111 protein-coding genes, 1 tRNA gene and 2 pseudogenes (1 of these 114 cut by a window edge) are annotated in these 114,710 nt (G+C 69.8%); 74 read left to right on the top strand and 40 right to left on the bottom strand.

The annotated features are described in order from the left end of the window. Nucleotides 1–216: 216 nt before the first annotated feature. From WA675_RS22790 to hisH, 11 genes are all read left to right on the top strand, one after another. Nucleotides 217–2,292 carry a TRAP transporter permease gene (locus WA675_RS22790; protein ID WP_336086901.1) on the top strand — a complete coding sequence of 692 codons (2,076 nt, stop codon included), beginning with the start codon at nt 217–219 and terminating at the stop codon, nt 2,290–2,292. A 44-nt stretch (nt 2,293–2,336) separates the two neighbouring features. Beyond that, nucleotides 2,337–3,326 carry a TAXI family TRAP transporter solute-binding subunit gene (locus tag WA675_RS22785; RefSeq protein WP_336086900.1) on the top strand — a complete coding sequence of 330 codons (990 nt, stop codon included), beginning with the start codon at nt 2,337–2,339 and terminating at the stop codon, nt 3,324–3,326. A gap of 201 nt (nt 3,327–3,527) precedes the next feature. After that, entirely contained in the window at nt 3,528–4,520 is a 993-nt protein-coding gene (locus WA675_RS22780) for an alpha/beta hydrolase family protein (RefSeq protein WP_336086899.1), read from the top strand. Nucleotides 4,521–4,662: 142 nt separating this feature from the next. Next, nucleotides 4,663–5,544 carry an arylamine N-acetyltransferase family protein gene (locus WA675_RS22775; RefSeq protein WP_336086898.1) on the top strand — a complete coding sequence of 294 codons (882 nt, stop codon included), beginning with the start codon at nt 4,663–4,665 and terminating at the stop codon, nt 5,542–5,544. Nucleotides 5,545–5,628: 84 nt separating this feature from the next. Then, complete coding sequence (locus WA675_RS22770; protein ID WP_442945698.1) at nt 5,629–7,743, top strand: acyltransferase family protein; 2,115 nt, start codon at nt 5,629–5,631, stop codon at nt 7,741–7,743. A gap of 46 nt (nt 7,744–7,789) precedes the next feature. Continuing rightward, entirely contained in the window at nt 7,790–9,532 is a 1,743-nt protein-coding gene (locus WA675_RS22765; RefSeq protein ID WP_336086896.1) for a penicillin-binding transpeptidase domain-containing protein, read from the top strand. 88 nt (nt 9,533–9,620) lie between these two features. After that, entirely contained in the window at nt 9,621–11,228 is a 1,608-nt protein-coding gene (locus tag WA675_RS22760; RefSeq protein WP_336086895.1) for a serine/threonine-protein kinase, read from the top strand. A 146-nt stretch (nt 11,229–11,374) separates the two neighbouring features. Then, complete coding sequence (gene hisD, locus WA675_RS22755) at nt 11,375–12,712, top strand: histidinol dehydrogenase (protein WP_336086894.1); 1,338 nt, start codon at nt 11,375–11,377, stop codon at nt 12,710–12,712. A 73-nt stretch (nt 12,713–12,785) separates the two neighbouring features. Continuing rightward, complete coding sequence (locus tag WA675_RS22750; protein WP_336086893.1) at nt 12,786–13,913, top strand: histidinol-phosphate transaminase; 1,128 nt, start codon at nt 12,786–12,788, stop codon at nt 13,911–13,913. An 18-nt stretch (nt 13,914–13,931) separates the two neighbouring features. Next, nucleotides 13,932–14,546 (top strand): imidazoleglycerol-phosphate dehydratase HisB, encoded by a 615-nt coding sequence (gene hisB / locus WA675_RS22745; protein WP_336086891.1) that lies wholly within the window; start codon nt 13,932–13,934, stop codon nt 14,544–14,546. After that, nucleotides 14,543–15,178: an imidazole glycerol phosphate synthase subunit HisH gene (gene hisH / locus WA675_RS22740; RefSeq protein WP_336086890.1), complete on the top strand. Its 636-nt coding sequence runs from the start codon at nt 14,543–14,545 to the stop codon at nt 15,176–15,178. The genes hisB and hisH overlap by 4 nt, the downstream gene beginning before the upstream one ends. 8 nt (nt 15,179–15,186) lie before the next feature. On the opposite strand, the gene WA675_RS22735 is transcribed toward hisH, so the two are convergent. Together WA675_RS22735 and WA675_RS22730 are read right to left on the bottom strand one after the other, a co-directional pair. After that, complete coding sequence (locus WA675_RS22735) at nt 15,187–16,128, bottom strand: alpha/beta fold hydrolase (RefSeq protein ID WP_336086889.1); 942 nt, start codon at nt 16,126–16,128, stop codon at nt 15,187–15,189. A 52-nt stretch (nt 16,129–16,180) separates the two neighbouring features. Continuing rightward, nucleotides 16,181–16,966 carry a helix-turn-helix domain-containing protein gene (locus tag WA675_RS22730; protein WP_336086888.1) on the bottom strand — a complete coding sequence of 262 codons (786 nt, stop codon included), beginning with the start codon at nt 16,964–16,966 and terminating at the stop codon, nt 16,181–16,183. An 89-nt stretch (nt 16,967–17,055) separates the two neighbouring features. Between WA675_RS22730 and WA675_RS22725 the strand changes: the two genes are divergently transcribed. Next, a complete protein-coding gene (locus WA675_RS22725; RefSeq protein ID WP_336086887.1) occupies nt 17,056–17,553 on the top strand; it encodes a nitroreductase family deazaflavin-dependent oxidoreductase in 498 nt (165 codons plus the stop codon). An 89-nt stretch (nt 17,554–17,642) separates the two neighbouring features. Continuing rightward, nucleotides 17,643–18,698 (top strand): YncE family protein, encoded by a 1,056-nt coding sequence (locus tag WA675_RS22720; protein ID WP_336086886.1) that lies wholly within the window; start codon nt 17,643–17,645, stop codon nt 18,696–18,698. A gap of 24 nt (nt 18,699–18,722) precedes the next feature. On the opposite strand, the gene WA675_RS22715 is transcribed toward WA675_RS22720, so the two are convergent. Continuing rightward, nucleotides 18,723–19,979 carry a DUF2786 domain-containing protein gene (locus WA675_RS22715; protein ID WP_336086885.1) on the bottom strand — a complete coding sequence of 419 codons (1,257 nt, stop codon included), beginning with the start codon at nt 19,977–19,979 and terminating at the stop codon, nt 18,723–18,725. A gap of 264 nt (nt 19,980–20,243) precedes the next feature. Here WA675_RS22715 and WA675_RS22710 point away from each other — a divergent pair, with 264 nt between their 5' ends. Further along, nucleotides 20,244–20,843, top strand: a complete 600-nt coding sequence (locus WA675_RS22710) for a maleylpyruvate isomerase family mycothiol-dependent enzyme (RefSeq protein WP_336086884.1) — start codon at nt 20,244–20,246, stop codon at nt 20,841–20,843. Nucleotide 20,844: 1 nt separating this feature from the next. Here WA675_RS22710 and WA675_RS22705 read toward each other — a convergent pair whose 3' ends face one another. Continuing rightward, nucleotides 20,845–21,309, bottom strand: coding sequence for a hypothetical protein (locus tag WA675_RS22705; RefSeq protein WP_336086883.1), 465 nt, complete (start codon nt 21,307–21,309; stop codon nt 20,845–20,847). Between the two features lie 239 nt (nt 21,310–21,548). Here WA675_RS22705 and priA point away from each other — a divergent pair, with 239 nt between their 5' ends. The 4 genes from priA (at nt 21,549) to hisI (ending at nt 24,359) form a co-directional block, all read left to right on the top strand. Beyond that, a complete protein-coding gene (priA, locus tag WA675_RS22700; RefSeq protein ID WP_278265977.1) occupies nt 21,549–22,280 on the top strand; it encodes a bifunctional 1-(5-phosphoribosyl)-5-((5-phosphoribosylamino)methylideneamino)imidazole-4-carboxamide isomerase/phosphoribosylanthranilate isomerase PriA in 732 nt (243 codons plus the stop codon). 8 nt (nt 22,281–22,288) lie between these two features. Further along, nucleotides 22,289–23,110 (top strand): inositol monophosphatase family protein, encoded by an 822-nt coding sequence (locus WA675_RS22695; RefSeq protein ID WP_336086881.1) that lies wholly within the window; start codon nt 22,289–22,291, stop codon nt 23,108–23,110. Nucleotides 23,111–23,114: 4 nt separating this feature from the next. Continuing rightward, the gene (hisF, locus tag WA675_RS22690) at nt 23,115–23,930 is read left to right on the top strand and encodes an imidazole glycerol phosphate synthase subunit HisF (RefSeq protein WP_336086880.1); all 816 of its coding nucleotides are present in this window, start codon (nt 23,115–23,117) and stop codon (nt 23,928–23,930) included. Between the two features lie 84 nt (nt 23,931–24,014). After that, on the top strand, nt 24,015–24,359 hold the full coding sequence (gene hisI, locus WA675_RS22685; protein ID WP_336086879.1) for a phosphoribosyl-AMP cyclohydrolase: 345 nt from the start codon (nt 24,015–24,017) through the stop codon (nt 24,357–24,359). Here hisI and WA675_RS22680 read toward each other — a convergent pair. The 4 genes from WA675_RS22680 to WA675_RS22665 form a co-directional block, all read right to left on the bottom strand. Next, nucleotides 24,356–24,823, bottom strand: coding sequence for a MarR family winged helix-turn-helix transcriptional regulator (locus tag WA675_RS22680; protein ID WP_336086878.1), 468 nt, complete (start codon nt 24,821–24,823; stop codon nt 24,356–24,358). The two genes, hisI and WA675_RS22680, sit on opposite strands and share 4 nt — an antisense overlap. Before the next feature lie 137 nt (nt 24,824–24,960). After that, nucleotides 24,961–25,521: a permease gene (locus WA675_RS22675; protein WP_336086877.1), complete on the bottom strand. Its 561-nt coding sequence runs from the start codon at nt 25,519–25,521 to the stop codon at nt 24,961–24,963. A gap of 61 nt (nt 25,522–25,582) precedes the next feature. Further along, nucleotides 25,583–26,053 carry a peroxiredoxin gene (locus WA675_RS22670; RefSeq protein ID WP_336086876.1) on the bottom strand — a complete coding sequence of 157 codons (471 nt, stop codon included), beginning with the start codon at nt 26,051–26,053 and terminating at the stop codon, nt 25,583–25,585. Between the two features lie 115 nt (nt 26,054–26,168). Further along, nucleotides 26,169–26,447 (bottom strand): hypothetical protein, encoded by a 279-nt coding sequence (locus tag WA675_RS22665; protein ID WP_336086874.1) that lies wholly within the window; start codon nt 26,445–26,447, stop codon nt 26,169–26,171. A 134-nt stretch (nt 26,448–26,581) separates the two neighbouring features. Between WA675_RS22665 and WA675_RS22660 the strand changes: the two genes are divergently transcribed. From WA675_RS22660 to WA675_RS22620, 9 genes are all read left to right on the top strand, one after another. Continuing rightward, on the top strand, nt 26,582–28,120 hold the full coding sequence (locus WA675_RS22660) for an anthranilate synthase component I (protein WP_336086872.1): 1,539 nt from the start codon (nt 26,582–26,584) through the stop codon (nt 28,118–28,120). After that, nucleotides 28,117–28,800: a TIGR02234 family membrane protein gene (locus WA675_RS22655; RefSeq protein ID WP_336086871.1), complete on the top strand. Its 684-nt coding sequence runs from the start codon at nt 28,117–28,119 to the stop codon at nt 28,798–28,800. The genes WA675_RS22660 and WA675_RS22655 overlap by 4 nt, the downstream gene beginning before the upstream one ends. 115 nt (nt 28,801–28,915) lie before the next feature. After that, on the top strand, nt 28,916–29,737 hold the full coding sequence (gene trpC / locus WA675_RS22650) for an indole-3-glycerol phosphate synthase TrpC (RefSeq protein WP_336086869.1): 822 nt from the start codon (nt 28,916–28,918) through the stop codon (nt 29,735–29,737). Then, on the top strand, nt 29,734–30,996 hold the full coding sequence (trpB, locus tag WA675_RS22645; RefSeq protein WP_336086867.1) for a tryptophan synthase subunit beta: 1,263 nt from the start codon (nt 29,734–29,736) through the stop codon (nt 30,994–30,996). Before trpC ends, trpB begins: the two co-directional genes overlap by 4 nt. After that, entirely contained in the window at nt 30,993–31,793 is an 801-nt protein-coding gene (trpA, locus tag WA675_RS22640; RefSeq protein WP_336086866.1) for a tryptophan synthase subunit alpha, read from the top strand. Before trpB ends, trpA begins: the two co-directional genes overlap by 4 nt. Before the next feature lie 66 nt (nt 31,794–31,859). Then, nucleotides 31,860–32,906, top strand: a complete 1,047-nt coding sequence (lgt, locus tag WA675_RS22635) for a prolipoprotein diacylglyceryl transferase (protein WP_442945697.1) — start codon at nt 31,860–31,862, stop codon at nt 32,904–32,906. Between the two features lie 131 nt (nt 32,907–33,037). Then, the gene (locus tag WA675_RS22630; RefSeq protein ID WP_336086864.1) at nt 33,038–33,559 is read left to right on the top strand and encodes a TM2 domain-containing protein; all 522 of its coding nucleotides are present in this window, start codon (nt 33,038–33,040) and stop codon (nt 33,557–33,559) included. Between the two features lie 227 nt (nt 33,560–33,786). Further along, the gene (gene pyk, locus WA675_RS22625) at nt 33,787–35,205 is read left to right on the top strand and encodes a pyruvate kinase (protein ID WP_336086863.1); all 1,419 of its coding nucleotides are present in this window, start codon (nt 33,787–33,789) and stop codon (nt 35,203–35,205) included. Nucleotides 35,206–35,207: 2 nt separating this feature from the next. After that, nucleotides 35,208–36,116, top strand: coding sequence for an acyl-CoA thioesterase (locus tag WA675_RS22620; RefSeq protein WP_442945696.1), 909 nt, complete (start codon nt 35,208–35,210; stop codon nt 36,114–36,116). A 6-nt stretch (nt 36,117–36,122) separates the two neighbouring features. Here the strand turns inward: WA675_RS22620 and WA675_RS22615 are convergent, their stop codons facing one another. From WA675_RS22615 to WA675_RS22605, 3 genes are all read right to left on the bottom strand, one after another. Continuing rightward, nucleotides 36,123–36,494 carry a hypothetical protein gene (locus WA675_RS22615; RefSeq protein WP_336086862.1) on the bottom strand — a complete coding sequence of 124 codons (372 nt, stop codon included), beginning with the start codon at nt 36,492–36,494 and terminating at the stop codon, nt 36,123–36,125. A gap of 133 nt (nt 36,495–36,627) precedes the next feature. Further along, a complete protein-coding gene (locus WA675_RS22610) occupies nt 36,628–37,245 on the bottom strand; it encodes an arsenate reductase/protein-tyrosine-phosphatase family protein (RefSeq protein ID WP_336086861.1) in 618 nt (205 codons plus the stop codon). A 185-nt stretch (nt 37,246–37,430) separates the two neighbouring features. Beyond that, nucleotides 37,431–37,940, bottom strand: coding sequence for a phenylacetaldoxime dehydratase family protein (locus tag WA675_RS22605; RefSeq protein WP_336086860.1), 510 nt, complete (start codon nt 37,938–37,940; stop codon nt 37,431–37,433). A gap of 110 nt (nt 37,941–38,050) precedes the next feature. Here WA675_RS22605 and WA675_RS22600 point away from each other — a divergent pair. From WA675_RS22600 to polA, 8 genes and pseudogenes are all read left to right on the top strand, one after another. Beyond that, nucleotides 38,051–38,137, top strand: a tRNA-Leu gene (locus WA675_RS22600). Nucleotides 38,138–38,308: 171 nt separating this feature from the next. After that, nucleotides 38,309–38,926: an ANTAR domain-containing response regulator gene (locus WA675_RS22595; RefSeq protein ID WP_336086859.1), complete on the top strand. Its 618-nt coding sequence runs from the start codon at nt 38,309–38,311 to the stop codon at nt 38,924–38,926. A 267-nt stretch (nt 38,927–39,193) separates the two neighbouring features. Further along, complete coding sequence (locus WA675_RS22590; protein ID WP_336086858.1) at nt 39,194–40,351, top strand: branched-chain amino acid ABC transporter substrate-binding protein; 1,158 nt, start codon at nt 39,194–39,196, stop codon at nt 40,349–40,351. A 68-nt stretch (nt 40,352–40,419) separates the two neighbouring features. Then, nucleotides 40,420–41,457, top strand: a complete 1,038-nt coding sequence (locus tag WA675_RS22585; protein ID WP_336086857.1) for a branched-chain amino acid ABC transporter permease — start codon at nt 40,420–40,422, stop codon at nt 41,455–41,457. Next, a complete protein-coding gene (locus WA675_RS22580; RefSeq protein WP_336086856.1) occupies nt 41,454–42,869 on the top strand; it encodes a branched-chain amino acid ABC transporter permease in 1,416 nt (471 codons plus the stop codon). Before WA675_RS22585 ends, WA675_RS22580 begins: the two co-directional genes overlap by 4 nt. Next, nucleotides 42,866–43,816, top strand: a pseudogene (locus WA675_RS22575) (ABC transporter ATP-binding protein); the annotation flags it as partial. The gene WA675_RS22580 and the pseudogene WA675_RS22575, both read left to right, overlap by 4 nt. Nucleotides 43,817–43,969: 153 nt before the next feature. Further along, a complete protein-coding gene (locus WA675_RS22570; protein WP_336086934.1) occupies nt 43,970–44,662 on the top strand; it encodes an ABC transporter ATP-binding protein in 693 nt (230 codons plus the stop codon). Between the two features lie 280 nt (nt 44,663–44,942). Continuing rightward, complete coding sequence (gene polA, locus WA675_RS22565; protein ID WP_336086855.1) at nt 44,943–47,675, top strand: DNA polymerase I; 2,733 nt, start codon at nt 44,943–44,945, stop codon at nt 47,673–47,675. Between the two features lie 155 nt (nt 47,676–47,830). Here polA and eccCa read toward each other — a convergent pair whose 3' ends face one another. From eccCa to WA675_RS22515, 10 genes are all read right to left on the bottom strand, one after another. Continuing rightward, nucleotides 47,831–51,811 (bottom strand): type VII secretion protein EccCa, encoded by a 3,981-nt coding sequence (gene eccCa / locus WA675_RS22560; RefSeq protein ID WP_336086853.1) that lies wholly within the window; start codon nt 51,809–51,811, stop codon nt 47,831–47,833. 83 nt (nt 51,812–51,894) lie between these two features. Beyond that, nucleotides 51,895–52,590 (bottom strand): rhomboid family intramembrane serine protease, encoded by a 696-nt coding sequence (locus WA675_RS22555; protein WP_336086852.1) that lies wholly within the window; start codon nt 52,588–52,590, stop codon nt 51,895–51,897. 62 nt (nt 52,591–52,652) lie between these two features. Beyond that, nucleotides 52,653–53,252: a hypothetical protein gene (locus WA675_RS22550; protein WP_336086851.1), complete on the bottom strand. Its 600-nt coding sequence runs from the start codon at nt 53,250–53,252 to the stop codon at nt 52,653–52,655. A 603-nt stretch (nt 53,253–53,855) separates the two neighbouring features. Continuing rightward, nucleotides 53,856–54,431 carry a hypothetical protein gene (locus WA675_RS22545; protein WP_336086850.1) on the bottom strand — a complete coding sequence of 192 codons (576 nt, stop codon included), beginning with the start codon at nt 54,429–54,431 and terminating at the stop codon, nt 53,856–53,858. A gap of 30 nt (nt 54,432–54,461) precedes the next feature. Further along, nucleotides 54,462–55,946, bottom strand: a complete 1,485-nt coding sequence (locus tag WA675_RS22540; protein ID WP_336086848.1) for a cellulase family glycosylhydrolase — start codon at nt 55,944–55,946, stop codon at nt 54,462–54,464. Further along, the gene (locus WA675_RS22535) at nt 55,943–56,935 is read right to left on the bottom strand and encodes an alpha/beta hydrolase (RefSeq protein WP_336086847.1); all 993 of its coding nucleotides are present in this window, start codon (nt 56,933–56,935) and stop codon (nt 55,943–55,945) included. The genes WA675_RS22540 and WA675_RS22535 overlap by 4 nt, the downstream gene beginning before the upstream one ends. Further along, nucleotides 56,932–58,167, bottom strand: a complete 1,236-nt coding sequence (locus WA675_RS22530; RefSeq protein ID WP_336086846.1) for a glycosyltransferase — start codon at nt 58,165–58,167, stop codon at nt 56,932–56,934. The genes WA675_RS22535 and WA675_RS22530 overlap by 4 nt, the downstream gene beginning before the upstream one ends. 6 nt (nt 58,168–58,173) lie before the next feature. Continuing rightward, a complete protein-coding gene (locus WA675_RS22525) occupies nt 58,174–58,473 on the bottom strand; it encodes a hypothetical protein (RefSeq protein ID WP_336086845.1) in 300 nt (99 codons plus the stop codon). A 29-nt stretch (nt 58,474–58,502) separates the two neighbouring features. Further along, entirely contained in the window at nt 58,503–60,158 is a 1,656-nt protein-coding gene (locus WA675_RS22520; RefSeq protein WP_336086843.1) for a DUF4185 domain-containing protein, read from the bottom strand. A 34-nt stretch (nt 60,159–60,192) separates the two neighbouring features. After that, nucleotides 60,193–60,708 (bottom strand): hypothetical protein, encoded by a 516-nt coding sequence (locus tag WA675_RS22515; RefSeq protein WP_336086841.1) that lies wholly within the window; start codon nt 60,706–60,708, stop codon nt 60,193–60,195. A 440-nt stretch (nt 60,709–61,148) separates the two neighbouring features. Between WA675_RS22515 and WA675_RS22510 the strand changes: the two genes are divergently transcribed. Further along, the gene (locus tag WA675_RS22510; RefSeq protein ID WP_336086840.1) at nt 61,149–61,361 is read left to right on the top strand and encodes a hypothetical protein; all 213 of its coding nucleotides are present in this window, start codon (nt 61,149–61,151) and stop codon (nt 61,359–61,361) included. Nucleotides 61,362–61,367: 6 nt separating this feature from the next. On the opposite strand, the gene eccD is transcribed toward WA675_RS22510, so the two are convergent. Continuing rightward, nucleotides 61,368–62,681 (bottom strand): type VII secretion integral membrane protein EccD, encoded by a 1,314-nt coding sequence (gene eccD / locus WA675_RS22505; RefSeq protein ID WP_336086839.1) that lies wholly within the window; start codon nt 62,679–62,681, stop codon nt 61,368–61,370. Between the two features lie 246 nt (nt 62,682–62,927). Here eccD and WA675_RS22500 point away from each other — a divergent pair, with 246 nt between their 5' ends. The 3 genes from WA675_RS22500 to WA675_RS22490 all read left to right on the top strand — a co-directional run bounded on the left by WA675_RS22500 (nt 62,928) and on the right by WA675_RS22490 (nt 64,320). Further along, nucleotides 62,928–63,263, top strand: coding sequence for a WXG100 family type VII secretion target (locus WA675_RS22500; protein ID WP_336086838.1), 336 nt, complete (start codon nt 62,928–62,930; stop codon nt 63,261–63,263). Between the two features lie 122 nt (nt 63,264–63,385). Further along, nucleotides 63,386–63,685: a WXG100 family type VII secretion target gene (locus WA675_RS22495; protein ID WP_336086837.1), complete on the top strand. Its 300-nt coding sequence runs from the start codon at nt 63,386–63,388 to the stop codon at nt 63,683–63,685. Between the two features lie 29 nt (nt 63,686–63,714). Beyond that, nucleotides 63,715–64,320, top strand: coding sequence for an RDD family protein (locus WA675_RS22490; protein WP_336086836.1), 606 nt, complete (start codon nt 63,715–63,717; stop codon nt 64,318–64,320). Nucleotides 64,321–64,380: 60 nt separating this feature from the next. On the opposite strand, the gene WA675_RS22485 is transcribed toward WA675_RS22490, so the two are convergent. Next, entirely contained in the window at nt 64,381–64,692 is a 312-nt protein-coding gene (locus WA675_RS22485) for a hypothetical protein (RefSeq protein ID WP_336086835.1), read from the bottom strand. Here WA675_RS22485 and WA675_RS22480 point away from each other — a divergent pair. The 9 genes and pseudogenes from WA675_RS22480 (at nt 64,678) to WA675_RS22440 (ending at nt 72,837) form a co-directional block, all read left to right on the top strand. Beyond that, nucleotides 64,678–68,259, top strand: coding sequence for a hypothetical protein (locus WA675_RS22480; protein ID WP_336086834.1), 3,582 nt, complete (start codon nt 64,678–64,680; stop codon nt 68,257–68,259). The genes WA675_RS22485 and WA675_RS22480 overlap by 15 nt on opposite strands. After that, the gene (locus WA675_RS22475; protein ID WP_336086833.1) at nt 68,256–68,627 is read left to right on the top strand and encodes a hypothetical protein; all 372 of its coding nucleotides are present in this window, start codon (nt 68,256–68,258) and stop codon (nt 68,625–68,627) included. Before WA675_RS22480 ends, WA675_RS22475 begins: the two co-directional genes overlap by 4 nt. Then, nucleotides 68,624–69,316 (top strand): hypothetical protein, encoded by a 693-nt coding sequence (locus WA675_RS22470; RefSeq protein WP_336086832.1) that lies wholly within the window; start codon nt 68,624–68,626, stop codon nt 69,314–69,316. Before WA675_RS22475 ends, WA675_RS22470 begins: the two co-directional genes overlap by 4 nt. Then, nucleotides 69,294–69,753: pseudogene (locus WA675_RS22465) on the top strand (transposase); the annotation flags it as partial. The gene WA675_RS22470 and the pseudogene WA675_RS22465, both read left to right, overlap by 23 nt. Before the next feature lie 207 nt (nt 69,754–69,960). Continuing rightward, nucleotides 69,961–70,659: a tetratricopeptide repeat protein gene (locus WA675_RS22460; protein ID WP_336086831.1), complete on the top strand. Its 699-nt coding sequence runs from the start codon at nt 69,961–69,963 to the stop codon at nt 70,657–70,659. Nucleotides 70,660–70,741: 82 nt separating this feature from the next. After that, on the top strand, nt 70,742–71,170 hold the full coding sequence (locus tag WA675_RS22455) for an SRPBCC domain-containing protein (RefSeq protein WP_336086829.1): 429 nt from the start codon (nt 70,742–70,744) through the stop codon (nt 71,168–71,170). Between the two features lie 40 nt (nt 71,171–71,210). Continuing rightward, a complete protein-coding gene (locus WA675_RS22450) occupies nt 71,211–71,984 on the top strand; it encodes an acyl-[acyl-carrier-protein] thioesterase (protein ID WP_336086827.1) in 774 nt (257 codons plus the stop codon). A gap of 127 nt (nt 71,985–72,111) precedes the next feature. Next, a complete protein-coding gene (locus WA675_RS22445) occupies nt 72,112–72,321 on the top strand; it encodes a hypothetical protein (protein ID WP_336086826.1) in 210 nt (69 codons plus the stop codon). A gap of 93 nt (nt 72,322–72,414) precedes the next feature. After that, nucleotides 72,415–72,837, top strand: coding sequence for a 2-keto-3-deoxygluconate kinase (locus WA675_RS22440; RefSeq protein WP_336086825.1), 423 nt, complete (start codon nt 72,415–72,417; stop codon nt 72,835–72,837). A 66-nt stretch (nt 72,838–72,903) separates the two neighbouring features. Here WA675_RS22440 and trxA read toward each other — a convergent pair whose 3' ends face one another. Together trxA and WA675_RS22430 are read right to left on the bottom strand one after the other, a co-directional pair. Beyond that, complete coding sequence (trxA, locus tag WA675_RS22435) at nt 72,904–73,275, bottom strand: thioredoxin (protein WP_336086824.1); 372 nt, start codon at nt 73,273–73,275, stop codon at nt 72,904–72,906. A 49-nt stretch (nt 73,276–73,324) separates the two neighbouring features. Continuing rightward, on the bottom strand, nt 73,325–73,822 hold the full coding sequence (locus WA675_RS22430; RefSeq protein ID WP_336086823.1) for a 2'-5' RNA ligase family protein: 498 nt from the start codon (nt 73,820–73,822) through the stop codon (nt 73,325–73,327). Nucleotides 73,823–73,913: 91 nt separating this feature from the next. Here WA675_RS22430 and WA675_RS22425 point away from each other — a divergent pair, with 91 nt between their 5' ends. From WA675_RS22425 to WA675_RS22410, 4 genes are all read left to right on the top strand, one after another. Next, the gene (locus tag WA675_RS22425) at nt 73,914–74,993 is read left to right on the top strand and encodes an isocitrate/isopropylmalate dehydrogenase family protein (RefSeq protein WP_336086822.1); all 1,080 of its coding nucleotides are present in this window, start codon (nt 73,914–73,916) and stop codon (nt 74,991–74,993) included. A gap of 165 nt (nt 74,994–75,158) precedes the next feature. After that, the gene (locus tag WA675_RS22420; RefSeq protein WP_336086933.1) at nt 75,159–76,025 is read left to right on the top strand and encodes an ABC transporter substrate-binding protein; all 867 of its coding nucleotides are present in this window, start codon (nt 75,159–75,161) and stop codon (nt 76,023–76,025) included. A gap of 1 nt (nt 76,026) precedes the next feature. Further along, nucleotides 76,027–76,938, top strand: a complete 912-nt coding sequence (locus WA675_RS22415; protein ID WP_336086820.1) for an amino acid ABC transporter permease — start codon at nt 76,027–76,029, stop codon at nt 76,936–76,938. A 26-nt stretch (nt 76,939–76,964) separates the two neighbouring features. Then, entirely contained in the window at nt 76,965–77,717 is a 753-nt protein-coding gene (locus WA675_RS22410; protein WP_336086932.1) for an amino acid ABC transporter ATP-binding protein, read from the top strand. Between the two features lie 5 nt (nt 77,718–77,722). On the opposite strand, the gene WA675_RS22405 is transcribed toward WA675_RS22410, so the two are convergent. Continuing rightward, entirely contained in the window at nt 77,723–78,361 is a 639-nt protein-coding gene (locus tag WA675_RS22405; protein WP_336086818.1) for a MerR family transcriptional regulator, read from the bottom strand. Nucleotides 78,362–78,465: 104 nt separating this feature from the next. Here WA675_RS22405 and WA675_RS22400 point away from each other — a divergent pair, with 104 nt between their 5' ends. Then, nucleotides 78,466–79,413, top strand: coding sequence for a hypothetical protein (locus WA675_RS22400; RefSeq protein WP_336086817.1), 948 nt, complete (start codon nt 78,466–78,468; stop codon nt 79,411–79,413). Continuing rightward, a complete protein-coding gene (locus tag WA675_RS22395; RefSeq protein WP_336086816.1) occupies nt 79,410–79,856 on the top strand; it encodes an ABA4-like family protein in 447 nt (148 codons plus the stop codon). Before WA675_RS22400 ends, WA675_RS22395 begins: the two co-directional genes overlap by 4 nt. A gap of 37 nt (nt 79,857–79,893) precedes the next feature. Here the strand turns inward: WA675_RS22395 and WA675_RS22390 are convergent, their stop codons facing one another. Together WA675_RS22390 and WA675_RS22385 are read right to left on the bottom strand one after the other, a co-directional pair. Beyond that, the gene (locus tag WA675_RS22390; RefSeq protein ID WP_336086814.1) at nt 79,894–80,103 is read right to left on the bottom strand and encodes a hypothetical protein; all 210 of its coding nucleotides are present in this window, start codon (nt 80,101–80,103) and stop codon (nt 79,894–79,896) included. Between the two features lie 55 nt (nt 80,104–80,158). Beyond that, nucleotides 80,159–81,070: a LysR family transcriptional regulator gene (locus WA675_RS22385; RefSeq protein WP_336086813.1), complete on the bottom strand. Its 912-nt coding sequence runs from the start codon at nt 81,068–81,070 to the stop codon at nt 80,159–80,161. A gap of 70 nt (nt 81,071–81,140) precedes the next feature. On the opposite strand from WA675_RS22385, the gene WA675_RS22380 reads away from it, so the two are divergent. The 4 genes from WA675_RS22380 to WA675_RS22365 all read left to right on the top strand — a co-directional run bounded on the left by WA675_RS22380 (nt 81,141) and on the right by WA675_RS22365 (nt 84,281). Then, nucleotides 81,141–82,493 (top strand): FAD-binding oxidoreductase, encoded by a 1,353-nt coding sequence (locus WA675_RS22380; RefSeq protein ID WP_336086812.1) that lies wholly within the window; start codon nt 81,141–81,143, stop codon nt 82,491–82,493. A 78-nt stretch (nt 82,494–82,571) separates the two neighbouring features. Then, nucleotides 82,572–83,459 (top strand): SPFH domain-containing protein, encoded by an 888-nt coding sequence (locus WA675_RS22375; RefSeq protein WP_336086811.1) that lies wholly within the window; start codon nt 82,572–82,574, stop codon nt 83,457–83,459. An 8-nt stretch (nt 83,460–83,467) separates the two neighbouring features. Further along, on the top strand, nt 83,468–83,638 hold the full coding sequence (locus tag WA675_RS22370; protein ID WP_278265923.1) for a toxin-antitoxin system HicB family antitoxin: 171 nt from the start codon (nt 83,468–83,470) through the stop codon (nt 83,636–83,638). 88 nt (nt 83,639–83,726) lie between these two features. Beyond that, nucleotides 83,727–84,281, top strand: a complete 555-nt coding sequence (locus WA675_RS22365) for a hypothetical protein (protein WP_336086810.1) — start codon at nt 83,727–83,729, stop codon at nt 84,279–84,281. Here WA675_RS22365 and WA675_RS22360 read toward each other — a convergent pair. Then, entirely contained in the window at nt 84,278–85,129 is an 852-nt protein-coding gene (locus WA675_RS22360) for a class I SAM-dependent methyltransferase (RefSeq protein WP_336086808.1), read from the bottom strand. The two genes, WA675_RS22365 and WA675_RS22360, sit on opposite strands and share 4 nt — an antisense overlap. Nucleotides 85,130–85,415: 286 nt before the next feature. Here WA675_RS22360 and rpsA point away from each other — a divergent pair, with 286 nt between their 5' ends. Together rpsA and WA675_RS22350 are read left to right on the top strand one after the other, a co-directional pair. Continuing rightward, nucleotides 85,416–86,885: a 30S ribosomal protein S1 gene (rpsA, locus tag WA675_RS22355; RefSeq protein WP_336086807.1), complete on the top strand. Its 1,470-nt coding sequence runs from the start codon at nt 85,416–85,418 to the stop codon at nt 86,883–86,885. A gap of 123 nt (nt 86,886–87,008) precedes the next feature. Next, nucleotides 87,009–88,550, top strand: a complete 1,542-nt coding sequence (locus tag WA675_RS22350; protein WP_336086806.1) for a phospholipase C — start codon at nt 87,009–87,011, stop codon at nt 88,548–88,550. Between the two features lie 2 nt (nt 88,551–88,552). Here WA675_RS22350 and WA675_RS22345 read toward each other — a convergent pair whose 3' ends face one another. Then, entirely contained in the window at nt 88,553–88,765 is a 213-nt protein-coding gene (locus tag WA675_RS22345) for a hypothetical protein (RefSeq protein WP_336086805.1), read from the bottom strand. Nucleotides 88,766–88,885: 120 nt separating this feature from the next. Between WA675_RS22345 and coaE the strand changes: the two genes are divergently transcribed. Then, nucleotides 88,886–90,091, top strand: coding sequence for a dephospho-CoA kinase (gene coaE / locus WA675_RS22340; protein WP_336086804.1), 1,206 nt, complete (start codon nt 88,886–88,888; stop codon nt 90,089–90,091). A gap of 120 nt (nt 90,092–90,211) precedes the next feature. After that, on the top strand, nt 90,212–90,643 hold the full coding sequence (locus WA675_RS22335; protein WP_336086803.1) for a hypothetical protein: 432 nt from the start codon (nt 90,212–90,214) through the stop codon (nt 90,641–90,643). Nucleotides 90,644–90,709: 66 nt separating this feature from the next. On the opposite strand, the gene WA675_RS22330 is transcribed toward WA675_RS22335, so the two are convergent. Next, nucleotides 90,710–91,234 (bottom strand): DUF402 domain-containing protein, encoded by a 525-nt coding sequence (locus WA675_RS22330; RefSeq protein ID WP_336086802.1) that lies wholly within the window; start codon nt 91,232–91,234, stop codon nt 90,710–90,712. A gap of 43 nt (nt 91,235–91,277) precedes the next feature. Further along, nucleotides 91,278–91,895 carry a DUF402 domain-containing protein gene (locus WA675_RS22325; protein ID WP_336086801.1) on the bottom strand — a complete coding sequence of 206 codons (618 nt, stop codon included), beginning with the start codon at nt 91,893–91,895 and terminating at the stop codon, nt 91,278–91,280. Between the two features lie 218 nt (nt 91,896–92,113). Between WA675_RS22325 and uvrB the strand changes: the two genes are divergently transcribed. Beyond that, nucleotides 92,114–94,294 (top strand): excinuclease ABC subunit UvrB, encoded by a 2,181-nt coding sequence (gene uvrB / locus WA675_RS22320; protein ID WP_336086800.1) that lies wholly within the window; start codon nt 92,114–92,116, stop codon nt 94,292–94,294. Between the two features lie 156 nt (nt 94,295–94,450). On the opposite strand, the gene WA675_RS22315 is transcribed toward uvrB, so the two are convergent. Continuing rightward, on the bottom strand, nt 94,451–94,912 hold the full coding sequence (locus tag WA675_RS22315) for a VOC family protein (protein ID WP_336086799.1): 462 nt from the start codon (nt 94,910–94,912) through the stop codon (nt 94,451–94,453). Nucleotides 94,913–94,982: 70 nt separating this feature from the next. Between WA675_RS22315 and WA675_RS22310 the strand changes: the two genes are divergently transcribed. The 3 genes from WA675_RS22310 to WA675_RS22300 all read left to right on the top strand — a co-directional run bounded on the left by WA675_RS22310 (nt 94,983) and on the right by WA675_RS22300 (nt 97,084). Then, nucleotides 94,983–95,822 carry an AraC family transcriptional regulator gene (locus WA675_RS22310; protein ID WP_336086798.1) on the top strand — a complete coding sequence of 280 codons (840 nt, stop codon included), beginning with the start codon at nt 94,983–94,985 and terminating at the stop codon, nt 95,820–95,822. 109 nt (nt 95,823–95,931) lie between these two features. Continuing rightward, nucleotides 95,932–96,363: a hypothetical protein gene (locus WA675_RS22305; protein ID WP_336086796.1), complete on the top strand. Its 432-nt coding sequence runs from the start codon at nt 95,932–95,934 to the stop codon at nt 96,361–96,363. 268 nt (nt 96,364–96,631) lie between these two features. Beyond that, nucleotides 96,632–97,084: a universal stress protein gene (locus WA675_RS22300; protein ID WP_278265907.1), complete on the top strand. Its 453-nt coding sequence runs from the start codon at nt 96,632–96,634 to the stop codon at nt 97,082–97,084. A 52-nt stretch (nt 97,085–97,136) separates the two neighbouring features. On the opposite strand, the gene WA675_RS22295 is transcribed toward WA675_RS22300, so the two are convergent. After that, a complete protein-coding gene (locus WA675_RS22295) occupies nt 97,137–99,440 on the bottom strand; it encodes a HelD family protein (protein WP_336086795.1) in 2,304 nt (767 codons plus the stop codon). A 171-nt stretch (nt 99,441–99,611) separates the two neighbouring features. Further along, nucleotides 99,612–100,949 (bottom strand): diguanylate cyclase domain-containing protein, encoded by a 1,338-nt coding sequence (locus tag WA675_RS22290; protein WP_336086794.1) that lies wholly within the window; start codon nt 100,947–100,949, stop codon nt 99,612–99,614. A gap of 132 nt (nt 100,950–101,081) precedes the next feature. On the opposite strand from WA675_RS22290, the gene WA675_RS22285 reads away from it, so the two are divergent. Continuing rightward, nucleotides 101,082–102,227, top strand: coding sequence for a beta-ketoacyl synthase N-terminal-like domain-containing protein (locus tag WA675_RS22285; RefSeq protein WP_336086793.1), 1,146 nt, complete (start codon nt 101,082–101,084; stop codon nt 102,225–102,227). A gap of 3 nt (nt 102,228–102,230) precedes the next feature. Here WA675_RS22285 and WA675_RS22280 read toward each other — a convergent pair whose 3' ends face one another. Then, complete coding sequence (locus WA675_RS22280; protein ID WP_336086792.1) at nt 102,231–104,051, bottom strand: sensor histidine kinase; 1,821 nt, start codon at nt 104,049–104,051, stop codon at nt 102,231–102,233. A gap of 144 nt (nt 104,052–104,195) precedes the next feature. On the opposite strand from WA675_RS22280, the gene WA675_RS22275 reads away from it, so the two are divergent. Next, complete coding sequence (locus tag WA675_RS22275) at nt 104,196–104,975, top strand: hypothetical protein (RefSeq protein WP_336086791.1); 780 nt, start codon at nt 104,196–104,198, stop codon at nt 104,973–104,975. Nucleotides 104,976–104,979: 4 nt separating this feature from the next. Here the strand turns inward: WA675_RS22275 and WA675_RS22270 are convergent, their stop codons facing one another. Then, on the bottom strand, nt 104,980–105,615 hold the full coding sequence (locus WA675_RS22270; protein WP_336086790.1) for a response regulator transcription factor: 636 nt from the start codon (nt 105,613–105,615) through the stop codon (nt 104,980–104,982). A 378-nt stretch (nt 105,616–105,993) separates the two neighbouring features. Here WA675_RS22270 and uvrA point away from each other — a divergent pair, with 378 nt between their 5' ends. After that, a complete protein-coding gene (gene uvrA / locus WA675_RS22265) occupies nt 105,994–108,966 on the top strand; it encodes an excinuclease ABC subunit UvrA (RefSeq protein ID WP_336086789.1) in 2,973 nt (990 codons plus the stop codon). A gap of 420 nt (nt 108,967–109,386) precedes the next feature. Here uvrA and WA675_RS22260 read toward each other — a convergent pair whose 3' ends face one another. Then, nucleotides 109,387–109,728: a DUF1844 domain-containing protein gene (locus WA675_RS22260; protein WP_336086788.1), complete on the bottom strand. Its 342-nt coding sequence runs from the start codon at nt 109,726–109,728 to the stop codon at nt 109,387–109,389. A gap of 358 nt (nt 109,729–110,086) precedes the next feature. Here WA675_RS22260 and infC point away from each other — a divergent pair, with 358 nt between their 5' ends. The 4 genes from infC to WA675_RS22240 all read left to right on the top strand — a co-directional run bounded on the left by infC (nt 110,087) and on the right by WA675_RS22240 (nt 112,331). Beyond that, on the top strand, nt 110,087–110,764 hold the full coding sequence (gene infC / locus WA675_RS22255; RefSeq protein ID WP_336086930.1) for a translation initiation factor IF-3: 678 nt from the start codon (nt 110,087–110,089) through the stop codon (nt 110,762–110,764). Between the two features lie 33 nt (nt 110,765–110,797). After that, entirely contained in the window at nt 110,798–110,995 is a 198-nt protein-coding gene (rpmI, locus tag WA675_RS22250) for a 50S ribosomal protein L35 (protein ID WP_278265897.1), read from the top strand. A 116-nt stretch (nt 110,996–111,111) separates the two neighbouring features. Next, the gene (rplT, locus tag WA675_RS22245; protein ID WP_019046423.1) at nt 111,112–111,498 is read left to right on the top strand and encodes a 50S ribosomal protein L20; all 387 of its coding nucleotides are present in this window, start codon (nt 111,112–111,114) and stop codon (nt 111,496–111,498) included. Between the two features lie 35 nt (nt 111,499–111,533). After that, nucleotides 111,534–112,331: a TrmH family RNA methyltransferase gene (locus tag WA675_RS22240; RefSeq protein ID WP_336086787.1), complete on the top strand. Its 798-nt coding sequence runs from the start codon at nt 111,534–111,536 to the stop codon at nt 112,329–112,331. Nucleotides 112,332–112,338: 7 nt separating this feature from the next. Here the strand turns inward: WA675_RS22240 and WA675_RS22235 are convergent, their stop codons facing one another. Next, nucleotides 112,339–112,917, bottom strand: a complete 579-nt coding sequence (locus WA675_RS22235; protein ID WP_336086786.1) for a TetR/AcrR family transcriptional regulator — start codon at nt 112,915–112,917, stop codon at nt 112,339–112,341. Nucleotides 112,918–113,026: 109 nt separating this feature from the next. On the opposite strand from WA675_RS22235, the gene WA675_RS22230 reads away from it, so the two are divergent. Then, complete coding sequence (locus WA675_RS22230; RefSeq protein ID WP_336086785.1) at nt 113,027–114,460, top strand: MFS transporter; 1,434 nt, start codon at nt 113,027–113,029, stop codon at nt 114,458–114,460. Nucleotides 114,461–114,487: 27 nt separating this feature from the next. Here WA675_RS22230 and WA675_RS22225 read toward each other — a convergent pair whose 3' ends face one another. Next, nucleotides 114,488–114,710 carry the end of a hypothetical protein gene (locus WA675_RS22225; protein ID WP_336086784.1) on the bottom strand. Its footprint extends 230 nt past the window's final position, so 223 of the gene's 453 nt are visible here — the last part of the coding sequence; its start codon lies off the right edge, out of view — the gene reads right to left on this strand; the stop codon is at nt 114,488–114,490.

The following is a 114,710-nucleotide window of genomic DNA, read 5'->3' as shown; positions in this document are numbered from 1 at the left end:
CGTCGGCGGGCCTTCCCCGGGCCGCGCCCTGGATCGTCGGCGCCGGAGTCCGCACCGCCGACCTGGCCCGCGGTGCCGGGACGTGGTCTCGTGGAACACTCCGCGGCGCAGCACCGGACGGGCGCGGCGACCCGGGGAGTTCTGTCACTTTTGTGCAGTATCCCGGGTCGTCGTTTTCGCGGTGGGGGAGGGGCCGATGTTGTTATCGTCGCGCTCATGAGCGCACCGCCACCGGTCGTGACGCCCGCTGAGCTGGGTGTCGATGACGAGGAGCGGCCCGCGCGCGTGCTGTCCGGGTTCGCGGGGCGGTTGGTCGGGATCGTCGCGCTCGGACTGGCGGGGCTGGCGCTGTGGCAGGTGTTCCGGCCGCTGTCACAGGGCAGTCAGTACTACCTGGTGGTGTTCCTGGCGGTCGCGCTGCCGCTGGTGTTCCTGAGTTACCGGTCGGGGTGGGGCAGGCTCGATCGAGTAGACGGGCCCGCGCCACTGGACTGGATGCTGGCGGTGGGCGCGCTGCTGGTGTGCCTGTATCCGGTGCTGCCGTTCGCCATCGGCGATGGTGGCGGCGGGTACAACGCGTTCCTGGACCGCCAGGGCATGCTGGTCGGGGTCGACGTGGTGCTCGGTGGGATTCTGCTGGTGCTGGTGCTGGAGGCGTGTCGGCGGACCACGGGCTGGATCCTGCCCGCGGTGTGCCTGGTGTTCCTCGCCTACGGCTACTACGGCGGGCTGCTGCCGCAGAGCTGGACCATCGCGCACGCGGGCCTGGACGTGGACCAGATCGTCGATGCCCTCTACAACTCCGGCAGCGGTTTCTACGGCACCCCGCTCGACGTGGCGGCCAGCTACATCGTGCTGTTCACCCTCTATGGCGCGGTGCTCGAATTCTCCGGCGCCGCACGGTTCTTCGTCGACCTGTCGGTCTCGCTGTTCCGGCGCTCGCACAGCGCGGCCGGACGCACCGCGGTGGCCTCGGGCTTCCTGCTCGGCACCGTCTCCGGCTCGGGTACCGCCACCGCGGTGAGCACCGGCGCGGTGACCTGGCCGATCCTGCGCAAGGCGGGCTACCGGCCCGAACAGGCCGGGGGCATGCTCGCCGCCGCGGGCGTCGGGGCCATCCTGTCGCCACCGACGCTGGGCGTCGCGGCGTTCATCGTCGCCGAGTATCTCAATGTCTCGTATGTGACCGTGCTCGGCTGGGCGCTGATCCCGACCCTGCTCTACTACCTGGGCATTCTGCTCTCGGTCGAGATCGACGCCCGCCGCCTGCACGCCGACGGCCGCACCCCCGCCGACCTCGCCGACACCCCGCTACCGACACCGTGGTGGATCCTGCTCGGGCGCTTCGGGTATCACTTCTCCTCGCTGATCGTCATCGTGGTGCTGCTGCTGACGGGCATGAGCGCCACCCGCGCCGTCGTCTACGCCACCGCGCTCGCGCTGCTGCTGGCGATCCCGGACCGCATCCTGCGGGCCAGGGCTTCGGAAGACCCTGCGGACCACCGGGTTTCACCGGTCCGGTTCGTGCTCGACGCACTGCGCGCGCTCTCGGTGGGGATGCGGGCGGCCCTGCCGGTGGTCGCGGTGTGTGCGGCGGCGGGCGTGATCACCGCCATGACCACCAAGACCGGGCTCGGCGCGCAGGTGGCGGCGCTGCTGGTGCGGGCGGGGTCGGTGCTGTCGGAGAACCCGGCCGTCGTGCTGGCGACCACCGCGGTGCTGGCGGCGATCGCGCTGTCGTTGCTGGGCCTGGCGGTGCCGGTGACGGCGTCGTTCGTGATCGGCTGGGTGATCATCGGGCCCGCGCTGCTCGAACTGGGTGTGCCCGCGCCCGCCGCGGCCATGTTCGTCTTCTACTTCTCGGTGCTCTCGGAGGTCACCCCGCCGACCGCGCTGGCCGCCGTCGGCGCGGCCGCGGTGACCGGCGCCAGGGCCATGGCCACCATGTGGCAGGCCCTGCGCTACGCGCTGCCCGCCTTCCTGGTGCCGCTGATGTTCGTGCTGACCGACTCCGGCCAGTACCTGCTCGGCCGGGGCTCGGCGGTCGAGGTGCTGTGGGTCGGCGCGGCGGCCGCCGTGGGTGTCGCGGCGCTGGCCGTGGCGACCGGTGGCTGGCTGTTCGGGATCGGCGCGGTGGGCACCGTGGTGCGCGTCCTGGCCGCGCTGACCGGGGTGACCCTGCTCTATCCGGCGCCGCTCGCCACCGCGCTCGGGCTCGGGCTGCTGGCGATCACGGTGCTCGCCGGGGTCGTCGACAAGGTGCGCGGGCGCACGGTCGCGGAGCCCGCGTGAGATGTCAGCGGACGGCGCGCAGGCCGTCGACGAGAGGGGACACCATGATCAGAACAGTCGTCGTCGCGGTCGCGGCCTGCACCGGCGCGGCGCTGCTCACCGGATGCGGTGGCAGGCAGGACACGCCCACCACCGACGCGGGCGGCGCGGTGACCTGTGAAGTCCGGCAGGACACCAGGATCGGCATCGCCACCGGCAACGCCACCGGCGTGTATTTCGCGCTGGGCAATGCCTTCGCCGAACAGGTGTCGAGCGCGACGAACGGCACGGTCAAGGCCACCGCGGCCGAGACCGGGGCCTCGGTGCAGAACATCCAGCAGGTCGTCGGCGGCACCTACCAGGTCGGTTTCTCGCTGGCCGACTCCGCCGCCGACGCGGTGCAGGGCAGCGGCAGCTTCGCCGATGCCCAGCCGATCCGCGCCCTGGCCCGCCTCTACGACAACTACACCCAGGTCATCGTGCGCGCCGACGCAGGCATCGACAGCCTCGCCGACCTACGCGGCAAACGGGTCTCCACCGGCTCGCCGAAGTCCGGCACCGAGGTGATCGCCCAGCGGGTGCTGCAGGCGGCGGGCCTGCACCCGGACAGCGATGTGGCCGCTCAGCGCCTGGACCTGACCAAGACCGTCGACGGCATGAAGGACGGCTCGATCGACGCCATGTTCTGGTCCGGCGGCCTGCCGACACCGGGCATCACCGACCTGTTCACCACCGCCAGGGACAAGGTTCGCTTCCTCGACATCACCGGCGTGCTGCCGGAACTGAAGGAGATCAACTCGGTCTACGAGGCCGGGGCCATCCCCGCCGCGACCTACGGCCTCGCCGCCGATGTGCCGACGGTGGTGGTGCCGAACCTGCTCGTCGTCCGCGAGGACCTCGACGCGAATCTGGCATGTGTGCTGACCGAGACCTTGCTCGAGCGCAAACCACAACTGGAGCAAGCCAATCCGGCCGCGGCGGGGATCGACCCGGCGACCGCGGGCAAGACCGCGCCGGTGCGGCTGCATCGCGGGTCGGAGGTCGCGCTGGGTTGAGCGGCCGCCGAATCGGTCGTGCGCGCGGCCCGGTGGTCGGCGCTGAGCGCTGGTGACGTACGCGTGGGCGCGGGCGTACTCGCCGAGCATCGAGCCCGTGGGATATGGCCGGTCGGCGGCGCGCCGCGCTGGCCGTGGCCGCTGTGCCGGGCGCACGCGCGGGTGGTGGACGCCGGATGCGGTGTGACGGACAATCGCGGGATGAAGCGGGTCGGCGGTGTGGTCGCGGTGTGCGCCTTGGTGTTCGGCACGATGGTCGCGCTGGGGCCCGCGGTGCGGGCGGAGCCGGAGTGCGCGGCCGGGGTGGCGGTGAATCCGGTCGAGCTGACCGTCGACGGGGAGCGGGCCACCGGGCGCGTCTACGAGCCGTATCGCTGTGTGGCGGGTGATCTCCCGGCCACCCAGCTGGTGGTGGCCGTGCACGGGCACGGAGGGTCGTCGGCCGATTTCGCGCCGTACATGGAGTCGCTGGCACGGGCCGGTGGCGCGCCGATCCTGATGATGGACCTGCGCAGCTCGGACGGCCCGTGGCGGACCGGGGAGTGGAATCTGTGGGCCGGGTGGCGCGATGTGGTCGCCGCGACCCAGTGGTACCGCGCCGACCACGCCTCGGTCGCGTCCACGGTGCTGTGGGGCTGGAGCCAGGGCGGCATCACCAGCGGGCTCGCGGTCGCGCACGGTCCGGCGGGGCTGTTCGACTACTGGGTCGACAACTACGGCCCCGCCGACGACTTCACCATGTGGGCCGCCGCGGGCACGGTCAACGCCGCCCTGCCCGCGCAGATCGAACGCGACGCGGGCGGCTGCACCCCGCTGGTCTGCCCGCTCGCCTATGTCGATCGTTCGCCTGCCCTGCTGGCCGGGCGGATGAGCATGCGCCGCGCCTTCCTCATCCACGGCACCGCCGATGCCGTGGTGCCCTTCGCGACCAGCGTGGAGCTGCGGGCCGCGCTCACCGCGGCGGGCAAGCCGTACTCCTTCTACACCGTGGTCAGCGGCCGCGACCTCGACGGTGCGATCGTGCCGGGCAACCACGATGTCGGGCCCGCCCTGTTCGAGGGCGGGTGCGTGGTACTGCGGTTGCTCGCGGGCACCGAACCGCTGGCCGGGGCGGTCAGCGACTATGTCGTCGACGTGGCCGCGGGCGTGGTCACCGCCCCGCCCGCCCCGCCCGCCGCGAAATGCGCCGCTTGACGAGCCGCCCCTACGCCGACCGCCTCGGCGTCGGCGTCAGCCGGTGTGTTCCGCGCGAGGTGCGGGTCCCGAGTCGGAACAGCGGGCACCGGCACGGTGTTGTGGCCGTTGCAGGGAGGGAGCACATGGAAGCGAGGACACGATGACCGACCCGGCGCCGCGCGCGGACCACTGGCAGCACCCGGACCTGGACCTGGACGCCTACCTGGCCCGCATCGGCTACGACGGACCACGCACCCCGACCGTCGAGACCCTGCACGCGCTGGTCGCGGCCCACACCACCACCATCCCGTTCGAGAATCTCGAGGTCGTGCTCGGTCGCGGCGTCCCCCTCGACGTGCCCGCGCTCCAGGACAAACTGGTCCGGCGCCGCCGCGGCGGGTACTGCTTCGAGAACGTCACGCTGTTCGCCGCGGTGCTGGCCCGGCTCGGTTTCGGCCTCACCGGGCTCAGCGGCCGGGTCACCATGGGCACCCTCGACACCGGGACGATCCGGCCCGCCACCCACGCCCTGCTGCGGGTGACCACCGACAGCGACGACCGCGTCTGGCTCTGCGATGTCGGCTTCGGTTTCGGCCCGCTCGCGCCCTACGAACTCACCGACGCGCACGGGGAATTCCGGCTCGGGCAGTGGCGGCTGCGCCTGGAACGGCGTACCGGCGATCTCGGCACCGACCTGTGGGTGCTGCACCACTTCGCGGGGGAGGGCTGGCAGGACCGCTACAGCTTCGGCACGGCCCCGCAGTACCCCGTGGACTACGCCGTGGGCAACCATTTCGTGTCGACCTCGCCACACTCGCCGTTCACCCGCAGGCCCTTCGTCCAGCGGTTCCGGCCCGAGGCCCACCACGTGCTCGACGACCTCACACTGACCACGGAGTACCCCGACGGAACGTCGCGATCACGCGAGCTGGAACCGGACGAACTGCCGAAAGTGCTGGCAGAGGTGTTCGACATCGACCTGGACGAGGCCGACACCGCTAGGCTGGTCACCGCACCCTGGCGCGTGAACCAGGCCCCGTAGCGGGGAGGTCCCGCACGGCCCGGCGGTTTGCTTCCGCGGTGTCGCTACGGCAAATTGGTGGTTACTTGCCGGGAAACAACCCCGATGCTGGCTGTGGGGGTTCGAACAGTGGGGTCGTCCGTGCCGAAGCTTCCATCCGTGGTGCCGATTCAGCGGGAATCGGCGACCCGTCCCGGGCCGGTCGACGCTGCCACCGTGCGGCGCCAGGATCTCGACGGGCTGCGCGGGGTCGCGATCGCGCTGGTGGTGGCCTTCCACGTGTGGATGGGCCGGGTCTCCGGCGGCGTCGACGTGTTCCTGGTGCTGTCGGGCTTCTTCTTCACCGGCGCGGTGGTGCGCGGCGTCGAACGCCGCGGCGGGGTGAGTCCCACGGCCACCGCCCGGCGGACCGTGCGGCGGCTGATGCCCTCGCTGGTGCTGGTGCTGGCCGCGATCGTGCTGGCCACCATCGTGCTGCGGCCCTACACCCAGTTCGGCGAGACCGCCGCGCAGACGCTGGCCTCGATGTTCTACGGCCAGAACTGGTACCTCGCCGGTGCCGAACTCGACTATCTCGCGCCCGACCCGTCGGTGAGCCCGCTGCAGCACCTGTGGTCGATGTCGGTGCAGGGCCAGTTCTACGTGGTGATCGTCGCGCTGCTGGCCGGGTGGGCCTGGCTGCGCAGGCGCGGAACGGTCGGCAGGCCCGCCCTGCTGCTGATGCTGACCGGGCTCGGGCTGCTCTCGTTCTGGTACGCCGCGCACGGCTCGGCCACCCACCAGGCCTGGACCTACTACGACAGCCTGGCGCGCGGCTGGGAACTGCTGGCCGGCGCGGTGCTGGCCGTGGCGGCGCCCTATCTGCGCGTCCCGGTGCGATTACGCGGGGTGCTCGCGCTGGTCGGGCTGGTCATGGTGCTGTCGTGCGGTCCGCTCTTCGACGGCGCCAACCAGTTCCCCGGGGTGGCCGCGCTGTGGCCGGTGGCCGCGGCCTGCCTGGTGATCGCCTCGGGCTTCGGGCCGACCGGGTCGCGCGCGTGGCCGAACCGGCTGCTCGGCGGGCGCGTGTGTACCGAACTCGGCGCGGTGGCCTACCCGCTGTATCTGTGGCACTGGCCGATCCTGATCTTCTATCTGGCCGAGACCGGCCGTTCCCGGGCCGGGCTGGTCGACGGGCTGCTCGTCATCGGTGTCTCGCTGGTGCTGGCCTACGTCACCACCCGGCTGGTCGAGAACCCGCTGCGGATGCCGTCCGCGGGCCAGGTGAGCACCGGCGGAAACCGGGTCGCCGGGGGACTGGTCGGGGTGCTCGCGGTCGGGGTGGTGGCCGCCACGCTCGGCTGGCAGGTGGTGCTCAGCGCCAACCCGGCGGTGCCGCCGCAGGCACTGGACCCCGAGCGCTATCCGGGGGCGTCGGCCCTGCTCTCCGGTGCGGAGTACTCGCCCGAACCCATGCGGCCCACCGTCTTCGAGGGCGCCGTCGACACGCCATCGCCCACTACCGACGGCTGTATCACCCCCAACCGCGAGGTCCGGGTCTGTACCTACGGTGACCCGACCGCCACTCGCTCGATCGCGCTGGTCGGCGGCTCGCACTCCGAACACTGGCTGCCCGCGCTGGAACTGCTCGGCGCCGAGCGCGGCTTCCGGGTGATCTCCTACCTCAAGGAGGGCTGCCCGATCGTGCTGTCGGACCAGCCGTCCTACGCCGAGTACCCGTTCCCGGAATGCCACGAATGGACCGTCGAGGTGCTCGACCGGCTGGCCGCCGACCCGCCGGACTGGGTGCTCACCCTGTCGACCCGCTACCGCATGACCGGCATCGGGGACGAGGTCCCGGTCGAATACCTGGAGGCCTGGTCGGCGCTGCAGGACCGCGGCCTCAACGTGCTGGCCCTGCGCGATACGCCCCGCCTCAAGCGCGACGGCGTCTTCTACCGGGCCACCGACTGCCTGGCGCACCGCGGCGACGCCGAGTCCTGCGGGATGGACCGCACCGACGCCCTCGACGCCGTCGACCCGGCCGCCGAACCCGCCGCGGGCTATCCCAACGTGCACCTGCTCGACCTGTCCGACGCCGTGTGCCGTCCGCAGCGCTGCCGGGTCGTGGAGGGCAATGTGCTCATCTACCGCGACGAGCACCACCTGACCGCCAGCTACGCGCGCTCGCTGGCGCCCGAGCTGGGCAGGCAGATCGGCGGCGTCACCGGCTGGTGGTAGCGCGAGATCCCCGCGCCGCGCGCACCCGGCGGTTACCCTCGGTCGCGTGCGCCTACCCCGCAAGACCCCGGTCCTGCTGTTCGCGCTCGCCCTGCTGCCGGTCGCCTGTTCGACCGGCCCCGATCAGCCCGAGACCGTCGCCACGGCCTTCGCCGCCGCGCTGACCAGCGGGGACGCCGCGGCCGCCGCGGCGCTCACCGACGCTCCCGACCGGGCCGCCCCCGTGCTGACCACCCTGTTCGAGAACCTCGGCCACGTCGACAGCGTCCGGGTCGCAGGCACCGACGACGACACCTTCACCCTGGAGTCCACCTGGAAGTTCGGCCCCGAGGGCCGCAACGAGTGGACCTACACCAGCACCGGCACCGCCACCGAGACCGACGGCTGGAAGATCGCCTGGCGGCCCGAGACGGTCGCGCCCGGCCTGGGCCTCGGCCCACTCGTCTACAGCCCCGTCCCCCCGGCCCCGGCCCGGGTCCTCGACGCCTCCGGCGGCGACCTGATGACCGAGCAGGAGGTGACCCTGGTCCGGGCCGCCCCCGACGCCGACCTGCCCGCGCTGGCCGCCCTGCTCGACCGGCACGGCGTCACCGAGGCGGGCTTGCGCACCGACCTGGCCGCCGCCGAAGGCGCCCCGATCACCGCGGTCGCCCTGCGCGCGGCCGACCTCGCGCCGGTCCTCGACCCGCTGCGCGCGGTGCGCGGGGTGACGTTCGCGCCGCAGAACCGCCTGCTCACCGTCGACAAATCCCTCAGCGGCCCCGCGCTGGCCGGGCTGGCCGAACTCTGGCAGCGGCAGACCGACGCCGCCACCGGCTGGGCCGTGCGGGCCCGGACCCCCGAGGGCACCCAGCGCATCGCCGGACCCGACGCCACCCCGACCACCGATATCGCCACCACCCTCGATATCGACCTGCAGAACGCCGCCGAGGCCGCGCTCACCCCGATCGCCACTCCCGCCGCGATCGTGGCGCTGCGCCCGTCCACCGGCGAGGTCCTGGCCGTCGCGCAGAACGACCCCGCCGACGCGCAGGGCCCGATCGCGCTGACCGGCCTCTACCCGCCCGGCTCCACCTTCAAGACCGTCACCGTCTCGGCCGCGCTGCAGGCCGGGGGCGTCACCGTCGACACCGTGCTGCCGTGCCCCGGCCGCGCGACCATCGAGGGCCGCACCATCCCCAACGACAACGGCTTCGACCTCGGTGCCGTCCCGCTGCACACCGCCTTCGCCCGCTCGTGCAACACCACCATGGCCGAGCTCGGCGTGCGCCTGCCTGCCGACGGGCTCACCGCGGCGGCCGCGCAGCTGGGTCTGGGGGTGGACTATGTGACACCCGGGTTGACGACCGTCACCGGGAAGGTTCCGGCCGCGCGGAATCCCGCCCAGCAGGTCGAGGCGAGCATCGGCCAGGGCGCGGTCACCGCGTCACCGTTCGGGATGGCGCTGTTGGCCGCCTCCCTCGCGCACGGTTCGGCGCCCGCCCCGGTGCTGGTGCGCGGGCGGCCCGGCACCGCCGACCGGCCGTCCGCGCCGGTGCCCGCGGCGGTGACGTCGCAGCTAGCGACCATGATGGCCGAGACGGTGAGCGCAGGAACGGCCACCGCGCTGCGTGACATCCCGGGCCTGCTCGGCAAGACCGGGACCGCCGAGTACCTCGACGACGAGCACGCGCACGGCTGGTTCGTCGGCATCGACGGCGACCGGGCCTTCGCCGTGTTCGTCGCCGACGCGGGCAGTTCCGGACCGGCGGTCGAGGCAGCGGGCAGGATGCTTCGTGTGAAACGATGATCTATGTCACCCGTCGCAGGCGAGCAATCCCCCCGCTGCCGCACGCGGTCGTCACACGGCCAGCTACACTCGTCGACGGACCATATCCATGGTCAATACGCGGGATGTCACAATTTCGAGAAGGTTCGGAGTAGGCGCCATCGATACCGGTCAGAAGATCGCGGAGCATTACCGCCTGGTCGAGCGTATTGGTAGCGGCGGCACAGGCGTTGTATGGCGTGCTGTCGACGAACGCCTCCAACGCTCCGTGGCTGTGAAGCAGATCCACATCAAGCCCAGTTTGCCCGAGGGTGAACGGGATGTCTTGCGCCAGCGCGCGATTCGGGAGGCCCGCAACGCGGCGCGCTTCCAGCACCCCAATGCCATCGTGGTGTTCGACATCACCGAGCACAACGGTGATCCGTGCCTGGTGATGGAGTACCTCAAGTCGGTCAGCCTCGCGGCCGAGCTGGGCCAGAAGGGTCCGCTGCCGCTGGCCGAGGTGGCCCGCATCGGCGAGCAGGTGGCCTCGGCGCTCATCGCCGCCCACCAGGCGGGCCTGGTGCACCGCGACGTGAAACCGGGCAACATCCTGCTCGGCGAGCACGGTGAGGTGAAGATCACCGACTTCGGCATCTCCCGCGCCACCGGTGACGTCACCCTCACCGAGACCGGCCTGATCTGCGGCACCGCCGCCTATCTCGCCCCCGAGGTCGCGCGCGGCTCCGATCCGACCCCCGCCGCCGACGTCTTCGCCCTGGGCGCAACGCTTTTCCACGCGCTCGAGGGCGAACCGCCCTACGGTGCCAACGCCAACCCGCTCGCCGTGCTCTACGCCGCGGCCAACGGGCAGGTGCGCGAGCCGCGCAACGCGGGCCCGGCCACCGACTTCCTGCTGGACCTGCTCAACCCGGACCCGCTGGACCGCCCCACCATGGCCGAGTCGCGCGCCGCGCTGGCCGCCTTCGCCGACGCGGACGCCGACGCCGTGCCCGCGGGGTTCGTCCCGGCCAGCGAGGCCTACAACCGCCGCAACTCCGCGGCGGCCACCCAGGTGATCCGCCAGTCCGGCCGCCGCGCCTCGCACGCGGGCGCGTCCACGGCGACCACCCGCCAGATCCGGTCCACCCCCCGTCCGCAGCCGCGGATGGACACCGCCGCGCATCCGCCCACCCAGGCCCACGCCGCGCCGCCGCCGCGCAAGCAGGCGGGCAAGGGCCGCGCCGTGCTGATCGGCTCCGGCGTTGGCGCGGTGATCGCCGCGATCGCCGTCGCGATCAGCGCCATGAGCAGCTCGGACACCGACTCCCCGCAGGTGCAGGCGAGCCCGTCGTCCTCGGTGCAGTCGCCCGGCCCGGCCGCGAGCGACACACCCGCGGCGGCCCCGCTCGGCCAGACCACCAATGTCGGCACCGTCGACATCGGGTCGGCCGGTCTGCTGGTGGAGAACTTCTACAGCAACCCGGCCGGTTCGTGGTCGCTGCTGACCCCGGCCGCGCAGAAGCTCTACGGCAGCGAGACCGCGTTCCGCGAGTACTGGAACGGCCGCATCATCAACACCTTCACCAGCATCACCGCGGTGAGCGGCAACAATGCCGACGGCTCCACCGACATGCAGCTGGCCAGCATCACCATCGACGGGCAGACCAGGTCCAACATGGTCATGCGCGTGGTGAACTCCGGCGGCCGCCTGCAGATCGACGGCAACACCCGCTGACACCGCCCACCCGAGCCGATCCCCGCGCCCGCGCCGGGATCGGCTCGCCGCTGTCCGGACCGGGGATGTGCCGGAAAAGCGATGGCGGGTGACCATTAGGCTGGTAGGTGACCTGAGACCGTGTAGAGACAGGATTGCACCCCGATATGACTCCCCGCATCGAGCTCGCCCGCGTCGACTTGCGCGGTCGTACTCCTTCCGCTGCCGAGCTGCGCACCGCGCTGCCGCGCGGAGGAGTCGACGTGGACTCGGTGCTGCATCACGTGCGGCCGGTCGTCGAGGACATCCGCGACCGGGGCGCCGAGGCCGCGCTGGACTACAGCGAGAAGTTCGACGGCGTGCGCCCGGCCGCGGTGCGCGTGCCCGTGGCCGAACTGGCCAAGGCCCTCGACGAGCTGGACCCGGCGGTGCGCGCCGCGCTCGAGGTGGCCATCGCACGGACCAGGAAGGTGCACGCCGATCAGCGCCGCACCGACACCGTCACCGAGGTGGTGCCGGGCGGTACCGTCACCGAGAAGTGGGTTCCGGTGGAGCGGGTGGGGCTCTACGTGCCGGGCGGCAATGCCGTCTACCCGTCCTCGGTCGTGATGAACGTCGTCCCGGCGCAGGCCGCCGGGGTGGAGTCGCTGGTGGTGGCCTCGCCGCCGCAGGCGCAGTTCGGCGGGCTGCCGCACCCGACCATCCTGGCCGCCGCCGCGCTGCTGGGTGTCGACGAGGTGTGGGCCGTCGGTGGCGCGCAGGCCGTGGCACTGCTGTCCTACGGCGGCACCGACACCGACGGGGGCGCGCTGGAGCCGGTCGACCTGATCACCGGGCCCGGCAATATCTACGTCACCGCGGCCAAGCGGCTGTGCCGTGGCCTGGTGGGCATCGACGCCGAGGCCGGTCCCACCGAGATCGCCGTGCTCGCCGACGCCACCGCCGATCCGGTGCACGTGGCCGCCGACCTGATCAGCCAGGCCGAACACGATGTGCTCGCTGCCAGCGTGCTGGTCACCGATTCGCCCGCGCTGGCCGACGCCGTCGACGCCGCCGTGAACGCCCAGCTCGCCGTGGTCAAGCACAACGACCGCGTGCGCGAGGCGCTGCGTGGCAAGCAGTCCGGGATCGTGCTGGTCGACGACATCGCCCAGGGCCTGCGCGTGGTCGACGCCTACGCCGCCGAACACCTCGAGATCCAGACCGCCGACGCCGCCGCCGTGGCCGCCCGGGTGCGCAGCGCGGGCGCCATCTTCGTCGGCCCGTGGGCCCCGGTGAGCCTGGGCGACTACTGCGCCGGGTCGAATCACGTGCTGCCCACCGCGGGCTGCGCACGGCACTCCTCGGGCCTGAGCGTGCAGACCTTCCTGCGGGGCATCCACATCGTGGAGTACACCGAGGCGGCGCTGAAGGATGTCGCCGGACACGTCGTCGCGCTGGCGAACGCGGAGGATCTGCCCGCGCACGGCCAGGCCGTGCAGGCGCGGTTCGAGGCGCTGTCATGAGCGAGTGCAGCGAGCGAATCATGTGCCAGCGCGCGGTGCGGATGCCGCGGCCGAGCGCGAGCGAGGCAGCGGCATGAGCACTCCCACCGTTCCGGGCGCCGCCGCGACCCTCGACCAGCTGCCCCTGCGCGACAACCTGCGCGGCAAATCGCCGTACGGCGCACCGCAATTGACCGTGCCGGTGCAGCTCAACACCAACGAGAACCCGCACCCGCCGAGCCGCGCGCTGATCGACGACGTCGCCGAATCGGTGCGCGCCGCCGCCGCCGACCTGCACCGCTACCCGGACCGCGACGCGGTGGCCCTGCGCGCCGACCTCGCCGCCTACCTCACCCGGCAGACCGGCGTGCCCGTCGACGCTGCCAATGTGTGGGCGGCCAACGGCTCCAACGAGATCCTGCAGCAGCTACTGCAGGCCTTCGGCGGGCCCGGTCGCAGCGCCCTGGGTTTCGTGCCCTCCTACTCGATGCACCCGATCATCTCCGAGGGCATCGACACCGAGTGGATCGAGGCCAAGCGCAGCGGCGACTTCTCCCTCGACATCGACTACGCGGTGGCCCAGATCGCCGAACGCCGCCCCGATGTGGTGTTCGTGACCAGCCCGAACAACCCCACCGGCCACAGCATCCCGATCGACGAGCTCGAGCGTCTGCTCGCGGCCGCCCCGGGCATCGTCGTGGTGGACGAGGCCTACGGCGAGTTCTCGGCCGCGCCGAGCACGATCACGCTGATCGACCGGTTCCCGACCAAGCTGGTGGTCACCCGCACCATGAGCAAGGCCTTCGCCTTCGCGGGCGGACGGCTGGGTTACCTGGCCGCCTCACCCGCCGTCATCGACGCGATCCTGCTGGTGCGGCTGCCCTATCACCTCTCGGTGGTCACCCAGGCCGCCGCGCGCGCCGCGCTGCGCCACGCCGACGAAACCCTCGGCAGCGTCGCGGAATTGGCGGCCCAGCGCGACCGGGTCGCCGCCGCGCTGACCGAGCAGGGTTTCCAGGTGATCCCCAGTGACGCCAATTTCCTCCTGTTCGGCCGGTTCACCGACGCCGCGCGGGCCTGGCAGCACTACCTCGACGCCGGGGTCCTCATCCGCGATGTCGGCATCCCCGGCTACCTGCGCGCCACCATCGGCCTGGCCGCCGAGAACGACGAATTCCTGCGTGTGAGCCGCGATATCGCGGGCACCGACCTCACCCACTGACCGCTGGAGGCAATCGATATGAGCAGAACAGCGCGGGTGGAGCGCGTCACCAAGGAATCCAGCATCCTCGTCGAGCTGAACCTCGACGGGTCCGGCAAGACCGAGATCAGCACTGGCGTGCCGTTCTACGACCACATGCTGACCGCGCTCGGCCAGCACGGCGGGTTCGACCTGGTGGTGCGGGCCGAGGGCGATATCGAGATCGAGGCCCACCACACCGTCGAGGACACCGCCATCGTGTTCGGTCAGGCCCTGGGCCAGGCGCTCGGCGACAAGCGGGGCATCCGCCGCTTCGGCGACGCGTTCATCCCGATGGACGAGACCCTCGCGCACGCCGCCGTCGACGTCTCCGGACGTCCGTACTGCGTGTTCACCGGCGAGCCGGAACACCTGGTGCACACCATCATTCCCAGCGCGGGCCCCGGCGCGTCCTACTCGACGGTGCTCAACAAGCACGTCTTCGAGTCGATCGCGCAGAACGCCCGGATCGCGCTGCACGTGCGGGTGCTCTACGGCCGCGACCAGCACCACATCACCGAAGCCGAGTTCAAGGCGGTCGCCCGCGCCCTGCGCGCGGCGGTGGAGATCGATCCGCGCGTCAGCGGTGTGCCGTCCACGAAAGGTGTGCTGTGAGCAAGAAATCCGTCGCCCTGCTCGACTACGGCTCCGGCAACCTGCACTCCGCCGAGCGCGCCCTGGTGCGCGCCGGTGCGCAGGTGGAGGTCACCGCCGACCCGCAGGTGGCGCTGGCCGCCGACGGGCTGGTCGTGCCCGGTGTCGGCGCCTTCGCGGCCTGCATGGCCGGGCTGCGCGCGGTCCGCGGTGACCGCCTGATCGGCCAGCGCCTGGCCGGTGGCCGTCCGGTGCTGGGCATCTGCGTGGGCATGCAGATCCTGTTCGACCGCGGCGTCGAGTTCGGCGTCGAGACCGAGGGCTGCGGCGAATGGCCCGGCACCGTCGCGGGCCTGGACGCCCCCGTCCTCCCGCACATGGGCTGGAACACGGTCAAGGCCCCCGCCGACAGCACCCTGTTCGCCGGGATGGACGCCGACACCCGCTTCTACTTCGTCCACTCCTACGCCGCCCAGCAGTGGGAACTACCCGACAGCGACCACATCGCCCCGGCCCGGCTCACCTGGTCCGAGCACGGCGGCCCGTTCCTCGCCGCCGTCGAGAACGGCCCCCTCTCGGCCACCCAGTTCCACCCGGAGAAGTCCGGTGACGCGGGCGCCCACCTGCTGCGCAACTGGATCGAGTCGCTCTAGCTCCGTGCTCAGGCCGGTTCGCGCGCGCCCGTGAGGTGCGCGCGCACCGGACCCGCGCAGCGTTCGGCGTCATCGAACCACGGGTTGTGGCCGCCCGCGACGACGGTCAGCCGCGCGGCCGGGATCTCGGCGATGCTCGCACCGCCGGTCTCCGGTGCCGCGAAGACATCCTGATCGCCCCAGACGAACAGCGTCGGCGCCGTGATGCGCGCGAGTTCGGTGCCGGTGAGGACGTTTTCGGGCCGGGCCGATCCCGCCCGGATCAGGCGGTGCAGCAGTGCGCGATACGAGGCCGCCTGGCCCGGTAGGCGCAGGGGCAGCCGGTGTAGGTCGAGCAGGTCGTCGGACATGGCGTGGGCCGCGTTCGTGCCGAGGGCTCCGGCCAGGGCGTAGCGGGCGACGAACCGGGGTGCGGGGAGCTGCATCAACCGCTGGTCGAGCGCGCCACGGACGGGGGTGGTCAGCGAGACCATCTCGGGGACGGCCCGCATGCCGGGTAGTGCGGTGGCGGGTGCGCCGACCAGTGCCGCGCGGGTCAGCCGGTCCGGAGCGTCGAGTGCCGTCCAGAGGGCGAACAGGCCGCCCAGGGAGCTGCCGACGACAGCGGCTCGCGGCACGCCGAGGGCATCGAGTGTGCCGGTGACGATGTCGACCGCCAGTTCGCGGACCGTCCGGCCCTGCCAGTGGTACGGCGGTGCGAGGCTGTGGCCGGGCAGGTCGAGCAGGAGGTGGCGGTAGCCGGGGAGCCGGGCGATCAGTGGGGCCAGACCGAGGGCGGGTGCGGAGATGCCGTTGATGTGGACGACCGGGGCGCCCTCGCCGGTCGTCAGCACGCGCACACCCACCGCCGGGGCGCGCAGGGTGAGCAGGTGTTCGGACAGTGGCAGCCGGTAGGTCGCGGCGACCCGGTCCTCCACGGCACGGATCCGGCGGCGCAGGGAATCGTTCATGCCTCCACTGTCGACGCCCGCGGGCGCCGGGTCTTGGACGAATGTTCCCCGGTCAGCGCCGGATGAGGGCGCCGGGCGTGGTTCCGGTGAAGGCCGCCACCTCGCGCGACAGGTGCGATTGGTCCGTGTACCCGCACCGCACGGCGATCTCGGCGGGCGTGCCACCGGCCTGGAGCTGCTCGAACGCCGACCGGAACCGGATCACCATTGCCGCCCGCTTGGGGGTGACGCCGACCTGGGCGGTGAATCTCGACCACAGACGTTTGCGGCTCCAGCCGGTGTCCTGCGCCAGATCCCGTACACGCACAGCACCTTTGGTCGCGACCAGCCGCGACCAGCTGGCGACGACCTCCGGGTCCGGGACAACGGACCGCCGGTGCTCGGCCAGAAACCGCGCGGTGAGCGCGAAACGGCCTGTCCAGGAAGCTGTTTCGGCGAGCTGCTCCGTCAGGCGCGATGTGGCCGGGCCCCAGAGCTGATCGAGTCCGGACACCGTGCCGTCCAGCTCGCGCGGCAGGCCACTCAGTAGCTGGTACGCGGCGATCGGCGACATCCGCATTTCCACGCAGGCGACCTGCCGGGTGTGCACGCGCCGCGCTCCCGGACACCATCCGGCGACGAGACCACCGGCAGCGGACTCGGCGGCCTCGTCGACGAGCAGGCGGCTGTCTCCGAATTGGATCACCACGACGACCGCCGGTCGCGCGAAGATCCGCAGATCCGATCCCGCCGCTGCCCGATCCAGAAACCCGGTCATCGCGATGCCGGGCACGGTCGCGGCCGGGCGTGCCAGCTCCCATCGGGCATCCAGCTCGCCATCGGACATGATCGGCCGCACGCATCGAGCGTAGGAGCGCGGATCTTCGGTGCGCAACCGTGCGCGGACGGTGTGAACATACATATTGGCACTCTGTGTATGGTCGGTGGATGACCGCTGTGCCGCCGCGTCCCAAGCACCTGGACTCTCCGATGCTGCCCAAGATCTTCAAACTCATGGGCATCACGCAGGTGTGGATCTACCGGCGCACCGGCGGCCGTATCGGCGCGAAATGGCGTGTCGGCGCTGGCTTCCGTAAACCCGTCCCCACCTTGCTGCTCGACCACATCGGCCGCGCATCCGGGACGACCTACACCACCCCGCTGCTCTACCTCACCGACAGCCCCGACACGATCGTCGTCGCTTCCCAGGGCGGCCTGTCCACCCATCCGCAGTGGTACCGAAATCTCCGCGCCCACCCCGACACCCACATCCAGATCGGCCCCACCCGCCACCCCGTCCGTGCCGTCACCGCCGACCCCGCACAGCGCGCCCGCCTGTGGCCCCTCCTCGTCGACCTCTACGCCGACTTCGACCACTACCAAGCCTGGGCCGACCGCGAGATCCCCGTCGTCATCCTCCGTCCACGGACCGATCGCGCCCACTGACCGGCGCGAGCTGATCGACTAGGTTCTGGCACATGCGTTCGAAGAGAAGGCTTTTCGCCGGAACGGCTCTCGCTGCGACGGTGATCGCCGTGTCCGGGTGTACCGCGACGGCACCGCCCACCACGGTCGCGTCGCCGCCGTCGACCACCATCCCGGTCCCCACCACCACCGATCCCGCCACGGTCGGCGGATCCGACTTCGGGCCTGGGCCGTATCGGGTCGAGGCGACCGTAGCGGTGGGTGAGAGTCCCACCAGCATCGCTCTCGACCCGGAAACGCGCACAGCCTATGTCGCGCGATACGTGGACGGCGCCGCCACACAGGCGGTGTCGGTCCTCGACACCCGCACGCGAACCGTCACCACCGAGATTCCGGTGGGCCAGGTCTTCCCCTCGGGTCCCCAGTCGATCGCGGTCGACTCCGATACCCACCTCGTGTACCTGGTGGGCGGCAACTCCGCGGGCGAGGTGCTGGTCATCGACCCGGGCAGTGAATCGGTCACCGCGACCATCCAGGTGGACGGCGACCCGGTCGCTGTCGTCGTGGATGCCTTGCGGCACACCCTCTATGTGGCCAACAAGTTCTCCCGAACCGTGACGGTCGTCGATACCGTCACCCGTGCCGTCGTCGCGACGATTCCGGTGGACGGGCAGCCCCGCGGGTTGGCGATCGATCCGGACACCCATCATCTGTGGGTCGTCGGCGGAGCCGACGTCTCGGTCATCGACGCCGCGACGCACGCGGTGAGCACGACTCTCCGGCTCGGTGACGATCCGGCCTATATCGCCATCGACCCGCAAACCCGGACCGCCTACGTGACCCACTCCACCGGGAACTCGGTCTCGCTCATCGATACCGTGCGCCACACGCGGACGGACAGCGTGTCACTGGGAGTGCGGGGGAGGGCTTTCGCGGCTGTCGTCGACCCGGTCGCGCACACCGTGTACCTCTCCGGCGGGGTGTTCGACGTCGTGACGATGATCGACACACGCACCCGCGCGGTCACCGCCGCGCGGTACTCGGGGATCACCCGGGCGAGACCGTACGGCTCGACCACCTACGGCATGGCCGTGGATCCGGTGAGTCACCTGCTCTACGTGACCAACAAGGACAGCGGTCAGATCGAGGTGGTCGCGCACGAGTGACCTGGCCGCGGCCGCACGAGGGTTTTATGGCCGGTCGAGGTGGGCGTGGTCGGCGGCTTCGGTGCCCGCGTCCCAGCCGTCGGTGCTGCGGATGGTGATACGTCGGGTGTGGGTGGTGGGGAAGTAGGTGGTGAGGGCCTGGGTGAGGCGGGTGTTCTGGGCGGCGAGGATCGGGAGGAGGGTGGTGGGGTCGGGGGAGTGGGCGATGGTGGATTCGGTGGTGGTGGTCAGGCGGTCGCCGATGCGGGTGGCGTAGGCGGTGAGGAAGGCCTTGCGGTAGGCGCGGGTGCGGGAATCGCCGGTGCCGGGGGCGGTGTCGATCATCGTGCGGGTGGCCTGGACCAGCAGGGAGGTGGCGAGGAGTTCCACGGCGTCGAGGTCGGGGTCGTCGCCGATGATGGTGACGAAACCCCAGTCGGCGGCGAAGACGGCGCGGGCGCGGTTGGCGCGGGTGACCTGGTCGACGAGCAGGGCCTTGGCCTCGGTGTAGGGGGTGTCGAGCCAGAGGCGGCGGGCGGCGGGCAGCGCCGGATCGGTGCGGCGGTGGGCGAGGAATGCGCGGTCGATGGCGTATTTGGTCATCAGTTCCTGGGCCTTGGCGGAGAGCGCCTCGGCCTCCTCCGCGAAAGAGGTCGACTCGGCCTTCGCGAGCAGGCCACGCACCCGGCCCAGGGTCTTCTCGTCCACGTGCTCGTGGTGGGCGGACGGGATCGCGGTGCCCGGCAGCGAGCGGATCGGCGCGAGGCGCGGGAGCTGGACGAGCAGGGCGAGGGCGTCGAGGATCGCGGTCAGCGCCTCGGCGCCGGAGAGCAGCGCGCGGTCGGCCCACTGGTTCGGGTGTGGGCGCTCCCCGGTCCACCAGACGGTGGCCGCGAGCTCGTCGAGTTGGTGCTGCCACGTCGCGTCGACCGTGCCGGGGTCGAAGGGCGCGCGGTGTTCGGCCATGAGGTCGGTCAGGTAGCCGGTCGCGAACTCGTCGACGCGGCGGCGGGCGGCCTGGTGGACATCCATGGGCAGCCAACCGGATTCGAAGGCGTGCGCGATCAGCCGCCTGCCCGCGCGCGCCGTGCCCTCGGCCACCTCGGTGGCGAGCGACCCCGGGCCCGCGAGCTCGTGGACGAAGCGGCGCACACCGGTCTTGTCGCCCTGGGCGACCGCCAGCGCCGCCGTCGCGACAGCCTCCGCGATCCGGGCCGGGTCACCCGCGGCGGCGGCGGCGTCCAGCACCGGTCCCGGCACGGCTTTGCGGCCGGTACGGCGGCGGCGATTCTGCTTGCCCACGGTCCTCCTCGGCGATCGGTATCGGCGACCATTGTCCCGGTGGCGATGCCGCGGTCGACATCGGCGCAGCCATCAGCGGGTATCGCCGCGAGCGTCGCCCCTTCATGTCGCCCCGCGGCGAGAAGGCGCGTAGCGCTCCACCATTCCGGATGACGGCACTCGCCGCGCGGGGTGTACGCCTCCGGCGCCGCGGATCGTGTTCGCGCGGAAGGGAACCGGTGGCGAAGGGTGTCGGATGGTCGGCTCGGCGCCTAGAGTGGGCCCATGAGTTATCGGGGGATGCTGGCCGCGGAACGCGCGGAGATGATCGCACTGCTGCGCGGGCTGACCGACGAGCAGTGGGAGACCGAATCGCTGTGCGCCGGATGGCGGGTGCGCGAGGTCGTCGGGCATCTGCTCACCGACACCCTCGGCCCGCTCGCCTATCTGCGCGCCGCGATCGCGCACCGCGGCTCGGTAGACCGGATCAACAACGCCCTCGCCGCGTCCTACGCCGAATTGCCCACCACCGAGCTGGTGGACCGGTTCGCGCACCGGTCCGGGCGCCTGTCGAAGTACTCGCCGCGCCTGATGCTGGCCGACCTGCTGGTCCATCAGCAGGACATCCGCCGCCCGCTCGGCCTGCCCCGCGCCATCCCGGTCGACCGGCTCACCGCGGTCCTGTCCTACCCCGACCCCTTCGCTTTCCCCGGCAGACGCACCAAGGGCCTGCGGTTCGTCGCCACCGATGTCGACTGGTCATCCGGTGACGGCCCGGAGGTCCGCGGGCCCGGCGAGGCGCTGGCCCTGGCCATGGTCGGGCGCGAAGTCGTGCTCGACGAGCTCACTGGCGACGGAGTCCCCGAACTCCGCCGCCGCGGCTGAACTACTTCAACAGCGGCGAGTCCAGCTCGTTCACCAGCCACCGGCCCCAGACGTTGGTCAGCTTCACGTTGATCGCCATGTTCAGGCGTTCGGGTTCGGGGGTGGTGCGGTTGGTGCGCAGCTGGGTGAAGGTCACCAGGACGTCGGCGTTGAAGAAATCGCCGCCCACCGCACCACAGGTGACGTTCTCGACCGTGGAACGCACCTCGGCCTCCCGCATCGCCGTGGCGAGCTGATCCCTGGACCCGGAGAACTCGGCGTGGAACGCTCCGGTGCTGCGGTCGAGGATGCGCTGGAAGTAGCCGTCGAGATCGTGGGCGTAGTCGTAGGTGGAGACCTCCCGGCCGAAGTCGCATCCGGCCAGGCGGGCGTCTTCGGGCGGACCGGCCGCCGCGTTCGGCGCCACCATCACCCCCGTCACCGCGACAGCCGCCAGCAACCCACCCAGGACAGTTGTACGAGACACAGTTGTTCCTCCGATCGAACCGAACGACGCGGACCCGCGCGTCGACCGGAACTCTATCCGCACATCCTGACAGGGACTGTAATCGGTTCCTGCTCAACGGGATTGGATGTAACGCGCACGGGGTACCCGGGAGATCCGATCCGGGTGGGCGCCGGTGCCGTCCGCGGCCCGCGTGACACGGACCGCACTGGCGCCGACCGGTGGCGGCAACCGGGGTGCAGACCCACTAGTCTGATCACGTGAGTCTTGTGCTGTTGCCCGCCGTCGATGTCGCCAATGGGGAGGCCGTGCGCCTCGTGCAGGGAGAGGCCGGTAGCGAAACCAGCTACGGCTCCCCCCGGGACGCGGCGCTGGCATGGCAGCAGGCGGGCGCCGAATGGGTGCACCTGGTGGACCTGGACGCCGCCTTCGGCAAGGGCAGCAACCGCGATCTGATCGCCCAGGTCGTCGGCGAACTAGACGTGAAGGTCGAGCTGTCCGGCGGCATCCGCGACGACGACTCGCTGCGGGCGGCCCTGGCCACCGGCTGCGCGCGGGTCAATATCGGCACCGCCGCGATCGAGAACCCGCAGTGGTGCGCCAAGGTGCTCGGCGAATACGGCGACCGGATCGCGGTCGGGCTCGACGTCAAGCAGATCGACGGCGAATGGCGGCTGCGCGGGCGCGGCTGGGTCACCGACGGTGGCGACCTGTGGGAGGTGCTCGAGCGGCTCGAACGCGACGGGTGCTCGCGCTACGTGGTCACCGATGTCTCCAAGGACGGCACCCTGACCGGCCCCAACCTGGAACTGCTCAGCGAGGTCGCCAACGCCGCCGAGGCGCCGGTCGTGGCCTCCGGTGGCATCTCGGTGCTCGACGACCTGGTCGCCATCGCCGGGCTGACCGAGGACGGCGTGGAGGGCGCGATCATCGGCAAGGCGCTCTACGCGGGCCGGTTCACCCTGCCCGAGGCCCTGGCCGCGGTGCGCTGACCGCCTCGATGACCACCGCACCGAGCACCGCCGAACTCACCGACCTGCTGGCCGTGGCCACCCAGGTGCTGGACGGGACCGTCCCGCGTTTCGTCGAGGGCGTCGGTGCGCCGAGCGCGGTCACCAAGGGCCGCAACGACTTCGCCACCGAACTCGACCTCGAACTGGAACGCACCATCTCCGCCGAGCTGGCCCAGCGCACCGGCATCGCGGTGCACGGCGAGGAATTCGGCGGCCCCGCGCTCGCCGGCGGTACCGCCTGGGTACTCGACCCGATCGACGGCACCTTCAACTACTCCTCCGGCCACCCCCTGTCCGGCACCCTGCTCGCGCTGGTGCACGACGGCGAACCGGTGATCGGCCTGACCTGGCTGCCCGTGCTCGGGCGCCGCTACACCGCGGTCGCGGGCGGCCCGCTGCTGCTCGACGGGCAGGCGCTGCCGCCGCTGGAGCCGGGCAAGCTGGCCGACGCGATGATCGGCTTCGGCGCCTTCAATCTGGACTCGGCCGGGCGCATCCCCGGCCAGTTCCGCTTCGACCTGCTCGGCGCGCTGAGCAGGCTGTCCTCCCGGGTACGCATGCACGGCTCGACCGGCATCGACCTGGCGTTCACCGCCTCCGGCGTGCTCGGCGGCGCGATCGTGTTCGGGCACCATCCCTGGGACAACGCGGCCGGGGTGGCGCTGGTGCGCGCGGCGGGCGGGGTCGTCACCGATCTGGCCGGGCAGCCGTGGACCATCACCTCCGGCTCGGTGCTGGCCGCGGCGCCCGGCGTGCACGAGGAACTGCTGGAAATGATCTGTACGGTCAGCGACGAAGAACGAGGCTGAAACCATGACATCGCGTACCGGCGAACGCCAGGACAGCGCCACCGCGAGCACCCTGGCCGTGCGGGTCATCCCGTGCCTGGACGTGGACGCGGGCCGGGTGGTCAAGGGCGTCAACTTCCAGAACCTGCGCGACGCGGGCGACCCGGTGGAACTGGCCGCGACCTACGACGCCCAGGGCGCCGACGAGCTGACCTTCCTCGACGTCACCGCCTCCACCGGCGACCGCGGCACCATGCTCGACGTGGTGACCCGCACCGCCGAGCAGATCTTCATCCCGCTCACCGTCGGCGGCGGCGTGCGCACGGTGGAGGATGTCGACCGGCTGCTGCGCGCGGGCGCGGACAAGGTGTCGGTGAACACCGCCGCCATCGCCCGCCCCGAGGTGCTCTCGGAGATGTCGCAGCGCTTCGGCTCGCAGTGCATCGTGCTCTCGGTCGACGCGCGCACCGTGCCCGACGGGCAGCCCGACACCCCGTCCGGCTGGGAGGTCACCACCCACGGCGGCAAGCGCGGCACCGGCATCGACGCGGTCGAATGGGCCATTCGCGGCGCCGAACTCGGCGTCGGCGAGATCCTGCTGAACTCGATGGACGCCGACGGCACCAAGGCGGGCTTCGACCTGCCGATGATCGCCGCCGTGCGCGCGGCGGTGAAGGTGCCGGTGATCGCCTCCGGCGGCGCGGGCAAGGTCGAGCACTTCCCGCCCGCGGTCCACGCGGGCGCCGACGCGGTACTGGCCGCCAGCGTCTTCCACTTCGGCGACCTGACCATCGGCCAGGTCAAGGCCGCGATGTCCGCGGACGGCATCACCGTCCGCTGACCCCGGCAGCCGCGGGCGGCCGGAAGGTGACCAGCTCGGCCCCGGGTCGCCGGTACCGCAGGGGTCGGCTGTTATAAACGAGGCATGAGTCTCGATTCCGCTATCGCCGCCCGCCTCAAGCGCAACGAGGCGGGGCTCGTCGCCGCGGTCGCCCAGGAGAAGGCGACCGGGGATGTGCTGATGGTGGCGTGGATGGACGACGAGGCGCTGGCGCGCACGCTGGCCACCCGGAAGGCCACCTACTACTCGCGGTCGCGGCAGCAGTACTGGGTGAAGGGCGAGACCTCGGGGCACACCCAGTACGTGCACGAGGTGCGGCTGGACTGCGACGGTGACACCGTGCTGCTCGTCGTCGACCAGGAGGGCGCCGCCTGCCACACCGGCACGCACACCTGCTTCGACACCGACGTGCTGCTCGGCGCCGACTAGCAGTCGCCGTCCTCGAGGATCCGGTTCAGCCGGTCCGAGAGCGCTTCGCCGAGCGCGGCGAGCTGGGCGGTCTGCGCCGGGTCCAGGCCGTCGAGGACCAGCTTGCGCACCGCGTCGACATAGCCGGGCGCGGCGGCCACGACTTTCTCGAACCCCGCGTCGGTGAGCACCGCGTGCACCCCGCGCCTGCCCGCCGTGGTGTCGCGGCGCGCCCAGCCGAGCCGTTCCAGCTTCGACACCACATGGGAGAGCCGCGATAGCGACGCATTTGCCTTGTGGGCGAGGTCACTGAGCTGCATACGGTGCCCGGCCTCTTCGGAGAGCAGGCTCAGCACCCGGAACTCGAAATGCGTCAGCCCGGACTCACGCTGCAGCCGGGTGTCCAGTGCCCCGGGGATCCGGGTCATGAGGGCGACGATCGCCTGCCATGCGCGTTGTTCGACCGGGTCGAGCCACTGGGTCATCGCCGGGTCTGCCTCGCGGCCGGGCGGCAGGAGCAAGCAAGTGGGTCGCGCACCGAACCGAGTTTGCCACGACGTCGCTACGGCGTCCGCGAGTTGGCGGTCCTCGTGAGGTCACTCACAGCAAGGCGAGTCCGATCTCACACGGGCGGGGCGACAGGCGGTTCGGCGGCGGGCGGGGTCTTGGCGGCCTTGCGGCGGGCCAGTCCCCGTTTGCCCATCAGCGCCAGCACCAGCGCGAACAGCAGCGCGGCGAGGATCGCGCCGACCAGGCAGGCACCGCGGAAGGCGGGCGCGTCGACATCGAGAATGCGCTCACCGGCGTGTGCGGCGTTGTTGCCGCCCAGCACGATGGTCAGCGTCATCAGATTGGGGAGCGCGCCGAGGACCGCGACGATGACCGCCGCACCGGCGATGAACTTGCCCCCCTTGCGTTTCCACACCCGCACCGCGAGCAGGATGAGCAGCAGCGGGACCAGCGTGAACACCAGCCCGTAGACCAGGCCCCACCAGATCCCGGAGCTGAAACTGCCGTGCACCAGGCTCGCCAGCCGCTGCGCCCACCAGCGCGGCACGAACGACGAGAGGACGAAGTAGGCGATCACCAGCACCACGGCGGTGGCGAGAGTGATGATCGCCCGATTGCGCCACACCGTGGCGGTGGGCTTCTGACCGCTCGACTGCACCTCGCCGGATGTCATCTCCCCAGCGTAGGTGTGGGCGCGGTGCCGGGCCGCGATCCACGGCCCGGCGTTTCACGGACTAGCTCGTTGTTTCGGCTCGCTCGCGCAGGAAGGCCAGCGCCTCGTCGGCGTGCACGGCCGCGCGCAGCTCGCCGGTGACGACCTTCAGGATCGTGCGATCGGTATCGATGACGAAGGTGTGCCGCTTGACCGGGGCCAGCTTGCCGAGCAGCCCGCGCTTGACGCCGAACGCCGCGGCCACCGCGCCGTCGGCGTCGGAGAGCACCGGGTAGTCCAGTCGCTGCTTGGTGGCGAACCCGGCCTGCACATCGACGCTGTCGGTGCTGATGCCGACGCAGGTGGCGCCGACGGCGGCGAACTCCGCGCTCAGATCGCGGAAATGGCAGGCCTCGGCCGTGCACACCGGGGTGTTGGCGGCGGGGTAGAAGAACAGCACCAGCGGGCCGTCGGCCAGCAGGCCGTCGAGCGAGCGGGGCTGGGCGGACTGGTCGGGGAGTTCGAACTGGGGCGCGGTCTGGCCTGGCTGCATCCGTCGACCCTAGCCAGCGGTGCGCCCTGCACGGAAGATCCCCGTCCGCACCGGGGCGAACGGGGATCTCCGGCGACCGGCACCGCCCCCGACGGACCGCGCCCGCCGCGGCGGCCTAGCGCTCGAGCAGCGCGGCGATCTCCGGGCTCTTGACCTGCATCACGTCCAGGATGCCGTGCGCGCGCAGCAGCGGCTCGAGGCCGCGGATGAGTTCACTGTGCCCGGCGTACTCGTCCGGGAACTTCGTCTTGTCCAGATCCTGCATGGCCTTGGCGTAGGTGACGAACGAGTTCAGCGCGCTCGTCGTGGCGGCCTTCTGACCCGGACCGTAGTGCTGATGCGACGGGGCGGCCAACCGGCCGTCCTGTGCGCCCTGGTGCGAGGGGTACAACATTGCTCCTCTCGGAAAAAGGGGTTACCGCATGCGACATGGAACGCGCGCGAGTGTAGTGATGCCCGTCACCGCGTGTCGCGTCGCGGGTCGGGTCAGCGCGCGGCGGTCGCGGCGCGCCTGGGATGATGGGCCGCATGCAGGGCGCGTCGACATCAACCACCACGACCCGCGAACAGTTCCGGCTGCTCGCCGCCGAGCACCGGGTGGTCCCGGTGACCCGAAAGGTGCTGGCGGACTCCGAAACTCCGCTCTCGGCCTATCGCAAGCTCGCCGACGACCGGCCGGGCACCTTCCTGTTCGAGTCCGCCGAGAACGGGCGATCGTGGTCGCGCTGGTCGTTCATCGGCGCGGGCAGTCCCTCGGCGCTGACCGTCGTCGACGGCGAGGCGGCCTGGCTGGGCACCGTCCCCGCCGACGCCCCCTCCGGCGGTGACCCGCTGCGCGTGCTGCACCAGACCCTGGAACTGCTGCGCACCGAACGCCTGCCCGGCCTGCCCCCGCTCACCGGCGGCATGGTCGGCTACCTCGGCTACGACGCGGTGCGCCGCATCGAGCGGCTGCCCGAACTCGCGACCGACGATCTGCGCCTGCCCGAGCTGGTGCTCATGCTGGCCACCGACCTGGCCGCCTTCGACCACCACGAGGGCGCGATCACCCTCATCGCCAACGCGGTGAACTGGAACGGCACCGACGAGAACGCCGACGCCGCCTACGACGACGCGGTGGCCCGCCTGGACCGGATGACCGCCGCGCTGGCCACCCCCGCCCCCTCCACCGTGTCGGTCTTCGACCGGCCCGAGCCGCGGTTCGTGCGCAGGCGCACCACCGAGGAGTTCGGTGCGGGCGTGCGCCGTCTGATCAAGGAGATCGAGGCGGGCGAGGCCTTCCAGGTGGTGCTCTCGCAGCGCTTCGAGATGGACTACAGCGGCGATCCGCTGGCGGTCTACCGGATGCTGCGCGCCTCCAACCCGAGCCCGTACATGTATCTGATGCACATCCCGGACGGCGCGGGCGGCACCGCGTTCTCGATCGTGGGATCCAGCCCGGAATCGCTGGTCACCGTCAAGGACGGGGTGGCCACCACGCATCCGATCGCGGGCACCCGCTGGCGCGGCGAGAGCGCCGAGGACGACATCCTGCTCGAGAAGGACCTGCTCGCCGACGAGAAGGAGAACGCCGAGCACCTGATGCTCGTCGACCTGGGCCGCAACGATCTGGGCCGGGTCTGTCGTCCGGGCACGGTGCGGGTCACCCAGTACCGCCACGTCGAGCGCTACAGCCACGTCATGCACCTGGTCTCCACCGTGTCCGGGCAGCTGGCCGAGGGCAAGGTGGCCCTGGACGCGGTGCGGGCCTGCTTCCCGGCGGGCACCCTGTCCGGCGCGCCCAAGGTGCGGGCGATGGAACTGATCGAGGAGCTCGAGCCCACCCGGCGCGGCATCTACGGCGGCGTGGTCGGCTACCTCGACTTCGCCGGGGACGCCGACACCGCCATCGCCATCCGCACCGCGCTGCTCAAGGACGGCACCGCCTACGTGCAGGCGGGCGCGGGCGTGGTGGCCGACTCCGACCCGGTCGCCGAGGACACCGAGGCCCGCAACAAGGCCATGGCCGTGCTCAAGGCGATCGCCGCCGCCCAGACGCTGCGGACCTACGAGGACGGACCGGCATGACCGCGGCCGCACCCGCGCCCGCGCCCGCGCAGGCCAAGCCGATCGTGCCGGTGGCGCTGCTGGCGCTGGCCGCGGCCGGGCTGTGGGCCTCCTCGCGGATGACCTGGGTGACGGTGCATTCCGCCGACGGGCTCACCGAGCCGCGCACCGACGACCTCGACGGCGCCACCTGGTTCGGCGCGCTCACCCCGCTCGCGCTGGTGCTGGTGGCCGCGATCGCGGCGGTGTTCGCGGTCAAGGGCGGCCTGCGCCAGCTGCTCGGGGTGGTGATCGCGGTGGTCGCCGCGGTCGCCGCGGTGCCCGGCTTCGCGCTGACCGTGGGGGAGGGCCGCACCGCCGAGCGGGCGGGCACCCTGGCCGAGCTGCCGGTCCGCGCGGTGGTGGAGAGCGCCGAGACCCACCTCGCGCCCGCGATCCTGTCGATCGTGGCGGCGCTGCTCGCGCTGATCGCGGGGGTGCTGCTGACCCGGCGCCGCACCGGCGGCAGCGAGCTCTCGGGCAAGTACGACAACCCGGTCTTCCGCCGCGCCGACGCCAGCGCCCAGGTGAGCGAGCAGCGCACCGGCGGCGAGACCACCGCGCCGCTGTCGGATCGGGTGCTCTGGGACGCCCTGGACGCGGGCACCGACCCGACCGAGGACCCGGACGACGACACCGCGCCCGGTGACCGGAAACCGTGACCCCCGCCGCACTTGACATCCGCGGCAACCACTATTCTTGACCAGCATCGGTGAGACAGCGCCCGAGGGGACTCTCGGGTGAGAAGTTCGTCTCCCCAGAAAGGATTCGAGCCAGATGACGGTACTCGACTCGATTCTCGACGGGGTTCGGGCGGATGTTGCCGCCCGTGAAGCCCTCCTCGATTTTCAGGCGATCAAAGCCGCCGCGGCCGCCGCCAAGGCGCCGCTGGACGCCCGCGCCGCCCTGCACGAGGACGGGATCGGTGTCATCGCCGAGGTGAAGCGTGCCAGCCCCTCCAAGGGTGCGCTGGCCGACATCCCGGACCCGGCCGTGCTGGCCAAGGCCTACGAGGACGGCGGCGCGCGCATCATCAGCGTGCTCACCGAGGGCCGCCGCTTCGGCGGGTCGCTCGACGACCTCGACGCCGTGCGTGCCGCGGTGAACATCCCGGTCCTGCGCAAGGACTTCGTCGTCGGGCCGTACCAGATCCACGAGGCCCGCGCGCACGGCGCCGACGTGATCCTGCTGATCGTGGCCGCGCTCGAACAGGACGTGCTCTCCGCGCTGATCGACCGCACCGAATCCCTCGGCATGACCGCCCTGGTGGAGGTGCACACCGAGGAGGAGGCCGACCGCGCGCTGGAAGCCGGTGCCTCGGTGATCGGCGTCAACGCCCGCAACCTCAAGACCCTCGACGTCGACCGCGACGTCTTCGCCCGGATCGCGCCCGGCCTGCCCTCGGAGGTCATCCGGGTGGCCGAGTCCGGCATCCGCGGCACCGCCGACCTGCTGGCCTACGCCGGAGCCGGGGCCGATGCCGTGCTCGTCGGCGAGGGCCTGGTGACCAGCGGTAACCCGCGTGCCGCCGTCTCCGAGCTGGTGACCGCGGGCACCCACCCGTCCTGCCCGAAGCCCGCCCGGCGGAGCATCCGGTGACCGCGCTGCCCCAGGCCAGCGCGGGCGTCGCCCAGCACAGCGACTACGAGCCCGACGCGGGCGGCCACTTCGGTGTCTACGGCGGACGGCACGTGCCCGAGGCGCTGATGGCGGTGATCGAGGAGGTCACCGCCGAATACGAGAAGGTCCGCACCGACCACACCTTCCTCGACGAGCTGGACCGGTTGCAGCGCGACTACACCGGCCGTCCGTCGCCGGTGTTCGAGTGCGCCAACCTCGCCGAGCACGCCGGGGGCGCCCGGATCTTCCTCAAGCGCGAGGACCTCAACCACACCGGCTCGCACAAGATCAACAACGTGCTCGGCCAGGCGCTGCTCGCCAAGCGGATGGGCAAGACCCGCATCATCGCCGAGACCGGCGCGGGCCAGCACGGCGTCGCCACCGCGACCGCGTGCGCGCTGCTCGGGCTGGGCTGCGTGATCTACATGGGCGCGGTCGACACCGCCCGCCAGGCCCTCAATGTGGCCCGGATGCGCCTGCTCGGCGCCGAGGTGGTCTCGGTGACCACCGGCTCGCAGACGCTCAAGGACGCCATCAACGAGGCCCTGCGCGACTGGGTGTCCAACGCCGACGACACCTACTACTGCTTCGGCACCGCCGCGGGCCCGCACCCGTTCCCGCTGCTCGTGCGCGATTTCCAGCGCGTGGTCGGGCTCGAGGCCCGCGAGCAGATGCTCGCGCGCGTCGACCGGCTGCCCGACGCGGTCGTGGCCTGCGTCGGCGGCGGCTCCAACGCCATCGGCATCTTCCACGCCTTCATCCCCGACACCGGGGTCCGGCTGATCGGCTACGAGGCGGCCGGTGACGGCGTCGAGACCGGACGGCACGCCGCCACCTTCACCGGCGGCACCCCGGGCGCCTTCCAGGGCGCCTACTCCTACCTGCTGCAGGACGAGGACGGCCAGACCATCGAGTCGCACTCGATCTCGGCCGGTCTGGACTACCCGGGCGTCGGCCCCGAGCACGCCTACCTCAAGGACATCGGCCGCGCCGAATACGAGCCGATCACCGACACCGAGGCGATGGACGCGCTGCTGCTGCTCTCGCGCACCGAGGGCATCATCCCGGCGATCGAGTCCGCGCACGCGGTGGCCGGTGCGCTGAAGCTGGGCAAGCAGCTCGGCCCCGGCGCGATCATCCTGTGCAACCTGTCCGGTCGCGGCGACAAGGACATGGACACCGCGGGCCGCTGGTTCGGTCTGTTCGACGACGACGCCGAGGAGGAGAACGCTCAGTGAGTCAGCAGTCCCGTCTGGCCAATACCTTCGCCACCGCGCGCGCGGAGAACCGGGCCGCCCTGATCGGCTACCTGCCCGCGGGTTACCCCGATCTGGCCGGGTCCATCGAGGTGTGCCGGGCCATGGTCGAATCCGGGTGCGACATCATCGAAGTCGGCGTCGCCTACTCCGACCCGGTGATGGACGGCCCGACCATCCAGGTCGCCGCCGAGCAGGCGCTGCGCGGCGGCGTGCGGGTGCGCGATGTGTTCTCCGTGGTCGAGGCGATCACCACCGCCGGTGGCCAGGCCGTGGTGATGAGCTACTGGAACCCCGTGCTCAAGTACGGCGTGGACAGCTTCGCCCGCGATCTGGCCGCGGCGGGCGGCGCGGGCATCATCACGCCCAACCTGATCCCCGACGAGGCCGACGACTGGTTCGTCGCCTCCGCCACCCACAATCTGGACCGGATCTTCCTGGTCGCGCCGTCCTCCACCGAGGAGCGCCTGGTGAAGACCCTCGAGGCCTCGCGCGGGTTCATCTACGCGGCCTCGACCATGGGCGTCACCGGTGCCCGTGACGCGGTCTCCTCGGCCGCGCCCGCGCTGTGCGCCCGCATCCGCGCGCACTCCGACATCCCGATCGGCGTCGGCCTCGGCGTGCGCTCGGGGGCCCAGGCCGCCGAGATCGCCGCTTACGCCGACGGCGTGATCGTCGGATCCGCGCTGGTCTCGGCCGCGGGGGAGAGCCTGGACGCGGTCCGCGCGCTCACCGCCGAACTGGCCGAAGGCGTGCGCGCGGCGACCGTGCGTTCCTGATCGTCCGGCCTCGGGCCCGGCAGCACTGTGCTGCCGGGCCCGACGTCTGTGCCCGGCTGCACTAACGTGGGTCCGGTGAATCCAGTCCTGGCCTACATTCCGAGTCCGCCCCAGGGTGTCTGGCACCTCGGACCCTTTCCGTTGCGGGCATACGCGCTGTGCATCATCGCTGGCATCATCGTCGCCATCTGGTGGGGTGAGCGGCGCTGGCGCGAGCGCGGTGGTCAACCGGGCGCGGTGCTCGACGTCGCCATGTTCGCGGTCCCGTTCGGCCTGGTCGGCGGTCGGCTCTACCACGTCGCGACCGACTGGCAGAAGTACTTCGGCGAGGGCAAGAACCCGGTCGAGGCGCTCTACATCTGGCAGGGCGGCCTCGGTATCTGGGGCGCGGTCTTCCTCGGTGGCATCGGCGCCTGGATCGGCTGCCGGGTCTACAAGATCCCGCTGCCCGCGCTCGGCGACGCGATCGCGCCCGGCGTGCTGCTGGCCCAGGCCATCGGCCGGCTCGGCAACTACTTCAACCAGGAGCTCTACGGCCGCACCACCGAGGTGCCCTGGGGCCTCGAGATCTACAACCGTTTCGACCCCGAGACCGGCGCGCGCGACATGATGAACGGGGTGTCCACCGGCCAGGTCCAGGAGGTCGTGCACCCCACCTTCCTCTACGAGCTGGTGTGGAACGTGCTCGTCGTGGTGCTGCTGGTGCAGCTGGACAAGCGCTACCGGATCGGCCACGGCAGGCTGTTCGCGCTCTATGTCGCCGGATACAGTTTCGGCCGGTTCTTCGTCGAGCTCATGCGCAACGACGAGGCCACCCACGTGCTCGGCATCCGGATCAACTCCTTCACCTCCGCGCTCGTGTTCCTCGGCGCGATGGCCTATTTCGCGCTGGCGACCAAGGGCCGCGAGACACCCGAACAGTTGCAGCCCGGCGCCGAACCGCGACCGTGGCCGTGGCAGATCGCGGCCCTGCGCGCCGCCGGGAACACCCCCGCCGCCCCCGCCGTGGACACCACGAAGAAGCCCACCGACACCGCCGCGTCCGACGACGAGACACCGGAGGTGACCGGCGCCGACGCCGAGGAGACCGAATCGACCGCGAAGAAGTCCTGATCAGCGGCCGGTTCGCCAAAACGGCGACGGTGCGGCAACATTCCGGGCACCCGCCGCGATACCTCGCAGGCGTGTCGCAGGCCGAGGGACGGGGCCGAGACGGGTACCCGCACGAATGATGGAGGACATGAGTGACCGACCCCTACAACCCCAATCCGCAGTACGGTCCCGACCTGGGCAAGCAGCCGGGTCAGCCGCAGTACGGCCAGCCCGCGGACCCGTACGCGCAGCAGCCGGGGTACGGCCAGCCCTCGGATCCCTACGCCCAGCAGCCCGGCTACGGCCAGCCGCAGTACGGGCAGCCGCAGTACGGTCAGCCCGCTGACCCGTACGCCCAGCCGCAGCCGGGTTACGCGCCCGCCTACGGCATGCAGCCGGGCTTCAACCCGGCCGACCCCGAGGCGCCCTACGGCCGGGACATGTACGGCGTCCCGTACTCGGACAAGCAGAAGATGATCGCGGGTCTGCTGCAGATCCTCGTCGGCGGTCTGGGGATCGGCCGCTTCTACCTCGGCTACACCGGCCTTGGCATCGCCCAGATCGCGGTCACCATCTGCACCTGCGGTCTCGGTGTGATCTGGACCCTGATCGACGGCATCATGATGCTCACCGGCAAGGTCCCCGACGTGCAGGGCCGCCCCCTGCGCGACTGACCCGCATCGCCGGAAACGGGTGCTCCGCTCACGCGGAGTACCCGTTTCGCGTTTCCTCCCGGCGGATTTCTACTGGGTGATCTGCCTGATCCCGGGCTTCGGCCAGACCCGCCTGTCCCGCCATGTGCCCGTTCGGTGACAACCGATTTCGTGAACACCTCGCGAACTCGGCGGTATACCCGACCGGGCAAAAGACTCCGCGACGCGGGAGGACTAGGCTCTAGTGCGTGATGCGACGGACGAAGATTGTGTGCACCCTCGGACCGGCCACGGCCTCCCAGGACCGTATTCGTGAGCTCGTCGAAAGCGGCATGGATGTGGCCCGGCTGAACTTCAGCCACGGCGACCACGCCGACCACGCCGACAACTACAAGATGGTCCGCGCCGCCTCCGACGAGACCGGCCGCGCGGTCGGCATCCTGGCCGACCTGCAGGGCCCCAAGATCCGGCTCGGCCGGTTCATCGAGGGCCGCACCGAGTGGGCCAACGGCCAGCAGGTGCGGATCACCGTCGACGAGGTCGACGGCACCCCCGACCGGGTCTCCACCACCTACAAGGAACTGGCCACCGACGCCAAGGCCGGTGACCGGCTGCTCGTCGACGACGGCAAGGTCGGCCTCACCGTCGAGAGCATCGACGGCAACGATGTGGTGTGCCGGGTCACCGAGGGCGGCCCGGTGAGCAACAACAAGGGCCTGTCGCTGCCCGGCATGAACGTCTCGGTGCCCGCGCTGTCCGAGAAGGACATCGAGGACCTCGAGTTCGCGCTGAAGCTGGGCGTGGACTTCATCGCCCTGTCGTTCGTGCGCTCGCCGTCCGACATCGAACTGGTGCACGACGTGATGGACCGGGTGGGCCGCCGCGTCCCGGTGATCGCCAAGCTGGAGAAGCCCGAGGCGATCGACAACCTCGAGGCCATCGTGCTGGCCTTCGACGCGGTCATGGTCGCCCGCGGCGACCTCGGCGTCGAGCTGCCGCTCGAGCAGGTGCCGCTGGTGCAGAAGCGCGCGATCCAGATGGCGCGCGAGAACGCCAAGCCGGTCATCGTCGCCACCCAGATGCTGGAGTCGATGATCGAGAACTCCCGCCCGACCCGCGCGGAGGCCTCCGACGTCGCCAACGCGGTGCTCGACGGCGCCGACGCGGTCATGCTGTCGGGGGAGACCTCGGTCGGCGCCTGGCCGATCGACGCCGTCCGCACGATGGCGCGGATCGTCACCGCCGTGGAGTCCGAGACGAACCGGGTGCCCCCGCTGACCCACGTGCCGCGCACCAAGCGCGGCGTGATCTCCTACGCCGCCCGCGATATCGGCGAGCGCCTCAACGCCAAGGCGCTGGTGGCCTTCACCCAGTCCGGTGACACCGTGCGCCGCCTGGCCCGCCTGCACACCCCGCTGCCGCTGCTCGCCTTCACCCCGCTGCCGGAGGTGCGCAGCCAGCTGACGCTGACCTGGGGCACCGAGACCTTCATCGTGCCGATGGTGGACTCCACCGACGCGATGATCCACCAGGTCGACCAGGCGCTGCTGTCGATGGACCGGTACCGCAAGGGTGACCTGGTGGTCATCGTGGCGGGCTCCCCGCCGGGTACCGTCGGGTCCACCAACCTGATCCACGTTCATCGCATCGGCGAGGAGGACCACTAGTCGTGAGTAGTTCGGCAGGCGGATCGGTCGAGGTCGAGACAGTGCCCGGCGAGCAGTCGCCCGATCTGCGGGTCCTGCTCGATCTGCTCGACCTGGAACCGATCGGCGAGGACGTCTTCCTCGGCAACCATCCGGAGAAGGTGTGGAGCCGCACCTTCGGCGGGCAGCTGGTGTCGCAGGCGATCGTCGCTGCCGGACGCACCGCGGGACAGCGGCCGCTGCACGCGATCAACGCGCACTTCGTCCGCGGCGGCGATGTGAAGAAGCCGATCGAGTACCACGTGCAGCGGCACCGCGACGGCCGCGCGCTGGCCAATCGCACGGTCACCGCCAGCCAGGACGGCCAGGAGCTGTTCGTCATGCTGGCGGCCTTCCAGGACTGGGGCAAGGGCCTCGAGCACGCCCACGAGGGCCCCGAGGTGCCCGATCCGGAGACGCTGCCCCGGATCGAGGAGAGCTTCGCGGGCTTCGAGGACAAGCTGGAGATGTTCATCAACGCCCCGCACCCGATCGATATGCGCTACACCAACGATCCGGCGTGGATTCTCAAGGGCACCGGCGAGAAGCTCAACCACAACCGGGTGTGGATGCGCACCGACGGCGTGCTGCCGGATGATCCGCTGCTGCACGTGGCCGCGCTGGGCTACTCCTCCGACACCACGGTGCTCGACTCGATCATCACCACCCACGGCCTGTCGTGGGGCCTGGACCGGATCCTCGCGGCCACGGTGAACCACTCGATCTGGTTCCACCGCCCGTTCCGCTTCGACGACTGGACCCTCTACGCCACCGAGTCGCCGGTGGCGGCGGGCTCGCGCGGCCTGGCGACCGGCCGCTTCTACTCGCGGTCCGGCGAACTGATCGCCACCACGGTGCAGGAAGGCGTCATCCGCCACTTCCCGGCGCGCTGAGGCCGCTCAGCGCAGCTCGTAGTCCGGTTCCACGGCCACGTCGGTGCGCTGGTGCGCGCGCAGCCGGAAGGGGACGGCGTTGCCCGGTGCGGCGCCGTCCACCGTCGTGGCCAGGCCGTGTTCGAGGTGGGCGGTGTCGGCCTCGGTGAGCTCGCCGGGTTCGCCCACCAGGCTCAGCGCGATCTCGTAGGTGGCCTCGTCGCCCGGTGCGCGATCGGGATGCGTTCCGCGCCACTGGGATTCGAGTTCACCGTGCACGGGGTCGGTATCGTCGACCGGCAGTGTGCACCGCCAGGCGAAGAGCTCGCGGTCCTGGACGTGGTCGTCGACCACCGCGCGGATGCCGGCGACGATGCGATCGAGAATGTCCGGTGTCACATACACATGGAGCGAAACATCCGAAATGCGTTTCGGCATGTCTGAGTCCTGTCGTGTGTCGAACCAGCAGGGAGAACAGCACGTCCGCGCCGCAGTCTAATCCCTGTGCGGCCCCGGCGGACAGCCCGTGCGCTCAGCGCCCGCGCTGGGCGGCGAGAAAGGCCGACAGCGGCCGGGCGTGGTCGGGGGTGATCACCAGGCCCGCGGGCTCGTCCTCGGGTTCGGCGCGCTGTTCGTGCGGCGCCAGCGCGGCCAGCAGCGGGAACAGCGCTTCGGCGATCCGGTCACCCACCTCGACGAAGGCCTGGGCCGACAGCCCGATCGGGTCGGCGATGTTCTCCCGGCCGACATAGGCCAGGTCGTTGCGCGCCCGGTGCAGTGCCGCAATGGATTTCGCGCCGGTCACCTTGGCGATGCGATGGGCCTCGGGCAGGGTGAAAGTCCGCGCGGCCACGCCGAAGGACAAGGCGTTGACCTGTTCGCGCAGCGATTCGGTCATGGTGAGCACCAGATCGGCGCGATCGACCATCTCCGGGCGCAGTTTCCTGGCGGTGAATCCGCCGAGTTCGCCACCCAGCCCGACGATGGTTTCCGCGGCCAGCGGTTCGGCCGGAAAGCCGACCAGCGCACGGGTGCCCGCGCTCTCCGCGGTGAGCCCGGATAGGCCGTTGTCCGCCGCGAACGCCCACGTGAGCCGTTCGGCGATCACCGACCGGCAGACATTGGAGTTGCAGACGAACAGCACGTGCATACCGACACCGTAAACGGCTCGATTGTCGTGTAGTAGACCTACGGTGCAACCATCACAGACGCGGAACTGTCTATTCACCTTTCGGTTGAATTCCGTACACGAATCACGATGCGGAAATCTGTTGTGTGTGACCGTGATACCCGCGAGATAAGGCGCGGAAACGTCGCCGGGTTATGTGTCGATCGTCACTCGCCGGGCGGGTAATAATTCGATTCCGGAACCACCGGTGGAACACCCGGCGCGGTGCCGTGGACCCGGCCGCGGGTGGAGAACATCGCCCCGCGCGCGGGCACCACCGGGGCGAAGCGGGCCAGCCCGGTGGGCGCGGTCATGTCGTCGTAGACCGCGTCGATCCCGCCGCGGCGGAAGTAGGCCTCGTGCCAGAACCCGGTGCCGCCGGAATCGCGCAGGAACTGCTGCCACCACTGCCGGTGCGGGTCCGAGCGGGTCCAGCGCTCGAGCGAGTCCAGATCGCGCCAGTACTGCCGCGCGCCCCAGTGCGGTGGCAGCATCGACCACACCACGTCCTCGTGCAGCAGCAGCCCGTCGGGGCGGTCGGCGTGCGAGCGGTAGAGCTTGGGGCCGACGCCCAGCAGGCGCAGCATCCCGCGCGGGGTGCGGACCCGCATGCCCAGCAGGATCATCACCAGGTCGGGATAGGCGTCGAGGTCGACTGTCGTCCTGCGTACCCGCATATTCGTGCCCTTCCGGCAGGTGGCTTTGCTGGTACTACGGTGCGGCGGCGGTTCCGGTTCGACGGCGGTTCGCGTCGCGGCGCGCCGAGACGCTATAGTGACCGCGGTGCGCCGGGTTGGCGGAACTGGCAGACGCGACGGTCTCAAAAACCGTTGTCCGAAAGGACGTGTGGGTTCGAGTCCCACACTCGGCACCACGGCGGTCGCGCGGCATCATCCCGCGCGCCGCGGGGGAGTATCTGTCGCGGGGCCCGCGCGATGTCCTCGCACTCGCGGGCACCTGCGGTTTCTGCGCAGCACGAGGCATTCTGCGCGGAAACGAAAGGTACTCTTTACATCGGCATCGGAAATCCAGAGGGGTCGTACCTATGAGCACGAATGCAGGGGGCGCAGGCGTCGCGCGTGAGGCTGTCGCCAAGCGCGTCGTCGTGGCCGAGGACGAGGCCCTCATCCGCATGGACCTGGTGGAGATGCTCAAGGAAGAGGGCTATGACGTCGTCGGGGAAGCGGGCGACGGTCAGCAGGCGGTGGAACTGGCCGAGGAGCTGCGTCCGGATCTGGTGATCATGGACGTCAAGATGCCGCGCCGCGACGGCATCGACGCCGCGGCCGAGATCGCCTCGAAACGTGTTGCGCCCGTGGTGATCCTGACCGCGTTCAGCCAGCGCGACCTGGTCGAGCGGGCGCGCGACGCCGGCGCGATGGCCTACCTGGTGAAGCCGTTCACCAAATCCGATCTGGTGCCCGCGATCGAACTCGCGGCCAGCCGATTCCATGAAATCGCCGCGCTGGAAACCGAAGTGGCGAATCTGTCGGATCGGCTCGAGACGCGCAAGCTGGTCGAGCGCGCCAAGGGTGTGCTCATGCAGACCCAGGGGCTCTCGGAACCGCAGGCGTTCAAATGGATTCAGCGCACCGCGATGGATCGGCGCACCACGATGAAGGCCGTCGCCGAAGTCGTCCTGGAGAACCTCACCCCGCAGTGACGCCGGATCGTGAGGTGCCCGGGCGAGAAGCCGGAAAACTTTACGTAAGCGAAACAATAAAGGGAACTACGACCGGACACGACGCCTCCGACATGATGCGAATGTGATGCGGATCTAACAAACCGGCGATATGTTCTGTCCGGGCTGAACGTGGTCGGCCCCCTCGGTGGACCCGAGGAGCACAGGACATAGAGGTGAGACGTGCTCAGTTCGACATGGCGCAGTCGTTCGACGCGGGGAGTTCTGGTTATCGGAGCTGCCGCGTCGTTGGTGTTGTCCGGATGCAGCGACAAGTCGTCCGACGGCGGCGGTGGCGGCAACACCGATCTCTCCATCCAGCCGGTGGTCCAGCTCGACACCGAGGGCAAGGCCGTCGCGCAGACCGACGCCGGTGCCGCCGCCGACCCGGCCGGTGACGGCAAGGCCAAGTGCGCGCCGCAGACCATCGCGATGGCGGGCCCGCTGACCGGCGGCAACGCCGCGCTCGGCATCAACATCATCAACGGCGTCAAGCTGGCCCTCGACCAGCACAACAAGGCCAACCCGGATTGCCAGGTCCAGGTCAAGCAGTTCGACACCGAGGGCAAGCCGCAGATCGCCACCCAGGTGATCCCCACTATCGTCAGCGATCCGAGCATCGTCGGCCTGATCGGCCCGACCTTCTCGGGTGAGACCAAGGCGACCGGCCAGATCCTCAGCGAGGCGGGCATGCCCACGCTGACCGCCTCGGCCACCAACCCGACGCTGACCCAGAACGGCTGGAAGACCTTCTTCCGCGGCCTGGGCAACGACAACTCGCAGGGCCCGGCCGTGGCCAACTACCTGACCGGCGAGAAGGGCTACAAGAAGATCTGCGTCGTGCAGGACAACACCGACTACGGTGCCGGTCTGGCGCAGGCGTTCATCACCGCCGCGGGCCCGGCCGCCGACGCGTCCTGCGGGGTCAGCGTCAAGGAAGGTGACAAGGACTTCTCCGCCGCGGTGTCCAAGCTCTCGGCCGCCGCGCCCGACGCCATCTTCTACGCCGGGTACTACGCCGAGGCCGCGCCGTTCGTGCAGCAGCTGCGCTCCGGTGGCGTGAACGCCACCTTCGTCTCCGCCGACGGCAGCAACGACCCCGAGTTCGTCCGCCAGGCCGGTGCCTCGTCCAAGGGCGCGCTGCTGTCGTGCCCGTGCAGCCCGGCGCCGGACAAGTTCGCCTCGGAGTACAAGGCGCTCAACGGCCAGGCGCCCGGCGTCTACTCCGTCGAGGGCTACGACCTGACCACGATCCTGCTCAAGGGCATCGACTCGGGCAAGGTCACCCGCGCCGAGCTGGTCGACTACGTCCGCGACTACACCGGCAACGGCATCGCCCGCGAGTACAAGTGGGGCGAGACCGGCGAGCTGGCCAACATCCAGATCTGGATGTACGAGGTCAAGTAGTCCCCGAGAGTGTGGAGCGGTGCGCGTGGTGATGCCACGCGCACCGCTCGCCTGACGCGAGAGAAACCATGACATCAGCGGCATCGCTCGGTGTGACCCTGTTGGCCGAGGGGTCCATCGATTTCAACGTTTCCGGCGTGATCGACCAGTTCTGGAAACTGACCGTGGACGGGCTCACCTACGGCTCGATCTACGCCCTGGTCGCCGTCGGCTACACCCTCGTCTACGGTGTGCTGCGCCTGATCAACTTCGCCCACTCCGAGATCTTCATGCTCGGCATGTTCGGTACCTATGTGGGCCTCGAGCTACTCGGCTTCGCCCCGAGCGGGAACGCGTACTCCCAGGGCGTGCTGCTGACGGTGCTGTATCTGGGCTTGGCGATGCTGTTCGGCATGCTGGTCTCGGGCATCGCCGCGATCGGCCTGGAACGGGTCGCCTACCGGCCGCTGCGACGGCGCGGCGCGAAACCGCTGGCCTTCCTGATCACCGCGATCGGCATGTCGTTCGTGATCCAGGAGTTCGTGCACTACATCCTGCCCAAGATCAAACCCGGCCTCGGCGGTTCCAACGCGCAGACCGGGATCCGGCTGGTGGAACCGAAGGTGCAGTTCACCGTTCTCGGCGCGCAGGTCACCAATGTGGCCCTGGTGATCTTCGCCGCGGCCATCGTGCTCGCGATCGCCACCGAGATCATCATCAACAGAACGAAATTCGGCCGCGGCATCCGCGCGGTGGCCCAGGACCCCGACACCGCCACCCTGATGGGTGTCTCGCGGGAACGGGTGATCGTGCTGACCTTCCTCATCGGCGGCCTGCTGGCCGGTGCCGCCGCCATGCTCTACACGCTCTACATCCCCACCGGCATCATCTTCTCCGGTGGCTTCATTCTCGGTATCAAGGCCTTCAGCGCCGCGGTGCTCGGCGGTATCGGCAACCTGCGCGGCGCGCTGCTGGGCGGCATGCTCCTCGGCGTGGCCGAGCAGTACGGGCAGATCCTGTTCGGCAACGAATGGCGCGACGTGGTCGCCTTCGTGCTGCTGGTGACCGTGCTGATGTTCCGGCCGACCGGCATCCTCGGCGAGAGCCTGGGGAGGGCGCGCGCATGACCGACCTGACCAAGACCACCGCCACGACGCCGGAACGGCGCGGCCTCGGCGACGCGATCCGCACCTGGTGGGCCGGCCTCTCGCGCCCCGGCCAGTGGGCCGTCGGCGTGCCGGTCATCCTCGCGCTGGCGCTGCTGCCGATCTACACCCCGCCGCTGATCGATACCCCCGGGGTGAGCTTCGGCGGCGTGATGGCGCAGTTCGCGATGTACGCGCTGATCGCCATCGGCCTCAATGTCGTGGTCGGCCAGGCGGGCCTGCTCGACCTCGGCTACGTCGGCTTCTACGCCGTCGGCGCCTACACCGTCGCGCTGCTGACCAGCCCGAACAGCCCGTGGAACCAGACCGACGGCGGCTGGCTCGAACCCAGCTGGGCCTGGCTCGCCTGCCTGCCGATCGCCGTGGCGCTGACCGCGGTCGCCGGTCTGATCCTCGGCGCCCCGACCCTGCGGGTGCGCGGCGACTACCTGGCGATCGTGACGCTGGGCTTCGGTGAGATCGTGCGGCTGATGGCCGACAACCTCGACGAGCTGACCAACGGCAGCCTCGGCCTGTCCAAGGTCGCCTATCCCGATGTCGGCGAATCCGAGACCCATCCCGGCGGCGTCTTCTCCCCGGGCAATCTCGGCGATCCCGACAGCGTGAACCCGCTGGCCCGCGCCAACAGCGGAACCTGGTGGTTCTGGCTGGGTCTGGTGCTGGTCGTGGTGGTGCTGCTGATCATCGGCAATCTCGAGCGCAGCCGGGTCGGCCGGTCCTGGGTGGCCATCCGCGAGGACGAGGACGCCGCCGAGATCATGGGCGTGCCGACCTTCAAGTTCAAGCTGTGGGCCTTCGTCATCGGCGCTTCGGTCGGCGGCCTGTCCGGCGCCATGTACGCCGGTCAGGTCACCTATGTGAACCCCAAGCAGTTCGACATCATCCTGTCGATGCTGTTCCTGTGCGCGGTCGTGCTCGGCGGCTCGGGCAACAAGCTCGGCGTGATCGTCGGCGCCTTCCTCATCGCGTATCTGCCGATGCGGTTGCAGTCGGTCCAGCTGGTCTCGACCGAGTCCACCGGCTATCTGCTGCTCGCCCTCGACATCGCGCTGCTGATCGGCCTGTGGCTGCTGTGGCGGTGGCGCGGTGCCGTGCTCGGGGTGTGGGCCCGGCGGGGCGTGATCACGGTGTCGATCGTCGCGGTGGTCTTCGGGCTGTTGCTGGCGGGCAGCGTGCTGCTGTTCCGCAAGGGCGGCGCCCAGACCCTCGGCGACCTGAAGTACTTCTACTTCGGCATCGCCCTGGTGACGATGATGATTCTGCGGCCACAGGGGCTGTTCCCGGTGCGGCAGAAACTGCTCACCTACGGCAGGCAGGTATACCAGGCGGTCGTGCGCAAGCCGGCGGCCGAACCGATCGGAGCAGGGCGATGACGGGGCCGGGCGCAGGGGACGCGCTGTACGACAACGAGGACATGAAGGCCGGGTACCAGCCCCCGCCGGAGGTCGAACCGGCCGGTGAGGTCGACGTGACGGCGGTGCTGCCCGAACTCGCCGACGCCGAGACGGTCGCCGATGTGGTCGCCCCGCACCGCGAGATCGAGACCGCCGTCGGCGAGCCGCTGCTGCGCACCGACGGGCTGACGGTGAAGTTCGGCGGCCTGACCGCGCTGGACGGGGTGAGCTTCGAGATCCGCCGCGGCGAGATCCTCGGCCTGATCGGCCCCAACGGCGCGGGCAAGACCACCTGCTTCAACGCCATCACCGGCGTCTACAAACCCGCCGCGGGCAGCGTGCACTTCGACGGCAGGCCGCTGGCCAAGACCAAGCGCAACGAGATCACCCGGCTCGGCATCGCGCGCACCTTCCAGAACGTGCGCCTGTTCGGCGAGATGACCGCGCTGGAGAACGTCGTCGTCGGCACCGACGCCCGGCACACCACCTCGGTGCCCGGCGCCATCCTGCGCACCCCGAAACACCGCAGGGAGGAACGCGACGCCATCGAACGCGGCATGGCGCTGCTCGAGTTCGTCGGCATCGCCCCGCGCGCGGTGGAGAAGGCCCGCAATCTCTCCTACGGTGACCAGCGCCGCCTCGAGATCGCCCGCGCGCTGGCCACCGAGCCCAAGCTGCTGTGCCTGGACGAACCGGCCGCCGGGTTCAACCCCAGCGAGAAGTCCGCGCTGATGGAGCTGATCCGCAAGATCCGCGACGACGGCTACACCGTGCTGCTGATCGAGCACGACATGCGCCTGGTCATGGGCGTGACCGACCGGATCGTGGTGCTCGAGTTCGGGCGCAAGATCGCCGACGGCCTGCCCGCCGAGGTCCGCGAGGACCCCGCGGTCATCGCCGCCTACCTCGGTGTGCCCGACGCCGACACCGTCGCCGAGGTCCGCGAGGAGGCCGACGCCGCCGCCGCGGCCGGGGCCACCCCGCCGCCGGTGCCCAGCACGGTGGTGGTGGAGTCGGTCGACGAGAAGGTCACCGAGGTCGTGGTCGCGAGCCCCGAGCCGCTGCTCGAGGTGCGCGACATGGTGGTCAACTACGGCAGAATCGAAGCGCTGCACGGGATCTCGCTGTCGGTGTCGCCGGGAGAGCTGGTCACCCTGCTCGGCGCCAACGGCGCGGGCAAGACCACCACCATGCGGGCGCTGTCCGGCCTGCTGCCGCTGACCTCGGGCCGGATCCTGTTCGAGGGCAAGGACATCACCACGATGAAGGCCCACGACCGGGTGGTCGAGGGCCTGATCCAGTCCCCGGAGGGGCGCGGCGTGTTCCCCGGCATGACGGTCCTGGAGAACCTCGACATGGGCTGCTACGGCCGCCCGTTCGAGCAGAAGGCCGAATACCAGCGGACCCTGGACTGGATCTTCGAGCTGTTCCCCCGGCTGGCCGAACGCCGCAAGCAGGTCGGCGGCACGCTCTCCGGCGGCGAGCAGCAGATGCTGGCCATCGGCCGGGCCCTGATGGCGCGGCCGAAACTGCTGCTGCTCGACGAGCCGTCGATGGGTCTGGCCCCGATGGTGATCCAGCAGATCTTCCGGATCATCAGCGAGATCAACCGCCAGGGCACCACGGTGCTGCTGGTCGAGCAGAACGCCCAGCAGGCGCTGACCCGCAGCGATCGCGCCTACATCCTGGAGACCGGCGAGGTCACCAAGTCCGGCGCGGGCGCGGCCCTGCTCACCGACCCCGCCGTCATGTCCGCCTACCTCGGGCAGTGATTGTGGAGCGCTGGCGCGCTCGAGTCGCGGCCCCTGGGGGCCGCCGGTCAGGCACCGTTTCTTGCTCCTTCGTCGCCTACGAAACGGCGCCTGACCGGCGACCCGGCCGCGACCGGCCGCTGCGCGGCCGCCGCTCCTCGGGGTCGCGGGTGCGGGGCTGGGAGTGCGGTCATGGCGGTTTTGTTCGGGTGTCGGTGTGGTCGGGTTGTGTTGTGTGGGTTGCGGGTCATGGCCGTGGCGGGGGACGGAGGTGTCGGTGGTGGTCCCTACACTCATGCGGGTGAGTTCACCGACGACTGCTCAGGCATCGACAACGACCACCGCCGACGGGGGTGAGCGGCCTACGCTGCTGCTCCTGGACGGGCATTCGATCGCCTACCGCGCGTTCTTCGCGCTACCGGCGGAGAACTTCAAGACCGTCACCGGGCAGACCACCAACGCGGTGTACGGCTTCACTTCGATGCTGATCAACCTGATGCGCGACGAGAAGCCCAGCCACGTGGCCGCGGCCTTCGACGTGTCCAGGAAGACCTTCCGCACCGAGGCGTACCCGGAATACAAGGCCAACCGCAGCGCCACCCCCGACGAATTCCGCGGCCAGGTCGAACTCACCAAGGACGTGCTCGGCGCGCTCGGCATCCCGGTCATGGCGATCGACGGCTACGAGGCCGACGACGTGATCGCCACCCTCACCACCCAGGCCACCGCCCAGGGCTATCGCGTGCTCATCGTCTCCGGTGACCGCGACTCCATCCAGCTGGTCACCGACGACGTCACCGTGCTCTACCCGCGCAAGGGTGTCTCCGACCTCACCCGCTTCACCCCCGCCGAGGTGGAGGCCAAGTACGGCCTCACCCCGGCCCAGTACCCCGACTACGCGGCGCTGCGCGGCGACCCGAGCGACAACCTGCCCGGCATCCCCGGCGTCGGCGAGAAGACCGCCGCCAAGTGGATCCGCGAATACGGCGACCTGGCCACCCTGGTCGACCGGGTCGACCAGGTGAAGGGCAAGGTCGGCGACGCGCTGCGCGCCAACCTGTCCAGCGTGGTGCTCAACCGCCAGCTCACCGAGATGGTGCGCGAGGTCCCGCTGCCCTACACCCCCGACCAGCTCGCGCAGGCGCCGTGGGACCGCGAGAAGATCCACCAGCTCTTCGACGACCTGGAATTCCGCGTCCTGCGCGACCGCCTGTTCGACACCCTCGGCTCGGCCGAGCCCGAAGCCGAGTCCGGTTTCGAGATCAGCGGGGCCGTCGTCGAGCCCGGCACGGTCGGTGACTGGCTGGCCGAGCACGCGAAACCCGGTGTGCGCCACGGCCTCTCGATCGTCGGCACGGGCACACCGGTGCACGGTGACGCGCGCGCCCTCGCGCTGGCCGCCGCCGACGGCGAAGGCGGCTACCTCGACCTCACCACCCTGACCCCCGAGGACGAGGCCGCACTGGGCAGCTGGCTGGCCGACCCCGAGGTCCCCAAGGCCTTACACGAGGCCAAGGCCGCCGAACACGCCCTGCGCGGGCGCGGCTTCACCCTCGCCGGGCTCACCAGCGACACCGCCCTGTCGGCCTACCTGGTGCGCCCCGGCCAGCGCAGCTTCAACCTCGACGACCTCTCGCTGCGCTACCTCAAGCGCGCACTGCGCGCCGAGACCGGCGACGACGGCCAGCTCTCCCTGCTCGACGACGAGGACACCGTCGCGGCCGACCTCGCCCGCGACGAGATGCTGCGCGCCCGCGCCGTGGCCGACCTGGCCGACGCGCTCGACACCGAACTGACGAAGATCGAGTCGACCGCGCTGCTACACGAGATGGAACTGCCGCTGCTCGGCGTGCTCGGCACGCTCGAGGACGCGGGCATCGCCGTCGACGTGGCGCAGCTCGAGTCGCTGCAACGCCAGTTCGCCGACCGCGTCACCGAGGCCGCCAACGCCGCCTACGAGGTGATCGGCAAGCAGATCAACCTCGGTTCGCCCAAGCAGCTGCAGGTGGTGCTGTTCGACGAGCTCGACATGCCCAAGACCAAGCGCACCAAGACCGGCTACACCACCGACGCCGACGCGCTGGAATCGCTGTTCGATAAGACCGGCCACGCCTTCCTCGAGCACCTCCTGGCCCACCGTGACGCCACCCGGCTCAAGGTCACCGTCGACGGTCTGCTCAAGGCGGTCGCCGATGACGGCCGCATCCACACCACCTTCAACCAGACCATCGCCGCCACCGGCAGGCTCTCCTCGACCGAGCCGAACCTGCAGAACATCCCGATCCGCACCGACACCGGCCGCCAGATCCGCGACACCTTCGTCGTCGGCCCCGGCTTCGCCGAGCTCATGACCGCCGATTACAGCCAGATCGAGATGCGGATCATGGCGCACCTGTCCGGCGACGCGGGCCTGATCGAGGCCTTCAACTCCGGTGAGGACCTGCACACCTTCGTCGCCTCCAAGGCCTTCGACATCCCGCTGCACGAGGTGAGCCCTGAGCTGCGCCGCCGGATCAAGGCGATGTCCTACGGCCTGGCCTACGGCCTGAGCTCCTACGGCCTGTCGGCCCAGCTCAAGATCAGCACCGCCGAGGCCAAGGAACAGATGGACATGTACTTCGACCGCTTCGGCGGCATCCGCGACTACCTGTCCGAAGTCGTCGACCAGGCCCGCAAGGTCGGCTACACCCAAACCCTGTTCGGCCGCCGCCGCTACCTGCCCGACCTGGACCAGAGCAACCGCCAGCGCCGCGAGGCCGCCGAACGCATGGCCCTCAACGCCCCCATCCAGGGCACCGCCGCCGACATCATCAAGGTCGCGATGATCAACGTGCAGAACGCGATCCAGGACGCGGGCCTGAAATCCCGCATGCTCCTGCAGATCCACGACGAACTCGTCTTCGAGGTCGCCGACGGCGAACGCGACACCCTGGAGGCCCTGGCCCGCGAGCAGATGTCCTCGGCCATCGAACTCTCGGTGCCGCTGACGGTTTCGGTCGGCACCGGCCGCAGCTGGGACGCGGCCGCGCACTGACACCCTGGAAACCCGGCAGCCACCCGAACCGAGCGTCCGGGTGGCTGTCTCACCGGCTTCACCGAGCTCCACTGCTTCGCGCAGGCCGGCACGTTCCGACCTGATCCCGGCGCCGGGACCAATGTGGGGGTGCCGGGAGAGCGAGATTTCTCGCCCTAGTCCACCGCCGCCTCGCGCAGTGCGATCTGGAACCGAACCGGCGCGCGCCCGCGGCGCACGAGCAGCCCTCGTCCCGGCACTTGGGTCGACATCGCCGCACCGGGCCAGATCTGCCCCTCCTGGCGGTCACCGGAAAGCAAGATGCCCGTGGCGCCCTGCTCCTTGAGCGCCTGGATGACCGGTTCGAACAGGGCGCGCGCCGCGCCGCCGGATCGCCGGAACACCAGCAGATGCAGGCCGATGTCGCGAGCATGCGGCAGGTAGGGCAGCAGCGCGGCCAGCGGGCCGGGTCCGCTGGGGGAGAGCAGGTCGAAGTCGTCGGCGATCACGAAGATCTCTGGTCCGTTCCACCACGAGCGGTCGCGGAGCTGCGCGGGAGTGACGTCTTCGGGTGGCAGCCGTTTGGCGAGCTCGCCCGCGATCCCGCCCGCGATCCCCGCGCCGGCGGCTTGCGTACCCGCGTAGGCGCCGAGGTACTGGTCGGGGACTTCGTCGAGCAGGGTGCGCCGGACGTCGAACAGCGCCAGGACCACCTCGTCGTCTCGACGCTGCCCGATCAGTTCGGCGATGATGACGCGAGCCAGGTTCGTCTTGCCGGACTCGGCGTCGCCGAAGACGAGCAGGTGCTGGTCGCCGCCGAGCAGATCGAGGGTGACCGGTCCGAGTTCGGCTTCGTCGACGCCGAGCAACACCGATGGCACACCGGGATTGCGCGCACGGTGCTCGTCGAAGCGCAGTCGCGTCGGCAGCATCCGCACCTCCGGAGCCTGCGGTCCCGGCCAGGCTTCGGCGATCGCCGCGACGGTCGCGGCCACCTGGTCCGTCAGCCCGCCGTCGTCGCTGAGCACCGGCAGGCTGATCTGGGCGAGCAGCTTGTCGGCGCCGACGCATCGTCCGGGAGTGTCGGCACGGATGTTCTCGACGATCTTGCGGGAGATGGTGGAGTCGAGTGGGTCGTTGAGGCGCAACTCGATCTTGGTGCCGATCACGGCTTGCATCGGCAGTCTCAGATCGGCCCAGCGACCGGTGGTCAGCACGAGATGCACGCCGAAGCCGAGCCCCCTTGCCCCGATCTCCTGGACCACGGGCAGCAGATCCTCGTACTCGTCTTTGAGGGTCGCCCACCCGTCGACGACCAGGAAGATGTCGGCGACCTCGAGTTCCGGCAGCGATCCCCGCGCGTGCCTGCGGCGCAACTCGTCGGCGGAATCGATCCGATGCGCGGCGTAGATCGCCTCGCGCCGGGTGAGGTGACCTTTGACCTCGGCGATCGTGCGGCGGATCCGGTCGGGGTCGAAGCGGGTCGCGACGCCACCGACATGGGGCAGCCGCTCCAGCACGGTGAGCGCGCTTCCGCCCAGGTCCACCGCGTAGAAGGCGACCTCGCGCGGGGTGTGGGTCAGCGCCGCGCCGATGACGAGGCTCCGCAGCGCGCCGGTCTTGCCCGACTGTGGCGCGCCGAGAATGCAGACATTGCCGCCCGCGGCGCGTAGGTCGACGGTGAACGGACCCTGCCACTGCTCCAGTGGCTTGTCGAGCAAGCCCAACGGGATCCGCAGACTCGCGTGCCGGGTGCGGTCGACGGTGGTCAGGCCCCGTTCGCCGTCCACGGCGATCGGGCCGAGGACCCGGGTGAAATCGAGCTGGGTGGGCAGCGGTGGCAGCCAGATCTGCTGAACCTGCGCGGCGGCCTGGCGCATCCGCGAAACCACCACGTCGAGGGTGGTCGCGGCGAACCGGTCTACCTGTGCGACGGGTCGAGCCGGACCGCTGTCCGCTCGATCTCGCAGCCACTCGGCGGTGTCGTTGAACAGCCCGAACGGCATCGGCACCGGCGGGATCTCGGCCGCCACCTTGTCCTCGGTCGGCTCGTACACCCCGGAGACGTACGCGGCTTTGAACCGGGTGCAGATATCCGGGTCGACCTTCAGGATCCCGGAGCCGGGGACCGGCGGCAGCGAATGGGCGTCGGGTATCCCGAGCGCCGCCCGTGACTCCTGCGCGGTGAAGGTCCGCAAGCCGATGCGATAGGACAGATGCGACTCCAGACCGCGCAGCCGCCCTTCCTCCAAACGCTGGGTGGCCAGCAGCAGATGCACACCGACGGACCGCCCGATCCGGCCGATCTGAACGAAGAGGTCGATGAAATCCGGTTTGGCGGAAAGGATCTCACCGAACTCGTCGATCACCACGAACAGGTTGGGCAGCGGTGGCAGGTCCTGCCCGGCGTCGCGCCGAACGTTGTACTCGGTGACATTGGGCAGCGATCCCGCGTCCTGCAACACCCGCTGACGCCGCTGGAGCTCACCGAGCAAGGCGTCGTGGAGACGATCGACCAGCCCAGCGTCGTCGGCGAGGTTGGACACCATCGCCGTGGTGTGCGGCAGATCGTCGAGACCGGCGAACGCGGCCCCACCCTTGTAGTCGACGAGCACGAACGCCAGCCGCTCCGGTGAATGCGCGACGGCCTGCCCCACCACCAACGTCCGCAGGACCTCCGACTTCCCGGAACCGGTCGCGCCGATGCACAATCCGTGCGGACCCATGCCCTGCTGGCCGGATTCCTTGATGTCGAGCCGCACCGGCTTGCCTGCCGCGTCGAGCCCGAACGGCACGTTGAGGAAATCCGAGAGCGGCTTGGGCTGCCACATCCGTTCGATGTCGTAGGTGCCGAAATCCGGAACTCCGAGCAGGTCGTGCAAGCCGATCACGGTCTCGAGCGGTGCGTCCGGTTCCGGGTCGGCCGCGAGGCGCAGCGGCGCGAGGTAGCGGGCGAGCCCCGCCGCCAGGGCAGGCGGTGCGTCGTCGACGACACCGGTCCGCGCACCCAGTACGGTCCTGACGAACTCGTCGCGGGCGCTGGAGTCGAGGTCACCGGGACGCGACTCGGGCGCGGTCACCAACTCGACCGCGCAGTGACTGTCGGCGGTGACGCGGACCCGGACATCGACGTGGCTCGGTTCGAACCGGCGCTGCTCGTTGAGAGTGATCACGCAGATACCGAGCTCGGCCGGGGCATAGCCGGGGGGCAGGAATTCCTGCGGGTCCAGCGTGCCACCGCTGTCGGGCACCACGATCAGCAGCCGCTCGCCCGGGTAGTCGGGCGCGCCGGGACGCAGACGCAGCTGCTCGGTGCGAATCGCGATCCGGCGCCGAAGGTGATCGTCGAGTTCGGCGGCGAGTTCATCGACCGACCGTGAGGTCATGCGCCGCCCGATCGGCCCGTCGAAATTGCGGGTGTCGAGCAGATGCGGCAGCCAGGCCAGCCAGTCGTAGCCGTCGGGCTCGGTCGCACCGAGGGCCAGATGGATGCGCACATCGTCGGGCGCGTGCAGCGACACCACCTGCATCAGCATCGCGCGAACCAACGCCGTCGCCTGCTCGGGTGGTCCGACGATCGACACCACACCACGCAACGGCACCGCCATCGGAATATCGGCGACCGAGCGTGTGCGGGCCAGCACCTGATCGAGATGTGCTTGCGCTACAGGATCATTCGGCTGCAACGGATTCTCCTGACCACGCACCGAGACGGGCCGGGCGAGGTCGCCGTTGCCGAATCCCGCACGCACCACGAGGAAATCGGCATCGCGGCGGCGACGCTCCCACACCCGCAACGGATCGCGCACCAGCTGTGGCAGCTGCACCGGAGCGGGGTGGCGGTGGACCGCGGCGGCGCGCTGGGTCTCACCGTCGGCATCGAGTTCGCCGCGCGTCTGCCGCAGATAGTCGATACAGCGAGTCCGGTCCTCCGCCATCTTCTTTCGCGCACCGGACCGGAAGAACACCAGCGCCGCGATACCACCCAGCAGTGCGGCGGCGACCATCGCCCCACCGGCGATCATCCGCAACGGATTGTTGTTCGACAGCATCATGCTCGCCGCCCCGACCGCACCCAGCATCGGCAACAGCACCCGCATCGCGGCCCCGGACGAGCCGGAACCCGCGGTGCTGACCGGGGGAGCGGGGAGCAGCACAGGGGACAGCGGTGGCAGGGGGACAGCACCACGTGCCGGACGGTGGACCAGAGTGTGCGCCACTGTGGTGGCTCCGCGGCTCGTCATAGCCGGTCCGGGTGCCAGGAGGGAAGGTCGGTGCCGGGCGCCGGTCGGCGGGATCCCAGCGGCCATAGACAGAGCGCGCCGATCACGCAGCCGGCGAGCAAGCCGCCCAGATGCCCTTGCCAGGACGTCAATTGGGCCGACAGTACCAGCCAGACCACCCCGACTATCAGCAGTGTCCGGGCGTCTCGACGGAGTTGCGGGTCTCGCAGGCTCAGCACGAAGTACGCGCCCATCAGCCCGTACACCGCGCCGGACGCGCCGATCGCCGATGCCTCGGGCGCCAGCGCGTATTCCATCAGCCCGCCGCCGATCGCCGACCCGAGATAGAGCATCACAAACCTGATCCGTCCCAGCTCCAGCTCCATCACCCGGCCCAGTAACCAGATCCACACCATGTTCATCACGAGGTGCGCCGGCCCCAGGCCACTGTCCGGTGGACTGTGCAGAAAAGCGCCGGTAATCATCCGGTACCACTCGCCCGCGTCGATGCCGACCTCGGTGTACCCGGGGTAGTCGCGACCGTCGTAGATGTACACAATGCCGTCACGCATCAAACCCCGCCGAAGCGTGGAGAACTCATCCGTGGTGACCGGACGGATCAGCTGACCGCAGTAGGTCAGCACATTGATGGTGATCAGGGAGTAGGTGACGGGAAGGCGGCGCAACTGTCGCCAGATGCTGACTGTGTTCACAGAACGCGGTGATCTCTATCTCGAATTATCTTGATGGGGAGGTCAGGCGGTAGATCGCCGGGTCACCGATCCCCGCTTACCGCGGTGATCTTCCAATCCCGCGAGGGATCGATGGAGACTACGTAGGTGACAGCGGAGGTCGACCCCGCAGGATCCCGCTTGGTCGTAGTAGTCACGTCGACGACGGCGTCGATGGTGTAAACACCGCCCGTGCCGGACCGCGCCTTGGACAGCACTGGCTTCGCCGTGCTGACCCACTGGTGCGGTCCGAAGACGCCTTGCGATTCTTCGACAGCACGATCCAGCTGCTCGGCCAACTCAGGCACAGTGTTCTGCTTCATCCGCGCCGCCCAAGCGTCCATGTCGCGATAGTCCACCGTGGCCGCGCCGACGGCATAGTCCAGCGCGATCCGCTCCGCCTTCGCCGCATCCGGCGAGGAGAAGCCGAGCACAGACGATCCTGCGTCCCACTGGGCGAGCGTGATCTGCGGCTGCTCGATGACCGACCCGCCCGCGGATATCACCACACCAGAACCGACGACGATCGCCGCACCCGAACCGATAATTGCGCGGGCAATCCAGGTGCGGGATCGAAGACTTTCAGCGCTTCCGGCACCGGCCACAATCAGCGATGACGGGCCGTGTGTACCAAACTTCGCCATTTTTCTCTATCCCTGTCTTTCTATTTCGCGAGCAGGTCGGTGCGGTGCTCCTCGAGATGATCAACATCACCAATCGAGAACCTCCAACGAACTCATACATCTCGAAGGTCATGAGCGTCAGGCTCTTCGGGCCATAGAACAAGACCTTTCCGGTGCGAGTTGATTCTCCGTGGGCACCAGCGCAATGCTGGGCGTGATCCGGTCGGATATGTGCAGGGATTACTACCTTTCCTGATTCGCCGCCAGCTTCTTGACCGCCGAACACAGCCGTCTTTCCTGTTACGGCATCGGTTGTTGTTCCGCTCATGGGATCAATTGGATTGTCGGTTCGTGCGAACCCCTTCGAGCCCGAGGAACCGGGAGGTGTTCAGGCCGGTGATGCGGTGGCCGGAACTCGCTGTGGCGGTGCCGAATTCGCGTCAGGCGTGTCCGCAGGTGGCGAGTTGTTCGGCGCCGCCTCGACGAGGAACAGTTCGGTTGGGTAGGCGCCGATGGTCGCGGTGGTCGCGACCTCAGCGAGCGCCCCGGCTCGCACCACATCATCTGAAAGTCAGCCACTCCCAGCCCCCCGAACAGTAAGGATCAAGAACAACGATCAGCCGGTCAGGGCGTCACTCCGGCGAAGGCGGCGGCTCCGCCGATGCCCGCGCCGACCGCGCCACCCACCGTGGCCGCGGGCAGGCCGAGGGCCGCGGCGCCGACCGCGCCGCCTGCGAGACCGCCGGCGATCGCGCCGCCCACCGTCGAGGCCGCGATGGCGGGCACGGCCCCGGCGACGATGATCGGCTGGACGACGAGGTTTCCGGCGCACAGCGTTGTCAGGCACGCGACGACGGCGCCCGCGGCCACGGTGCCGACCGCGCCCGCGGCCCCGGCGACGAACCCGCCTGCGGCACCCGCGCCCGCGCCGACCACGGCACCGGGCACCGCGCCGACCACCGCGGCGGGCACTCCGGCGACCAGGGCGCCGACGGCCGCACCCGCGAGCACGGCGTTCTGCACCTTCAGCGGATCCGGGGCGGCGACCGCCTCCGCCTCGCTCGGCGCGACCACGGCAACGGGGGCGGGCTCACCGGTGACGGCGTGCGCGGTCGACATCGCGGGTCCCACGGCGAGCACGCACAGCGCGCCGACAGTCGCGGCGCGCACAGCGGCACGGGGACAACGGGTTTCGGTCATTCTCTGCTCCTAGGTGATGACGGGACGGGGTCAGGGCGCAGCCGGTGTCACGACGACACTGATATCCGCTGTGCTGGAATCGGATTCGACGATCACACGGCCCGGTTCGACGGCGACCACACGACCGCCCTGGACGGAAACGGTGCTGCCGCCCGGATAGACGAGTGCGGGAACGGCGATCACCGTGCGGCTGCCCACGGGGAACTCGCCGGTTCCGTCGGCACGGGCAGGGCTGTAGGTGAAGTCGAATCGGCCGGTGGCACGGTCGAAGCGCCAGCCGCGCGGGGTTCCGGACACCCGTTGCGGGTAGGGCCGCACGAGCGCGGCGAGGGTGGCGGCATGGAGATTGGCACGAACGGGCGGGCGCCGCGCGTCGACGAGCAGGCCCTCGATCTCGGGGCTGGTCGCGGTGGTGGTCGGGTCGTTGCCGCCGTAGTTCCAGTGGTACCAGGAGCTCATCTCGGCATCGGCGAGTTCGGCCTGGGCCGTGAGGACCTCCGTATTGGCGGTGGCACCGAATTCGGTGAGCAGCGCGGGGCGGTGCTCGTCGCGCATCACCGCACCCGCGTGGGCCATCGCGTCGCGGTAGAAGGGTAGGCACCAGTCGATCGGCGGGTGCAGTGCTCCGGTGCACGGCAGCGCGTAGGAGTTGTAGCCGTGGACGAGGTCGGGCAGCGCCGAGGGCGGCACCTGTTCGACCGCGCCGATCGCGGAGAGGATGTAGCCGGATTCCACGATCGGGGCGGTGGGGTCCGCCGCGCGGATCGCCGTCGCCACCCGGTCGGTGAACCGGCGCAACCGCTGCTGCGGGGAATCCACCGGGCAGGTGCCGGTGATACAGAGGTCCTGGAAGATGCCGATGGAAGGCTCGTTGAGGATGCCGTACCCGGCCAGGCCCGGTGTTCCCCGCAATCGGGTGGCCGTGTGCTGCCAGGCGCGGGTGAAGTGGTCGAGCAGCCCGCGCCCGTCGGGGGCGGGCGAATCGGCGAAGAAGTGCGAGAAGGCTTGATAGATGGCGGGACTGAACTGCGCGGTGACGATCGAACCGCTGACGTCCGGGAAACCGTCGGTCCGGGTCGCCCAGGGCGGGGCCCCGGCGCCGCCGAGCGCGCTGCCCCACCGGTCCTGATGGAATTCGACGGTGGTGTAAATGCCGTGGTCGGCGGCGGTCGTGACGAAGCGGCGGATCGTGTCGAGGTAGGCGTCGTCGTATTCGCCCGGACTCGGTTCCACCGCCTCCCACATGATGCCGAGGCGGATCCCGTTGAACTGGTTGTCACGCAGGAATTCCGCGTCGGCGGTGTCGAAACCGTAGTGCTGCGGGGTGTAGGGCGCGGTCTTGCTCACCACGTTCTCCCCGTGCACGATCACCACGCGACCGGCGGAGTCCACCAGCCACCGGTCGGCGACCGTGAGCCCGCCGATGATCTGAGGATCCGCGCCCGCCGGGACGGCGACGGTCAGCCACACCAGTGACAACGCGGCCGCGAGCAGGCGGAGAGGGAATCGGTTCACGACGCGTTCCTCGTGGACAGGGCGGCGGCGAGCAGCGGCCAGGACGACCGCAGCTCGTCGGACCAGTAGGGCCAGGAGTGGGTGCCGGTCGCGCGCAGATTCACCGTCGCCGGGATGCCGAGCGCGGTCAGGCGCCCGGCGAGGCGCCGCGTGCACAGGCTCGCGCCGATCTCGAGCGGGCCGCCGAGTACCACCGAGTTGAGCAGTTCCGGATTGTCGGTGGTGTCGTGGGTGCCCGAAAGGCCCGTTCCCGCCGAGAGATAGATCGCGGTGTCGCGCAGGCCTTCCGCGTGCGCGACCACATCGTGGGCAGCCCAGTCCGGGTCGCCCGCGGGCCCGAACATGTTGTCGGCGTTGCCGCCCATGCTCGCCACGACCGCGCGCAGCTGGGTTTCCCCGACCCCGGTGCTGGTGTAGCAGCCGCTGTACCCTGCGACGGCGGTGTAGGCGCCGGGGTTGCGGGCCGCGAGCATGAGAGCGGCCTGGGCGCCCATCGACAGTCCGGCGACCGCCTTGGTGCCGTCGCCGTGGAAGGCGGCGTCGAGCAGCGGCGGAAGTTCCTCGGTGAGAAAGGTTTCCCACTTGTAGGTGCCCAGGACGGGATCGGCGCGCTGCCAGTCGGTGTAGTAGCTGACCGGCCCGCCCACGGTGAGCACGACATTGACCGGCTTGTCGGCGAAGAAGCCGACGGCGTCGGCGCGAGTGGTCCAGGTGTTGCCGACCGGGTCGGCGGCCTTGCCGTCGAGCAGATACAGCGTCGGGCGCGGGGCCGCTCCGCGCCGTGGTAGCAGGACCTGGACCTCGACGATCCGTCCCATCGCCGGGGAGGACACATAGACCCGCAACCACCGGTCGGTGATCGGTTCGACCCGGTCGATCACGGCCGCACCTGGATCGGTGTGCGCCACCGCCTGCGCGGCACCGGCGAGGAGCACGGCCAGCACCGCGAACAGCGCGCCGAACGATCGGATCGGTGCCGCGGCGGTCATACGCGCACCGCCGGGGTGATCGCGAAATGCTGTTCGAGCACGTCCGCGCCGCGTAGCGGCCCACCCGCGGCGGCGAAGGCGGCGGCGATGCGCCCGGCTCCCGCCCGGCACACCCGCGCACCGTCGACCGCGTCGCGCAATGCCGCCGCCCGCAGGCCCCGGCTCGACAGCCGTGTTCCCGCACCGGAACTCACGACCCGGCGCGCGACCTCGGCCTGATCACGCCCGAACGGGACCACGCACACCGGAACGCCCGCGGCGAGGGCCTTCTGGGTGATGCCCATACCTCCGTGGGAGACGACCACGGCGGCCCGGGACAGCAGGAGATCGTGCGGCAGGTAGGAGACCACGCGGGCATTGGCCGGTACCCGGAATCCGGCCGGATCCAGGGCACCGGCGGTGACCACGGTGTAGAGGTCGCTGTCGGCGAGGGCGTCCAGGGCGGTCTGGGCGAGGGCGCCGTCGTCCTGGAACTCGGTCGAACAGGTCACCACGGCCAGCGGCCTGCGCACCCGGGTCAGCCATTCCGGCGCCTGCGCCGGTGGCGCCCAGAGACCGGGGCCGAGCTGATGCACGGCGGTCGGCCAGTCGGTGCGCACGTCGTCGAACGGGGGTGCGGTGAAGTGCAGGATCGCCGGTGACTGCGCGAGATAGTCCACCGTGTGGCGTAACGGGGACAGCCCGTGCTCGCGCCGCGCGGCATTGAGCCGCGGAAGGACGCTGTCCCACAGCAGGTTCGACATCCGGGCGACCGCCGCATCGCGCACCCGGCCGAGTGGACCGCGCAGTGGGGTGAGTCCCAGGCCGAACGGCGGCACGTCACGTGACGGGATCGGCAGCAGCATGGGCGACCAGGTCGCCCAGGGCAATCCACTGGCCGCGGCCCAGGTCTGCGCCCCGGCGGTGGTGGTGTCGATCAGCAGCGCATCGGGCTGTTCCTCGGCCACCGCGTCGCGCAGCGCGGCGATCTCGTGCGGAATGCGCTCGGTGAGCGAGCGCAGCGCGGCATGCAGAGCGCCGACCCGGGACTTGCCCCAATCGTGCAGGGTGTCCTCGGCCAGCGCCTGCGGCAGAGCGCGCACCGCGATGCCGAGAGCACGCAACGACGCCTCGGAGCCGGGCAGGGTCAGCACGGTCACCGCGTGGCCGCGGGCGACCAGCTCGCCCAGCACCGGAACCACCGGGAACAAATGACCTTTCGCGGGCGAGGTGAAGACGAGGATCTTCGCCATCGGGACCTACTTCGCCAGCTTGTCGAAGACCACGCTGCCCGCCTGATCGGCATCGCCTGCGCGGGCCGCGACCACCGCGGCCGTGGTGCCCCAGTTGCCGATGTTGTCGATCAGCTGCTGGGTGCTGGTCTTCCACTCGTCGTGGAACTCGGTGATCGCGTCCTGCACTGCCCGCTGCTGCTGCGTGCCCAGGCCGGAGATCTCGGTCAGCGCGCTCTTGGGCGCACTGAGCACACTCTCGACCCGCAGCAGATCAGCGGCGATGGCCTGCAATTCGACGATCGGAAACTGCGCGAACGACGACATGGCCGTCTCCCCCTTCTCGGATGATGGATTTACTCGTCGGGTCCGGTCGGTACGCCGGGCGGGAAGTCCGGGGGTACCAGCGGGATCCGGGTGGGTAGGTCAGGACCGGGCAGATCGGGTGCGACGACCGACGGGAGACCCCCGATACCGGGCAGATACACCGGCGGGGTGCCGAGTTTCGGGGCCGCGGGCGCCTTGGCGACCACGGTGGTGTGCATGAGATAGACGTTGTAGGTCGACCACTGCGAGACCGTGAAGAACAGGTCGTTGCCCTCCGACCACGGGTGCATGTGCGCGCCGTAGACGTAGGGGTAGTCCTTGCCGGACACGACGACCTCGGGTTCGGTCCACGGACCCATCGGGTGCACGGCCTGGCGCAACACGATGCCGTTGTCGAGGATGTCGGTCGACATCAGCAGCCAGCGGCCGATATCGGCGTTGTACTGCACCGACACCTCACCGACGGCACCGGTCACGATCGCGGCGGGCGGACTGGTCGGATCCGCGGTCCATTCCGCGCCGGTCCACACCTGCCAGGCGCTCTTGTCCAGGATGCGGTCCTCGGTGACACGGGCGACGAAGACGCCACCGATCCGGCCCTGGGGGGTGCCGTAGAGGTAGACGAATCCGTCGGGCCCCTTGGTGATGGCGGGCATCTGGAAGGCCCAGCCCGTGCCCGAGTTCAGCCAGACCGCGCCCTTGTCCTTGGTCCAGGTCTGCCCGCCGTCGTCGGAGTAGGCGATGCCGGAGTAGTTGCTCACCCAGCTACCCGAGGTCGAACCCCATTCGCGGATGGACGAATACGCCAGGAACTGGCGGTCGCCGATCGACAGGCCAGAGGTGGGCAGCGTGGTGATCTCGCTGCCGTCGACCTTGCGGCTGGTGAGTACCTGACGCGCGTGCCCGGGACGGTCTTCGACGAAGGAGTCCAGCGTCATCCCGTGTTCGAGATCCCGCCGCGACGACTCGGCGAGAGTGTTGCTGCGCCAGTCGAAGCCCCGCGGGCCCTGCGTGCCGGTGTCGCCCGCGGTGCCCGCGGCGGTGGTGTCACCTTCGTTGAGGTTGAGGAACGGCAGGCCGGGGAAGTTCAGCAGCTCCGGGATCACCGGCAGGGTGAGGCCCTTCGAGCTGATCAGCGGCGGCTGGTCGCTGGGCTGGATGCCCGGCCGGGAGCCGCCGAAGGTGTCACCGAAAGCGGTGAGCGCCTTGTCGTTTCCGGCGTCCCAGGTCACCGCGTATCCGGCCCCGCTGACACCGTGCGCCACATCGGTGGCGCTGGTGGAGCCCGCGCCGGTCACCTTCGCGACGAACGCGTTGGTGACCCCGGCGCCCTGTGGAACCTGCGGCAGGCCACCGCCGGTTCCGGCGGTGCCGGGCAGGCCAGGCTCGGCACCGTTGGGCGCCAGCGACACTCCCGGGAAGTTCGGCGCGGCGGCCGGGGCGCCCGGTGGGGTCTTGGTGCCGGGCATCGTGAGCTCGGGCAGGCCGGGGGCGGGTGGCACCAGCATCGGGTCGCCACCGCCGGAGGGCATCTCGAGGGTGTGCTGGGCGCCCAGTTCCGCGGCGGCGGGGGCGGGGGTGTCCGGGGAACCGGTCGACGAGCAGCCCGTCGCGGTCATCGCGAGGAGCACCGCCGTGACGGTGGCGGCCCGGTGGCCGCGGCCGAAGCGCGCTGTGCGCGTCATCACGTCCTACTTCCGTTCGGAGTCGGGGAACCGGTCAGCGCGCGTAGAGCGCGGCCTGTTCGTGGACGGCGGCGGCGAAATCCGGGGTGGCGTTCACCGCCGCGACGCCTTTGGCCCAGCCCTCGGCGACGGACAGATCACCGCCCGCCGCGCACAGCAGCCGGGCCACCGACAGCGCCGCGTCGTCGAGGTTGTCCGGGCTGGGGCCCACCTCGTTCCTGGCGCTGGTGGACCACTGCTCCCACACACTCGGCATGAGCTGCATCGGGCCCATCGGCACATCCCGGGTGCGGTCGCCGTCGGTGCGGCCACCGTCGGTGTCGTCGACAATGGGCAATTCCACTCGCGCACGGTGCAATCCGCGCAGCGGTGGGGATACGGTGGCGTCGGCGGCGACCGTCGCGCCGTCAGCGGCGCCGTGGTCGCTCATCACGGCGCCGATCGCGGCCAGCGTCGGCCAGCCGATATGGCAGTCCGGCGCGCTCCGATCCAGCACCGAGGCCGCGTAGGCATACGACTGCAGCGCGATTTCCGGAATTCCGTACGGCACGGCATGAATACGCGACCACGTCGACAATTGCGCGGCCGGACGAACCGGCGCGGGTGTACCGGTAGAACTCACCGGTGTTTCGGAATGCTCCAATCGCGCACTGCACGATGTGGAAACCCCGACGAAGAAAATGGTGGCCACGAACAGCCACGGCCAGGCAGCGAATGGCTGCCTCCCCCGAGACGACAACACGCGATGACAATAACCGGATCTTTGCGGAGCACTTCGACATTCGATAGCTCCCCGCTATCACCACGCCCCCGTGCGACTCTCCCGCGGGGCTTCGGGAATGCCCGCCGGATCCCCCGGAAACCGGAAACGCCAGGTCGGCAAACGTTACATAATTCCCGGCTCATGTGATTGATCCGACAAAGACGTAACGCGGAGAGCGGCCGCTAAGATGTACGTTCTCTTGGCCTTTCACCTCCGAGGAGACAGCAGTGACCGATCCCGAACCCCGGGTGGTGATCGAAGCGCACCTGCTGCGCTCGCGCGCGACACTCGACGCACTGGTGCACGGGACCGCCCCGGTACGCACCCGTCGCGCGGTCGCGCGATTGCTGATGTACTCGCTGGTGGCGGCCCTGATCATCGCCGGAGGCGTGGTGGCGGCGAGCTACATCATCGATCTCGTCGCGGCCGGGCGCCGATAGCCTCGGTCACCACAGATAGGTGTAGACGCCCTGCGCACCGAAGGTCGCGGGCAGCAACAGCACCAGCAGCACCGGATCCAGCGCGTTCCACAGCCGCGCCACCCGCGCGGCGGCGACCTCACCGAGGCGGACGAATCCGGCGACGACCAGCGTCAGCACCACCGCCGCGGCGACGGCGCTCAGCACGATGGACCGGACCACCGGGTCCTGACCAGCGATTTCCCTGGCCAGCACCGCCCCGGTCGCCAAGGTCGCGAGCACCGGAACCGCCAGTAGGGCACCGACGTGCCACACGTCGGTGTACGCGCGGCTGCGCAGCAGGACGACGACACCGATCAACACGCCCAGCGCCACCTGGACCCAGATCCCGGTCCAGATGAGCGTGACCACCGCCGCCGAGATCGCCAGGGCCAGGGCTCCGACCCCGACATCGAGCAGGTCCCGGCCACGCCGGGTACCCGCGTCGATCGTCGCTCGCGGCACCGGATCACCCTGTTCACCTCGGCGAACGAGGTCGAGCAGGCCTGACCCGAGGACCGCGCCGCGCGGAACGACGGCGATCAACGCCACCAGGACCGGAGCGATCCAGGCGGACATGGCGGTGATGTTCGCCCCCGACGCCACCGCCGCCGCCACCGCGGCGAACCCGGCGGCGGCCCCGGCCGCTCCCACAACGTGCCCGGTCCGGCGGGTACTCAACGCCGCCGCGAGCGCGGCCCCGGCGAACGCGCCGGACGCGCCGGCCGACACCATCAGCGCCGGATCCGCGGGCACAGCGCAGATCGCCGCCGTGCCGACCAGCGGCACCAGACCCCAGGCGAGCCCCGAGCGGGCCGGTGAGTTCAGCACGGCGGCCGCCACCGCGATCGCCGCGGCGAGGACGATCAGCGCTGGCGCGCCGAGCGCCCCCGGCCGTAGGCCCGCGCCGAGTATCGCCGCTCCCGCGCAGGTCAGCACCACCAGCGCCACCACGGCCCGATCCCGCGACGCGTCGCCGAACCGCCGACCGTCGCGGTCGACGGCGGCCTCGACCGCGTCGACGACATCGTCGACGAACGGCGTGTGCGCCGCCAGCTCCACCGGCGTCAGATGCAGGACGGCACCGTCGCGGACGCCGGACTCGGCGAGACTGGCCTCCATGGCGAGCGTCCCGCGCGCCGGGGCGGACAATGCCCAGGCCGACACGGGATCCCCCGGTTCGATCGCGAGTAGTTCGGTGACGTCGGTGATGTACTCCGCGAGCGGCCTTCGTGCGGGCAGGCTGACATCGAGCTGGCTGTCCCCCGAAACGACCGAGACGCGAACGAAATGCGCACTCATGGCGGTCATCATGCCCGAAATCCGGAGTATCGCCGCGATGCGGGAAGGCCGCCCCCGACGCTATTGATAGCACTTCCAGGGTTGCGAGACTTACCTCATAGACACGGTGGACGATCGACCAGATGTGTTGCCCGCCATATTCGGGTGCCGAATGTTGGTCGCACCCACTCCGCTGCGTTAGCGTGTGATTTGCGCACCAAGTCGGGGGTGCGGCCACCTCATACACATCTATCTTGAGGAAGAGCCGTGGGTACGAAATTCTCTGTCGCGAACAATGCGGTCACCGCGCACGCGACCAATCTTGATTCCACTACTGCCGCGTTGAACGGCCAGGCCTCGCGATTTCTCGCGGCCGTCGAAGGATTGCCGTCGGTATGGCGCGGCCAATCCTTCGATTCCTGGGACCGTTTGTCGACCACCTGGCATCAGGCCATGGCCGATCTGAATTCCGCGCTGGAACAGATCCGCGCCGGGGTCGGACAAGCCGGATCGCTCTACACCAGCGGCGAGGTCGATCAGGCCGGAGCGCTGGACTCGTCCTACCAGTCACTGGCCTGGGACGCCGCCAAGTTCCGCGGCTGATCCCACTCCACCCCGCACCGTCGGCGGGCACACCTGTGCCGCCGCGGTTTCCCGCGTGACCGTTTCCGCCCTGTACGGAACCGGTTGCCCCGCCGTGCCTTTCCTCAGTATCGGAGTCGACCATGTCCGACCTGTTCTCCTACGACGAGGCCGTCGCCGACGGCGCCTCCCAAGACCTGCTCTCCGTCGCCGCTGGTATCGAATCCTCCCTCGACGAACTCTCCGGCTACGTCGGCCGCGTCCAATCCCAGTGGGACGGTGACGAAATGCACGTCTACCAGGGCATCCAGTCCCAGTGGGACACCGCCGCCGACACCATCCGCGACATCCTGCGACAGATGACCGGCGCCCTCGAGAACAACACCGGCCTGGTCCGCGACATGCGCACCCAGGTCCGCGGCTCCCTCACCCGCCAAGCCTGAGCCACCGTCACGCCCGACCGAGGGAAACAATGCGATCTTCGAGCTCCACCACCGTTCAGAGCTACCCGCTCATTCCCGGTCCCTTCCCGGCGGAGCTGGGACGGCGGATCACAGCACGGGTGCTGGACCTGCTCCTCGCCGGTGTCCTGCTGATTCCTACCAACCTGCTGATGGTCGGTGCCGCAGCGCTGCTGCACGTCGATGACAGCATCGGCGGGATTCTGCTGGCCACCAACATGATTGTGACCCCGCTGGCCTATGAATGGATCCCGATGGCCTTCGGTGGTGCGACCCTGGGCAAGCGGATCCTCGACCTGCGGGTCGTACGCACCGACGGCACCGCCGTGTCCTGGCAGCGCGCCGCGCTACGGGCGCTGCTGAACGCGCCCTATGTCTCGATGTGGCTGATTCTGATGGTGCTACCGCTCGTCAACCTCGCCTGCATGTTGCTCGACAAGCCGCAACGGCGCGGCCTCCATTCCCGTCTCACCGACACCGTCGTTGTGGACCTGCGTCCACGCTTCGGCAGCCAGTGGCCGGATCACAAGTCAGCGCACAGTGTTCCGGAGCCGACCCCGGAACAAGCCGCCCTGGGGCGGGACCAGGTCCGCGACTCACCGACCCGCCATACCTGACCACTCAGATCTCATCACCGGCCGCCGCGACGGGCGGGACCGGTGTCCGGGAGTGCCGACTCACTTCCGGACACCGGTTCTGCCCGTCGCGGCACACACATCTTCGATCCGGGGGGTCGATTCATGCCTGACACCGAAACGCACGCCGACGCCGGGTTGCTCGCCGAGGTCGCGACCACCGCGACCATCGGCGCCTACCCAGCCGAACTGTTCCTCGTCGACGGTGACGCCGAAGAACTCGGCACCTGCGGACGCGCCTGGCGCGAATTCGGCACCGCCACAGCGAGTTCCGGCCACCGCATCACCAACCTGGACACCTCCCGATTCGTCGGGCTCGAAGGGCAGTTGTTCGCCGGAGTGAAGGACGAACACCTCGCCGTCCGCCTGCAGATCACCGGCCAGGCCTACAGCCAGGCCGGTTCCGCGATGGAAACCTTCGCCGTCGACCTGGCCCGCCTGCAATCCCAGATGGACCCCGTCGCCGCCGACGCCCCCACCACCTACGAAGCACTACAGGACGCCGTCGAGGCCGTCCGCGTCTCGAACGTACTCACCCTGCCCGCCGCACTCGACCACCTCGCACGCGTCCGGTCCCGCTGGGACTCACTGGTCACCTCGGCCACCGACATCCAACGCGACCTCGCACGCGCGGTCGAGGCGGTCGTCACCGCCGTCCGCGCCGCCGCGGCCCTGCGGTTCTCGGAGAACCCGATCGGCGAACAAACCGTGCTGGCCCTCGGACGCGGGATCGGCGGGGTAGTACACCGGCCGGTCGACCCGGTCCAAGCCAACAGCCCCCTCACCCGCCGAGCCCGCACCACCTCCGACACCGTCGGGGAACTCGCCGGAGTCGCCACCACCGTCGGCGTCGTCTTCCCACCCGTGGTCGCCGCGGGCGCGGCCCTGTCCGGCGCCGCCACCGGCACGGCCGCCGCCGTCAAAACCCTGACCGGCATCGGTGACTGGGGCCGCATCGCCGGACAAGGCATCATCAACGCCGTCCCCTTCGGCAAACTCGCCGACACCGCCTACAAGGCCGCCGCGGGCACCGGCATCACCCCCACCGACACACTCGCCGACCTCATCCCCGAAACCACACCCGGCGGAGGCACCGCCGAACGCGACGCGTTCCTCGCCACCCTCAACCCCACCGTCGTCGACGACCCCGACACCCCGGCCTCGACCTCCCGCTTCGGCACCGGCGAACTGACCCACCTGGACCCCGCCCTGGCACCACCCGCCGCCCCCTTCGCCCTGCGCATCCCGACCCGGTTCACCCCGAGGCACAAAGACGCCAAACCCGGCACCGACAACGGACGCCACACCGTGACCGGTGTCCGCGGCGAACGCATCCGCGTCATCGCCGACCCCGCCACCGGCTACGAACAACTCACCATCCCCACCAGCAACGGCGGCGAACGCACCCTCGTCCTCATCAACCACCCAGACGCCCCCGTCCGCTACCGCTTCGACCAGTCGGTACCGGTCGGCGGCCGACTCGAGAAGAACCCCGACGGCTCGATCAGCGTCCTCGACGCAGCGGGAACCCCGGTCGGACACATCCAGCGCCCCTGGGCCTACGACGCCCTCGGCCGAGAAGTCGACACCGACTACCAAGTCGACGGCGACACCCTGCTGCAGACGATCTACCCGACCGAGGACACCCTCTACCCCATCCTCGCCGACCCCGAAGACGACACCGGTGCAGCGCCGGAATCGGCAGCGCCGAACCCGGCACAGTCCGAGCCCGAACCACCGGCCATCGAGGCCTCCCCGGTCAGCGAAGAGAAGCCACCGGCCTCCATCGATCCGGAACTCCTCGAATCGGTACCGATGCTGAAATCGGCCTACAACCCCGACGGGTCCCTGAAATCCAACGAACAGGTCGAAAGCGAGAACTACACCCGCGAGGTCATCAACGAACTCCCCGGCACCGTGACGCCTGCTGCACCGCCACCGCGGGACTCGACTCTGGAGATGGTGCCCGCGGTCGATCAGGTACTGGAGAGCACAGGGCCGACCGGCGAACAACAGCCGACGGTAGTCGACCTCGTCGACCGCGGCTCCCGAGGCAACCTCGCAGACGGAGAGTCCTACGAGCTTCCCAGTGGCGCTGGCACAGTCACCCAAACCGATGAGCGTCGAGACCCGAACACCGTAGTCCACGAGGAACGCTGGGATCTCGACAACGGCCAGTCTTTGGAAGTCGCCAGCGCGACCGTCAGCTACGACACCGCCCACCCTCAGTGGGGTGGGACGGGCTGGACCGGCGAGATCGGACCGAACAACCAGTTTTCCCGCATCGACATTACGAATCCGACATCGAATACCGCGAGCATCACCTTCGATCTCGACGGCAAGCCGTCCTCGATGCGGATGACCAACGGCACGGTCGCGACGGTCGACGAGAACGGCCAGCTGCGCGGCCCCTTCGAGAACAGCGACTTGGGTATCAAGGGCACCTTCGAGCCCCTACCCGGAGGCGGCACCCGAGCGACACTCGACAACGGCGCGACAATCGATCTCAACGCCGCCGGTCAGATCGTCGACCAACAAGCAGCGCCCGACACCCGATCCACCACCGAGAGGATCGGCGACTTCGTCGGAGATATGGGTAGCAGCCTCGTGGACTGGGCGTCCGACCTCGCTGCGGGCTTCGACTACTCCGAAGGCGTCTCCGCGGCCGCAGCCGGGGGGCCGCTCACTCCGCAGGGACAGGCACACGGTCGAGCTGCCGCCGAGAACACCGAGAGAATGGCCGACGCGCTCGGCGACTTCTCTCACGTCGTCGTTGACCCCGTACTCCGCCCCCTGGACTTCCTCACCAGTTATGCGGACGCGAGTACCACCGGTCTTGCCGGCGCAGCCGGCGGGGGGCCGCTCACTCCTTACGGCCGAGCACAAGGTGAAGCCGCCCTCACCGAAATGGAGAACGCGCCGAGCGTGCTCCAGGTGGGCATCGACCTCGCCTCGATAGTCGCACCCGAAGCCGGTGTCGCGGCCGGACGCGCCCTGGCAGCCGAATTCTCCGCGACCCGTCTCGCCGCAGGTCTCGCGGCCGACACCGTCGGCTTGGAACGAGCGGCGGCGGCACTCGCAGGATCCACCGACGACGCAGCCCGAGCTTTTCCGAACCTTCCCGGCAACATCGGCGCCCTCCGCACCCCGATCACACTCGACAGCCCCCCACTATCCGGCTTCGGTGCGCAGGCACCACTACGGGGCCCCATCGACACCGAGCTGATATCGCAGTTCGGCAATCTGCGGCTTTCCCCCTCCCGGATGGGGAACGCGGAGAACTTTGTAGGAGGCATCGGCGCGACAGGACGTACGACCAACGCGGCCGACGGGCTTCGTGTCGCCGAACTCGAAACGCAGGGGCACTCGCCCCAGCGGCATCTGCACCCCACCGACGGGCAGCTGCAGTCGCGCCTGGGAACGCCGCATATGACGGGCAATCCACCCCATGCGAACTTCCAACCGGACGGATATGTCATCGCCAGGAACAAGATTGATCCGGCGAAGGGACCAGTCGAGCTGCTCACTCGCGACCGGTACATGGACAAGTACGCGACCGATGCACACGGAAATCCGACAAAGCACAAGGTCGGCTCGTTTTCGACGGCGTTCGGCGATGCGCGCAGCTTGGTGGCCGCTGAATCCGCCGCGCGTAACGAGATTCCTGTGGGAAGTACCGCGACCCGCGAAGTCGTGCGGCTGGATCCGGCACAAGTGCGGGCCGCGATCGGTGACGCGGGTATTGCGAATCTGCGCGGCTACTATATCGATCCTGCCAACCCCATGACAGGGACCCGTGTGAACTTTAAGCCTGTCGACTTTACCGATGCCGAAATCCTGGCGGTATATGATCGTGGCCGCAACGGTGAGTGGAACCTGACCACCATGTACCCCGAACCACAGAAGGCGTTCAACCGATGACCGAATGGTGGCGGAAAATTCCGCATCTCGACCGGGTGCAGTGGCCGATCCTGCTCATGCACACCCCCGAGTTCAGTGAGGAGATGTGGCGTTTCGCGCCCATCCTGCGCGCGGATCTCGACAAGGATCCGGCCTATCGGGGCATAGTGCGCGAAGCTCTCGACTACGTCCTCGCCCGGGGCACAACCCCGGACGAATGGCTCGCGCGCACCTCAACCTGGTTCTTCGACCAGCAGGAGCTGGACGAATACCTGATGGCGTTCCGCGACTACCTGTTCGCCGATCGTCCGGAGCTGATCTACCCTCCCGACAGTGAACGTGTCCTTCCCGAAGCAGACACCGAAACCCATCCAGGACAGGACGAATGACCGAACAGAACCGACGCGTCGGGCCATGGGCGACACGATTCGAATCGGAGCGCGCCCTCATCACCGCCGACGATGCTGCACGCACCCAGGCCCTGCACAACCGAGACCTGACACCGGTGCTGCGCTTCGAAAAGGTCTATGGCAGCGGTCCGTTCGCCGATAAAGCCACGGCAATCGGCTTCGACCCATACCACCCGGTCGCCCCGGACGGCAGCTACAACTACGTGCAGGGAGACTTCGGGTCAGGCCTGGTGTACGCGGTCTACCGCCCGGCTCCGCACTTCACCGCAGATGCCGGCCCCATTGAACCGCACGACCTGGCCAACACCACCCTGTGGCCGTATCCCGGCAGTCGGCTGGACCCGACAACGGTGTCGCTCTCCTCGCTGGGTCTGGACGCCGAAGGCATCGACCGGAGGTTCGTACACTTCTGCGCAGCCGGGCTAGGCGTGGAGGCTGCTGACGACCTCCACGAACTCCGCCCCACCCTCCATCTGGCCTGGCCCGACTACCTGGATACGATCCGTATCGGCCTGACGCACCTCGTCCACCACCGGCCCATCGATCCGCAGACGTGGTACGAACTCACCTACGTCCGGTTCGCAAGCCCCGATCAACTCGCACTCTACGTGGCACAGGTCTACGCCTACCTGTTCGAGGATTTCGATGCGATGCCCGTCGCGCCGTAAAAGAAGCATCGTACAGTTGTGGGCGCAGGTGGAGCTTCTCCTTCCCGAGTTCGCTGTCCGTCGGCAGGGCAGCGGGTCCGCTCTGGTGGATCAGCGAGCCGTGTCACGGCCGTGGTGTACGTCCTGACCAGCAGTTGTGCGTGGCGAACGCTGCCGCGTTCGTCCGGTGTCACGGTGCCGACGGCTCATCGCCGGTTCACCGCGTGGACCGAAGCTGGTCTATGGCGGCGACTACAGCGCGCCGTGCTCGACGAGCTCGGCAGCGGGATGCTCGACTGGTCGCGCGTCGTGATTGACGGTGCGTCGGTGCGGGCGAAGGGGGCACGTTGACCGCGACGAATCCAGTCGATCGGGGTAAATCGGGCTCGAAAACTCACTTTCTGTCGGACCGCCACGGTATCCCGTTGACCGCCAGATCTCGGCTCGAGCCTACTCATACCTGTTCCACGGAAACATCCCCGCCCCGACCGCTCCGGTGAACTAAATGTCACGGATTGGGTCCGCTTCCGTTGTTGATGAGGATGAATCTTGTGATCTGATATCCAAATGAATGCTGGCTCGACTGGGCGGCGCGCGCCTACTTTCGAGGGTGCAGCACGGGAAATATCGTTTCTTTCGAAATAGTGGAAAGATATGGGGAATTTGTGAGTGAGGGTGTAGCGCGGGTGCGGCTGGCCGAGGATCTCTTGTGGTCCGGGGATCTGGTGCGGGCCGCCGAGGCCGCTGACGAGGCGGTGCGGGTGGCGCCTGAGCTGGTGGGTGCGTGGCAGGTGAAGGTGAGAGTGGCGTGTGCGCGGGGGGAGAAGGTGCGGGCGGACAATCCGATTCGGGCGGAGGGGTACGCGCGGGCGGCGGTGCGGGCTGCGCGGCGGTGTGTCGAGCTGGGGCCCGGAGATGCCGAGAACTATCGGTTGCTGGCTGTCGCCTCGGTGCGTATCGATCGGGCGGGGGCGGTGGCGGCGATCGATCACGCGGTGCGGCTGGCGCCCGCGGAGGCCGATCTGCATCTGGTGCGTAGCGAGATCCTGCGGGTCGGGTCGACGCCGGGGACCGCCGCGTTCGTGGCGGCTGACCGCGCCGTGCGGGAAGCGCTGCGGCTGGACCCGGACCATCGTGGCGCGCGGGTCGAGCTGGCGCACAGTGAGATCCGGCACGGGCGTACCGCCGACGGGGAACGATTGCTGCGCGAGGCCACGGCCGGTGATCCCGAGGCTGCCGCGCGGATCCCGGAGGTTGTGCGGTCGATGGATCCGAAGCGCCGGTTCTGGGCGGTGGTCGGCACGATCGTGCTCGGTGTCGCGGTGAAGGATCCCCTCTTCGAGCTCGTCGCGTCGTTGCTGTGAGCGGCCTGGCGCCTTTGTCCAAGACGCCGCGCTGACCACGGTCGTAGCGTGGAGGGCGAGGGGCTGGTGGAAGGAGACGGTGATGGTCGGGTTCGTGGCGACCGCGGAGGTCGATATCGATGCCGGTCCGGAGCGGGTGTGGGAGGTGCTGACCGATCCGGCGGCGATTCGGGAGTTCATGTTCGGGGCCGAGGTGGAGACCGACTGGCGACCGGGGAGCCCGATCGTCTGGACGGGTGAGTACGAGGGGACGGCGTATACGGATCGCGGGGAGATCCTCGCGGTGGAGCCGGGGCGAGTACTCAGGATGACCCACTACAGCCCGCTCGGCGGGCAGCCGGACGAGCCGGAGAACTATCACACGCTCGGCTACCTGCTCAGCGGGGACGACACCTCGACACACCTGACGCTGAGCCAGGACAACAACGCGTCCGAGGAAGAGGCCGCGCACGCGCGGGGGATGTGGGAGGCGCACGTGGCCGGGATCAAGGCCGCCGCCGAACGCGGCTGACCGGGCGCGCCGAGTCGCCCGGGTGTGGCAGCATCGGAGGGTGCCCGCCGATGTCATCGCGACCCCGCTGCCCGCCTGCCCGGATATCGAGCAGGCCTTCGCGGCGTCGTGGCCGGTGCGGTTGGGGGATACCGACGGCGACGATCGGTTGCGGCTCGACGCGGTGGCGCGGTATCTGCAGGATGTCGGGTTCGATCATCTCGACGCGGTCGAGGACGGGGATACCCATCAGGCGTGGATCGTGCGGCGGACCGTCATCGATGTCTACGAGCCGATCGTGTTCGGCGACCGGGTGCGGCTGCGGCGGTGGGCCGACGCGCTGTCCAACCGGTGGTGCGATATGCGGATCCAGCTGCGCGGGGAGCGCGGTGGGCACATCGAGGCCGCGGCGTTCCTGATCCATATCGATCCGGTGGCGGGCAGGCCCGCGCGGATGAGTGACGCGTTCATGGCGCCCATGCTGGCCAGTACCACCGAGCACCGGTTGCGGTGGCGGGCCGCGCTCACCGAGCTCGACGAGCCCGAGGTGGAGGCGGTGCCATTCCCACTGCGAGTCACCGATGTGGACCGGCTCGGGCACGTCAACAACGCGGTGTACTGGGAGGCCGTCGAGGAGGCGCTCGCCGTGCACCCCGACCGGCACCGGCTGCCCTACCGGGCGATCGTCGAGCACGTCGGGCCGGTGATGATCGGGGACAAGGTGGTGCTGCGGACCAGCGCGGGGCCCGGCACGCTGCGGGTCCAGCTCGATGTCGACGGGTCCGCACGGGCGCTGGCCTCGGTGACGCCGCTGGCCGGTGGACCGGCCCGCTGACCCGATATCGCCGACGCCGTCGTGGAGAACCGCCGCGATGCGACCTCCGAAACCGGGCGCCGCGGTATGACGGTTCTCGTGCCGGGCCGTCGGGGACGGTGACCTGAGACACCGACGTTGAGCTGCGGTGACGGTACTCACCGGTAGACACGGCGGGGTCGTAAGTAGGTTGCGGTTTCGCGACGATCGCCCTATTCTCGACATCGTGCCGAATCCCGCCGACCGCTTCGCCGCGCTGCTTGTCGCTGACCGCGACCGCGCGGCCGCTGCCGCGCAGACCGCGCAGGCAGCCACCCGGCAGATTCTTCTCGTAGTAACCCGCCGTAGCGGGGTCTGATTCGGACCAGCCCCCTCGCTGCGGGCTGATTTTCATTGTTCTGCTGGTCCCCACCTGCCAACGAAGACCATCTTCGGGAAGACCTCACCTGCAATGACACTGCTTATCCTGGACCATGCCCTGTTCGACGCCGCCCCGCGCGGGCTGCGTGCCGAACTCACCGACCTCACCCCCGCCGAGTTCCTCGACCGGTACACCCGGTTCGAGGGTCCGATCAACTTCGGCGAATGGACTTGTTCCGGAACGGATTTCACCGCCACCCTGGAATTCGCCGACCACCTGCGGACGGTCATCGCCACCGGTAGCCCGGTCGCGGCCATGACCTCCGCGCTCTACGACGAGGGTTACCCCCTCGAGATCCTGCAGTTCCACCAGCGGCCCACGGCCGACGGCATCGCCACCTACGTCCAGTGTGAACTCGACGGCAGGCGCGGCTGGGCCGCGGCGATGGCTCCCGGTGGTGCCGAGTCGACCGCACGCGCCATGATCGCCTGCGTCGGCAAGCTCGCGGGCTGATCCCGCAGCACGCCGAAAGGGTCCGTTCACCTCATCGAAGGTGAACGGACCCTTGACGTTTCGCGCCTATTCGGCGGGGGAGGACTGCTCGGCGATCTGCTTGCGCACCTCGTCCATGTCCAGGCCCTTGACCTGGGTCACCAGATCCTCGAGCGCGGCGGGCGGCAGCGCGCCGGGCTGGGCGAAGACCAGCACGCCCTCGCGGAAGGCCATGATGGTCGGGATCGACTTGATGTTGGCGGCCGCGGCGAGCCCCTGCTCGGCCTCGGTGTCGACCTTGCCGTGCACCACATCGGGGTGCTGCTCCGAGGAGGACTCGAAGGTGGGGGCGAAGCTGCGGCACGGACCGCACCAGGAAGCCCAGAAATCGACGAGTACCACGTCGTTTCCGGTGATCACTTCGTCGAAGTTCTGCTGGGTCAGCGTCTGGGTGGCCATGACGTCCTCTCCTTGTCGGTGTCCCCGGCTGTAACGCCGGGGCGTGTTTCTATCTTCCCCCGGCGACGAGGCGCTCCTGCCGCGCGTCCCCGTCCCAGCGGCGAATCCCCACTACAACGGCGGAAAAATCGTGGTCGGTGGCGACCGCGCGGACGGCCTCGCCGAGCCGATCGGGCGGGACCCGGCGGGCCAGGGTGACATGCGGGGTCCAGGCGTCCGGGGCCACATCGGCGGGGATGCCGGGGCAAGGTGCGACCAGATCGGCGACCCGGCGCTGCACGCTCAGCAACTCCTCGGTGACGACCACCGCCCGGACCAGGATGGGCCTGCGCGCGCCGAACACGAGCACCCCGCCCAGCCGGATCGGCAGGGGCGTGAAGGCCATCCGCTCGAGCGCGTGGTCGATCCGCGGCCAGATCTCGCGGGCCACCGCGACGGTGATGTGCGGGCGATGGGTGGCGCCGGGACTGCTCAGGCCCGCCTCGGCCAGCACCGCCCACTGCCTGCGGATCTCCGTCTCGCCGCGCTCGTCCAGGAGCAACTCCACCGACTGCACCATGCCCGCCAACCTAGTCCCCGCGGCGTGTCCGGGTGGGGCGCTGGCACCGAACAGGGTGCGCAGGCGCGAGGATGGAGGGGTGAACGGTGCGAAGGGGAGCCTGCGGCTCGGCGTGATCGACGGTGACGGCATCGGCCCCGAAGTGGTGGCCGCGACGCGGGCGGTGGTCGACGAGGCCGTCGGCGCGGCGGGGCTCGACCCGGTGACCTGGGTGCCCCTGCTCATCGGGCACGCGGCGATCGACGCCTACGGCGATCCGCTGCCCGAGCAGACGCTCGGCGCGCTGGCCGAGCTCGACGCGTGGATCCTTGGCCCGCACGACAATGCCTCCTATCCGGCCGAGATGCGGGTCGCGCCCGGCGGGGCGATCCGCAAGCGGCTCGGGCTCTACGCCAATATCCGGCCAGCGGTCGCGTTCGCGGGGGTGCGGGCGAGCGCGCCCGATATCGACCTGGTGATCGTGCGGGAGAACAGCGAGGGCTTCTACGCCGACCGCAATATGTTCGCCGGGTCGGGGGAGTTCCGCCCGACCGAGGACGTGGCGATGGCGGTCGCGGTGGTCACCCGGCAGGCTTGCGAACGGATCGCGCACCAGGCGCTGCGGCTGGCCCAGGGCAGGCGCAAGCGGGTGACCGTGGTGCACAAGGCCAATGTGCTGCCGATGACGACCGGGCTGTTCCGCGACGTCTGCTACCAGGTGGCCGCGCAGTATCCGGAGGTGCGGGTGGACGACGCGCATGTCGACGCGATGGCCGCGCACCTGGTCCGCGCGGCGGGCGACTACGACGTGATCGTCACCGAGAACCTCTTCGGCGATATCCTCTCCGACCTCGCCGGGGAGCTCAGCGGCTCGCTCGGGATGGCCCCCTCGCTCAATTGCTCCGACACCAAGGCGATGGCGCAGGCCGTGCACGGCGCGGCGCCGGGACTGGCGGGCCACAATCGCGCGAATCCGGCCGCGCTGCAATTGTCGGCGGCGATGTTGTTGCGCTGGTTGGCCGTTCGCGAGAACAATGCGCTCCTGCACGACGCGGCCGACCGGATCGACCGCGCGATCGCGGCCACCCTGGCCGCGGGCGTGGCCACCGCCGATCTCGGCGGGCTCGCCTCGACGAGCGAATTCACCGAGCAGGTCACCGCGCGCGTGCACCGGAGGTGAAGGGCTTTCTTTCACATTCGCTGATGAATCTTCGGTTACTGTCGCACCACGCTGTGTCCGGTTCGCCTACATTGCCAATCAGGCGCTGAAACGTCCGACAGCGCCGAGGCGAATGGTGGAGGCCCTGTGTCAGGTCGCATGATTCTCGCTCGCCGCGCCGCGCGCATGGGCGCGGTCGTCGTCGGCGTCGTCCTGGTGTCGTCCGGCTGCGTGCACAACACCGAGGGTGACACCGCCGACGTGGCCAAGGTGCAGGTAGAGCGGGTCGACGCGCTCGCCGCGACCGTGCCGGAGCCGATCCGGCAGGCCGGGAAGCTGGTGGTCGGGGTGAATGTGCCGTACCAGCCGAACGAATATCGTGACGCGAGCGGTGAGATCGTCGGGTTCGATGTCGATCTTTTCGACGCGGTGGCCACCACGCTCGGCCTGCGCGCCGATTATGTCGAATCCGCGTTCGAGAAGATCATTCCCGCGATTCAGGCAGGCACCTATGACGTCGGCATGTCCTCGATCACCGATTCGCGCGAACGCGAGAAACAGGTCGATTTCACGACCTATTTCTCCGCCGGGGTCCAGTGGGCGCAGCGCACCGGCAAAGACATCGACCCCGACAATGCCTGCGGCAAGAAGGTCGCCGTGCAGGCGACCACCGTCGAGCACACCGAGGAAGTACCCGCCAAGAGCGCGAAATGTGTCGCCGAGGGTAAGGATCCGATCGATATGAAAGCCTTCGACGAGCAGAGCGCGGCCACCAACGCGCTGGTCCTCGGCCAGGTCGACGCCATGTCCGCGGACTCGCCGGTGACCGCGTACGCGATCCGGCAGACCGACGGCCAGCTCGAGGCGGCGGGCCCGATCTTCGAATCCGCGCCCTACGGCTGGGCGGTGCGGAAGTCCTCGCCGCTGGCGGTCTCGCTGCAGAAAGCGTTGCAGCACCTGATCGACACCGGCGCATACGCCGAGATCACCGCCAATTGGGGTGTGCAGGACGGACGGATCACCACCTCGGTGATCAACGGGGCTGTGAGCTGACATGAGCGAACCCGACGACGCCCCCGAAGTCATCAAGGCGGTCCCGCTGCGCAGGCCGGGACGCTGGATCGCCGCGGCCGTCATCCTGATCCTGCTCGGCCTGTTCGTCTACGGCGCGGCCACCAATCCCGCCTACCGCTGGGACACCTACGGCAAGTACCTGTTCGACTACCGGATCACCCAGGGCGCCATCGTCACCCTGGAGCTGACCGTGCTCGCGATGGCCATCGCGGTGGTGCTGGGCACGGTGCTCGCGGTGATGCGGCTGTCCCCGAATCCGGTGCTGCGGACCACGGCGTGGGTCTATCTGTGGATCTTCCGTGGCACGCCGGTGTTCGTGCAGCTGGTGTTCTGGGGGCTGGTGCCCTCGCTGTACCGGCAGATCGATCTCGGGGTGCCGTTCGGGCCGCAGTTCTTCCATCTGGACGTGCAGCAGTTGCAGGCGGCGTTCCTGTTCGCGGTGATCGGCCTGGGACTCAACGAGGCCGCCTATATGGCCGAGATCGTGCGCGCCGGGATCAATTCCGTCGGCGAGGGGCAGCGTGAGGCCTCGGTGGCGCTGGGCATGTCGTGGACGCAGACCATGCGGCGCACGGTGCTGCCGCAGGCCATGCGGGTGATCATCCCGCCCACCGGCAACGAGCTGATCGGCATGCTCAAGACCACCTCGCTGGTGACGGCCATTCCGCTGAGCACCGACCTGTTCGGCCGGGCCCGCGACATCTACGGCGTCAACTTCCAGCCGATCCCGCTGCTGCTCGTCTGTGCCACCTGGTATCTGGCGATCACCAGCGTGCTCATGGTCGGGCAGTACTACTTGGAACGCTATTTCTCGCGCGGGGCCACCCGGCAGCTGACCGCCAAGCAGCTCGCCGAACTGGCCACCGCGCAGGCGGCGGTGAAGGCGAAATGACCGAATCAGCAGGGATCACACCGCCGATGGTGCGGGCCGACCGGGTGTGCAAGAACTTCGGCGCGCTGAAAGTGCTCCAGGGTGTCTCGCTCGAGGTGCCGCGCGGCAAGGTGCTGTGCCTGGTGGGGCCGTCGGGCTCGGGCAAGTCGACCTTCCTGCGCTGCATCAATCACCTCGAGCAGGTGAACGCGGGCAGGCTCTACGTCGACGGCGAGCTCGTCGGCTACCGGGAGAAGAACGGCAAGCTCTACGAGATGCATCCGCGCGACGCGGCCTTGCAGCGTCGCGATATCGGCATGGTGTTCCAGCATTTCAATCTCTTCCCGCACCGCACGGCGCTGGAGAACGTGATCGAGGCGCCCACCCAGGTGCGCGGTATCCGCAAGGCGGAGGCCGTCGCCCGGGCCGAGGAGCTGCTGGACCGGGTGGGTCTGGCCGCCAAGCGCAATGCCTATCCGGCGCAGCTCTCCGGCGGCCAGCAGCAGCGGGTGGCGATCGCGCGGGCGCTGGCGATGGACCCGAAACTGATGCTGTTCGACGAGCCGACCTCGGCGCTGGACCCGGAGCTGGTCGGCGAGGTGCTCACCGTCATGCGTGAGCTGGCCGATTCCGGCATGACCATGGTGGTGGTGACCCACGAGATGGGCTTCGCCCGCGAGGTCGCCGACGAGCTGGTGTTCATGGACGGCGGGGTGGTCGTGGAGGCCGGTCCGCCGCGCGAGGTGCTCGCGAATCCGCGGGAGGAGCGGACCAAGACGTTCCTGTCGCGGCTGCTCTGAGCGGTTCAGGCGGGCTGGTCACCGAGGAGTTCGAGCGAGACCTGGGCGTGCGCGATGCGGCGGATCGCGGCCAGCGCGGTGTCGCCCAGGACGGTCAGGACGACGACGGCGTCGACGATGTCCTCGCGGCCGCCCGCCGCGAAGGCATCGGCCACATCGCGCTCGGCGATCACCCGCGCGCTGTCGAAATAGGTGGGCAGGACGGTGGTGCCCCAGTCGGGGTAGCCGAGCTGGGCCATCCGGACCAGGACCGAGGTGAGGGTGTCGATGGCCTCGGGGCTGGGTTTGCTGTCCCAACCGCGCCGGGTCATCTCCGCGTGCACGACGGCGGCGGCGCGATCCCACTCGGCGTCCGGCGCCGGGGGCGGCGGGCCTGCGATGCTGCCCTGGACCACGCCGAGCAGGCTGAACAGCGGCAGGTCGGGGGAGTCGACGGCGGCCAGCACCTCGCCGACGGTGGCCACCGGTAGGCCGCCGACCTCGATGAGCGCGCGCACCAGCCGCAGCCTGCGCAGGTGCTCCCCGCCGTAGCTGGCCTGATTGGGGCCGGTGCGTTCGCCCGGGGGCAGCAGGCCCTCGCGCAGGTAGTACTTGATCGTCGCCAGGGCGATGCCGCTGCGCTCGCTCAACTCCGAAATCCGCACGCTGACCTCCGTTTTCGGCGGGCACCCTTGCCCGCCGCCGACTTAGTGGATAGTCTAACTATCCATAACGGATAGTAGAACTATCTATCACTGGGAGACTCGTCATGTCGGTCCTGTCCACCGCCGCGCTGCCTCGCCCGCGCGCTCGCCTCCATCGCCCCCTGCTGTATTTCGCCGCGGCCAATGCCGTGCTGACCGTGGTAGCCGTGGTCGGGATGCTCGTCGACGATCGCGTCGTCGCCGGGTCGGCCGCCTGGTTCAAGCCCACCAAGTTCGCGCTCTCGTTCCTGCTCTACAGCGTGGCGCTGGCCTGGCTGATCTCCTTGCGGCCCAAGGCATCCCGGCTGACCTGGTGGATGTCGACCGTCATCGTGGTCGCCGGGGTGGTCGAGCAGGCGATCATCGTCGGCCAGGTGGTGCGCGGCACGCGCAGCCACTTCAACACCACCACCGCGTTCGATGCCACACTCTGGGTGATCATGGGCGCGACCATCGTCGTGCTGTTCCTGGCGACGCTGGTGGTCGGGATCCAGCTGGCGATAACCCGTATCGGTGATGTCGCCGTCACCTGGTCGATCCGGCTCGGTATCGCGATCACGCTGGTCGGGCTGGGTCTGGGGCAGTTGATGCCGGGGCGCGAATCCGGGGTCGAGGGGATCGCGGGCGCGCACACCGTCGGCGCGCCCGACGGCACGCCGGGGATGCCGGTGACCGGCTGGAGTACCACCGACGGTGACCTGCGCATCCCGCACTTCTTCGGGATGCACGCGCTGCAGCTGTTGCCGTTGTTCGCCGCGCTGCTGGTGGTGCTGGCGCCGCGGCTGCCGATCCTGGGTGCGCTGCGGGTGCGGCTGGGTCTGGTGCTCACGGCCTCGGCGGCCTATGCCGCGGTACTGGCACTGGTCACCTGGCAGGCGCTGCGGGGTCAGCCGCTCGTGCATCCCGATCAGGCCACGCTCACCGCGGCGGCCGCGATCGGCGTGGGAATCGTTGTCGGCGTGGGAATCTCGGTCGCGAGCGCGGCCGGTGTGCGGAAGGTGGCGGTGGCATGAGCACCCTGTTCGATCTGTCGTTCTCCGTGACTGTCCCGTTCTGGGCGTTGATGATCTTCGCGCCGACCTGGCGGTGGACCCGGGTGATCGCCGGGTCGCCGTGGATCGTGCTGGCGCCCTTGACGATCTGGGCGATCGTGACCGTGCCGGTGCTCGGCACGCTGTGGGCGCTGGTGACCGCGCCGTCGCTGGCGGCGATCACCGACGCGGCCGCCGACCCGGCGATCCTGACGGCGCTGTGGGCGCAGATCCTGGCGTGGGACCTGTTCCTCGGGCGGTGGGTCTATCTCGACAGCCGGGAGCGGGAGATCTCGCCGTGGCTGATGGGTCCGGTACTGGTGGGGACGATTCTGTTGTCGCCCTTGGTGTTTCCGGTTTACCTGGTGCTGCGGGAGGTCGCCGGGCGCGGGTCCAGGGACCGGGAAGTCGCGACGGTGGCGTGAGCGGGTGCCGCGTCGCGGGGTCGCGGCACCCGGGCGGTCAGTGCTCGTCGACCGCGGTGGCGCGCGAGACCGTCTCCCAGGTGGTGACGTCGCCGCGCACCGCGTCGAGATGCCCGAGGACCGCGTCCACCGCGTCGGCGCCCAGCGGCTGGCGCAGCGGCGGCTTCGCCGCGGCCGGGGCCGCGCGGATCGCCGCGGCGGCCTTGGCCGGGTCGCCCGCCTGGCTGCCGTCGCCGCCGGACACCATGGCCCGAGTACGGCGTCGGAGCCGCCGAGGCTGTGGATCGGATCGCGCGTCGACGTCATGGCATCGCGGACAGGCCCGTGTGGCCGCCGAGTGCGATACGTAGTTGCCCGAGAAGGACATTCGCGGCCGGGCGGCCCGATCGGTCGGCGCGCCAGGCGAGGGCGAGGCGGCCGGTGATCCGGGGTTCGACGATGGTGAGGACGCGGATGTCGGCGGGGACGGCGTCGCCGAGGGCGGGGACCACGGCGGTGCCGAGGCCGCTGGCGGCCAGGCGTAGCAGCAGGGCGGGAGCGGCGGCCTCGAACGTCACATTCGGGGTGAAACCCGCTGCGGCGCAGGTGCGTTCGAAGATGCCGCGCAGACCGGTGCCGCGGGGGAGGCAGCTGAGTCGCCGATCGGCGAGTGCGGCGAGGGTGATGGTGTCGGCGGGGCCCGGCGCGTCCCGGGCGACGGCGGCCACCAGCGGGGTCTCCAGGATGACGTCGACCTCGATGCCAGGGCGCGGTGGCGCGCCGGTGAGACCGACCAGGGCGATATCGAGGTCGTCGCGGTCGAGGGCGTCGAGCATGTTCTCGGCGGTGTCCTCGGTGAGGCTGATCCCGACCCGCGGGTGATCGTGGTGGAATTCCGCGAGCACGCGGGCGATGTCGAATTCCTCGGTGGCGGCCCCCGAGATGACGCCCAGCCGGACGTGGCCGCGCAACAGCCCGGTGAACTCCTGCACCGTGGCGGTGATCCGGTCCGTGGCGGCCAGCGCGGCCCGGGCGTGGTCGAGGACGGCGAGGCCGACCTCGGTCGGGGTGACAGTGCGGGCGCCCCGATCCAGCAGGCGCTGGCCGAGCTCGCGTTCGAGCTGCCGGATCTGCGCGCTGAGCCCGGGCTGGGTGAGGTGCAGGCGCTCGGCAGCCCGGGTGAAGCCGCCCTCGTCGACGACGGTCACGAAGTACCGCAGCTGGCGCAATTCCATAACAGTCGATTATAGGAACGAGAAGAACTATCTGTTGTACTTCTCGATCGTTCGCGCGCAGGGTGGAGTCATGACCGAGAACGCAGCGCAGACTGTCGACACACCCCGCACCACCGGACCGGTGTTCCGTCCCGGCGACACCGGATACGCCGAGGAGATCGCGGGCTTCCAGACCGCCTACACCCATCGCCCCGCCCTCGTGGTCGGCGCGGTCACCGCCGAGGACGTCCGGGCCGCGGTGGAATACGCGGCGCGGCACCGGCTTCCGGTCGCGGTGCAGGCCACCGGGCACGGCCTGTCGGTGGCCGCCGACACCGGAGTGCTCATCACGACCAGGCGGATGGACACCGTCACCGTGGATCCGGTCGCCCGCACCGCGCGGATCGGAGCGGGGGTGCGGGCGGGCGCGCTCGTCGAGGCCGCCGCCGCGCACGGGCTGGCCCCGCTGAACGGGTCGTCGCTGTCGGTCGGGGTCGTCGGGTACCTGCTCGGTGGCGGGCTCGGTCTGCTGGCACGCGAATTCGGTTATGCCGCAGATCATGTGCGCGCGATCGAGCTGGTGACCGCCGACGGCCGGATGCGCACGCTGGTGCCCGGCGACGCACTGTTCGGCGCCGTCCTCGGCACCGGCGGCAATTTCGGCGTGGTGACCGGTGTGGAGCTCGATCTGGTGCCGGTCACCGAGATCTACGGCGGGCAGCTGATCTTCGCCACCGACCTGGTCGACACCGCCCTCGAGACCTGGCGGCGGTGGACCGCCACGCTGCCGGACACGCTCACCTCCACCGTGGCTGTGCTGACCTACCCCGATATCCCGGCGCTGCCCGAGCCGGTGCGCGGCAAGCACCTCGCCTCGATCCGCATCGCCTTCCACGGCACCGCCGAGGACGGGGAGCGCCTGGTGGCGCCGCTGCGCGCGATCGGTGACCGGCTGCGCGACGACCTGCGCGACATGCCCTACACCGAATCGCACACCATCCACAGCGACCCCGACTTCCCGCACGCGTACGCGGCGACCAACGCGCTGCTGGCCGAGCTGTCCCCGGCGGGCCTGGCCGCCCTGCGCGCGCTCACCGCGCCCGGCGGCCCGGTGGACGCGGTCGTCGACATCCGCCACCTCGGCGGCGCCCTGCGTCACGGCGGCGGCGCGATCGACCATCGCGCGGCCGCCTACCTCGTGCGCGTGATCACCGGCGCCGACGGCGACGCCGAACCGGCCGCGCTCACGGCCGTGCGGGAAGCGCTGGCGCCGTGGACGATCGGGCACAGCCCGAATTTCCTCTACGGCGCGGGCGCCGCCGCGACCGCCGCGCAGACCGCCGCCGGATACACGCCGCCGACCCTGCGCGGGCTGGCCGAACTCAAGCGGATCCACGACCCGCGCAACATGTTCCGCTTCAACCGCAATATCGCCCCGGCCTGACGTCTGGAATGTCCGATCTTGCCGATGGCGGGGATATCTACTATCTTGGTGATATCACTCAGATATCGGGAGGATGTCATGGAGCTGCGGACCGCATTCCGCGTCAACGGATTCGTCGTTTTGCTGGGGTGGCTGGTACTCACCCTCGCCTTCGCCGCGGCCGCGGTGGTCGCGTTCATCGCCGCCACCCAGCACGACGGCGGGGCGGTGGCCTGGGTCGGCGCGGGACTGGCCACCCTGGCGACGCTCGTCGTGCTGCTGCTCGGCACGGGGCTGACCATCGTGAACCCCAACGAGGCCAAGGTCGTCACCTTCTTCGGCCGCTACATCGGCTCGGTCAGTGAGCCCGGCTTCTTCTCGGTGGTTCCGCTGGCGGACCGCAAGTCGATCTCGCTGCGTGTGCGCAACTTCGAGACCCAGAAGCTGAAGGTCAACGACGCCGACGGCAACCCGGTCGAGATCGCCGCGGTGGTCGTCTACAAGGTGGTCGACAGCTTCAAGGCGGCCTTCGCGGTGGACGACTACGAGGAATACGTCGAGACCCAGTCCGAGGCGGCGGTGCGGCACCTGGCCACCACCCACCCCTACGACGCGCACGACGACGACCGCACCAGCCTGCGCGACGGCGCCGAGGTGGCCGAGGAACTGACCGTGGAGCTGCGGGAACGCACGCTCACCGCCGGTATCGAGGTGATCGAGGCCCGCATCACCCACCTCGCCTACGCCCCCGAGATCGCCCAGGCGATGCTGGTCCGGCAGCAGGCCGCCCAGGTCGTCGCCGCCCGCACGCACATCGTCGAGGGCGCGGTGGGCATGGTCGGCCTGGCCCTGGACCGGCTCGCCGAGGCGGGCACCGTCGAACTCGACGAGGAACGCAAGGCCGCCATGGTCTCCAACCTGCTGGTCGTCCTCTGCGGTGACCGCGCGACCCAGCCGGTCGTCAACACCGGGTCCCTCTACGCCTGAGGTCCCCCATGACGGCGCAGAAGAAGGAACCCAAGAAGGTCCTGCTGCGGCTCGATCCGGCCGTCCACGAGGCACTCGCCAAGTGGGCGGCCGACGATCTGCGCAGCGTCAACTCCCAGATCGAATACGCCCTGCGCCTTGCCCTGGAACAGGCGGGCCGCAAACCCAAGCGCGACTGACACGCACCCCCACGAACGCAGGGCGCCCACCGGATTCGGGACTCGCCGGTAAATTGTCCCGGTGCCCATCTCGTTCGACATTCCTGGAATGCAGCAGTTGGACAACACGACCTGGGGGAATCCGGCCACTCGTGATGTCGTCGCGTTGACCTATGTCAACGGCAGGCCCGATCTGCCTGCGCGCCTGCACGATCTGCGGCGGCTGCGCAAGCGGCTGGCCGAACACCATGCCCGCACCGGCTGCCTGATCGAGGCGTTCGTGGTGTGGGTCGACGATCTGCCCGCGCTGCTGCGGGTGGAGAAGACCCGGACCCCGGGACCGCGCGGCGCGCTCGTGTTCGCCGCCTCGATCGTGGTGCCCAAGGACCGGTGCTCGGCGGTGTTCCAGATCATCTGCCCGGAGACCGGGGTGCCCGGGGCGCGCGAGACCGCGATCGGCGCGCAGGTGCCTCGTTCCGAGATGTGCCCGCCGCACCCGTACGCGCCGGGACTGCGCGGCGCGCTGCCGTTCCTGCTCTCCGACGACGTCCGCTTCGACCCGGTCTTCCCGGACCACGCGCTGACCCGGGCCCGCCGCTGGATCGCCGAGACCGTGCCGCAGGTCCGGGTCGATCCCTCGTTCGCGGCGCTGCCGGAGTTCTAGGCGGGCTTCTCGGCGACGAAGATCGCGGTGCCGGGGAAGATCTCCCCGCGCAGCGGCGACCACTGGCCCCACTCGCGGTCGAGCCATTCCGGCCAGTCCGGTTCGACGATGTCGAGCAGGGTCAGCCCGGCGCCGACGATCTCGCGCACGCGGTCCCCGATGGTGCGGTGGTGCTCCACATAGGTGGGCACGCCGTCGCCGTCGACCTCCACATAGGGCGTCCGGTCGAAATAGGGGATCCGGGCGATGAGGCCCTCCACGCCCGGATCGTCGGGGAAGATCCAGCGCATCGGGTGGTTCACCGAGAACACCCAGCGCCCGCCGGGCCGCAGCACCCGGGCGACCTCGCGCATCACCAGCGCCGAATCGGCCACGAACGGCACCCCGCCGAACGCCGAGCAGGCCAGGTCGAAGGACGCGTCGGCGAAGGGCAGCGCCTCGGCGCCCGCCTGCACCAGCGGCACCCGCGGACCGCCCGCGGCCATCGCCGCCAGCCCGCGCTCGAGCATGCCCATCGACAGATCCAGCCCGACCGGATGCGCGCCCTGGCCCGCCAGCCAGCGCGAACACGGCGCCGACCCGCAGCCGATCTCGAGCACCGACTTGCCCGCCACGTCGCCGAGGAACCGCATATCGCCCTCGTGCAGGCCCTCGGGACACCACACGAACTCGCCGCCGGGCGAGTCCACGCCGAGGAACTCCGCGTGCGTCTGGTGATACTGGTCGGCGTCGGCGTCCCACCAGCGCCTGCTCGCGCGTTCGCTGGCGGCCGAACCGATCTTGGTTCGGGTGGTCGCGGTGGTTCCCAGCAGCGCGTTGGCCTGCGCGTGGCGTTCGTCGTCGGACACGCCGAACAGGGTATCGGCGTGGTGCGGGGGGTGGTTTGCCCGGCTCGGCGGGGGTCGCGTACGCTGAGGCACGCGAGTGTCTTTCGAGGGGCCTGTAGGCGCGCGAGTCGCGTGGGTACAGTATCCGATGACGGAGCCACCCGTGCTGAGTTCGATCATCGGCAACTGTGGCGGTCCGTGCGATACTTCTTCAGTATCCTTCGTCGCCTCGTCGCGGTGATCTCGCAGCGTACCGAAAGTTCCAATGTCCGCAACCGACCACAATCCGTCCGGAGCAAATCCACATATGCCCACCACCGTCACCTCGCCGCAGGTAGCCGTCAACGACATCGGCTCCGCCGAGGACTTCCTCGCCGCCATCGACGCCACGATCAAGTACTTCAACGATGGTGACATCGTCGAGGGCACCATCGTCAAGGTCGATCGCGACGAGGTCCTGCTCGACATCGGTTACAAGACCGAAGGCGTCATCCCCTCCCGCGAACTCTCCATCAAGCACGATGTCGACCCGAACGAGGTCGTTTCCGTGGGTGATGAGGTCGAGGCCCTGGTTCTCACCAAGGAGGACAAGGAAGGCCGCCTGATCCTGTCGAAGAAGCGGGCGCAGTACGAGCGCGCGTGGGGCACGATCGAGGAGCTCAAGGAGAAGGACGAGGCCGTCAAGGGCACCGTCATCGAGGTCGTCAAGGGCGGCCTGATCCTCGACATCGGCCTCCGTGGCTTCCTGCCCGCCTCGCTCGTCGAGATGCGTCGCGTCCGCGACCTCCAGCCGTACGTCGGCAAGGAGATCGAGGCCAAGATCATCGAGCTCGACAAGAACCGCAACAACGTGGTTCTCTCGCGTCGCGCCTGGCTGGAGCAGACCCAGTCCGAGGTCCGCAGCGAGTTCCTGCACCAGCTGCAGAAGGGCCAGGTCCGCAAGGGTGTGGTCTCCTCGATCGTCAACTTCGGTGCCTTCGTGGACCTGGGTGGCGTCGACGGCCTGGTGCACGTCTCCGAGCTGTCCTGGAAGCACATCGACCACCCGTCCGAGGTCGTCGAGGTCGGCAACGAGGTCACCGTCGAGGTTCTCGACGTCGACCTGGACCGCGAGCGCGTCTCCCTCTCGCTCAAGGCCACCCAGGAAGACCCGTGGCGTCAGTTCGCCCGCACCCACGCGATCGGTCAGATCGTGCCGGGCAAGGTCACCAAGCTGGTTCCGTTCGGTGCGTTCGTGCGCGTCGAAGAGGGCATCGAGGGCCTGGTGCACATCTCCGAGCTGGCCGAGCGCCACGTCGAGGTCCCGGACCAGGTCGTTGCCGTCGGCGACGACGCGATGGTGAAGGTCATCGACATCGACCTGGAGCGTCGCCGGATCTCGCTGTCGCTGAAGCAGGCGAACGAGGACTACCACGCCGAGTTCGACCCGTCGAAGTACGGCATGGCCGACAGCTACGACGACGCGGGCAACTACATCTTCCCCGAAGGCTTCGACCCCGACACCAACGAGTGGCTCGAGGGCTTCGACAAGCAGCGCGAAGAGTGGGAAGGCCGCTACGCCGAGGCCGAGCGTCGCCACAAGATGCACACCGCGCAGATGGAGAAGATGGCGGCCGACGCCGCCGCCGAGGCCGCCAACGGCGGTGCCACCTCGGGCAACTACTCCTCCGAGAGCGGCTCGCAGGCCTCCTCCGGCCAGACCGAGTCCGCCGGCGGTTCGCTCGCCAGCGATGCCCAGCTCGCGGCTCTGCGGGAGAAGCTCTCCGGCAACGCCTGATTCGGGTAGAAGCTACACACCGAAGGCCCTGGTCCATCCGGACCGGGGCCTTCGGCCTTTTCCCGGGGAGTATCGTTCGCGCCGATCGCAGCATCCCTCCGGACAAAGGTGTTGGCGTTGACGATGAGTTCCGGTCCCTTCGCTGGTCTGAACCGGCGGCAGTTCCTCGCCAAGGCGATGGCCGCCGGCGCGGTGGGAACCCTTGCCACCTGGGCGAATCCGATCATCGACCGGGCCTTCGCCGCCGATCCGGTCGGAATGGGCGGGCTCGGCGACATCGAGCATGTCGTGCTGCTCATGCAGGAGAACCGTTCCTTCGACCACTATTTCGGCACCCTGTCCGGGGTGCGCGGCTTCGGTGAGGCGTCCACGACCTGGCGCCAGTACGGCTGGTCGCCCGGAATCGGGCCCACCGCAGACGGTTTCGTGGAACCGTTCCGGCTCGACACCACCGCGGGCGCCACTCTCGACGGCGAGTGCGTCAACGATCCCGACCACTCCTGGCCCGGTATGCACCAGGCCTTCGCCGACGGCCGCAACGACGGCTGGATGCCGATGTCGGTGGCCTCGGTGGGCCCGGCCAACGCGCCCGCGGCCATGGGTTACTACCTGCCCGAGGACATTCCGATCCACACCGGGCTCGCCGACGCGTTCACCCTCTGCGACAACTACCACTGCTCGGTCCTCGGCCCGACCGACCCCAACCGGCTGTACTGGATCAGCGCGACCCTCGATCCGGACGGGCTGGCGGGCGGTCCGCTGGTGGAGACGCCGCTGCTGATCCCCAAGAACGTCTACAGCTGGCGCACCTACCCGGAGAACCTGTCCGAGGCCGGGGTGAGCTGGAAGATCTACAGCAATCGCGATGTCGGCCCGGCCTCGTCGATGATCCTGGACGGGATGCTGGGCTGCTTCACCCAGGCCGCCGATCCCGGCTCCGACCTCGCGCGCCGGGGCATCGTGCCGGTGTACCCCAACGACTTCCAGGCCGATGTCGCCGCGGGTACCCTGCCCGCCGTGTCCTGGGTGGTGCCCTCGGTCCTGCACTGCGAACATCCCGCGCTGCCCGCCGCCTTCGGCGCGGTCGGGATCGTGCAGCTGCTCGACATCCTCACCTCGAATCCGGCGGTGTGGGAGAAGACCGCGCTGATCATCAGCTACGACGAGAACGGCGGCTTCTTCGACCACGTCACCCCGCCGACCCCGCCGCCGGGGACGCCGGGTGAGTTCCTGACCGTGCCGCTGGACCGGGTGCCCGCCGCGGGCGGCATCGCCGGACCGATCGGGCTCGGCTACCGGGTGCCGTGCCTGGTGATCTCGCCCTACAGCCGGGGCGGGCTGGTCGCGACGGAGACCTTCGACCACACCTCGCAATTGCGGCTGCTGGAGACCCGTTTCGGTGTCGACGTCCCGAATCTCACGGCCTGGCGGCGCCGGGTCACCGGGGACATGACCTCGACCTTCGACTTCGCCGCCGCGCCCGACGCCGCACGCCCGGTGCTGCCGGACCCCCAGCCCAAGGCCGACGCCGCGGCGGCGCAGTGCGGGCCGAATATCGCGGCGGGGACGCTCGGGCACGGTGCGCCGTATCCGGTGCCGCCCAATGCCATGCCCGGTCAGCGGCCGGGGACGCGGCGCGCGCCGAGCGGTCCGGTGGCGATGTGACCTCAGCTCGCGGCGGCGGGAACCCAGTAGACGGTGGCCATGCTGGGCCGCTTGCGCATCGCGGCGAAACTGTGTCTGGCGGGGGAGAGCAGCGCGGACAACCACGAGCGCCGGTATTCGGCCAGACTCGCGGCGACGGCGGGGAATTCGACGCAGTGCACGCCCCCCGGCATACCCAGACGGTGGCGAGCCCCCCGCTGGTCTTTGCTGCTCATGATCATCCTTCGTCTCGCTGATACGGCCTTCCGCCTGCGCGAACAGTAGTCGACCCGACGCGCCCGGCCGCGGATTTCGTGTCGTGGCGCTCGGGCGTGTCGAGATGCGAGACTGGGCCCATGTTGCGGATCGGCCTCACCGGAGGCATGGGAGCAGGAAAGTCCACAGTGGCGCGCACGCTGGTCGAGCTGGGGGCGGTACTCGTCGACTCCGACGCGATCGCCCGCGAGGTCGTCGCCCCCGGCACGCCGGGGCTGGCGGCGCTGGTCGAGGCGTTCGGCGCGGGGATCCTGGCGGCCGACGGCAGCCTGGATCGCCCGGCGCTGGCGGCGGTCGCCTTCGCCGACGACGAGTCACGCAACACCCTCAACGCCATCACCCACCCGCTGGTCGGCGCGCGCACCGCCGAGCTGATCGGCGCCGCGCCCGCCGATGCCGTTGTCGTGCAGGATATTCCGCTGCTCGTCGAGAACGGGCTCGCGCCGCTGATGCAGCTGGTGCTGGTGGTCGGCGCCGAGATCGAGACCCGGCTGCGCAGGCTGGTGGAGCACCGCGGGGTCGCCGAGGCCGACGCGCGGACCCGGATCGCCGCCCAGGCCACCGACGACCAGCGCCACGCCGTCGCCGATGTCTGGCTGGACAACAACGGCGCGCCCGAGGTGGTCGCGGCGCAGGTGCGCGCGCTGTGGGAACAGCGGCTGGTGCCGTTCGAGCGTAATCAGCGCGAGGGCATCCGGGCGCGAGCCGACTACCGGCTGCTGCCCGCCGACCCGGAATGGGCCGCCCAGGCCCGCCGGATCATCGCCCGCCTGCACCTGATCTGCGGCGCGTCGGCGGTCCGCGTCGACCACGTGGGGTCCACCGCTGTGCCGGGGCTGCCCGCCAAGGACATCATCGACATCCAGGTGACCGTGGCCGACATGACCACCGCCGAATCGCTGGCCGGTGCGCTGAACGCGGCCGGGTTCCCGCTCGCCGACGCCGTGACCCACGACAATCCGAAGCCGACGCCGGGCGACTCGTCGGGCACCGACCTGGACCGGTGGGGCAAGCGGCTGCACGGCAGTGCTGATCCGGCGCGTCCGGCGAATATCCATCTGCGCGTACAGGATTCGCCGGGTCAGCGGTTCGCGCTCGACCTGCGCGACTGGCTGCGGGCCGAGCCGGACGCACAGGCGGCCTACCTGGCGGTCAAGCGCGAGGCCGAGCAGGCCGCCGCCGACAAGGCGGGCGAGGCGGCGGGGGAGGCCTACTACGCGGTGAAGGAACCGTGGTTCGACCAGGTCTATCCGGTGGTCACCGAGTGGGCCCGCGTCCGCGCGTGACCCCGATGCCAATCTGTTAAACATCAATGTTTCGGAAACCGGCCGGACGGGTGTGCGCCCTGTGTAAATTGTGCCGGGTCACTACAGGGTGACTCGATTCACAGGGAAGTTGTAGCGCGTATGACAACACAGCATCGTCAGTTCGGCCGGGCGGGCTTCGGTATCACCGCACTCGGCGCCGTCGCGGCCAGCATCGTGCTGGCTGCCCCGCAGGCTTCGGCCTGGGTCGGCAACCTCAATGTGGCGGGCGAGAACCACAAGGTCGGCTGCAGTTACAAGCTGACCGCCTCGGTCGAGGTCGATCGGCTGACCTCGGTGAAGTTCACCGACAACGGCGTGGACATCCCGGGCAGCCCGGTCTCGCCGTCGCTGCTCTCGGGCACCGTGAGCATCACCTGGAAGCCGACCACGGCCGGTCAGCACAAGCTCGAGGCGCGCCAGCTGCTGATCAGCGACTCGATCACGGTCACCGTGGGCGAGGCGGCCGCGACCGGCTCCGCGGGCTGCGGCGGCGGTCTGGCGGATCTGTTGCCCAGCCTGTCGGCGGGCTGATCCACCGCTGTTCTCCCGGCACCGCCGGCGACCTCGCTACCGAGGGTCGCCGGCGGTGCCGTCGTTTCAGCGCCAGGTGATGGTCATCCCGCGCTCGGCCAGCCAGTTCTCCAGGTTGTAGCCGTGGGCGGCGATCCCGTCGATGGCGGCGGTGGCGTGCTCGATGGCGGCCTGGCACTGGGCCGGGGTGAGCTGACCGCCGGTGTTGGCGGCGAGTAGCTCGTCGATGTCGACCAGGCGCACGTCACGGCCGGTGCGGACCAGAACGTCGAGGTAGTGATCGATCGAGCGCCACAGGGTGGGCGACTCCCGGGTGAACTCGCCGATATCGACGTAGATGTCCTGCCACTGCTCGACGCCGGGGTTGTAGCCGAACACGGTCGCGCGCAGCGACAGCTCGGGCACGATCCAGGACTCGAGGTAGTGGAAGTTGGGATGGTCGGAGTGGCGGGCCATGTAGAGGCCCCACGGCTCCTCCCGGTAGACCTCCACCGGCCGGACGAACCCCTTGGGATCGGTGTTCGTCCGCGCCGCGATGTCGAAGTACTCGACCTTGGGTGGGTGCACATGCACGGTGGAAGCCTGCGTCATGATCGCAGAATCTACCGTCGCGCCGGGGCGGGCGCGCGCGGACTCACATCCAGGTCAGCGTGATCCCGCGGGTGCCCAGCCACTGTTCGACATCGTGGTCCTGGGCGGCGAGACCGTCGAGCACCGCGGCCGCGTGCTCGAAGGCGCGGTCGGCCTCGGCCGTGCCGACATGGCCCGCGGCGTGCGCGGCGAGCAGGGCACCGGCCCCGCGCAGGCTCGACGAGCGGCCGCGGCGCACCGCGACATCGAGCAGATAGTCGGTGGCCTTCCAGCGCTTGGGCCCGACCTGGGTGATCTCGACGATGTCGAGGACATAGTCGTGGCTGCGGTGGTGACCCGGGCGATCGTGCTCGATGGTGATCCGGATCGAGGGCTCCGGCAGCAGCCAGGACTCCTCGTAGCGGCCGCGGGCCCGGTCGGGCGTGCGGGCCAGGTAGATGCCCCAGGGCTGGGTCTCGTACCGGTCGACCGGGCGGATATAGCCCTTGGTGTCGGTGGCGGTGAGCTCGGCCAGGTCGAAGAACTCGACCCGCGGGCGTTCGGCGGGCGGCGCGGCTCGCTGCGGGGGCGGGGGTTGCGGGCCGCGGATTTCGCGCGCGAAGTAACCCGCGAATCCGGTGACCGCCGGAGCCGCGACGAGCAGGGGAAGCAGAGCGCTCATGGCCTTGTCCTTCACCACGTGCCGATGATCAATTCAGCGTACGCCTGGATCGGGGCCCGTGCCGGGCGTGTCGCCGAGCCGCGCGATCGAATGCCCTTGGTACATGGGACTTTTCGGGCAGATCGGGGATGCTCGGGATTTGCCGGTGCGCGCGGGCGGTGAGGCGCCCTCGCCGCCGGTCGTGAAAGTTGTCGGTGGTCGGGCCTAACCTGGTGTGCATGGCATTCGCAACCGAGATTCCGGCGGAAGGGTACGAGGAACGGGGGCACCCGCTCGCGCATTCCGAGCACCGGCCAGTCGGCACGATCGAGCGCGCCGGGGGGCGCTTCGAGGTGGTCAGCGAGCACAAACCCGCAGGTGACCAGCCCGCGGCCATCGCCGAGCTGGAGCGGCGCGTCACCGCGGGCGAGAAAGACGTGGTGCTGCTCGGCGCCACCGGCACCGGCAAGTCGGCCACCACGGCCTGGCTGATCGAGAAGCTGCAGCGGCCCACCCTGGTGATGGCGCCGAACAAGACCCTCGCCGCCCAGCTGGCCAACGAGCTGCGCGAGATGCTCCCGCACAACGCGGTGGAGTACTTCGTCTCGTACTACGACTACTACCAGCCCGAGGCCTATATCGCGCAGACCGATACCTACATCGAGAAGGACAGCTCGATCAACGACGACGTCGAGCGGCTGCGGCACTCGGCCACCTCGAGCCTGCTCTCGCGCCGCGACGTGGTGGTGGTTGCCTCGGTGTCGTGCATCTACGGCCTGGGTACGCCACAGTCCTATCTGGACCGGTCGGTGCAGCTCGAGGTGGGTGGCGAGGTCGATCGCGACGCGCTGCTGCGGCTGCTGGTCGACGTGCAGTACACCCGCAACGACATGGCCTTCACCCGCGGCACCTTCCGGGTGCGCGGCGACACCGTCGAGATCATCCCCTCCTACGAGGAGCTCGCGGTACGCATCGAGTTCTTCGGCGACGAGATCGAGGCGCTCTACTATCTGCACCCGCTCACCGGCGATGTGGTCCGCCAGGTCGACTCGCTGCGGATCTTCCCGGCCACCCACTACGTGGCGGGTCCGGAGCGGATGAACCGCGCGGTCGCCGATATCGAGGCCGAGCTGGCCGAGCGGCTGGCCGAGCTGGAGAAGCAGGGCAAGCTGCTCGAGGCGCAGCGGTTGCGCATGCGCACCGAATACGACCTGGAGATGATCCGTCAGGTGGGCTTCTGCTCCGGCATCGAGAACTACTCGCGTCATATCGACGGCCGTCCGGCGGGCTCGGCGCCTGCCACCCTGCTCGACTACTTCCCCGACGATTTCCTGCTGGTGATCGACGAATCGCACGTCACCGTGCCGCAGATCGGCGGCATGTTCGAAGGCGATATGTCGCGCAAGCGCAATCTCGTCGAGTTCGGTTTCCGGCTGCCCTCCGCGGTCGACAACCGGCCGCTGACCTGGGAGGAGTTCGCCGACCGGATCGGGCAGGCGGTCTACCTGTCGGCGACGCCGGGCCCCTACGAGCTCGGGCAGGTCGGCGGTGAGGTGGTCGAGCAGGTGATCCGCCCGACCGGCCTGGTCGACCCGCGGGTGGTGGTGAAGCCCACCAAGGGCCAGATCGACGATCTGGTGCACGAGATCCGCGGCCGCACCGAGCGCGATGAGCGGGTGCTGGTCACCACTTTGACCAAGAAGATGGCCGAGGACCTCACCGACTATCTGCTCGGCCTGGGCGTACGGGTGCGCTACCTGCACTCCGAGATCGACACCCTGCGCCGCGTCGAGCTGCTGCGCCAGTTACGGCTGGGCGAATACGACGTGCTCGTCGGCATCAACCTGCTGCGCGAGGGTCTCGACCTGCCCGAGGTGTCGCTGGTCGCCATTCTCGACGCCGACAAGGAGGGCTTCCTGCGGTCGAGCACCAGCCTCATCCAGACCATCGGCCGCGCGGCGCGCAATGTCTCCGGCGAAGTGCACATGTACGCCGACAAGATCACCGACTCGATGCGCCACGCCATCGACGAGACCGATCGCCGCCGCGCCAAGCAGGTCGCCTACAACGAGGCCAACGGCATCGACCCGCAACCGCTGCGCAAGAAGATCGCCGACATCCTCGACCAGGTGTATCAGGAGGCCGAGGACGAGGTCGCCGTCGGCGGCTCGGGCCGCAATGCCAGCCGCGGCCGCCGCGCCCAGGGCGAGCCCGGCCGCGCGGTGAGCGCCGGGGTCTACGCCGAACGCGACGTGAAGTCCATGCCGCGCGCCGAACTGGCCGATCTGGTCACCGAGCTCACCGCGCAGATGATGAACGCCGCCCGCGAACTCCAGTTCGAGCTGGCGGGGCGCTTACGCGATGAGATCGCCGATCTGAAGAAGGAGCTACGCGGCATGGACGCCGCGGGGATCAGCTAGGCGCCAGCGGTGGCTGCCCTTCCGCCGCGCGAGCGACGACCACGGGTTCTCGGCCGCCTCGCCTCCGAGTGGCGAGACGTAACGCCGAAGGCGGAGTATCGCCACTCGGAGGCGAGGCCCCCAGGGCCGAGAACCCCGCGGCGCCAGCCGCCTATGTCACTGCTTCATCCATTCGGCGATGCGGCGGTCGGCTTCCTCGCGGGAGACCTCCTCCACCCGGGTGATCACCGCCCAGCGGTGGCCGAAGGGGTCGATGACCACGCCGAAGCGTTCGCCGTTGACGAAGGTCTGCGGTTCCTCGGCGGTGCGGGCTCCGTGTTCGATCGCGCGGGCCACGACCGTGTCGACGTCGGGGCAGTAGTGCACGATCGAGGTGTGCACCCAGTCCTGGGGTGCCTGGACATTGTTCTCCGGGATCGGCATGCCCAGTTGCAGGGTGGAGTCGCCGATGAGCAGTTCGGCGTGGGCGGGCTGGCCGTCGGGGCGGTCGGCGCGGCTGAGCAGTTTCGCGCCGAACACGGCGGTGTAGAAGTCGATGGCCGCGTTGCCGTCGGGTACGGCCAGGAAACAGGTGATGGAGTGGTAGCCCTCGGGAATGGGCGCAACGGTGTCGGTCATGTCCTCGATCTTGGTCGGCCCGCGCGCGGGGGTCTTGTAAGAACGCGACAGCCCGGCCCGCGAGGTCGCTGTGTCCGGTGAGCGGCGGGAATCCGGTGATGTGCGCGGCATTCTGCATCCGGGGGAGCAGGCCCGGCATCGCCGCCTGACCCGGCTGACGGTCGGGCCCGCGCTGTCCGCGTTCGCCGATCGGTACTGGGTGGTGCGCTGGGATCTGCGTGGTCGCCCGGCCTATCGGGCCGAGGTGCTGTCGTTTCCGTGCGTGAATGTCACCTTCGAACGCAGCGACCTGCGCACGGGCGGTTTCGTCAACGGGGTGTGCACCACCAAGTACGTGCGGGAGCTCAGCGGCGAGGGTGAGACCTTCGGTATCCGTTTCACTCCGGGTGGTTTCGGTGCCTTCACGGGCATGGATGTCGGTGTGCTGCGCGATGATTCGGCCCCGCTCGCCGAGGTACTCCCGGCCGCGGCGGGGCTGGCCGAGCGGGTGCTGGCCGAGCCCTCCGACGAGCGCAGGTGCGGGCTGATCGAGGAGTTCTTCGCGGGCCGGGGCCGTGCGGGCGATCCGCATTTCGCGCTGGTCTCGCGCATCGTCACGGCGATGGCCGAGGATCCGGATCTCACCCGGGTCGATCAGGTGACCGCGCGGTTCGGGGTTCCGGTCCGGACCCTGCAGCGGTTGTTCCGGCGCTATGTGGGCGCCGGACCGAAATGGGTGCTGTGCCGTTTCCGGTTGCAGGACGCCGCCGACCGGCTCGCGCGCGGCGACCGGGTGGACCTGGCCGAACTGGCTACCGATCTCGGCTATTTCGATCAGGCGCATTTCACGCGCGAGTTCACCGCGGAGATCGGGATGGCGCCGTCGGAATACGCGCGCGCGGCGTCGCCGGGCCAGTCTGTGGCACGCTGATCGCGCCGTCCAGCCCCTATTTCCGACGGGTCTGAAATATTCTTATTTCACGTTAGTGTCTGCGCACGCGCAGCGTTCGCTGTCGCGTGGAGAAGTGAGGACAGCAACGGTGACATCGACTTTCCGCCGAATTCCCCGCCCGGCCCTGCTCGGTGCGGCCTGCGCGACCGCGATGACGGCCGCGGTCTTGCTCGCCCCGCACGCGGGCGCCGACGACGAACAGCGGGTCGCCGCCGAGGGCACCGAGCATCGGGCCGGGTGTTCCTATCAGCTCACCGCCGTCAACGTGGTCGGCTACAGCAGCGGCGATTCCGGCGCCACCGTCACCTTCTTCGACGACGGTCAGGTGATCGCGGCCGTGCGGGTGCCCACGATCGGCTCGACCACCACGACCTGGCACCCGGCCTCGGCGGGCGAGCATCTGCTCACCGCGAAGGTTGACAGCATCACCACGCGCTGGATCACCCCCGCCACGGTGACCGTCGAACCGAGCACCGGCAGCGGCAGTGCCGCGTGCGGATTGCCGAGTTTCTCCGGGTGATGTGAGGAAAGTCCCAGCCGCGCAGCGGCATTGAATCCGTTGTGATGGACCACAGTTTCGCGCGCCCGGTCTGTGATCGCCGCAGGTGGCTGTTCGCGAGTGTCGCGAAGGCCACCGCACCAGGGCGGACGCCGGTCAACACTCCCGGTGTGATCTGTTGCGATTTCTGATAAATCGCCCTGTTTTGGCGTTAGGGTCGACCCAATTGCCGCGCCGATGCTCGATTCCCGGGTGGTTCGGTGCCGGCGCCGACCAAGTTGGAGGAGAGATGACCGCCTACCGGACCATTGTCGTCGGTACAGATGGCTCGGACTCGTCGTACGTCGCAGTGGAGAAGGCCGCCGCCCTCGCGGGCGCCGCGGAGGCGACTCTCGTGCTCGCCTGCGCGTACTTCCCGACCGACGACCGCGATGTCGCCGCCGCGGCCGATGTGCTCAAGGACGAGGCCTACCAGGTCCGCGGTTCCGCGCCGACCAACGAGATCCTGCACGTCGCGCGGGAGAAGGCCACCGCCGCCGGTGCCAAGAACATCGTCGAGCGCGCGATCGTCGGCGAGCCGGTCGACTCGCTGCTGGACCTGGTCCGCGAGACCAAGGCCGATCTGCTGGTCGTCGGTAACCGGGGCCTGAACACCCTGACCGGCCGTCTGCTGGGCTCGGTGCCCTCGGATGTGGCGCGCAAGTCGCGCTCGGACGTGCTGATCGTGCACACCGTCCGCTGACAGAGGCATGAAGGCCCCGGATCGCGTCGCGGTCCGGGGCCTTCGCGTGTGATCAGGCCGGTGTCAGGGCCGAGAGCACCTCGGGCAGCGCCTCGGTGTGCACCACCGACAGCCGCTGGGTGGCGCGGGTGAGCGCGACGTAGAGGTCGTTGAGCCCGCGCGGGGACTCGGTCAGGATCCGCTGCGGCTCCACCAGATACACCCGGTCGAACTCGAGGCCCTTGGCGTCGTGCACGGTCAGCACCTGGACCGATTCCCCGGCCAGCGCCGACAGCTCCGGCACCAGCGCCGCGGGCGCGAGCACCGCGCTCGTGCCCGGCCCGTGTTCGCGCTCGAGCAGCCGGGCCACCTCGGCGCGCACCTGCTCGGGACGCACCCGGTGGGCCAGCGGCGGATGACCGGTCTCGCGCACCGAGCGCGGCACCCGGCCGCCGGGATCGATCGCGGCCAGCACGTCCCCGGCCACCGCCATGATCTCGGCGGGGGTGCGGTAGTTCACCGTCAGCTCGGTGAGCTTCCAGCGCTGTGCCACATACGGTTCCAGCACGCGCTGCCAGGAGGAGGCGCCGGCCGGGTCGCCGGTCTGGGCGACATCGCCGACCACGGTGATCCAGCGGTTCGGGATGCGCCGCATGACCATCCGCCAGGCCATCTCCGAGAGTTCCTGTGCCTCGTCGACGATCACGTGGCCGTAGGTCCAGGTGCGGTCGCCCGCGGCGCGCTCGGCGGTGGTCTGCCGGTTGCCGAACTCCTGGCGCTGGGCCAGCTGGGAGGCGTCGATCAGGTCGTAGGCCATCAGGATCTCGGGGTCGAGTTCGTCCTCGATGTCCTGCGGCGCCGAACCGGTGAGGATGTCGAGCGCGTCCTGGGCCTCGGCCAGCTGGGCGCGCCAGCGGCGCCGCGAGCGCTCGCGCTCCTCGGTGTCGTCGACGCCGAGTAGTTCGGCCAGCTCGTCGAGCAGCGGGGCATCGGCGGCGGCGAAGGTGCCGTCGTCGGAGCGCACCAGCTCGGCGCGGTCGGCCGGGCTCAGCGACTTGGCCGCGCGGTCGAGCCGGGCCGGGTCGGCGAGCAGGTCGGCCAGGACCTCCTGCGGCGACAGGATCGGCCACAGCGCCGTGATGGCGGCCTGGACCTGCGGGTCGGCGCGCATCTCGTCGCCGATCTCGCTCAGGTCGGCGGAACTGAGCAGGCTCGCGCCGCCGGACAGATCAGCGCCCATGGTGGCGGCGAGCTGATCGGTGAGGGCGTCGATCACCGAGGACGCGAAGATCGGGCGGGCCAGGTTGTGCGGGCGCCGCGAGGAGCGGGCCCGGCCGCGCGCCTTGGTGGCGATCTTGCGGTCCAGGGTCACCGGATAGCCGTCGAAGGCCAGCCGCACCGGTTCGGCGGGCACCTCCTGCCGGTCGCGCACCGCCTGCTTGAGCACCTCGAGCATGCTCAGCGACCCCTTGATCTCGCCCGCCCGCAGCGAATCCTCGCGCACCGCCTTCACCCCGGGATACAGGTCGCCGATGGTGGACAGCAGCACGCCGGTCTCACCGAGGGACGGCAGCACCTGGCCGATGTAGTCGAGGAAGGTGGCGTTGGGGCCGATGATCAGCACGCCGCTCTTGGCCAGCTGCTGGCGGTAGGTGTAGAGCAGGTAGGCGGCGCGGTGCAGCGCGACCGCGGTCTTGCCGGTGCCGGGGCCGCCCTGCACCACGAGCACGCTCTTGTGCTCGGAGCGGATGATCGCGTCCTGCTCGCTCTGGATGGTCTCGACGATGTCGTTCATGTGCCCGGTGCGGGCCGCGTTGAGCGCCGAGAGCAGCGCGCTCTCGCCGCCGACGCCGTCGTCGGTGCCGATCGCGCCGTCGCGTTCGGCGGCGGCCAGGTCCAGGTACTCGTCGGTGATGGTGGTGACCGCGCGGTTGCGCGAGCGGATGTGGCGGCGGCGGACGACGTCCTCCGGGTTGGCGGTGGTGGCCAGGTAGAACGGGCGGGCCAGGGGCGCGCGCCAGTCCAGCAGCAGCGGCTCGTAGTCGTTGTCCTCGTCGAGGATGCCCAGGCGGCCGATATAGCGCGGCGGCTCGGCGGAATCGCCGTCGAGGTCGATCCGGCCGAAGCACAGGCCGTGCTCGGCGGCGTCGTATTTGGCCAGGTCCTCGTGGTAGAGCTGGGTGAACGACTCCCGCTCGCTGCGCGCCTGCGGCGTGCCGCCGGTCTCCAGCAGCACCGTCTTCAGGCGGTTCTGCGCGTAGGCGCGCATGCCGTCGAGCTTGGTGTAGAGGACCGAGAGGTACTGCTGTTCCTGTTCGAGCTCGCCGCTGCCTGCGGTCGGCTCTGCGGTGCGTTCCTCGGTGAGGCGGTCGGGCAAAACAGGACTCCTTGTCACCGCGTTGAGAACAGAGTTGTCGAGTCTACTTGTCCGCGCGGGGCCGGGGATCGCGTCGAGCGGATCGACAGCCGAAGTTCGGCCGGGCGAACGACACATGGACCCGGGTACAACAGCGTCCGTCGGTGCGGGTATTCCGGATGGACCGCCGGATCAGGAGGCGTGGGTGCTGTCGGAGCGGCGGCCCGGACCGAGACCGACATCACGATGGCCCGAGGGCTTGTCGCGGTACATGGCCAGGTCGGCGTCGTGCAGCACGGCCTCGGGGGTGCGGTGCTCGTGCGGGCCGAGCTCGGTGATGCCGATCGAGGCGGTGACCTCGAGGCGGTGCCCGCGCGCGATGATCGGCTCGGCCATCGTGGTGCGCAGCCGGTCGACCAGCGCGGGCAGATCGGCGCGCTGCGGATGCCCGGCCAGCAGCACCAGGAACTCGTCCCCGCCGAGCCTGCCGACCACGTCCTCCGCGCGCAGCGAGCGCTGCAGGCGCTGGGCCACGATCTGCAACACGATGTCGCCGATGGCGTGGCCGAGGGTGTCGTTGATCGCCTTGAACCCGTCGAGATCGATGAACAGCACGGTGGTGACCAGGGTGCCGCCCTCGTCGGCCAGCGCCGTGGCCAGCTGGGACAGGATCAGCGACCGGTTGGCCAGCCCGGTCAGCGCGTCGTGGGTGGCCTGGTACTCGAGCTGGCGCCTGCTGGCGCGGTACTCGGTGATATCGGCGAAGGAGGACACCCCGGAGGAGTCCGGGCTCTCCGGATTGAGCAGCCGGCAGTTGCACGACAGCCACACCTGGCGCCCGTCGGCGCGTTCCACCCCGAAGATGAACCCGGTGACCGCCTCGCCGGTCGCGAGCGTGTGCGCCATGGGATGGCGCCCGACGGGCAGCGTCTTGCCGTTGCGGTCGACCATCGTCACCGCCAGTTCGTCCAGATGCCTACCGATCACCGGGGCCGCGTCGTCGATGCCGAGAATGCGTTTGCCCGCCGGGTTGATCGATTCCAGCCTGCCGCGCTGATCCACGACCAGCACGCCCTCCTCGAGCTGGGACACCACCGTGGTGAAGTGCGCCTCGGCGCGCCGGGCCGAGGCCTCGGCGGCGCGCTGCGCGGTCAGATCGTGCACCACCACCTGGTAGGCGAGCCGGTCCTGCCAGACCGTGAGCACCGAGACCGTCTGCACCGGAACGCTGCGGCCGTCGACGCGGACCAGGTCCATCTCGGCGGGCGGGGACGCGGCGCCCTCGCCGTGCAGCTGCTCGATCCGGGCCAGCATGGCCGACACCGAATCGGGGTGCACGAAGGTGGTGATGGACAGGCCGAGCAGGTCGTCGGCCGACCGGGCGCCGAGCAGGCGCACCATGGCCGGATTGACGTAGACGATGGTGCCGGATTCGTGCACACACAGCGCATCGGGCGTGTGTTCGACCAGCGAGCGGTACCGCTGCGCGAGCTGTTCGGCGCTCGCGGCGTCGGATGATGCGTCTCCCACTGCGATACCCCCGATCTCGGCCTGGTCTGGCGACGGTGCACAGGACTATTGTGGTGACCCTCGATGAGATCCGCGAGGAGCGACGTGAAACCGGACGTGCGTCCCGGCGGTAGGGCCCACCGTGTCGATTCTATGTCCATCGCCGGAGTCGGTGCCGTCTCCGGCTACGGCTGGGGACGGGAAACGCTGTGGCAGGGCCTGCTGGGCGGCAAGCCCGCGGCCCGCCTGTACCCCGGTTACGGGCCGGGACGCGATCAGCACGCCTGGGTCGGCCGGATTCCGGCCCTCGGTGATCCCGCCCACGGTCACGGGGTGTTCGGGCGCGCCGTGACCGCCGCGGCCGCCGAAGCGGTCGCCGACGCCGAGGCCAGGGGCTGGCGCCGCGCGGGCCGCACGGTCGGGCTGGTGCACGCGTTCACTCTCGGCGATGTGGCCGACTGGCGTGATTTCTACCTCGTCGACCACGGTCACCGCCGCGCCCGCGACTATCTGCCGCTGCTGCCGTCGACCCCCATCTCGGTGGTGATGCAGGAATTCGGTTTCCACGGGCCCGCGATGAACGTGTCCGCGGCCTGCAGTTCCGGTACGGTCGCCCTGCTCACCGCCCAGCTGTGGCGGGACGCGGGCCTGGTCGACGACGTGCTGTGCGTGAGCACCGACATCTCGGCCACCCCCGACATGCTCGACCACTTCGTCCGGATGGGCGCCGCCGTCGCCGACATCGACCCGTCCACCGCCTGCCGTCCCTTCCAGGAGGGGTCGCTGGGCTTCGTGATGGCCGAGGCCTCGGCCGCGCTGCTGCTCAGCGACGCGGTCGACGCGCCCTACGCCCGGGTACTCGGCGGGGCCATGAACAACGACGCGTTCCACGTCGTCTCGGTCGAGCCCACCCACACCCAGCTGCTCGCCTGCGCGCGCCAGGCGCTGACCGCCGCCGGGCTCGCGGCCGCCGATATCGACTACCTCAACGCGCACGGCACCGGCACCCGGCAGTGCGACGCCGCCGAGCGCGATGTGCTGGCCACCGTCTTCGACGACCGGCCCGCCGTCACCGTGCTCAAGCCGCTGGTCGGGCACTGCCAGGGCGCCTCGGCGGCGGTGGAGGTGGCCGCGCTGGCGCTGTCCTACGATCGTGGGATCGCCGTCTCGGCGCCGGTGACCGGCCCGGCGCACCCGCGCCTGCTCGACGGCACCGCCCCGCTCACCGGCGGGCCGACCATGAAACTGTCGATGGGGATGGGCGGCAACAACGCCGCCGTGGTCATCGCCGCGGTCTGAGGGTCACTCGGCGTCGCCGCCGTCGGGGCCCGCGGCCAGCGCGTACCCGCCGGTCGGGTGGTCCTGGGGCAGCGGTACCGCCCAGCGCAGCCGGGTGCCGGGCAGTTCCGGATGGTCCTCGTCGGTGGCGCCGGGCTGCGCCGGACCCACCGCGAAGCGCCCCCCGGCCTCCTGGGCCCGCTGCTCGAGATTGCGCAGCCCGCTGCGGATGACGTGGTTCGGGATGCCCCAGCCGTTGTCGCTGACCGTGATGGTCAGATCGTCGGCCACCTCGATGACGATGGCGACGGTGTCGGCGCCGGAATGGCGCACGGCGTTGCTCACCGCCTCGCGCACCACCGCCTCGGCGTGATCGGCCAGCTGCGGATCGAGCACCGACAGCGGCCCCGAGACCTGGATGGTGGCGCGCAGCGCGATATCGGCGGTCTGGCGCCGGATCGCCATCTCCAGCCGCTGCTGCAGGCTCGCGCTGTGCTCGGGACCGCTGGCGTGCAGGTCGAAGATGGAGGTGCGGATCTCCTGCACCACCTCCTGCAGATCCATGATCACCGTCGAAAGACGTTGCCGCACTTCGGGAACCACGGCCTTGGGCAGGGTCGCCTGCACGGTCAGGCCAATCGCGAACAGCCGCTGGATGACATGGTCGTGCAGGTCGCGGGCGATGCGGTCGCGGTCGGCGACGATGTCGAGCTCGCGCATCCGGCGCTGCGCGTCGGCCAGCCGCACCGCCAGCGCGGCCTGATCACAGAAGGCCGCGGTGAGTTCCATCATCTCGTCGGAGTACGGGGCGAAGCCGGGCGGGCGGATGGTCACCAACACGCCGAGGGTGGCGTCGGGGGTGCACAGCGGCAGCACCAGAGCCGGTCCGGCGCAGGGGGTTCCGGAGGGGAATTCGATGCCGAGGGTCACCTCGGCGGAGTTGTCGTAGCGCAGCGGGGTGCGCCGGGTGAACGCGTCACCCAGGGCGGTGCCCGCGATCGGGATGGTCTGCCAGTCCTGCCCGGCGTCGGGCCCGGTCCACTGGGTGATCACCAGTTCCGAGATCTCGCCGGGGGATTCGTCGGGCACCGGCACCGAGGCGAGGAAGGCCTGGTGCGAGCCGGTCAGCCCGCGCGCGGCATCGACCACATGTGCCAGCACCCGGTCGGATTCGGTGCCCGCCAGGAACTCGGTGGCGATATCGCGGGTGGCCTCGATCCAGGCCTGCCGGGTGCGGGCCTGCTCGTAGAGCCGCGCGTTGTCGACCGCGATGCCCGCCGCGGCGGCCAGCGCGAGCACCAGGACCTCGTCCTCCTCGGTGAACGGGTGCCCGTTCGACTTCTCGGTGAGATACAGGCTGCCGAAGACCTTGTCCCGCAGGCGTACCGGCACACCGAGAAACGTGTGCATCGGCGGATGACCCGCCGGGAACCCCACCGAGGAGGAATGGGTCGTGAGATCGTCCAGGCGCAGCGGGGCCTTCTCCGCGAACACCGCGCCCAGCACGCCGTGCCCGGCGGGTAATCGCTCGATGCGTTCGCGGATCTTGTCCGGGATGCCCTCGTCGATGAACTGCGCGACCTGCTGGTCGTGCCCGCGCACCGCGAGCGCGCCGTAGCGGGCGTCGACCAGGTTCATCGCGGTGCGCACGATGGTGCGCAGGGTTTCGTCCAGATCCAGGCCCGCGGTGACGGTGAGCATGGCCTCGACCAGGCCGTCCATCCGGTCCCGCGAGCCGATCATCACCTCGACGCGGTCGGCCACCTCACCCAGCAGATCGCGCAGGCGCTGCTGGGCGACGGTCCGGCCCGGCGAATATCGGTCACTCCGACCGTCATTCGTCATCGCCGTGTCCTCCGCGCCGCGCCACCCCTACCGATTCGACGCAAAGTCTAGTCCGCAATGTGGGGACTTTCGGCCCTTCACCCGCACCGGCCCCCGATGGTGGCATAGGGCACCGGGAAATGGGATCGAGAAGTGGGGCAAGAGATGAATTCGTTGTCGAGCACCCAGCACTGGACGACCGCCGCGGACCCGGAGCTCGCGGTGACCACCCGTGGCGAGGTACCGGCCCAGGACGTCACCCGGGCGGTCCGCGCCATCACCCGCGTGATGCGCAGGCATCACCTCGACAGTCCGGCCCGCGTGCGCGTCACCGCGCCGCAGGGCTCCGACGAGCCGACCCTGGTGCAGGCCAACATCCGCACCAACGAGACCCTCACCCGCGTGCAGGTGACCGGCCCCGGCGGGTTCGCGGTCACCTTCGCCGCCGAGCGGCTCGACCGTCAGCTCGCGCGCCGCGCGGGCAAGGAAGCGCGCGGCGCCTGGCCGGACCCGGCCCGCAGGCCGCTCGCGCAGATCACCGAGACCCGCCCGATCATCCGGCGTAAGGACTGCGCGCTGATGACCGGCACCCCGCTGGAAGCCAGCACCGTGCTCGACGCGATGGACTACGACGCGTACCTGTTCACCGACGCCCTCACCGGCGAGGACGCCATCGTCACCTGGGCCGACCCGCACGGCGTCAGCCTGGCCCGGCAGCGGCACACCCGCGCCGTCGACGAGCAGGCCGGGCTGCCGCTGACCGCCAGCGCCATGCCGGTGCGGGTGGTCCAGGACGCCGCCCCCGTCTACGCCGAGGACGAGGCCTCCGACGTGCTGTGCACCGGCGGGCTGCCCTACCTGTTCTTCACCGACAGCCACACCGGCCGCGGCAACCTGCTCTACCGCCGCTACGACGGCAACTTGACCATCGTCGTACCCGCCTGAGCCGTCACGGCTCATCGCGGAGTTTGGTGGCCAGGACCGCCGCCTGGGTGCGGCGTTCCACACCCAGTTTCGCCAGCAGGCGGGAGACGTAGTTCTTCACCGTCTTCTCGGCCAGGAACATGCGGGCCGCGATCTGGCGGTTGGTCAGGCCTTCGCCGAGGAGTTCGAGTAGGCGGCGCTCCTGCTCGGTGAGGCCCGCCAGCGCACCCGAGGGTTCGGTGCTGCGGCGCAGCCGGGCGCGCAGGGCGTCGGCGGCCCGGGTATCGAGTAGGGAGTGGCCCGCGCCGACCTGTTTGATCGCGTCGGCCAGCTTCATGCCGTCGATGTTCTTGACCACATAACCGCTGGCCCCGGCCAGGATCGCGTCGAGCATCGCGTGCTCGTCGGAGAACGAGGTCAGGATCAGGCAGTGCAGGTCCTCGAACTCGGCCAGCAGATTGCGGCACAACTCGATGCCGTTGCCGTCGGGCAGCCGCACATCCAGCACCGCGACATCGGGCCGCGCCTCGCGAATGCGCACCATCGCCTCCGCGACACCCCCTGCCTGCCCGATCACAGTGAGTTCTGGATCACCCTCGAGCAGATCGATCAGCCCGCGCCGCACGATCTCGTGATCATCGACCAGAAATACCTCGAGCACTGCGGCTCCTTCATCATGTCGATCGCCCCCACCCTGCCACCCAACCCCTGTGCTCAAACTTAGCCCGCCCGCCGAAATCCCGGGCGCAGACGAGGAACTGGGCATACGCCCCGCACGATGACCACCTCACTCAACCCCGCACATCCCGACCTCGAGGAGGGATCGCCGACGAAGTCGGCGGTTCGCGCCCGTCCCGTCGATCAGGCGCCGTGGCGTAGGCGACGAAGGAGCAAGCCACGGTGCCTGATCGACGGGACCCAAGGGGGCGCGAACTCGAGCGCGCCAGCGCTCCAATATTCCTGTCGGTGGTCGCGCCTAGCATGGCTGGCGGGGGTTCATGTCCGGGTGGCGGATGACGATGGAGAAGGGATTCACCAGGTGGCGGAACGCCTCACTGTGCGCGGAGCGAGGGAACACAACCTGAAGGGTGTGGACCTGGATCTGCCACGCGACAGCCTGATCGTGTTCACCGGTCTGTCCGGGTCCGGCAAGTCGAGCTTGGCGTTCGACACGATCTTCGCCGAGGGGCAGCGGCGCTATGTCGAGTCGCTCTCGGCGTACGCGCGGCAGTTCCTCGGGCAGATGGACAAGCCGGATGTCGATTTCATCGAGGGTCTGTCGCCCGCGGTGTCGATCGACCAGAAGTCGACCAACCGCAATCCGCGGTCCACGGTCGGCACCATCACCGAGGTCTACGACTACCTGCGTCTGCTGTACGCGCGCGCGGGCACGCCGCACTGCCCGGTGTGTGGGGAATTGATCGCCAAGCAGAGCCCGCAGCAGATCGTCGACCAGGTGCTGGCCATGGACGAGGGCCTGAAGTTCCAGGTGCTGGCGCCGGTGGTGCGGACCCGCAAGGGCGAGTTCGTCGACCTGTTCGACCAGCTCAAGACCCAGGGCTATTCGCGGGTGCGGGTGGACGGGGTGGTGTATCCGCTCACCGATCCGCCCAAGCTGAAGAAGCAGGAGAAGCACGACGTCGAGGTCGTGGTGGACCGGCTGGCGGTCAAGTCCGGTTCCAAGCAGCGGCTCACCGATTCCATCGAGACGGCGTTGCGCTTGGCCGACGGCATCGTGGTGCTCGATTTCGTCGATCGCGACGAGCACGCGCACGAGCGGGAGCGCCGCTTCTCCGAGCGGCTGGCCTGCCCGAACGGCCATCCGCTCGATATCGAGGATCTCGAGCCGCGCTCGTTCTCGTTCAACTCGCCCTATGGCGCCTGCCCCGACTGCACCGGCCTCGGCATCCGCAAGGAGGTCGACCCGGAGCTGGTGGTGCCCGATCCGGCGCTGAGCCTGGCCGAGGGCGCCATCGCGCCGTGGGCGCGCGGCCAGACCGCCGAGTACTTCAACCGGCTGCTGTCCGGCCTGGCCGAGGCGATCGGGTTCTCGATGGAGACCCCGTGGCAGAACCTGCCCGCCAAGGCCCGCAAGGCGGTGCTCGAGGGCAGCTCCGATCAGGTGCACGTGTCCTACACCAACCGCTACGGCCGCAAGCGCTCCTATTACGCCGATTTCGAGGGCGTGATGCCGTTCCTGCACCGGCGCATGGACAACACCGAGTCCGAGCAGATGAAGGAGCACTACGACGGGTACATGCGCGATGTGCCGTGCCCGGTCTGCCACGGCTCGCGGTTGCGCCCGGAGATCCTGGCGGTCACCCTGGCCGCCGACGGCACCGACAAGTCGATCGCCGAGGTGGCCGATCTGTCGATCGGCGCGTGCGCGCAGTTCCTGAACTCGCTGACGCTGGGGGAGCGCGAGGCCGCGATCGCCGGTCAGGTGCTCAAGGAGATCCAGGCCCGGCTCGGCTTCCTGCTCGATGTCGGCCTGGAGTACCTGACGCTCTCGCGGGCCGCGGCGACGCTGTCCGGTGGGGAGGCCCAGCGCATCCGCCTGGCAACCCAGATCGGGTCCGGCCTGGTCGGCGTGCTCTACGTGCTCGACGAGCCGTCGATCGGCCTGCACCAGCGCGACAACCGCAGGCTGATCGAGACGCTGCTGCGGTTGAAGAAGCTGGGCAACACCCTGATCGTGGTCGAACACGACGAGGACACCATCCGCGCCTCGGACTGGGTGGTCGATATCGGCCCGCTGGCCGGGGAACACGGCGGCCGCGTGGTGCACAGTGGCCCGTACACCGAGCTGCTGGCCGAGCCCGAGTCGCTGACCGGCGCGTACCTGTCCGGCCGCGAGCAGATCGACGTGCCGTTCGTCCGGCGGCCGGTGGACAAGAAGCGCAAGCTCACCGTGGTCGGCGCGACCGAGCACAACCTCCAGGGCATCGACGTGATGTTCCCGCTGGGTGTGCTCACCTCGGTCACCGGTGTCTCCGGTTCGGGCAAGTCGACGCTGGTCAACGACATTCTGGCGACGGTGCTGGCCAACAAGCTCAACGGCGCTCGCCAGGTGCCGGGCAGGCACACCCGGATCAACGGGGTCGATCAGCTCGACAAGCTGGTGCAGGTCGACCAGTCGCCGATCGGGCGCACCCCGCGCTCGAATCCGGCCACCTACACCGGCGTCTTCGACAAGATCCGCACGCTGTTCGCCTCCACCACCGAGGCCAAGGTCCGCGGCTACCAGCCCGGCCGGTTCTCGTTCAATGTGAAGGGCGGCCGCTGCGAGGCGTGCTCGGGTGACGGCACGCTGAAGATCGAGATGAACTTCCTGCCCGACGTCTACGTGCCGTGCGAGGTGTGCCACGGCGCCCGCTACAACCGCGAGACCCTCGAGGTGCACTACAAGGGCAAGACCATCGCCGAGGTGCTGGACATGCCGATCGACGAGGCCGCCGAGTTCTTCGAGCCGGTCACCTCGATCCACCGGTACCTGAAGACGCTGGTCGAGGTCGGGCTCGGGTACGTGCGGCTGGGTCAGAGCGCGCCGACGCTGTCCGGTGGTGAGGCCCAGCGCGTGAAGCTGGCCGCCGAACTGCAGAAGCGGTCCACCGGGCGCACCGTCTACATCCTCGACGAGCCGACCACCGGCCTGCACTTCGAGGACATCCGCAAGCTGCTCAAGGTGATCAACGGCCTGGTCGACAAGGGCAATACCGTGATCGTCATCGAGCACAACCTCGATGTCATCAAGACCTCGGACTGGGTCATCGACATGGGCCCCGAGGGCGGTTCCGGCGGTGGCACGGTGGTGGCGACCGGCACTCCGGAGGACGTGGCGGCGGTCTCGGACAGCTACACCGGCCAGTTCCTGAAGGAAGTTCTGGCGGCTGCCGCACCGGGGAAGGCCCCGGCCAAGAAGGCCGCGAAGAAGGCTCCGGCGGCGAAGAAAGCGCCTGCGGAGACGGCCGCGGCCAAGCGTCTGGCCCGAAAGGCGGCCGCCCTGCGCTGAGCACGGTTATCCTCCCGCCGGGGACTTTCCGAAAAAGCTGCGAAGTGAAACACCCGTGGGTAACATTCTGGCCGCGCGATCGTGGATGTCGTGCAGTACGAAAGGAACGTCCCCATGGATGAAGCCACCACGGCGCTCATCGCCCAGATCCTGTCTTTCCTCAGTGGTGGGTCCTCGTTGGCCTACGAACCCACTCAGCCGACGGCCTGACGGCAGAATCGAGAGGAACCACTGATGGATACCGGAAGCGCCACGCTGTTCGAAGCGATCGCCAACATGCTCGCCACCGGCTCGGCCGTCTCGGTCACCCCGGGGCAGCCGCCGACCGGCACGGCCTGAGTCCCGCGGTAGCGGCTCACAGCGAAGACGAAAGATCCGCCGACGTTCGCGTCGGCGGATCTTTTCTTTGCGCGGGTCCGGTCAGTACACCGGGCCGGTGTACTTCTCACCCGGTCCGGCGCCCGGCGCGTCCGGCGTCGAGGACGCCTCTCGGAAGGCGCGCTGCAGCGCCTGCAGGCCCTCGCGGATGGGACCGGCGTGCGGGCCCAGGTACTCCACCGACGCGGTGACCAGCCCGGCCAGCGCGGTGATCACCCGGCGCGCCTCGTCGAGGTCGACACCGGCGCCGGAGGACGGGTCGTCCCCGGCCAGGCCCAGCTTCTCCGCGGCCGAGCTCATCAGCATCACCGCGGCCCGGCTGATCACCTCGACGGCGGGGATGTCGGCCAGGTCGCGCACGGGGGGATCGAGCTCGTCAGTCATGCTGATCAGGCTATAGCGCGGCCGATCCGGGCCGTGTGCGACGGGGCGATTCGGCGATAGCGGAATGCGATGCTAGACTTTCCGCTGACGACCGCCCCTGGTTGCGTCATGCGGCTCTGGGGCAGATAAGTGGAGCCCGACTCCCACCGTTTCCGGCGAGCAATCGTCCACGGCAAACGGTCCCGGTCACCCGTCCTCCGTGATGGGTTCTCCGTGTGCCTCGCGCGCGGAGGTCGACACCGATCCCGCGAGGGTATCGGCTGTGGGCGATCGGTCGACATCGGGCCCCGTGGCGGTGAAATACCGCACCGGGGCTTTCGTGTTGAAACAGGGGTTGCAGTTATTGCATGCGGTCGTTATGACGACACCGCTTGACCTAGGAGGCCCCATCAGCACTGAGACCCGCATCAACGATCGCATCCGTGTTCCCGAGGTCCGTCTCATCGGACCCGGCGGCGAACAGGTTGGGATCGTGCGTGTTGAAGATGCACTTCGCGTCGCGCTCGAAGCCGATCTCGACCTGGTCGAGGTGGCACCCGATGCCCGTCCGCCGGTCTGCAAGATCATGGACTACGGCAAGTTCAAGTACGAGACCGCGCAGAAGGCGCGCGAGTCCCGGAAGAATCAGGTCCAGACCGTGATCAAGGAGCAGAAGCTCCGCCCGAAGATCGACGACCACGACTACGAGACCAAGAAGCGCAACGTCGTTCGCTTCCTCGAGGCCGGGTCCAAGGTCAAGGTCACGATCATGTTCCGTGGTCGCGAGCAGTCGCGCCCCGAACTCGGCTTCCGGCTGCTGCAGCGGTTGGCCTCCGACGTCGCCGAACTCGGTTTCGTCGAGACCTCGGCCAAGCAGGACGGCCGCAACATGACCATGGTCCTCGCGCCCCACAAGGGTGCGAAGACGCGGGTGAAGGCACAGCAGGAATCCGCCCCGGCACGTCCGCTGCCGACCGGTCCCGCCAGTGCCGAACCGGCTGCGCTGGTCGACACCCCGGCGCCCGCCGAGCAGGCAGCGCCGGCCGACCCGCAGTAACACCGATTTCACCGACTAGATAGAGGAATCTCCATGCCGAAGAACAAGACCCACAGCGGCGCCAAGAAGCGATTCAAGGTGTCCGGCCGGGGCAAGCTGCTTCGCGAGCAGGCGAACCGTCGCCACCTCCTGGAGCACAAGTCCACCCGCCGGACTCGTCGTCTGGAAGGCACGGAGTCCGTCGCCGACGTCGATGCCCCCCGCGTGAAGCGGCTGCTCGGTCTCGCCTGATTCTCAGGTAAAGCAGACCGTCGCACCCCGACGATTCCGCGGCCGGGATACACCGGACGCCGACAACTACCGAACTCGGGCGCCCTCGCGCCCCCAGATGATCAAGGACTGACACAGTGGCACGCGTCAAAAGGGCCGTCAACGCTCAGAAGAAGCGCCGTTCCATCCTCGAGGCCTCCAAGGGCTACCGGGGCCAGCGCTCGCGCCTGTACCGCAAGGCCAAGGAACAGCAGCTCCACTCGCTGACCTACGCCTACCGCGACCGCAAGGCGCGCAAGGGTGACTTCCGCAAGCTGTGGATCGCTCGTATCAACGCCGCCGCGCGTCTGAACGACATCACCTACAACCGCTTCATCCAGGGCCTCAAGGCCGCGGGTGTCGAGGTGGACCGCAAGATCCTGGCCGAGCTCGCCGTCTCCGACGCCGAGGCCTTCGCCGGTCTGGTGGCCGTCGCCAAGGCCGCGCTGCCCGCCGACGTCAACGCGCCGGCCACCGCCGCCTGAGCTTGACGACGCACAGCGATTCGCCGGAACGACCCGTGGACGCGCTCTCCGAGCGCAATCCGCGGGTCGTTTCCGCTGTCAAGCTCCAGCGCGCCGCGCAGCGCCGCAAGGCGGGACTGTTCCTCGCCGAGGGCGCCAATGCCGTCACCGCCGCGCTGGCGACCGGCCGCGTGCGGGAGCTGTTCTATTCGCTCGCCGCGGCCGAACGCGAGACCGCGCTGATCGCCGGTGCCGCCGCCGACGGCGTGCGCACCACCCTGGTCAGCGATCGTGCCGCCGAGCAGCTCGGCGAGACCGTCACCGCGCCGGGCCTGGTCGCGGTGTGCGAGCTGGTCGATGTGCCGCTCGCCGACGTGCTCGACCACGCGCCGCGCATGCTCGCCGTGCCGGTCGAGATCGCCGAGCCCGGCAATGCGGGCACCCTGATCCGGGTCGCCGACGCGGTCGGCGCCGACGGGGTGATCCTGGCGGGGGAGACCGTCGATCCGCACAACGGCAAGTGCGTCCGGGCCAGCGCGGGCAGCGTGTTCCACGTGCCCATCGCGCGCGGCCGCGACATCGCCGCCACCCTCGACGCCATCTCCGCGGCGGGCGTGACCCTCCTGGCCACCGCCGCTACCGGCGAGGTCGACCTGGACGACGCCGACGAGATCCTCACCGGCCCGGTCGCCTGGCTGTTCGGCAATGAGGCGCACGGCCTGGACCCCGCCGTAGCCGCCCGCGCCGACCACCGCATCCGCATCCCCATCCACGGGCGTGCCGAAAGCCTGAATCTGGCCGCGGCGGCGGCGATCTGCCTCTACGCCAACGCGCGCGTGCAGCACGCGCGCTAGCGGGCGCTCAGCAGCTCGGCGTGATGCCGGAGCGGAGGTCGTCAAGGATCTCGGTGGCCCAGGGCAGTGGAATGGCGTCGCTCCCGGCGACCTGCATGGCCGTCATGATCGTCAGCAGCATCCCGGTGGCCACGAACCGGCGTGATTCGAGGGTGTCGGCGCCGGTCAGTTCGCCGACGAGACGGTAGATGCGGCCGAAGCGCTCGCGCATGTGCTCGCCCACCGCGGGATCGCCGCTGGCGGCGGCGCCGTGCAGCAGCATCAGCGGCAGCTCGCGTTCGGCCAGGAAGACGTCGAAGGCCCGGCCCATCGTGCGCAACGCATCGGAAGTGTCGGCGTCCGGCGCGATCTCGGCACCCCGGAACACCCGCTCGATCCGGTCGCACACCTCGTGCAGCGCCGCCAGGAACAGCTGCTGCTTGGTGCCGAACAACCGGATGACATACGGCTGCGACACCCCGGCCAGCCGGGCGATCTCATCGGTCTTCGTCGCGGCGTAACCACTGTCGGCGAACGCGCGCACCGCGGCCTCGAGCACCTGTGAACTGCGCTCGGCGGCGGTCATCCGGGTTCTCGTGCCGCCCATGGACGTGGTCCTCCTCGCGGTTCGCGCTCCGTTGCCTCTTGACATGTTATCAGCCGATGCATAACCATGGTCCGTACTAGTTATCAGTGAATAACAACAAGGGCTGGACATGACTCAGACACTCGATCCCGGCGATGCCGTTCTCGCCGATCCGCCGGAGCCCGGCACGACGAAATCCGTCCCGCTCGGCGCGGTGATCGCCGCCGTCGGTATCCCGATGTTCATGGTCACGCTGGACAACCTGGTGGTGACCAACGCGCTGCCGGTGATCAAGGCCGAGCTGGGCGCGTCGCTGTCGGACCTGCAGTGGTTCATCAACGCGTACACGCTGTCGTTCGCCTCGCTGCTGCTCACCGCCTCGGCGCTGGGTGACCGGATCGGGCGCCGCCGGGTGTTCCTGGCCGGGATCGCGGTGTTCGTGGCCGCCTCGGCGGCGTGCGCGCTGGCGACCGAACCGTGGATGCTCATCCTGGCCCGCGCGATCCAGGGCGCCGGGGGCGCGGCGGTGATGCCGCTGTCGCTGACGTTGCTGGCCGCGGCGGTTCCCGACCGTTTGCGCAGTGCCGCCATCGGTATCTGGGGCGGCCTGGCCGGGCTCGGGGTCGCGGTCGGTCCGGTGGTCGGCGGCGCGGTCGTCGACGGGCTGAACTGGCAGTGGATCTTCTGGCTCAATGTGCCGATCGGGCTGGCGGCGTTGCCGTTCGCCGCGCGGGTGCTCGCCGAATCCCGTGGTACCGCACGGCGATTGGATCTGCTCGGGCTGGTGCTCTCCGCCGGTGGTGTGCTCGCGCTGGTTTGGGGTGTCATCCACGGCGCCGACGACGGCTGGACCGCGGGCCCGGTGCTCGGCGCGCTCATCGGTGGTGGGGTGCTGCTGGTGGCGTTCGTCGCCTGGGAGCGCATGGTCACCGACCCGATGCTGCCGCTGCGGATGTTCGCCTCGCGCGGCCTGAGCCTGAGCTACATCGTGTCCTTCGGGTTCTCCGCCGGGGTGTTCGGCGCGATCTTCCTGCTCGCGCAGTTCTTCCAGGTCGTGCAGGGCTACTCGCCGCTGGAATCGGGCATCCGCACGATGCCGTGGACCATGGTGCCGATGGTCGTGGCGCCGCTGGCGGGCCTGGTCGTCGACCGGGTGGGCCCGCGGGTGCTCATCGCCACCGGGCAGCTGTGCCTGGCCGTCTCGCTGGGCTGGATGGCGCTGATCACCACCGTCGATGTCGCCTATCCCGCGTTCATCGCCCCCTTCGTGCTCGGCGGTATCGGCATGGGCCTGACCTTCGCCCCGTCCTCCACCATCGTCATGGCCAGCGCCTCCCCGGCGGATCAGGGGATGGCCTCGGGGATCAACAGCACCGTGCGCGAGGTCGGCGTGGCCATGGGTATCGCGGTCCTGGCCTCGGTTTTCGCCTCGCACGGCTCCTACACCGACCCGCAGGCCTACGTGGACGGGCTGGTCCCCGCCGTGTGGGTGGGCGCGGGGCTGGTCTCCGTCGCGGCGGTGGTCGCCGCCTTCCTGCCACGCCACACCCGGCAGGCTGCCTGACCCGGTGTCGGCGGGCCCGGGTGCCGATCAGGTGCCGGGGCCCGCCGACACGTGGCCGGTCGAGGCGGTGTGCGGCTGCGCCGGGCCGACGGTGGTCCCGGGCGCGGGCAAGGCGACGATCTGCTGCGGATCCTCGTACAGGATGATCCCGGGATCGTTGGAATCCAGCCGCTCCCAGCCGATCCCGTGCCGGTCGAGAATATCGAGGTAGCCGCTGACCCGGTCGATCATCGGCAGCGCCGTCGACCGG

Source organism: Nocardia sp. SSK8 (genome assembly GCF_037034205.1).
Classification (GTDB): Bacteria; Actinomycetota; Actinomycetes; order Mycobacteriales; family Mycobacteriaceae; genus Nocardia.
Note: the sequence above shows the minus strand (reverse complement) of the source record. Positions and strands in the feature narration are given on the sequence as shown.

Coding starts and splice junctions, on each gene's coding strand:
- WA675_RS22790 (WP_336086901.1), top strand. CDS start 217: ATGAGCGCACCGCCACCGGTCGTGACGCCCGCTGAGCTGGGTGTCGAT.
- WA675_RS22785 (WP_336086900.1), top strand. CDS start 2,337: ATGATCAGAACAGTCGTCGTCGCGGTCGCGGCCTGCACCGGCGCGGCG.
- WA675_RS22780 (WP_336086899.1), top strand. CDS start 3,528: ATGAAGCGGGTCGGCGGTGTGGTCGCGGTGTGCGCCTTGGTGTTCGGC.
- WA675_RS22775 (WP_336086898.1), top strand. CDS start 4,663: ATGACCGACCCGGCGCCGCGCGCGGACCACTGGCAGCACCCGGACCTG.
- WA675_RS22770 (WP_442945698.1), top strand. CDS start 5,629: ATGCTGGCTGTGGGGGTTCGAACAGTGGGGTCGTCCGTGCCGAAGCTT.
- WA675_RS22760 (WP_336086895.1), top strand. CDS start 9,621: ATGGTCAATACGCGGGATGTCACAATTTCGAGAAGGTTCGGAGTAGGC.
- hisD (WP_336086894.1), top strand. CDS start 11,375: ATGACTCCCCGCATCGAGCTCGCCCGCGTCGACTTGCGCGGTCGTACT.
- WA675_RS22750 (WP_336086893.1), top strand. CDS start 12,786: ATGAGCACTCCCACCGTTCCGGGCGCCGCCGCGACCCTCGACCAGCTG.
- hisB (WP_336086891.1), top strand. CDS start 13,932: ATGAGCAGAACAGCGCGGGTGGAGCGCGTCACCAAGGAATCCAGCATC.
- WA675_RS22735 (WP_336086889.1), bottom strand. CDS start 16,128: ATGAACGATTCCCTGCGCCGCCGGATCCGTGCCGTGGAGGACCGGGTC.
- WA675_RS22725 (WP_336086887.1), top strand. CDS start 17,056: ATGACCGCTGTGCCGCCGCGTCCCAAGCACCTGGACTCTCCGATGCTG.
- WA675_RS22710 (WP_336086884.1), top strand. CDS start 20,244: ATGAGTTATCGGGGGATGCTGGCCGCGGAACGCGCGGAGATGATCGCA.
- WA675_RS22695 (WP_336086881.1), top strand. CDS start 22,289: ATGACCACCGCACCGAGCACCGCCGAACTCACCGACCTGCTGGCCGTG.
- hisF (WP_336086880.1), top strand. CDS start 23,115: ATGACATCGCGTACCGGCGAACGCCAGGACAGCGCCACCGCGAGCACC.
- hisI (WP_336086879.1), top strand. CDS start 24,015: ATGAGTCTCGATTCCGCTATCGCCGCCCGCCTCAAGCGCAACGAGGCG.
- WA675_RS22680 (WP_336086878.1), bottom strand. CDS start 24,823: ATGACCCAGTGGCTCGACCCGGTCGAACAACGCGCATGGCAGGCGATC.
- WA675_RS22675 (WP_336086877.1), bottom strand. CDS start 25,521: ATGACATCCGGCGAGGTGCAGTCGAGCGGTCAGAAGCCCACCGCCACG.
- WA675_RS22670 (WP_336086876.1), bottom strand. CDS start 26,053: ATGCAGCCAGGCCAGACCGCGCCCCAGTTCGAACTCCCCGACCAGTCC.
- WA675_RS22665 (WP_336086874.1), bottom strand. CDS start 26,447: ATGTTGTACCCCTCGCACCAGGGCGCACAGGACGGCCGGTTGGCCGCC.
- WA675_RS22660 (WP_336086872.1), top strand. CDS start 26,582: ATGCAGGGCGCGTCGACATCAACCACCACGACCCGCGAACAGTTCCGG.
- WA675_RS22655 (WP_336086871.1), top strand. CDS start 28,117: ATGACCGCGGCCGCACCCGCGCCCGCGCCCGCGCAGGCCAAGCCGATC.
- trpC (WP_336086869.1), top strand. CDS start 28,916: ATGACGGTACTCGACTCGATTCTCGACGGGGTTCGGGCGGATGTTGCC.
- WA675_RS22610 (WP_336086861.1), bottom strand. CDS start 37,245: ATGCACGTGCTGTTCGTCTGCAACTCCAATGTCTGCCGGTCGGTGATC.
- WA675_RS22605 (WP_336086860.1), bottom strand. CDS start 37,940: ATGCGGGTACGCAGGACGACAGTCGACCTCGACGCCTATCCCGACCTG.
- WA675_RS22595 (WP_336086859.1), top strand. CDS start 38,309: ATGAGCACGAATGCAGGGGGCGCAGGCGTCGCGCGTGAGGCTGTCGCC.
- WA675_RS22585 (WP_336086857.1), top strand. CDS start 40,420: ATGACATCAGCGGCATCGCTCGGTGTGACCCTGTTGGCCGAGGGGTCC.
- WA675_RS22580 (WP_336086856.1), top strand. CDS start 41,454: ATGACCGACCTGACCAAGACCACCGCCACGACGCCGGAACGGCGCGGC.
- WA675_RS22570 (WP_336086934.1), top strand. CDS start 43,970: ATGGTGGTCAACTACGGCAGAATCGAAGCGCTGCACGGGATCTCGCTG.
- WA675_RS22550 (WP_336086851.1), bottom strand. CDS start 53,252: ATGGCGAAGTTTGGTACACACGGCCCGTCATCGCTGATTGTGGCCGGT.
- WA675_RS22545 (WP_336086850.1), bottom strand. CDS start 54,431: ATGACCGAAACCCGTTGTCCCCGTGCCGCTGTGCGCGCCGCGACTGTC.
- WA675_RS22535 (WP_336086847.1), bottom strand. CDS start 56,935: ATGACCGCCGCGGCACCGATCCGATCGTTCGGCGCGCTGTTCGCGGTG.
- WA675_RS22530 (WP_336086846.1), bottom strand. CDS start 58,167: ATGGCGAAGATCCTCGTCTTCACCTCGCCCGCGAAAGGTCATTTGTTC.
- WA675_RS22525 (WP_336086845.1), bottom strand. CDS start 58,473: ATGTCGTCGTTCGCGCAGTTTCCGATCGTCGAATTGCAGGCCATCGCC.
- WA675_RS22520 (WP_336086843.1), bottom strand. CDS start 60,158: ATGACGCGCACAGCGCGCTTCGGCCGCGGCCACCGGGCCGCCACCGTC.
- eccD (WP_336086839.1), bottom strand. CDS start 62,681: ATGAGTGCGCATTTCGTTCGCGTCTCGGTCGTTTCGGGGGACAGCCAG.
- WA675_RS22495 (WP_336086837.1), top strand. CDS start 63,386: ATGTCCGACCTGTTCTCCTACGACGAGGCCGTCGCCGACGGCGCCTCC.
- WA675_RS22490 (WP_336086836.1), top strand. CDS start 63,715: ATGCGATCTTCGAGCTCCACCACCGTTCAGAGCTACCCGCTCATTCCC.
- WA675_RS22475 (WP_336086833.1), top strand. CDS start 68,256: ATGACCGAATGGTGGCGGAAAATTCCGCATCTCGACCGGGTGCAGTGG.
- WA675_RS22470 (WP_336086832.1), top strand. CDS start 68,624: ATGACCGAACAGAACCGACGCGTCGGGCCATGGGCGACACGATTCGAA.
- WA675_RS22455 (WP_336086829.1), top strand. CDS start 70,742: ATGGTCGGGTTCGTGGCGACCGCGGAGGTCGATATCGATGCCGGTCCG.
- WA675_RS22440 (WP_336086825.1), top strand. CDS start 72,415: ATGACACTGCTTATCCTGGACCATGCCCTGTTCGACGCCGCCCCGCGC.
- trxA (WP_336086824.1), bottom strand. CDS start 73,275: ATGGCCACCCAGACGCTGACCCAGCAGAACTTCGACGAAGTGATCACC.
- WA675_RS22420 (WP_336086933.1), top strand. CDS start 75,159: ATGGGCGCGGTCGTCGTCGGCGTCGTCCTGGTGTCGTCCGGCTGCGTG.
- WA675_RS22415 (WP_336086820.1), top strand. CDS start 76,027: ATGAGCGAACCCGACGACGCCCCCGAAGTCATCAAGGCGGTCCCGCTG.
- WA675_RS22410 (WP_336086932.1), top strand. CDS start 76,965: ATGGTGCGGGCCGACCGGGTGTGCAAGAACTTCGGCGCGCTGAAAGTG.
- WA675_RS22400 (WP_336086817.1), top strand. CDS start 78,466: ATGTCGGTCCTGTCCACCGCCGCGCTGCCTCGCCCGCGCGCTCGCCTC.
- WA675_RS22395 (WP_336086816.1), top strand. CDS start 79,410: ATGAGCACCCTGTTCGATCTGTCGTTCTCCGTGACTGTCCCGTTCTGG.
- WA675_RS22390 (WP_336086814.1), bottom strand. CDS start 80,103: ATGGTGTCCGGCGGCGACGGCAGCCAGGCGGGCGACCCGGCCAAGGCC.
- WA675_RS22385 (WP_336086813.1), bottom strand. CDS start 81,070: ATGGAATTGCGCCAGCTGCGGTACTTCGTGACCGTCGTCGACGAGGGC.
- WA675_RS22380 (WP_336086812.1), top strand. CDS start 81,141: ATGACCGAGAACGCAGCGCAGACTGTCGACACACCCCGCACCACCGGA.
- WA675_RS22375 (WP_336086811.1), top strand. CDS start 82,572: ATGGAGCTGCGGACCGCATTCCGCGTCAACGGATTCGTCGTTTTGCTG.
- WA675_RS22370 (WP_278265923.1), top strand. CDS start 83,468: ATGACGGCGCAGAAGAAGGAACCCAAGAAGGTCCTGCTGCGGCTCGAT.
- WA675_RS22365 (WP_336086810.1), top strand. CDS start 83,727: ATGCAGCAGTTGGACAACACGACCTGGGGGAATCCGGCCACTCGTGAT.
- rpsA (WP_336086807.1), top strand. CDS start 85,416: ATGCCCACCACCGTCACCTCGCCGCAGGTAGCCGTCAACGACATCGGC.
- WA675_RS22350 (WP_336086806.1), top strand. CDS start 87,009: ATGAGTTCCGGTCCCTTCGCTGGTCTGAACCGGCGGCAGTTCCTCGCC.
- WA675_RS22345 (WP_336086805.1), bottom strand. CDS start 88,765: ATGAGCAGCAAAGACCAGCGGGGGGCTCGCCACCGTCTGGGTATGCCG.
- coaE (WP_336086804.1), top strand. CDS start 88,886: ATGTTGCGGATCGGCCTCACCGGAGGCATGGGAGCAGGAAAGTCCACA.
- WA675_RS22335 (WP_336086803.1), top strand. CDS start 90,212: ATGACAACACAGCATCGTCAGTTCGGCCGGGCGGGCTTCGGTATCACC.
- WA675_RS22330 (WP_336086802.1), bottom strand. CDS start 91,234: ATGACGCAGGCTTCCACCGTGCATGTGCACCCACCCAAGGTCGAGTAC.
- WA675_RS22325 (WP_336086801.1), bottom strand. CDS start 91,895: ATGAGCGCTCTGCTTCCCCTGCTCGTCGCGGCTCCGGCGGTCACCGGA.
- uvrB (WP_336086800.1), top strand. CDS start 92,114: ATGGCATTCGCAACCGAGATTCCGGCGGAAGGGTACGAGGAACGGGGG.
- WA675_RS22315 (WP_336086799.1), bottom strand. CDS start 94,912: ATGACCGACACCGTTGCGCCCATTCCCGAGGGCTACCACTCCATCACC.
- WA675_RS22300 (WP_278265907.1), top strand. CDS start 96,632: ATGACCGCCTACCGGACCATTGTCGTCGGTACAGATGGCTCGGACTCG.
- WA675_RS22285 (WP_336086793.1), top strand. CDS start 101,082: ATGTCCATCGCCGGAGTCGGTGCCGTCTCCGGCTACGGCTGGGGACGG.
- WA675_RS22280 (WP_336086792.1), bottom strand. CDS start 104,051: ATGACGAATGACGGTCGGAGTGACCGATATTCGCCGGGCCGGACCGTC.
- WA675_RS22275 (WP_336086791.1), top strand. CDS start 104,196: ATGAATTCGTTGTCGAGCACCCAGCACTGGACGACCGCCGCGGACCCG.
- WA675_RS22260 (WP_336086788.1), bottom strand. CDS start 109,728: ATGACTGACGAGCTCGATCCCCCCGTGCGCGACCTGGCCGACATCCCC.
- infC (WP_336086930.1), top strand. CDS start 110,087: ATGACGACACCGCTTGACCTAGGAGGCCCCATCAGCACTGAGACCCGC.
- rpmI (WP_278265897.1), top strand. CDS start 110,798: ATGCCGAAGAACAAGACCCACAGCGGCGCCAAGAAGCGATTCAAGGTG.
- WA675_RS22235 (WP_336086786.1), bottom strand. CDS start 112,917: ATGGGCGGCACGAGAACCCGGATGACCGCCGCCGAGCGCAGTTCACAG.
- WA675_RS22230 (WP_336086785.1), top strand. CDS start 113,027: ATGACTCAGACACTCGATCCCGGCGATGCCGTTCTCGCCGATCCGCCG.